The sequence below is a fragment of the Hydrogenophaga sp. RAC07 genome, assembly GCF_001713375.1.
In the GTDB taxonomy this organism is placed as follows: domain Bacteria; phylum Pseudomonadota; class Gammaproteobacteria; order Burkholderiales; family Burkholderiaceae_C; genus Hydrogenophaga.
Genome location: NZ_CP016449.1, coordinates 3,483,491 through 3,598,833, shown reverse-complemented (window position 1 = coordinate 3,598,833; position 115,343 = coordinate 3,483,491). Strand labels below are relative to the sequence as shown.

At 61.0% G+C, this 115,343-nt stretch carries 102 protein-coding genes and 4 pseudogenes (1 of these 106 cut by a window edge); 45 read left to right on the top strand and 61 right to left on the bottom strand.

Annotated features, from left to right (window positions below; genetic code table 11):
- The 5 genes and pseudogenes from BSY239_RS16855 to BSY239_RS23090 form a co-directional block, all read right to left on the bottom strand.
- Nucleotides 1-882, bottom strand: partial view of an AAA family ATPase gene (locus BSY239_RS16855; RefSeq protein WP_083240035.1) — the 5' end (the start) only. It extends 1,497 nt beyond the left edge of the window; only the first 882 of its 2,379 coding nucleotides appear in the window; its start codon is at nt 880-882; the stop codon falls past the left edge of the window.
- A gap of 459 nt (nt 883-1,341) precedes the next feature.
- Nucleotides 1,342-2,277 carry a TniQ family protein gene (locus BSY239_RS16850; protein ID WP_069047811.1) on the bottom strand — a complete coding sequence of 312 codons (936 nt, stop codon included), beginning with the start codon at nt 2,275-2,277 and terminating at the stop codon, nt 1,342-1,344.
- A gap of 1 nt (nt 2,278) precedes the next feature.
- Nucleotides 2,279-2,656 (bottom strand): helix-turn-helix domain-containing protein, encoded by a 378-nt coding sequence (locus BSY239_RS22195; protein ID WP_083240034.1) that lies wholly within the window; start codon nt 2,654-2,656, stop codon nt 2,279-2,281.
- A 93-nt stretch (nt 2,657-2,749) separates the two neighbouring features.
- A complete protein-coding gene (locus tag BSY239_RS16845; RefSeq protein WP_236944092.1) occupies nt 2,750-4,018 on the bottom strand; it encodes a TnsD family Tn7-like transposition protein in 1,269 nt (422 codons plus the stop codon).
- Nucleotides 4,019-4,039: 21 nt separating this feature from the next.
- A pseudogene (locus tag BSY239_RS23090) lies at nt 4,040-4,519 on the bottom strand (TniQ family protein); the annotation flags it as partial.
- 289 nt (nt 4,520-4,808) lie between these two features.
- Here BSY239_RS23090 and BSY239_RS23085 point away from each other — a divergent pair.
- The 15 genes from BSY239_RS23085 to BSY239_RS16770 all read left to right on the top strand — a co-directional run bounded on the left by BSY239_RS23085 (nt 4,809) and on the right by BSY239_RS16770 (nt 24,948).
- Entirely contained in the window at nt 4,809-5,123 is a 315-nt protein-coding gene (locus BSY239_RS23085) for a DNA-binding protein (protein ID WP_069047809.1), read from the top strand.
- A gap of 286 nt (nt 5,124-5,409) precedes the next feature.
- Nucleotides 5,410-6,390 (top strand): hypothetical protein, encoded by a 981-nt coding sequence (locus tag BSY239_RS16835; RefSeq protein ID WP_156775520.1) that lies wholly within the window; start codon nt 5,410-5,412, stop codon nt 6,388-6,390.
- Nucleotides 6,391-6,393: 3 nt separating this feature from the next.
- Nucleotides 6,394-8,418, top strand: coding sequence for a hypothetical protein (locus tag BSY239_RS16830; protein WP_156775519.1), 2,025 nt, complete (start codon nt 6,394-6,396; stop codon nt 8,416-8,418).
- The gene (locus tag BSY239_RS16825; RefSeq protein ID WP_069047806.1) at nt 8,415-9,728 is read left to right on the top strand and encodes an ATP-binding protein; all 1,314 of its coding nucleotides are present in this window, start codon (nt 8,415-8,417) and stop codon (nt 9,726-9,728) included. Before BSY239_RS16830 ends, BSY239_RS16825 begins: the two co-directional genes overlap by 4 nt.
- 113 nt (nt 9,729-9,841) lie before the next feature.
- On the top strand, nt 9,842-10,291 hold the full coding sequence (locus BSY239_RS16820; RefSeq protein ID WP_069047805.1) for a helix-turn-helix domain-containing protein: 450 nt from the start codon (nt 9,842-9,844) through the stop codon (nt 10,289-10,291).
- A gap of 118 nt (nt 10,292-10,409) precedes the next feature.
- Nucleotides 10,410-12,869 carry an EcoAI/FtnUII family type I restriction enzme subunit R gene (hsdR, locus tag BSY239_RS16815; RefSeq protein ID WP_069047804.1) on the top strand — a complete coding sequence of 820 codons (2,460 nt, stop codon included), beginning with the start codon at nt 10,410-10,412 and terminating at the stop codon, nt 12,867-12,869.
- Between the two features lie 37 nt (nt 12,870-12,906).
- On the top strand, nt 12,907-14,379 hold the full coding sequence (locus tag BSY239_RS16810; protein WP_069047803.1) for a type I restriction-modification system subunit M: 1,473 nt from the start codon (nt 12,907-12,909) through the stop codon (nt 14,377-14,379).
- Nucleotides 14,376-16,133 (top strand): restriction endonuclease subunit S, encoded by a 1,758-nt coding sequence (locus tag BSY239_RS16805; RefSeq protein WP_156775518.1) that lies wholly within the window; start codon nt 14,376-14,378, stop codon nt 16,131-16,133. The genes BSY239_RS16810 and BSY239_RS16805 overlap by 4 nt, the downstream gene beginning before the upstream one ends.
- Before the next feature lie 2 nt (nt 16,134-16,135).
- Nucleotides 16,136-16,984, top strand: coding sequence for a hypothetical protein (locus BSY239_RS16800; protein WP_069047802.1), 849 nt, complete (start codon nt 16,136-16,138; stop codon nt 16,982-16,984).
- A gap of 44 nt (nt 16,985-17,028) precedes the next feature.
- Complete coding sequence (locus BSY239_RS16795) at nt 17,029-18,120, top strand: endonuclease NucS domain-containing protein (protein WP_069047801.1); 1,092 nt, start codon at nt 17,029-17,031, stop codon at nt 18,118-18,120.
- Between the two features lie 28 nt (nt 18,121-18,148).
- The gene (locus tag BSY239_RS16790; RefSeq protein ID WP_069047800.1) at nt 18,149-18,760 is read left to right on the top strand and encodes a hypothetical protein; all 612 of its coding nucleotides are present in this window, start codon (nt 18,149-18,151) and stop codon (nt 18,758-18,760) included.
- Nucleotides 18,757-20,265, top strand: coding sequence for an NYN domain-containing protein (locus tag BSY239_RS16785; protein WP_069047799.1), 1,509 nt, complete (start codon nt 18,757-18,759; stop codon nt 20,263-20,265). Before BSY239_RS16790 ends, BSY239_RS16785 begins: the two co-directional genes overlap by 4 nt.
- 432 nt (nt 20,266-20,697) lie before the next feature.
- Nucleotides 20,698-20,997: a Nif11-like leader peptide family natural product precursor gene (locus BSY239_RS16780; RefSeq protein ID WP_069047798.1), complete on the top strand. Its 300-nt coding sequence runs from the start codon at nt 20,698-20,700 to the stop codon at nt 20,995-20,997.
- A 6-nt stretch (nt 20,998-21,003) separates the two neighbouring features.
- Nucleotides 21,004-23,706 (top strand): type 2 lanthipeptide synthetase LanM, encoded by a 2,703-nt coding sequence (lanM, locus tag BSY239_RS22190; protein ID WP_172823120.1) that lies wholly within the window; start codon nt 21,004-21,006, stop codon nt 23,704-23,706.
- Nucleotides 23,707-24,327: 621 nt separating this feature from the next.
- A complete protein-coding gene (locus BSY239_RS16770) occupies nt 24,328-24,948 on the top strand; it encodes a hypothetical protein (RefSeq protein ID WP_156775517.1) in 621 nt (206 codons plus the stop codon).
- A 366-nt stretch (nt 24,949-25,314) separates the two neighbouring features.
- Here the strand turns inward: BSY239_RS16770 and BSY239_RS16765 are convergent, their stop codons facing one another.
- The 3 genes from BSY239_RS16765 to BSY239_RS16755 form a co-directional block, all read right to left on the bottom strand.
- Nucleotides 25,315-25,674, bottom strand: a complete 360-nt coding sequence (locus tag BSY239_RS16765; protein WP_236944089.1) for a 3'-5' exoribonuclease — start codon at nt 25,672-25,674, stop codon at nt 25,315-25,317.
- 122 nt (nt 25,675-25,796) lie between these two features.
- The gene (locus BSY239_RS16760) at nt 25,797-27,548 is read right to left on the bottom strand and encodes an AAA family ATPase (RefSeq protein ID WP_156775516.1); all 1,752 of its coding nucleotides are present in this window, start codon (nt 27,546-27,548) and stop codon (nt 25,797-25,799) included.
- A gap of 618 nt (nt 27,549-28,166) precedes the next feature.
- A complete protein-coding gene (locus BSY239_RS16755; protein ID WP_069047794.1) occupies nt 28,167-30,464 on the bottom strand; it encodes an AAA family ATPase in 2,298 nt (765 codons plus the stop codon).
- Between the two features lie 628 nt (nt 30,465-31,092).
- On the opposite strand from BSY239_RS16755, the gene BSY239_RS16745 reads away from it, so the two are divergent.
- Genes BSY239_RS16745 through BSY239_RS16715 form a run of 7 tightly spaced genes read left to right on the top strand, consistent with a single transcriptional unit; the run spans nt 31,093 to nt 37,141 of the window.
- Nucleotides 31,093-31,605 carry a hypothetical protein gene (locus BSY239_RS16745; RefSeq protein WP_069047792.1) on the top strand — a complete coding sequence of 171 codons (513 nt, stop codon included), beginning with the start codon at nt 31,093-31,095 and terminating at the stop codon, nt 31,603-31,605.
- Nucleotide 31,606: 1 nt separating this feature from the next.
- Nucleotides 31,607-32,959, top strand: a complete 1,353-nt coding sequence (locus tag BSY239_RS16740) for a c-type cytochrome (RefSeq protein WP_069047791.1) — start codon at nt 31,607-31,609, stop codon at nt 32,957-32,959.
- Between the two features lie 20 nt (nt 32,960-32,979).
- Entirely contained in the window at nt 32,980-34,779 is a 1,800-nt protein-coding gene (locus BSY239_RS16735; RefSeq protein ID WP_069047790.1) for a cytochrome c oxidase subunit I, read from the top strand.
- A 4-nt stretch (nt 34,780-34,783) separates the two neighbouring features.
- A complete protein-coding gene (locus BSY239_RS16730; protein ID WP_069047789.1) occupies nt 34,784-35,479 on the top strand; it encodes a cytochrome c oxidase subunit 3 in 696 nt (231 codons plus the stop codon).
- 13 nt (nt 35,480-35,492) lie between these two features.
- Complete coding sequence (locus BSY239_RS16725) at nt 35,493-36,194, top strand: heme-copper oxidase subunit III family protein (protein WP_069047788.1); 702 nt, start codon at nt 35,493-35,495, stop codon at nt 36,192-36,194.
- Nucleotides 36,195-36,210: 16 nt separating this feature from the next.
- Nucleotides 36,211-36,600 (top strand): cytochrome C oxidase subunit IV family protein, encoded by a 390-nt coding sequence (locus tag BSY239_RS16720; protein WP_069047787.1) that lies wholly within the window; start codon nt 36,211-36,213, stop codon nt 36,598-36,600.
- Nucleotides 36,601-36,622: 22 nt separating this feature from the next.
- Nucleotides 36,623-37,141 carry a DUF1269 domain-containing protein gene (locus BSY239_RS16715; RefSeq protein WP_069049051.1) on the top strand — a complete coding sequence of 173 codons (519 nt, stop codon included), beginning with the start codon at nt 36,623-36,625 and terminating at the stop codon, nt 37,139-37,141.
- Between the two features lie 436 nt (nt 37,142-37,577).
- Here the strand turns inward: BSY239_RS16715 and BSY239_RS16710 are convergent, their stop codons facing one another.
- Nucleotides 37,578-38,462, bottom strand: coding sequence for a LysR substrate-binding domain-containing protein (locus tag BSY239_RS16710; RefSeq protein ID WP_069047786.1), 885 nt, complete (start codon nt 38,460-38,462; stop codon nt 37,578-37,580).
- 192 nt (nt 38,463-38,654) lie between these two features.
- On the opposite strand from BSY239_RS16710, the gene BSY239_RS16705 reads away from it, so the two are divergent.
- The 6 genes from BSY239_RS16705 (at nt 38,655) to BSY239_RS16680 (ending at nt 44,198) form a co-directional block, all read left to right on the top strand.
- Complete coding sequence (locus BSY239_RS16705; protein ID WP_069047785.1) at nt 38,655-39,404, top strand: SDR family NAD(P)-dependent oxidoreductase; 750 nt, start codon at nt 38,655-38,657, stop codon at nt 39,402-39,404.
- Nucleotides 39,405-39,443: 39 nt separating this feature from the next.
- Nucleotides 39,444-40,430 carry a TRAP transporter substrate-binding protein gene (locus BSY239_RS16700; RefSeq protein ID WP_069047784.1) on the top strand — a complete coding sequence of 329 codons (987 nt, stop codon included), beginning with the start codon at nt 39,444-39,446 and terminating at the stop codon, nt 40,428-40,430.
- A gap of 77 nt (nt 40,431-40,507) precedes the next feature.
- The gene (locus tag BSY239_RS16695; RefSeq protein ID WP_069047783.1) at nt 40,508-41,023 is read left to right on the top strand and encodes a TRAP transporter small permease; all 516 of its coding nucleotides are present in this window, start codon (nt 40,508-40,510) and stop codon (nt 41,021-41,023) included.
- A gap of 31 nt (nt 41,024-41,054) precedes the next feature.
- Nucleotides 41,055-42,314: a TRAP transporter large permease gene (locus tag BSY239_RS16690; RefSeq protein ID WP_069047782.1), complete on the top strand. Its 1,260-nt coding sequence runs from the start codon at nt 41,055-41,057 to the stop codon at nt 42,312-42,314.
- Nucleotides 42,315-42,342: 28 nt separating this feature from the next.
- Nucleotides 42,343-43,197, top strand: a complete 855-nt coding sequence (locus BSY239_RS16685; protein ID WP_069047781.1) for a transketolase — start codon at nt 42,343-42,345, stop codon at nt 43,195-43,197.
- Nucleotides 43,194-44,198 carry a transketolase family protein gene (locus BSY239_RS16680; protein WP_069047780.1) on the top strand — a complete coding sequence of 335 codons (1,005 nt, stop codon included), beginning with the start codon at nt 43,194-43,196 and terminating at the stop codon, nt 44,196-44,198. Before BSY239_RS16685 ends, BSY239_RS16680 begins: the two co-directional genes overlap by 4 nt.
- 391 nt (nt 44,199-44,589) lie before the next feature.
- On the opposite strand, the gene BSY239_RS16675 is transcribed toward BSY239_RS16680, so the two are convergent.
- The 4 genes from BSY239_RS16675 to BSY239_RS16660 are packed head-to-tail and all read right to left on the bottom strand — an operon-like array spanning nt 44,590 to nt 48,317.
- Nucleotides 44,590-45,129 (bottom strand): gamma carbonic anhydrase family protein, encoded by a 540-nt coding sequence (locus BSY239_RS16675; RefSeq protein ID WP_069047779.1) that lies wholly within the window; start codon nt 45,127-45,129, stop codon nt 44,590-44,592.
- Nucleotides 45,130-45,139: 10 nt separating this feature from the next.
- Nucleotides 45,140-46,138 (bottom strand): Bug family tripartite tricarboxylate transporter substrate binding protein, encoded by a 999-nt coding sequence (locus BSY239_RS16670; protein WP_069047778.1) that lies wholly within the window; start codon nt 46,136-46,138, stop codon nt 45,140-45,142.
- Nucleotides 46,139-46,176: 38 nt separating this feature from the next.
- Nucleotides 46,177-47,385: a CaiB/BaiF CoA transferase family protein gene (locus BSY239_RS16665; protein WP_069047777.1), complete on the bottom strand. Its 1,209-nt coding sequence runs from the start codon at nt 47,383-47,385 to the stop codon at nt 46,177-46,179.
- Nucleotides 47,382-48,317, bottom strand: a complete 936-nt coding sequence (locus BSY239_RS16660; RefSeq protein WP_069047776.1) for a hydroxymethylglutaryl-CoA lyase — start codon at nt 48,315-48,317, stop codon at nt 47,382-47,384. Before BSY239_RS16660 ends, BSY239_RS16665 begins: the two co-directional genes overlap by 4 nt.
- A gap of 122 nt (nt 48,318-48,439) precedes the next feature.
- Between BSY239_RS16660 and BSY239_RS16655 the strand changes: the two genes are divergently transcribed.
- Complete coding sequence (locus tag BSY239_RS16655; RefSeq protein WP_069047775.1) at nt 48,440-49,345, top strand: LysR family transcriptional regulator; 906 nt, start codon at nt 48,440-48,442, stop codon at nt 49,343-49,345.
- A 450-nt stretch (nt 49,346-49,795) separates the two neighbouring features.
- Nucleotides 49,796-50,227: an HU family DNA-binding protein gene (locus BSY239_RS16650; RefSeq protein WP_069047774.1), complete on the top strand. Its 432-nt coding sequence runs from the start codon at nt 49,796-49,798 to the stop codon at nt 50,225-50,227.
- Between the two features lie 148 nt (nt 50,228-50,375).
- On the opposite strand, the gene BSY239_RS16645 is transcribed toward BSY239_RS16650, so the two are convergent.
- A complete protein-coding gene (locus BSY239_RS16645; protein ID WP_069047773.1) occupies nt 50,376-50,735 on the bottom strand; it encodes an ankyrin repeat domain-containing protein in 360 nt (119 codons plus the stop codon).
- A gap of 76 nt (nt 50,736-50,811) precedes the next feature.
- Nucleotides 50,812-51,597, bottom strand: a complete 786-nt coding sequence (locus BSY239_RS16640; RefSeq protein ID WP_335583404.1) for a hypothetical protein — start codon at nt 51,595-51,597, stop codon at nt 50,812-50,814.
- Nucleotides 51,598-51,856: 259 nt separating this feature from the next.
- Here BSY239_RS16640 and BSY239_RS16635 point away from each other — a divergent pair, with 259 nt between their 5' ends.
- The 3 genes from BSY239_RS16635 to BSY239_RS23035 all read left to right on the top strand — a co-directional run bounded on the left by BSY239_RS16635 (nt 51,857) and on the right by BSY239_RS23035 (nt 53,606).
- Nucleotides 51,857-52,243: a LexA family protein gene (locus tag BSY239_RS16635; protein WP_069049050.1), complete on the top strand. Its 387-nt coding sequence runs from the start codon at nt 51,857-51,859 to the stop codon at nt 52,241-52,243.
- A 21-nt stretch (nt 52,244-52,264) separates the two neighbouring features.
- Nucleotides 52,265-53,275 (top strand): Y-family DNA polymerase, encoded by a 1,011-nt coding sequence (locus BSY239_RS16630; protein WP_335583403.1) that lies wholly within the window; start codon nt 52,265-52,267, stop codon nt 53,273-53,275.
- A gap of 169 nt (nt 53,276-53,444) precedes the next feature.
- Nucleotides 53,445-53,606, top strand: a complete 162-nt coding sequence (locus tag BSY239_RS23035) for a DUF4113 domain-containing protein (protein ID WP_335583401.1) — start codon at nt 53,445-53,447, stop codon at nt 53,604-53,606.
- Between the two features lie 288 nt (nt 53,607-53,894).
- Here the strand turns inward: BSY239_RS23035 and BSY239_RS16625 are convergent, their stop codons facing one another.
- Nucleotides 53,895-54,821, bottom strand: coding sequence for a LysR family transcriptional regulator (locus BSY239_RS16625; RefSeq protein WP_236944090.1), 927 nt, complete (start codon nt 54,819-54,821; stop codon nt 53,895-53,897).
- Between the two features lie 57 nt (nt 54,822-54,878).
- On the opposite strand from BSY239_RS16625, the gene BSY239_RS16620 reads away from it, so the two are divergent.
- Nucleotides 54,879-55,676 (top strand): hypothetical protein, encoded by a 798-nt coding sequence (locus BSY239_RS16620; RefSeq protein WP_069047771.1) that lies wholly within the window; start codon nt 54,879-54,881, stop codon nt 55,674-55,676.
- 261 nt (nt 55,677-55,937) lie between these two features.
- Here the strand turns inward: BSY239_RS16620 and BSY239_RS16615 are convergent, their stop codons facing one another.
- Nucleotides 55,938-56,465, bottom strand: coding sequence for a DUF4113 domain-containing protein (locus tag BSY239_RS16615; RefSeq protein ID WP_083240031.1), 528 nt, complete (start codon nt 56,463-56,465; stop codon nt 55,938-55,940).
- Nucleotides 56,466-56,484: 19 nt separating this feature from the next.
- Between BSY239_RS16615 and BSY239_RS16610 the strand changes: the two genes are divergently transcribed.
- The gene (locus tag BSY239_RS16610; RefSeq protein ID WP_069047769.1) at nt 56,485-56,820 is read left to right on the top strand and encodes a Spy/CpxP family protein refolding chaperone; all 336 of its coding nucleotides are present in this window, start codon (nt 56,485-56,487) and stop codon (nt 56,818-56,820) included.
- 2 nt (nt 56,821-56,822) lie between these two features.
- On the top strand, nt 56,823-57,062 hold the full coding sequence (locus BSY239_RS16605) for an SHOCT domain-containing protein (protein WP_069047768.1): 240 nt from the start codon (nt 56,823-56,825) through the stop codon (nt 57,060-57,062).
- Between the two features lie 573 nt (nt 57,063-57,635).
- On the opposite strand, the gene BSY239_RS16600 is transcribed toward BSY239_RS16605, so the two are convergent.
- From BSY239_RS16600 to BSY239_RS16520, 17 genes are all read right to left on the bottom strand, one after another.
- Complete coding sequence (locus BSY239_RS16600; protein WP_069047767.1) at nt 57,636-58,061, bottom strand: response regulator; 426 nt, start codon at nt 58,059-58,061, stop codon at nt 57,636-57,638.
- Nucleotides 58,058-59,257, bottom strand: coding sequence for a sensor histidine kinase (locus BSY239_RS16595; RefSeq protein WP_083240030.1), 1,200 nt, complete (start codon nt 59,255-59,257; stop codon nt 58,058-58,060). The genes BSY239_RS16600 and BSY239_RS16595 overlap by 4 nt, the downstream gene beginning before the upstream one ends.
- Before the next feature lie 31 nt (nt 59,258-59,288).
- Nucleotides 59,289-62,984, bottom strand: coding sequence for a PAS domain-containing protein (locus BSY239_RS16590; protein WP_069047765.1), 3,696 nt, complete (start codon nt 62,982-62,984; stop codon nt 59,289-59,291).
- Between the two features lie 9 nt (nt 62,985-62,993).
- On the bottom strand, nt 62,994-63,968 hold the full coding sequence (locus BSY239_RS16585) for an ABC transporter substrate-binding protein (RefSeq protein ID WP_083240029.1): 975 nt from the start codon (nt 63,966-63,968) through the stop codon (nt 62,994-62,996).
- Nucleotides 63,969-64,350: 382 nt separating this feature from the next.
- Nucleotides 64,351-65,112, bottom strand: coding sequence for an SDR family oxidoreductase (locus tag BSY239_RS16580; protein WP_069047763.1), 762 nt, complete (start codon nt 65,110-65,112; stop codon nt 64,351-64,353).
- 21 nt (nt 65,113-65,133) lie between these two features.
- On the bottom strand, nt 65,134-66,567 hold the full coding sequence (locus tag BSY239_RS16575) for an aldehyde dehydrogenase family protein (RefSeq protein WP_069047762.1): 1,434 nt from the start codon (nt 66,565-66,567) through the stop codon (nt 65,134-65,136).
- A gap of 16 nt (nt 66,568-66,583) precedes the next feature.
- Complete coding sequence (locus tag BSY239_RS16570) at nt 66,584-67,909, bottom strand: TRAP transporter large permease (RefSeq protein ID WP_069047761.1); 1,326 nt, start codon at nt 67,907-67,909, stop codon at nt 66,584-66,586.
- 54 nt (nt 67,910-67,963) lie between these two features.
- The gene (locus BSY239_RS16565; protein WP_069047760.1) at nt 67,964-68,455 is read right to left on the bottom strand and encodes a TRAP transporter small permease; all 492 of its coding nucleotides are present in this window, start codon (nt 68,453-68,455) and stop codon (nt 67,964-67,966) included.
- An 80-nt stretch (nt 68,456-68,535) separates the two neighbouring features.
- Nucleotides 68,536-69,507, bottom strand: coding sequence for a TRAP transporter substrate-binding protein (locus BSY239_RS16560; RefSeq protein ID WP_069047759.1), 972 nt, complete (start codon nt 69,505-69,507; stop codon nt 68,536-68,538).
- Nucleotides 69,508-69,561: 54 nt separating this feature from the next.
- Nucleotides 69,562-70,596, bottom strand: coding sequence for a D-erythronate dehydrogenase (gene denD, locus BSY239_RS16555; RefSeq protein WP_069047758.1), 1,035 nt, complete (start codon nt 70,594-70,596; stop codon nt 69,562-69,564).
- Complete coding sequence (otnI, locus tag BSY239_RS16550) at nt 70,593-71,402, bottom strand: 2-oxo-tetronate isomerase (protein ID WP_069047757.1); 810 nt, start codon at nt 71,400-71,402, stop codon at nt 70,593-70,595. Before otnI ends, denD begins: the two co-directional genes overlap by 4 nt.
- Nucleotides 71,403-71,415: 13 nt before the next feature.
- Entirely contained in the window at nt 71,416-72,093 is a 678-nt protein-coding gene (locus tag BSY239_RS16545) for a class II aldolase/adducin family protein (RefSeq protein ID WP_069047756.1), read from the bottom strand.
- Entirely contained in the window at nt 72,090-73,367 is a 1,278-nt protein-coding gene (gene otnK, locus BSY239_RS16540) for a 3-oxo-tetronate kinase (protein ID WP_069047755.1), read from the bottom strand. Before otnK ends, BSY239_RS16545 begins: the two co-directional genes overlap by 4 nt.
- Nucleotides 73,364-74,296 (bottom strand): L-threonate dehydrogenase, encoded by a 933-nt coding sequence (gene ltnD, locus BSY239_RS16535; protein WP_069047754.1) that lies wholly within the window; start codon nt 74,294-74,296, stop codon nt 73,364-73,366. Before ltnD ends, otnK begins: the two co-directional genes overlap by 4 nt.
- Entirely contained in the window at nt 74,293-75,054 is a 762-nt protein-coding gene (locus BSY239_RS16530) for a FadR/GntR family transcriptional regulator (protein ID WP_069047753.1), read from the bottom strand. Before BSY239_RS16530 ends, ltnD begins: the two co-directional genes overlap by 4 nt.
- Before the next feature lie 633 nt (nt 75,055-75,687).
- Complete coding sequence (locus tag BSY239_RS16525; RefSeq protein ID WP_069047752.1) at nt 75,688-76,293, bottom strand: TetR/AcrR family transcriptional regulator; 606 nt, start codon at nt 76,291-76,293, stop codon at nt 75,688-75,690.
- A gap of 26 nt (nt 76,294-76,319) precedes the next feature.
- Nucleotides 76,320-77,414 (bottom strand): alkene reductase, encoded by a 1,095-nt coding sequence (locus tag BSY239_RS16520; RefSeq protein ID WP_069047751.1) that lies wholly within the window; start codon nt 77,412-77,414, stop codon nt 76,320-76,322.
- A 181-nt stretch (nt 77,415-77,595) separates the two neighbouring features.
- Between BSY239_RS16520 and BSY239_RS23080 the strand changes: the two genes are divergently transcribed.
- Nucleotides 77,596-77,691 carry a DUF4113 domain-containing protein gene (locus BSY239_RS23080; RefSeq protein ID WP_442905806.1) on the top strand — a complete coding sequence of 32 codons (96 nt, stop codon included), beginning with the start codon at nt 77,596-77,598 and terminating at the stop codon, nt 77,689-77,691.
- A gap of 21 nt (nt 77,692-77,712) precedes the next feature.
- On the opposite strand, the gene BSY239_RS16515 is transcribed toward BSY239_RS23080, so the two are convergent.
- From BSY239_RS16515 to BSY239_RS16495, 5 genes are all read right to left on the bottom strand, one after another.
- Entirely contained in the window at nt 77,713-78,039 is a 327-nt protein-coding gene (locus tag BSY239_RS16515) for a hypothetical protein (protein WP_069047750.1), read from the bottom strand.
- Between the two features lie 309 nt (nt 78,040-78,348).
- A complete protein-coding gene (locus tag BSY239_RS16510; RefSeq protein WP_069047749.1) occupies nt 78,349-79,311 on the bottom strand; it encodes a PDR/VanB family oxidoreductase in 963 nt (320 codons plus the stop codon).
- Between the two features lie 44 nt (nt 79,312-79,355).
- A complete protein-coding gene (locus tag BSY239_RS16505) occupies nt 79,356-80,138 on the bottom strand; it encodes an SDR family NAD(P)-dependent oxidoreductase (protein WP_069047748.1) in 783 nt (260 codons plus the stop codon).
- A gap of 3 nt (nt 80,139-80,141) precedes the next feature.
- The gene (locus tag BSY239_RS16500; RefSeq protein ID WP_069047747.1) at nt 80,142-81,122 is read right to left on the bottom strand and encodes a Bug family tripartite tricarboxylate transporter substrate binding protein; all 981 of its coding nucleotides are present in this window, start codon (nt 81,120-81,122) and stop codon (nt 80,142-80,144) included.
- Between the two features lie 36 nt (nt 81,123-81,158).
- Entirely contained in the window at nt 81,159-82,433 is a 1,275-nt protein-coding gene (locus tag BSY239_RS16495) for an aromatic ring-hydroxylating dioxygenase subunit alpha (RefSeq protein WP_069049048.1), read from the bottom strand.
- Between the two features lie 144 nt (nt 82,434-82,577).
- On the opposite strand from BSY239_RS16495, the gene BSY239_RS16490 reads away from it, so the two are divergent.
- Nucleotides 82,578-83,375 carry an IclR family transcriptional regulator gene (locus tag BSY239_RS16490; RefSeq protein WP_069047746.1) on the top strand — a complete coding sequence of 266 codons (798 nt, stop codon included), beginning with the start codon at nt 82,578-82,580 and terminating at the stop codon, nt 83,373-83,375.
- Nucleotides 83,376-83,572: 197 nt separating this feature from the next.
- Here BSY239_RS16490 and pcl read toward each other — a convergent pair whose 3' ends face one another.
- From pcl to BSY239_RS16465, 5 genes are all read right to left on the bottom strand, one after another.
- Nucleotides 83,573-84,832 (bottom strand): 4-coumarate--CoA ligase, encoded by a 1,260-nt coding sequence (gene pcl, locus BSY239_RS16485; RefSeq protein ID WP_069047745.1) that lies wholly within the window; start codon nt 84,830-84,832, stop codon nt 83,573-83,575.
- 2 nt (nt 84,833-84,834) lie between these two features.
- A complete protein-coding gene (pyp, locus tag BSY239_RS16480; RefSeq protein ID WP_069049047.1) occupies nt 84,835-85,212 on the bottom strand; it encodes a photoactive yellow protein in 378 nt (125 codons plus the stop codon).
- 748 nt (nt 85,213-85,960) lie between these two features.
- On the bottom strand, nt 85,961-86,341 hold the full coding sequence (locus tag BSY239_RS16475; protein WP_069047744.1) for a response regulator: 381 nt from the start codon (nt 86,339-86,341) through the stop codon (nt 85,961-85,963).
- Entirely contained in the window at nt 86,331-87,926 is a 1,596-nt protein-coding gene (locus tag BSY239_RS16470; RefSeq protein WP_069047743.1) for a PAS domain-containing protein, read from the bottom strand. Before BSY239_RS16470 ends, BSY239_RS16475 begins: the two co-directional genes overlap by 11 nt.
- Before the next feature lie 104 nt (nt 87,927-88,030).
- The gene (locus BSY239_RS16465) at nt 88,031-92,551 is read right to left on the bottom strand and encodes a PAS domain S-box protein (protein WP_083240027.1); all 4,521 of its coding nucleotides are present in this window, start codon (nt 92,549-92,551) and stop codon (nt 88,031-88,033) included.
- Between the two features lie 319 nt (nt 92,552-92,870).
- Between BSY239_RS16465 and BSY239_RS16460 the strand changes: the two genes are divergently transcribed.
- Nucleotides 92,871-94,019, top strand: coding sequence for a sensor histidine kinase (locus tag BSY239_RS16460; protein ID WP_172823119.1), 1,149 nt, complete (start codon nt 92,871-92,873; stop codon nt 94,017-94,019).
- Between the two features lie 348 nt (nt 94,020-94,367).
- On the opposite strand, the gene BSY239_RS16455 is transcribed toward BSY239_RS16460, so the two are convergent.
- From BSY239_RS16455 to BSY239_RS16440, 4 genes are read right to left on the bottom strand one after another with little or no spacing between them, the layout of a single operon-like run.
- Nucleotides 94,368-95,699 (bottom strand): ATP-binding protein, encoded by a 1,332-nt coding sequence (locus tag BSY239_RS16455; RefSeq protein ID WP_069047740.1) that lies wholly within the window; start codon nt 95,697-95,699, stop codon nt 94,368-94,370.
- Nucleotides 95,696-96,367, bottom strand: coding sequence for a response regulator transcription factor (locus BSY239_RS16450; RefSeq protein WP_069047739.1), 672 nt, complete (start codon nt 96,365-96,367; stop codon nt 95,696-95,698). The genes BSY239_RS16455 and BSY239_RS16450 overlap by 4 nt, the downstream gene beginning before the upstream one ends.
- Nucleotides 96,368-96,393: 26 nt before the next feature.
- Nucleotides 96,394-96,630, bottom strand: a complete 237-nt coding sequence (locus tag BSY239_RS16445; protein WP_069047738.1) for a PepSY domain-containing protein — start codon at nt 96,628-96,630, stop codon at nt 96,394-96,396.
- Nucleotides 96,627-97,247 carry a glycine zipper 2TM domain-containing protein gene (locus BSY239_RS16440; RefSeq protein ID WP_069047737.1) on the bottom strand — a complete coding sequence of 207 codons (621 nt, stop codon included), beginning with the start codon at nt 97,245-97,247 and terminating at the stop codon, nt 96,627-96,629. The genes BSY239_RS16445 and BSY239_RS16440 overlap by 4 nt, the downstream gene beginning before the upstream one ends.
- Nucleotides 97,248-97,696: 449 nt before the next feature.
- Between BSY239_RS16440 and BSY239_RS16435 the strand changes: the two genes are divergently transcribed.
- Complete coding sequence (locus BSY239_RS16435) at nt 97,697-98,038, top strand: DUF4148 domain-containing protein (protein ID WP_069047736.1); 342 nt, start codon at nt 97,697-97,699, stop codon at nt 98,036-98,038.
- Between the two features lie 422 nt (nt 98,039-98,460).
- Here BSY239_RS16435 and BSY239_RS22180 read toward each other — a convergent pair whose 3' ends face one another.
- The 8 genes and pseudogenes from BSY239_RS22180 to BSY239_RS16400 all read right to left on the bottom strand — a co-directional run bounded on the left by BSY239_RS22180 (nt 98,461) and on the right by BSY239_RS16400 (nt 106,179).
- Nucleotides 98,461-99,492, bottom strand: a complete 1,032-nt coding sequence (locus BSY239_RS22180) for a TnsD family Tn7-like transposition protein (RefSeq protein WP_083240026.1) — start codon at nt 99,490-99,492, stop codon at nt 98,461-98,463.
- A gap of 111 nt (nt 99,493-99,603) precedes the next feature.
- Nucleotides 99,604-101,106, bottom strand: a pseudogene (locus tag BSY239_RS16430) (IS5 family transposase).
- Between the two features lie 212 nt (nt 101,107-101,318).
- Nucleotides 101,319-101,972 carry a cupredoxin domain-containing protein gene (locus tag BSY239_RS16425; RefSeq protein ID WP_069047735.1) on the bottom strand — a complete coding sequence of 218 codons (654 nt, stop codon included), beginning with the start codon at nt 101,970-101,972 and terminating at the stop codon, nt 101,319-101,321.
- Nucleotides 101,973-101,992: 20 nt separating this feature from the next.
- Nucleotides 101,993-102,469: a group I truncated hemoglobin gene (locus BSY239_RS16420; RefSeq protein ID WP_069047734.1), complete on the bottom strand. Its 477-nt coding sequence runs from the start codon at nt 102,467-102,469 to the stop codon at nt 101,993-101,995.
- A 23-nt stretch (nt 102,470-102,492) separates the two neighbouring features.
- The gene (locus BSY239_RS16415) at nt 102,493-103,440 is read right to left on the bottom strand and encodes a DUF3034 family protein (protein WP_069047733.1); all 948 of its coding nucleotides are present in this window, start codon (nt 103,438-103,440) and stop codon (nt 102,493-102,495) included.
- Nucleotides 103,441-103,684: 244 nt separating this feature from the next.
- Entirely contained in the window at nt 103,685-104,701 is a 1,017-nt protein-coding gene (locus BSY239_RS16410; protein WP_069047732.1) for a catalase family peroxidase, read from the bottom strand.
- A gap of 47 nt (nt 104,702-104,748) precedes the next feature.
- Nucleotides 104,749-105,642 (bottom strand): dienelactone hydrolase family protein, encoded by an 894-nt coding sequence (locus BSY239_RS16405; RefSeq protein ID WP_083240025.1) that lies wholly within the window; start codon nt 105,640-105,642, stop codon nt 104,749-104,751.
- 75 nt (nt 105,643-105,717) lie between these two features.
- The gene (locus BSY239_RS16400; protein WP_069047731.1) at nt 105,718-106,179 is read right to left on the bottom strand and encodes a MarR family winged helix-turn-helix transcriptional regulator; all 462 of its coding nucleotides are present in this window, start codon (nt 106,177-106,179) and stop codon (nt 105,718-105,720) included.
- A gap of 426 nt (nt 106,180-106,605) precedes the next feature.
- On the opposite strand from BSY239_RS16400, the gene BSY239_RS16395 reads away from it, so the two are divergent.
- The 3 genes from BSY239_RS16395 to BSY239_RS16385 all read left to right on the top strand — a co-directional run bounded on the left by BSY239_RS16395 (nt 106,606) and on the right by BSY239_RS16385 (nt 110,429).
- Nucleotides 106,606-107,883, top strand: coding sequence for a PQQ-dependent sugar dehydrogenase (locus tag BSY239_RS16395; RefSeq protein WP_069047730.1), 1,278 nt, complete (start codon nt 106,606-106,608; stop codon nt 107,881-107,883).
- 95 nt (nt 107,884-107,978) lie between these two features.
- On the top strand, nt 107,979-108,293 hold the full coding sequence (locus tag BSY239_RS16390; RefSeq protein WP_069045213.1) for a c-type cytochrome: 315 nt from the start codon (nt 107,979-107,981) through the stop codon (nt 108,291-108,293).
- A 21-nt stretch (nt 108,294-108,314) separates the two neighbouring features.
- A complete protein-coding gene (locus tag BSY239_RS16385) occupies nt 108,315-110,429 on the top strand; it encodes a TonB-dependent receptor family protein (protein WP_069047729.1) in 2,115 nt (704 codons plus the stop codon).
- Between the two features lie 34 nt (nt 110,430-110,463).
- Here the strand turns inward: BSY239_RS16385 and BSY239_RS16380 are convergent, their stop codons facing one another.
- Complete coding sequence (locus tag BSY239_RS16380) at nt 110,464-110,886, bottom strand: Fe2+-dependent dioxygenase (protein ID WP_083240024.1); 423 nt, start codon at nt 110,884-110,886, stop codon at nt 110,464-110,466.
- On the opposite strand from BSY239_RS16380, the gene BSY239_RS16375 reads away from it, so the two are divergent.
- Nucleotides 110,872-111,423: a universal stress protein gene (locus BSY239_RS16375; protein WP_069047728.1), complete on the top strand. Its 552-nt coding sequence runs from the start codon at nt 110,872-110,874 to the stop codon at nt 111,421-111,423. The two genes, BSY239_RS16380 and BSY239_RS16375, sit on opposite strands and share 15 nt — an antisense overlap.
- Before the next feature lie 411 nt (nt 111,424-111,834).
- Nucleotides 111,835-112,455: pseudogene (locus tag BSY239_RS22175) on the top strand (transposase); the annotation flags it as partial.
- Between the two features lie 58 nt (nt 112,456-112,513).
- On the opposite strand, the pseudogene BSY239_RS16365 reads toward BSY239_RS22175, so the two are convergent.
- The 4 genes and pseudogenes from BSY239_RS16365 to BSY239_RS16350 form a co-directional block, all read right to left on the bottom strand.
- A pseudogene (locus tag BSY239_RS16365) lies at nt 112,514-112,780 on the bottom strand (IS3 family transposase); the annotation flags it as partial.
- A 10-nt stretch (nt 112,781-112,790) separates the two neighbouring features.
- Entirely contained in the window at nt 112,791-114,167 is a 1,377-nt protein-coding gene (locus BSY239_RS16360) for an IS30 family transposase (RefSeq protein WP_083239850.1), read from the bottom strand.
- A complete protein-coding gene (locus BSY239_RS16355; protein WP_236944208.1) occupies nt 114,058-114,768 on the bottom strand; it encodes an IS3 family transposase in 711 nt (236 codons plus the stop codon). Before BSY239_RS16355 ends, BSY239_RS16360 begins: the two co-directional genes overlap by 110 nt.
- A 38-nt stretch (nt 114,769-114,806) precedes the next feature.
- Nucleotides 114,807-115,325: a helix-turn-helix domain-containing protein gene (locus BSY239_RS16350; protein WP_069047724.1), complete on the bottom strand. Its 519-nt coding sequence runs from the start codon at nt 115,323-115,325 to the stop codon at nt 114,807-114,809.
- Nucleotides 115,326-115,343 lie beyond the last annotated feature (18 nt).

The following is a 115,343-nucleotide window of genomic DNA, read 5'->3' as shown; positions in this document are numbered from 1 at the left end:
CGCGAACTTCAGAAGCTGGTTTGAAAAGAGGCCGACGGGATGAGACGACGACGTGGACTTCGAGTCGGCCTCTTCTGAACCGAGGCCCCGCTGGGCGGCCACGAAGTCGACGCGGATCAGCTTGGCCAGGTGTTTGCGTTCGGCTGGCTGCGCGCCAGCCGCCAAGTTCTGGGTCTGATAGGTCTTGATTCCCCGGATGGGATTGTTGGCGGAATCGAGGCTGTACGGCCTGACCTGTCCCAGCTTCTTAGGTTCGCGTAGCCAGTAGTCCAGCAGGTCGATCGGCCAAGCCAGCGACTCGCTGCTCATGCCCTTCACGGGTTGGCGCGCCAGACTGTAAGCCCAGGCCAGCTCTTTCAGCGACGCAACATCGCTGGCGGGCTCGAGGCGCAAGCGAATGCCAACGGCGCCACCTTTCCAGATCAAGTTGGACAAGAAGGGCTGGACATAGTGAAACATCCCTGCCTCGGCATCGAACCACAGATCTAGCGTGGGCATTGCCGCCAGCAACGTAGTGAGCTGGCCTTCCCAGTCGTCGCCAACCTCCGGAGTCGCGGAAGACGGATCCTCCGCCAATGCCTCCCACTTGGCTCCCAGCGCACGAAGCGCGGGCCACTCCGACAGGCTGATGTCGAACGCGCCGAACGGCGAAGATTCAGCCAAGAAGTGCCGTAGCGCAGTGAGGATGGCGGTCTTGCCGCTGTTGTTGGCCCCAACAAGAATCGTCGTCTGTGGATCCAGGTCCAACTGGACCTTGCCTAGGCGTCGAAACTTGCACAGCTCGACGTACCGCAGAGTGATGGTTCCCGGCGGAGCTGCTGCCTTTGCTGGTGCTGGAGCTGCTGCCTTAGCTGGTGCTGGTGCTGCTGCTGGCTTGCTCATGGCGATGTGCCTCCCGTATTAATTGGCCACGATTGCCATGGCGTTGATACAAGAGGCTGCCTTGCCGCCGGTCGCGTCCGCGCGTGCTATGCCGAGCCCCTCCCTTTGCCCCAATTAGACTTCAAGCAGCGGCTGGTGGCCCGAGGGCGGCGAGATTTCGGGAAGGGTTAACGTATCGCTTGATGCGTGTCTGCAACAAGTCGACAAGCAGCCAAGCTCGTCGAAGTACGGATCCTCGCGACCCCAAGCTGACGCCAGCCTGTTGAAGAAGCTAACTTTAGTGACCCGCTCGCCGACTCTACATCCCACCTTAAGGCCTTGCACCCGAACTGCTCGAAATCCAGAAACAGAATCACGTCCGCCTAGCTGAAATGTTCTATTGCGGTGTGGCTAGAAGAACGCTGAGCCTAAGTCCTAGCCCAACAGGGGGAAGCGGCGATGCATGGTCTAGTTCAACAGTCAAATGCAGGGCTCTGCTTCAGATTCATCCGACTTGTCTGTGCGGCGAAGCTCCGCAAGTGCTTCTGACGCGGTGTCAAAAACCACCAGCGCCAGCAGCATCACCATTTGCGCCCCTGCCAGTTCTCTCTTCCCTTCGAGGAAGGAACTCGCCCCCCCTTTTTGGCCGGCCTGAATGTCGGGGTAACGGCGGTCCAGATCGGCCAGCCAGACTTTCGGGTAAACGAGTGGCACAAGCTGCAGGATACGGTTGACACACCCCTTGCGATCCTTGCCGAGTCCGATCTTCTCAGCCCGTCGGAGAATGCTGCCTGCACATACGGACGCACTGAAGGTCAGACCTCCCTCCAGAATTGCTGCGCAAAGGCTGGAGTATTCGGTAAGCTTCCGGTGTGTTTTGAGCTCTTCGGCATCGATGTCGTCGGGGATGTAGCTGTCGAAATGATCGGGTGGTCCAACGTCGATGTGGCCAAGGCTTGTCTTCTCCAAGGCAGTGCCATGCTTGTGGCACCAGACCTGGCCAGGGAGCTGATGAGAGCAGCGCCAGAAAGTCTCTCCCCAAAAGTCCATGTCCTCCCGTTGGCAGTCCGGGCACGTCCAGGCGAATTGCCGCGTTTTGCGCATGAGGTCCGTTCGACCGTAAGGGCTCTCGATGTAAGCCTCAACCTCTGCTTCTCCGGCAACGCGTCGCATACATGCCGTGAACGGCCACACGGAATGGCGGAAGACCAGGTCGGGAATGGATGCTCCCGTGTGGTCTGAGATCAACTTGACAAAGGACTCCGGTCGCATCGCTAGCTTGGTTTCCCCAAACGCCCGCTTTGTGTTGAGTGCTGCGCATGTGTCCTCAGCGTCGCGAAAGTTGTTGTGGAAGCGAATGTGGCCCCTGAAACCCTTGAGCAGCTCGTCGGGGAACAGTTGATTTCTCATGTCCATCTCAGCGTCTCCTTTGAAGATCCTCTCGTGGCTTTGCAGAGGGGGTGAAAGAACCTGATCCGAGGGCTCCCAGGCTTTCGATGACACTGCTCAGTGCCTCGGCGTGCTTGTTTGTGCCGTCCCAGACTTTCGACAGCGCCGTCATGAGAGGTGCGCAAGACTGAACATCCTTGACTCCGACAGTCTTGGTCTGACTTTGCACATAAATGCATACTGCATCCGTGCTCTCGCTGTCTCTGATTCGACGTCCATTGAGAATTCGGCTGACTTGGGATTGGCTGAGACCCGTTGCACTTGCGATTTCAGCCTGGCGCAGGTTGAGTGCTTCGACTGTCGACCTGGTTTGCTGGAGTCGGGCCTTGAGTACGGTGTCTTTCATGCCTCAATTAGTGCATAAATGCATTAACTGAGTCAAGTCAAACGGAAGCCACCAACAAGTGGCTGCGGTCGTGCCTGTGTGGAGCGATGCCGACTAGAACAGCGGCAGTTGATCTTTGGCCGAGGGGATGGTCCCCACCGAATCAGCCAGGGCGGCTTTCGTGTTGGGGAGACGATCGAGGTGCCGCAGTTGTGGCTTGAGCTCGGGCACCTGCTGATAAATCTCCCAGAGGGCGAGTTTTCGGCCGGCACGTGCGGATCTGGCGCCACCCTGTAGCGCCGTGCATGCGGCCCGCACTCGATCGCAAAGGTCTCGATCCCGCCGCTCCCATGACAGCGACGCATTGTTCGACCCCGGTAGCCTCGGTCGAGCATCCATCAGCTTCGTCAGCCAGTCTCTGTCATTGCGGTACAGCCATGCGAAGTCCGCTTTGTGTAGATGACGCAGTTCTTTTCGACTCGCTGTCGGATGTGCTTCCATCCCCTGTATCCAGTCTTCTCTGCGCTTGCATTGCTCACGCGCGCGCCAAGCCTGAGTCCAGGCCAGGTGCAGTCCTGGTTCGGTTCTGAGCGTGGTCGTGATGGTCTGCACCGACACCGAGAATCTTGATGCAGCCTCGGCCTTCGAGATCCCCTGGCGCAAGGCATCGTGCAGACTGGAACGGAGCACGACGTCAAGCTTCTTCGGGCGCCGCGCCGGAGCAATGCCTGCTTGAGCGGCCCATGCCATGGCTGTGCCGGTCGCAACACCCACCTGAGCGGCGGCTCGGCTGGCGGAATAACCTGATCCTGCCATCAGTGCGATGCACAAGGATCGCTGCGGATGTGCAACCGTTTCCGAGATGGTTGACTCTCTGGCGGTGGTTGCCTGCGCAGATTTGGCTTGGGCTGGGGGTGATGATCTGTAGGACGTGAGGAACTCGGCCCAGTCTGTGTACAGCCAGCAGATCAAACTGAGGTGGCGAAGTGGATGGGTCCGCGCTCGTTGGATCGAGCGGATCAACTGAAGCTGCGAATAGGCAGACTTCTCGTCAACCACCAAGGCTTCCAGGCCAACCACCTTGGAGAAGCTCTGGCTGAATTCCGCGAAGGATGCGCAGGCACTCTGCGCATGCAGCCCTCCAGACGATGTCAGGAAGCCCCGCTCGGCAAGCCTGAGTCTGAGTGTGCTGACCAGATGGACAGGACTGAAGTGAACTTCCAAGGGAGTGGTACCGAGTGCTTCACACATCAGGCTGAAACGCCTCAGATCGGGGTGCTCCAACACCGATTCATCTGCTATTCGATTGGTGTAAGGACCTTCCAGCATCGCCTCGTCAGGGAGGAACCATCCGAACCGACCCACACCGGTCGACTTGAGCATGGACACATCAAGAACACGTTCATGCACTCGGCACAACCACACCCCTGGGAACTGGTGCACAAGTCGCCAATAAGGCGGATGACCGACCTCCACGTCCCGTATCGCGCACTCAGTGCAGAACTTCAAGGGGTGGTTCGCTCTGAACCGACTTGTCAGTAGCCCCAGCTGAAACTTCAAGGACTTGATCCCTGGGCCACGCATGGCCCGCATCGCGTCCGCTGCGCTTGACGGCGATCGGAAGGGGAGGAAGTACGGAGCCATCGTGTGGTGTTCGATGACTTCAAGTGCAGTCCCAAGTGCGCCACAAGTTGCTTCAACGAAGTTATCGAGATGGCTTGGCAGATCGTGTGCGTGTCCGCCGCTTCGATGTCCAAAAAGAATCTGCGATGTTTGGTGATGTCGAAGCGCTAAAGAGAGCCTGTGATAGCGACTGCACAAGCTGTAGAGAGTCTCATTCTGCAGCCATCTGAGCGGAAATCCGAACGCTGCATCGGGCAACATCAAGTGCTTGTTGGTGTGCTGTCGTTCCATACTTCAGTGTGAAGTTTGCTGTGTATAAGATATACAAACGCAAAATAGTCGGATCGACAGAAGACGGACAAAAACACTCAAAAAGAGAAGGGAAGGAAGCTCTATTACAGCGCGATAGATCATTCGGCACAAGAGTGTTTTCCAGACTTTTCAAGGTCACATAACCCTGAACCAATGAGGAGGCAACAGAAGGACAGTGAAAGAGGCTGATCAACAGCGCTTCTTGCACTACCTTGCACGTTGAACCACATCAAAGGACATGGTCGCGATGACGGACTCGAGTGATCGGTGCAACGAGATCAAGGGCTACTTTGAAGCCCACGGGCGCGCCATAGGCGAGTGGGCCGATCTGAGAGGATTCAAGCGATCCCTCGTGTACGCCGTTCTCAACGGACGTGCGTTGGGCAGGCGAGGCAGATCGCATCACATCGCTATGGCACTGGGTCTGAAGAAGGATCCTCAGATGCCCGTGACACCAGATCTTCGAGAGTTTTTTGCCATGGCTGGCGATGCCAGCGCGCATCCCATGGCTGGTGGCGCTGACGAAACCATTCCCAGAAAGGAGGCTGTATGACCTCACCACCCTAGAGCATTTTCACGGGGACTGGAAAGGCGCAAGGCCTGCGTTTCTTGGGGAAACGGCAGGCCCTACTGAGTCAGTGATTTGGTTCGTGACTTGACTCTATGCTGCATCAGCTTGAACCGGCTGTCAAGCCGGGGCTGGGTCCTCCTGTGCGAGCGAAAACATTCCAGATGTGCTCGCCACTACTGCGTACCCGATCGAGCATGCGTGCTGCCTGCGTTCAGGCTGTGCTCCCGTTCGATCGGCTGTCTGTCCACGCAAGAACAGGAGTCACACCATGCACACGATCTGGAGCAGCTCGCCCACCAAATGCGAGCAGATGAGACATCGGGCGCGCAACGCGCCTGGCTGGGATAGTCAGCACACACCGGCCATCCAAGCGAAACCACGCCAGGCGCCTTCCGTGTCCTGGGCCTATCGGGTTGAGCATCCTGAACTGGGAAAGGTGATCAACGCGCTTTCCAGACCAGAGTACGACCTGCTGTTCGTCGCGCTGTTTCATCCAACGCTCTTTGACCTGCACGATCAGTTTGCGTTTGACGTTCTGCCAGGCGTTCATCCATTGCACGGGCATCCCGACCTGATTGGCACGATCACGCCCTCTCACCGGGGTACGTTGGCCATTGCTCGCGATCTCGGTGTGATGAGTTCTCACCCGAAAACGTTCATGCCGTCAGCGATCGATCCAGACGAAGGGCATTGGGTTGCCCGGCCGCTGCTTGGGGATTTCATGCTCTTCCTCTTCGACGATCAGGGACCCTACTGTCTGCACTTTGACATCAAGCACGAAGAGGGAGCACATGACAAGCCGGGCCCCGAAGTCGTCGCATCCCGCCAAGGTGATCGAAGTAAAAAGAACGCCTCTGCAAAGCTCAGGATCAAGGCACAGTACCTTGCAGAGATCGGGATTCGCGTCGTCTATCTGCACCCCGGTCAAGTCGACCTGGAGGTCGCCAGAAATCTCCGCTTTCTGTTTGCATGGATGGTGCGTGCTTCCACGCTCAAGCCAGATCAGCAAGATCAGCTCATCGAGCTCTTCCAACGCGGCATCGAAGATGGGACGCCGCCGGCAATGGTCATCTCCACTTGCGCAGCGAGGTTCGGCTGGTCTCCCGAGGAAGGTCGGCGGGTTCTCTTCCAGGCCATCTGGACGAAGCGACTTCGTGTCGATCTTTTCGACGCCATCCTGATCGACCAGCCTCTCTATCCGGAGACCAGGGACGTCATCGGCGAGTACGCCCACTGGTTTGTGAGGTGAGCCATGGCCGCGCCCAGTCAATTCTTTTCTGATTCTGGCTACTGCACGCTCAAACCTGGCGTGCGGTACCACAGGATCGCTGGCAACAGCGCATCTCGATGCGTCTTGCTCGTGTCATTTTCGGCGACACCCCATCCAGCCTACGACTTGCAGATCCTTACCAACGACCAGTTCTCCTTCGCAAAGGGAGAGCGACTCATCACGAACGCGGAAGATGCGGTCTGCATGCCTCCCTGGCTGGAGCGTCTGGAAGGGAAAAACCTCGACCGCATCGATCTCGTGCGCGACAAGGCGAAAGTCGAACATGCGGAGATTGCCCACAAGCGCCATTTCTGTGTCGCCGAGGTCTTGCAGCGCTGGCCTCAGCTGCTACTACAAGACGATTTCATTCGTGCGATGAACGCCGTGATCCGTGGGATCCGACCATCTCAGAACGAAACCCGTGTGAGGCTGTGGTTCTTCACCTACCTGGCCTTCGCGCAGAACATCTGGTCGCTACTGCCCGCCTACTTTGAAGAAAACACCCCCGCGCTCCCGGTTGGCCCGACCTCCCCTAAGCGCGGTAGACCGTCCACCGAGGGAAATCAGCATGGATTCAACTGTGATGGCGAAATGGTTGAAAAGTGCGTGGACGGATACCGCTCGTTCCCCGAAAAAGGGAAGGCGTGGTACGAGATCTATGCTCACGTCCTAAACAACCGGTTCGGCTGCGTGGCTCATTTTCGCAACGCTGAAGATTTCGAGATTCGACAACCAGAGGGAAAGCCGTACCCATCACTGGGGCAGTTCAAGTATCACGTAAGAAACGCTATCCCACAAATCGAGCGTGACATCCTCCGCTTCGGAAAGACGCGCACCAGGAACCGCAACACGGCGCCGGAAGGCTCCTACACGGCGGAACTGGCCTATCTGATGGAGAAATTCGAGGTTGATGCCTTTACTGTCGAGGCGCACCCCACCTCGATCAAGACAGGCGGCGTTGCGCCAAGACTGTACGTTGTACGAATCATCTGTATCGCGTCTGGCCTCATCGTGGGAATCGGATTTGGCATTGGTTCAGAGGATGCTGACGCGTACAAGTCGGCGCTGTTTTGCGCTTGTGTCGACAAGGCCTATTTTTGTTCGCTGTACGGTCTCAAGATTGAACCTGAGCAGTGGCCCAGTATTGGCCTTGGGCTTGAATACATTCCCGACAGAGGGCACGGGTCCTGTAACGAAGTTGTCGAGAAGCTTCGGGGCATTGTGGGCGTGACCGGCATGCCGCCGACAAGTGAGCCGCAGTCACATGGATCAATTGAGTCGAGTCACCCTCGGGAGCCAAAACGAGAGGGGATCAAATTCTACAAAGTCAGCAGGTGTGATGTGATTGGCTTGGCTCGCGCCGCCATCTTGGACGCCATCCAGCGCAATGCGTCCTCTGATTGCACCCGGAGATTGACGCTGGAGATGTCCAAGGCCCATGTTGTTCCCACTCCCATAGGCATCTGGAACTACCTGGACGGAGTTGGACGCAACGCAGCTCAAAGCGTCGAGAAAAAAACAGCCATCAGGCTCTTCACGACACCTGTGGAGTTCAAGATGAAGCGTGGCCAGCTTCTGCTGGGCACGACCCATTACACCTCTGGGGAACTGAAAGCCACTGGTCTTCTGGATCAAAGCAAACGCCTGGATACCATTCTCCTCGAAGGATTCGCTTTGCGGATGTGCGCGCGCAAGACATGGATCTGCGTCGGGATAAATGTTATCGAGGTTGAGCTCAACTTTCCGTACCGATGCGGCAAGGAGCAGAAATTCATTCCGCTCTCGCTGGTCCTTGAACACGCGCAGGTTGTGACCGACGGCGTGAGCAAGACGGAAACCCGAAAAGCAGCCGCGAAGTTGCACACCTTGCAGAGCGCAAAGGAGATGATCTCTGGCGCGAATTGCGCAGTCCAAGAGCGGAAAGGCGCTCCCAAGATTCGCTCACACGATCTCGAGCGCGAGAGAAGAACTGTGGCAAGGAAACGAAATCATGGGGGCGCAAAATGAACCAAATATCTGCTTGGCTCGCCTTGGAGGACCTGCTTGCTTTGTCGGACACCGAGATCATCGCCAGAATCACGCTTGGAGGTGATCGGTCGCCTGGCCTGCCATCGATCAGCGCGCACCTGGCGAAGGACAAGTTAAGGAGCGTCTTGAAGTCTGTGTACGTTCCGTCGCACCAGGTGCTTCGCATCATTGTGCGAGCGCTGGTGATGATCCAAGACCACTACCTTCTTCACTATGCGAGTCCACTCGACTATCGGAGGGGTATCAACAGTCTTAGAAGCCCTGTCCCTACTGCGTTGCCCTTGTGCCTGACAGGGCTTCCAGGTGTTGGCAAGACAGAACTGGCGATGGCAATCGTGAGGCTGATCCAGGATCAGTTCCTTGCGAACATCGGGGACGACTACGCCCCCGCACTTTTGACTCCATGCAGGTACATCAAGATCACCGCGGGCAGCTCTTTGCTGAATAACTTTGGGAAGATCGTGTTTGGTGACGCAAAGAATGGGAACAAGCTCACCTTTGACGACCTCACGGGCATGGGTGCGAGGAAACTCTACCGCGAGGGGCTTGCGATGCTGATTCTCGACGAAATGCACCTGATCGCGAGAGGCACGAACGCGAGCGTGAACATCGTCAAGCTCCTGACACTTGCCGCAGATTGTGGCCCCCCTCAGTTCCATATCTCCAACTTCCGCAATGTCGGAAAGATCATGGGAAGCGGGTGGGAGGTGACTGGTCGGCTCATGACCGAGTGTGTGGTCATGACGCCTGAACTGAGCGACGATCCCGCGGAGCTTGAGCTCAGACGTGTTTATGAGGCGGTCACATGTGGTGTTGTCCCAAACGACGGGGAGTTTTGGTCACACTTGAACGCAATCACCTTTCGTGTCCACCGGACGCGTATTCACCTTCTGAGCCTCGCCTTTGAAATCACACGCACGGCATCACGATCAGTGATCTCGATCGCCGACCTTAAGTCAGCTGCCCTGACCTCTCAGTTTGCTGTAAACCGCCTGCAGGTTGACGTCCTGTCCAAAATGGCAATCGATGGAAAGACGCCAAAAGGCCACAAGGATCTTGTGTGTCCACTTGGTGCGCACTTTGCCTTTCCCTCGGATGCCAAGCAGGCTGCCATCGCTGCGGAGGAGACCGAAATTGACGCGGCGGTGGTGCGGTCGTCGTTGACCCCTGCAGAGGCGAAGGCCATTGACGATCTTGAAGATAAAGAGAATAAGAGCATCAAGCAGACGAAAAAGAGGCGCCCCAAGGCTGACTACGACTCATTGCTTGCGTCTGTTGAGGGCCGCTGATGCAGAAGTGAAAAGTCGCCTTCTAGGAGTTTCCTTCAGCTGTCTCTCAACATGTGACATAAAGCACTCGGCGTCCTCCTGCAGGCCCGCCCCGCGACGGACACAATACTGAAATGACTACATTTGCCGAATCCCTGAAGAAAGAAATCGCTCGCGTTGCCAGGAAGGAGCTCCGAGACGAGCTCCTGAGCCTGCGCAAGTCTTCCGCGAGCTTTCGCTCAGACATTGCTGAGCTAAAGCGAAAGATCAAAGGGCTGGAGTCGCAGGTGAAGGTGCTGAGTCGTGCAGCCCCAAACCTCCCTGCGGCTCCCCGTGAGGCGCCGGCGGTCACTCGTGGGAAGCCCGGGCGCAAAGTTGTGTTTGGTGCGGCGGAGTTGCTGGAGCTTCGCAAGCATCTGGGATTTACCCAGGCCCAAATGGCCGAGCTCTTGGGCGTCTCTTCTCTTTCGATTTACAAGTGGGAAAGCGGGCAGGTAACGCCCAGGGCTGCACAGCTGGAGAAGATCTTCGCAGTTCGAAAGATCGGCAAGCGTGAGGCGAACGCCCGCATCAACGCCGACTGATTCGAGCGGAGGGTGCCTGTGAAGCTCTTGAGCTTCAACGCTATATGACGATGGTGGGTTGTTTCTACTGAACAGCTGCTCGGAAGCAGTCAATTTCGACTCGAGCCCAGGGAGCCCGATGGACAAGAAGAATCTCTCAGAAAGCGACATCTGCGACAAGTTCATCCGCCCGGCCATGGAAGCCGCCGGGTGGAATGGCATGGATCAAATCTATCGCGAGTTCCCCCTGCGCGCCGGACGCGTGGTCGTTCGTGGCCAGAAGTCGTATCGCGACAAGACTACGGTACTCCGCGCCGATTACGCGCTTTTCTACAAGCTCAACATTCCATTGGCCGTGGTCGAGGCCAAAGACAACACCATGGCCATGGGTGCGGGCATGGCCCAGGCCATCAACTACGCCCAGCTGCTGGACGTGCCCTTCAGCTTCTCCTCCAACGGAGATGGTTTTGTGTTCCGCGACGCCACCATGACCACTGGTGTGTTGGAACAGACGATTTCCCTAGAAGAGTTCCCTAGCCCGGCCGAGCTCTGGAAGCGCTATTGCGATTGGAAGGGCTGGACGCCTGAGGTGGCGCGCGTCGCCGGGTTTGACTACTCCCCCAGCAAGACCCCGCGCTACTACCAGCTCAATGCCATCAACCGCACGGTCGAGGCCATTGCTGGCGGTCAAAACCGGGTGCTCTTGGTCATGGCGACCGGCACCGGCAAGACCTATACCGCCTTCCAGATCATCTGGCGACTCTGGAAGAGCGGCGCCAAGAAGCGCATTCTGTTCCTTGCCGATCGCAACATCCTGATCGACCAGACCATGGTCAATGATTTCCGCCCCTTCAAGGGTGCCATGGCCAAGCTCTCTCCGAACGCCAAGGGTGTGGAGCGGGTGGATGCGCAGGGTAGCGTCACCATCGACGATGTGGCCCTGGCGGTCAACAAGACCACCAAGCAGGTCGATAAGAGCTACGAGATCTACCTGTCTCTTTACCAAGCGGTCACCGGCACAGAAGAAGAAAGCAACATCTACAAGCAGTTTTCGCCCGACTTCTTCGACCTCATAGTGATCGACGAGTGCCACCGTGGCAGTGCGGCCGAAGACTCGGCCTGGCGCGACATCCTCAATTACTTCGAAAATGCCACCCAGATCGGCCTTACCGCCACGCCCAAGGAAACAGACGCGGCTTCCAACATCCACTACTTTGGGGAACCGGTCTACACCTACAGCCTCAAGCAGGGCATTGAAGACGGCTACCTCGCGCCGTACAAAGTCATTCGCATCGACTTGGACCGCGACACATTCGGATGGCGTCCCACCGAGGGCATGACCGATAAGGCCGGCAACCTGATCGAAGACCGCGTCTACACCGGCGCCGACATGAACCGAAAGCTCGTGCTGGAAAAGCGCGATGAAGCCGTGGCCGCCAAGATCACCGAGTACCTCAAGGCCACCGACCGCAATGCCAAGACCATCGTGTTCTGCGAAGACATCGACCACGCCGCCCGCATGCGCCAGGCGCTGGCCAACGCCAATGCCGACATCTGCGCCACCCAACCTAAGTACGTGGTGCAGATCACCGGTGACAACCAAGAAGGCAAGCGCGAGCTCGACAACTTCATCGACCCCGAGAAGACCTACCCGGTCATTGCCACCACGTCCAAGCTAATGAGTACAGGGGTCGACGCGCAGACCTGCAAGCTCATCGTGTTGGATCAGAACATCCGCTCGATGACATTGTTCAAACAGATCATCGGCCGCGGCACCCGACTGCGCGAAGACCTGGGCAAGAGCTGGTTCACCATCATGGACTTCAAGCGTGCCACTGAGCTTTTTGCAGACCCAGCGTTCGATGGCAATCCGGTCCAGATTTACGAGCCCGACGAAGGCGATCCTATCGAGCCGCCTGTCGTCGATGATCCGACCAGACCGCAGCAGCCCGGCGAGGATCAGCCGTCCCTTGGTCCAACCACCGTCGGTCCCGGCGAGGGGGGAATCATTGAGCCCAAGAGGTACATCGTAGGAGGCATGGTCACTGTCGCCGTCGCACGCGAGCGTGTGCAGTACCTCAACGCCGACGGCAAGCTGATCACTGAAAGCCTGCGCGACTACACCCGCATCAACCTAGCCCGCAAATACGACTCGCTCGACAAGTTTCTGCAAGCCTGGAACGATGCCGACCGAAAAGCCGCTCTCATCGAAGAGCTGGAGCGCCAAGGCGTGCTCATCGAAGCTCTAGCAGATGAAGTCGCTCACACCGGCCTGAAAGACCTAGATCCATTCGACCTGCTGCTGCACGTGGCCTACAACAAACCGCCACTCACCCGGCGCGAGCGGGCCAACCGCGTCAAGAAGCGCAATGTGTTCACACAGTACGGCCCCATGGCCCGCCAAGTGATCGAAGCCTTGCTCGATAAATACGCTGACGAAGGCATCGCCACACTCGAAGCCAACAACGTGCTCAGCCTGCCACCGGTCAACCAGCTGGGTCTGCCCGTGGAGTTGATCCGAAGTTTCGGTGGGCGCCCACAATACTTGGCTGCACTGAACACCCTGGAGCGCGAGCTTTACGCGCCTGCGTCACCTTGACCCCTTCCTTCCTCTCTTTTCCGAATCTCCCGAACGCATGTCCAACCTCTCCCCCGTCATCAAATCCATTCAGGACATCATGCGCCAGGACTCCGGCGTTGATGGAGACGCCCAGCGTATTTCGCAACTCACGTGGCTGCTGTTTCTCAAGGTCTTTGACTCGCTTGAGGAAGAGCTGGAACTCACCCGCGACGCCTACAAAAGCCCGATTCCGGAGAGCATGCGCTGGCGCAATTGGGCCGCTGACCCAGAAGGCATGACTGGCGATGTGCTGCAAGACTTCGTCAACACCGAGCTGTTCGTCACTCTGAAGAACCTGCCGGCCGACCCGGTGCGCAACCCGCGCGGCTATGTGGTGCGTGGCGTCTTTGAAGACGCCTACAACTACATGAAGAGCGGCCAGTTGCTTCGCCAGGTGATCAATAAGCTCAACACCATCGACTTCAATCGCCAGAGTGAGCGCCACCAGTTCAACGACCTCTACGAAAAGATCCTCAAGGACCTGCAGAGCGCCGGCAACGCGGGCGAGTTCTACACACCCCGCGCCGTCACACAGTTCATGGTGGACATGGTCAATCCCCAGCTGGGCGAAACTGTGTTCGACCCCGCCACCGGCACCGGCGGCTTCCTCGTTTGCGCCATCGAACACCTGCGCAAACAGGTCCAGTCCACCGAAGACGACACAGTGCTGCAGCAAAGCATTCGCGGAGTTGAGAAGAAACAGCTGCCCCACATGCTGTGCGTGACAAACCTTTTGCTCCACGGCGTCGAAGTCCCGAGCAACATCCGGCACGACAACACGCTCGCCCGCCCGTTGCGCGAAGTCACCCAGGCCGACCGTGTGGACGTGGTGCTCACCAATCCGCCCTTCGGCGGCATTGAAGAGCCCGGCATCGAGCAAGGCTTCCCGGCCGATGTGCGCACCAAGGAAACAGCCGACCTGTTCCTGGTGCTCATCAAGCACATCCTGAAAGTGAACGGCCGGGCCTCCCTGGTGTTGCCCGACGGCACCCTGTTTGGCGAAGGCGTCAAAACCCGCATCAAGGAACAGCTGCTGACGGAGTGCAACCTGCACACCATCGTGCGCCTGCCCAACGGCGTGTTCGCCCCGTACACCGGCATCAAGACCAACCTGCTGTTCTTCACCAAGGGCCAGCCGACACAGCACATCTGGTACTACGAGCACCCCTACCCCGAGGGCGTAAAGAGCTACAACAAGACCAAGCCCATCCGTATAGAAGAGTTCGACGCCGAAAAATCCTGGTGGGGCAGCGCGGTCGATGGCTTTGCCGCCCGAGTGGAAAACGAACGTGCCTGGAAGGTGAGCATCGACCAGATCAAGGACGCCAACTACAACCTGGACCAGAAGAACCCGCACGCGTTGGACGCGGTGAGCCACGACCCCGAGGTGCTGCTGGCCGACTACGCCAGGCTGCAGGCCGAAGCGCAGGCCCTGCGGGACCAGCTTAAGGCCATCCTGGCAGAATCGCTGAGCGGAGCCCGCGAATGAGTGCGGTGATGAAAGTCCGAGAACACAGCGCCGAGCACTTGAGTGCCCTGCAGCCACCGCTGGTGCAGCACTTTGAGCTGATGGCCACTGCGCCGAGTGGTGTGGCAAAACTACGCGAATTGATCTTGACGCAGGGGGTACGAGGCAAATTGCTACCGCAAGACCCGAGTGATGAACCGGCGAGTGAGCTACTGGAGAAGATTCAATCGGAGAAGGATCGACTGATCGAGGAAGGGAAGATCAAGCGAGGAAAACCGCTGGCTGAGATTCCTAAGCAGGACGAGCCGTTCTCATTACCTCACGGCTGGGTATGGGTTAGATTGAACTCGTTGCTTCAAAAGATCGGTGCAGGTAGCACGCCTCTCGGAGGAAGGGAGGTTTACGTTCCCAATGGGGTGAAGTTCCTACGCTCGCAAAACGTCTGGAACGACGGACTTCGCCTCGACAGCGTTGCCTTCATCAAGCCTGGGACACATGCAAAGATGAATGGAACGGTCGTTTTTGCAAACGACCTTTTGTTCAATATTACTGGCGCATCAATTGGCCGATGTGCAGTAGTTCCCAGCAACTTTGATGAAGCCAACGTCAGCCAGCACGTGACCATCGTTCGTACGGTGATGCCAGAACTGAACGAGTTTTTGCACAAGGTGCTGATCTCTCGGCACGTTCAACAAACTGTCATGGACGTCCAAGTTGGTGTATCTCGCGAGGGACTGAGCATCGCCAAGCTGGGGCAATTCCTGATCCCATTGCCTCCCCTCGCCGAACAATCCCGCATCGTCACCCGCGTCGAAGAACTCATGCGCCTGTGCGACGCCCTCGAAGCCAATGGCAGGCTCGAAGATGCGCAACACGCGCAGCTCGTGCAAACCCTTCTGGCCGCGCTGACCGCCAGCACCACCCCAGACGAACTCGCCGACAACTGGCAACGCGTCGCCACCCACTTCGACCTCCTACTCGACCGTCCCGAAGCCGTCGACGCCTTGGAGCAAACCATCCTGCAACTGGCTGTTCGCGGCTTGTTGGTGCCTCAAGACCCTAGGGAGGAGCCTGCGAGCGAGCTGGTGAAGAAGATTCGTGCTGAGAAGTACAGTCTGGTTGCAGAGGGCAAGATTAAGTCGGACAAGTCTTCGGCGCCAGTTCCTTTGGACGGGTTGCCTTTTGGATCGCCTACGGGGTGGTCTTGGGTAAGGCTTGGAGATGTCTGGCAAAGTTCCTTCTATGGACCACGGTTCAGCAATGAGGAGTATGTGAGTACTGGTGGAATCCCCACAATCAGAACAACCGACATGACCAATGGCCAGATAGTCCTGCGAAACCCGCCTCGAGTAAATGTGCCGCTTGCAAAGTATGACTCCTACCTGGTCAGGAAAGGTGATTTGCTTGTGACTCGCTCTGGCAGTATTGGCGTCATGGCGCTGTTCGATCTGATGATCGATGCAGTCCCGAGCGCTTACTTGATTCGGATCCGCTTCTCCGAACATGTGTATCCGAACTTCTTCCTGAAGTACTTTCAAAGCGAACTGGGTCAGAAGCAACTCGGTCTAAGCACGACATCGGTAGGCGTTCCGAACGTGAGTGCGTCAAAGATGGCTGAGTTTTTTGTTCCTCTTCCACCTCTTGCTGAACAGGTTCGTATCGTCGCCCGTGTCGAGTCCCTGCGCCGAGTGTGCAATTGCCTGCGCGAGCGCCTCGTTGCTCGCCAGACCACCCAAGTCCTTCTTGCCGATGCCCTGATCGGCGAGGTGGCCTGAGCATGTCGTTCGTCGGCGAAGCCACGGGGGTGTTTGGTCTGCTGGGCAAAACATGGAGCCTGCTGCGTGACCGCCTGGACCCAGCCCGCGCACAAGCTAAGCGCCTCATCGAAACCCTCGAGACATACGGCGTCGCCCGCCAGCAAATCCCCCGCCTGCTGCCTCACGAACTGAAGCTGCCCAACGCCGCTTTTTCGACACCCGACAAGCTGAAAGACAAAGTCACGCCCGAGCTGCTGGACTGGGCCGCCGGCTATCTGGCTATCAGCCGTTCATGGCTCGATGGCATCGAGGAGATGTCTCACTTGGTGGAAGACCACTACAAGTCGCCGGAAGGCTATCGCGAGTGGCTTGCCAACCGCCTTGAAGTCGCTCCCACCGTGTCCCGTTTCCTCGCCGTCTTGAAGCCGCTTGGCCAGGAAATTCCGAGCGGTCACGGACCGCTCTGTCTGACATACGAGGAAACCACCGACGGCCTCGACGGCAGTGAGTTCACCCGTTACTGGCTTTTGTCGGATCAATGGAGTCTTCACCACGCGCCATGCCTCGAAAACCTCCTTGCTGTGATCGCAGTCGCACGTTCTTTGGGTGTCAGGGTACTGGGAAGCGACATCCCTCTGCGCGATCTCCAACAACTGGAAGCGGGCAAGAAACTGATCCCCGAGGTCATGAAAAGTCGTCGTGGCCAGTGGCACCCAGAAGACCTCGTTGATCCCTTGCCGGGTAAAGACTCGGAATGGCGGCAGGCGCTTTGGACGGGCGCTCAGGGTTACCTTGCGAAGGCTGGAATGGTTGCCCACGATCTCGACGTTGATCGGCCTGCAGCCATGCCGCCGGCGCCGCGCGCTTAAGTCCCGTCTAGCCCAGCAACAGTAGAACACCGGAGAAGCCCACCATGCCCATCCAGCACGCCATCTGGCAAGTCGGACAACAACCGTTGCCGCTCAAGAACTGCAAGTTGCCCAGCGAGCAACTGCTGGAGGAGATGATCGTCAGCGACCCGCGAATCCTGTCCAGTGAGTGGATGCTGATCGGGCGACAGGAGATCACCTCGTTCGGTGGCCGCATCGACCTGTTGGCCATCGCACCCGACGGCTCACTGGTGTTGATTGAGTTGAAGCGTGATCGAACACCGCGCGAAATCGTCGCCCAGGCTTTGGACTATGCGTCCTGGCTGCAAGGGCTTACGGCCGATCGCTTGGTTCAGATCTACAGCCGCTTCTCGAACGGCGGGAGTCTGGAAACGGCATTTCAGAACCGCTTCGGCGCTCCGCTGGACGAAGACTCCCTTAACCACACGCACCAGATCATCATCGCGGCGGCGGAGATTGATCCATCCACCGAGCGGATCGTCGGCTACCTCAACGAACGCGACATCCCGATCAACGTGATTTTCTTTCAGGTGTTCCAACACGGCGAACACCAACTGCTGAGCCGCACCTGGCTCATCGACCCGGGCGAAACGCAGGCCAACGCGGCTGTTGGCAAGAGCAACGTTGGCGAGAAGGAGCCATGGAACGGCGAGTACTACGTGTCTTTCGGTGACGCCACCAGCCGCAGTTGGGACGACGCACGCAAGTTCGGATACATCAGCGCAGGCGGGGGCACCTGGTACACCCAGACGCTCAAGATGTTGTCGCCCGGCGACAGGGTCTGGGTCAACATCCCCAAGAAGGGGTACGTTGGCGTGGGCATTGTTGAACAAGCCGTGCAACCAGCCAGCGAATTCACCGTGATGACCGATCATGGCGAACAGTCGGTGATGGAGGTGGTACTTCACGGCGCCAAGTACAAGGCGTTGGCGGATACGCCGGAATTGAGCGAGCAGTTCGTCAAGGTGAAGTGGATCGACACGCTGGAGGCCAACAAGGCCTTCAACGAGGTCGGTCTTTTTGGGAACCAGAACACGGTATGCCAGCCGACAACGCCGAAGTGGCGGCACACGGTGGAGAGGCTCAAGCAGGTGTTCTCGACGCCGTCTGCATAAGCGAGTTGTCACATCCAGGGAGAAGGAATTGAGATCCCCGAAATCGGTCAAGGCACTCGAGGAGCTGGGTCGTGTGCGGCTCTCGAAGTCCTACTTCATGAGAGATTTCCTCTACAGCGAGATCGCCAACCACTACGGCGTACCCAACATTCCTGAGAATCCTGACCTCGCCATCGAGACGGGGGCACGCCTGTGCGAAGACCTGCTGGAGCCTCTGCAACAGACGTTTGGGCGCGTGGCCATTCGGTCGGCGTATCGGTCGCCGACCATCAACGCGCTGGGCAATGAAAAGGGCGACAACTGCGGCTCGAACCAGAGCAACTATGCAGGCCACATCTGGGACCACCGCGACGAGAACGGGCACAGTGGAGCCATGGCTTGTGTGGTGTTGCCGTGGTTCGTTGATCGCTACGAGAAGGGTGCAGACTGGCGGAGCATGGCGTACTGGATCCACAACCATCTGCCATACAGCAAGCTCCAGTTCTTCCCCAAGCTGTGCGCCTTCAACATCGGCTGGCATGAGCAGCCCGCGCGCTCCATCTACAGCTACATCGAGCCCAAGGGACTTCTGCTCAAGGGTGATCCACCTATCGCTGCGCAAGCTTCGCTTTACGCGGATTTTCCAGGGCTTCAGAAATGAGAAGTGCGCTGTTTGTGGATTTCGACAACGTCTACTCCGGGCTTCGCAGACTCGACCCCGCAGTGGCTGAGCGCTTTGCCTTCCAGCCCATCAACTGGATTCGCTGGTTGACCGACTCACTGGTGGCTCCACCGCATGCGCCAGAGGGAGCCAAGCGGCGGCTCCTCGTGCGGCGGTGTTACTTGAACCCCCAGGCCTATCAGCGTTTTCGGCCAGCGTTCAACCGGGCTGGTTTTGAGATCATCGATTGCCCGCCCATGACCAGCGAAGGCAAAACCAGTACCGACATCCACATGGTGCTGGACGTCGTGGACCTGCTGCAGCACGAGGTGCACTACGACGAGTTCATCGTGTTCTCAGCAGACGCTGACTTCACGCCGCTCCTGCGAAAACTGCGGCGCTCGGACAGGCGCACGACGGTCCTGGCGGTCGGCTTTCCGTCGGCGGCGTACCAAGCTTCAGCCGACTTGCTCATCGACCAGGACAACTTCGTCCGGTTCGGACTTGGGTTTGCGGAACCCGAGCTCCCTGTTGCATCAGTCCCCACCCCAACAGCTCGTCCTTCGGCCGATGTCATCAAAGACGTCAAGGTGCTAATCACAAAGTGTGTCGCGGAGTCGCCCAAGCCGGTTGCGCTGTCCTCGCTTGCCAGCAAGGCACTCAAGGAGGTGGAAGGCTTAGATGCAGCCAATTGGGCGGGGTTTGGCGGCTTCAAAAGACTGGTGGAGACCATTCAGCTTCCGAAGTTGATGGTTGATTGGAATGCCGGCGCAGTACTGGATCCGATACGCCACGCCGCCAGTGCCCAGAAGGCGGAAGCTCATGTGGACGAGGTAGCTCTCGACACCGTTCTCGAGAAAGTGGCGCTCCTCGTTCAAAACGAGCTGGATCAGGCTGGGCGTCCTGTCCCATGTGCCCGTCTCGCGAAGTTGATCTTGGACCGCTACGGCGAACTCGCTGCGGACTGGGGTGGCAAGGGCTCATTCAGGGCGTTTTTGGACGAGCTAAATCTGGGCGAATTGAAAGTGAGCTGGGAGAACGGCGGCGGCCATGTCTTTGACTCACAGGCGCGAGCGACGTTGCTTGATTCGCCACCAGTGATACGAACGCCAGATTGGGGCCAGCAAGCACATCTGTTCCCGATCATTCAGCAGATTCATGCGGCAACAGGCATGCCGCTGATTTCGCCACGGGAGATGCAAGGCCTGCTCGGTGCGTTGGTAGCCGAGGTGGATGGCCAACCGTTTGCGCTGTCTGACACAGGCAAGCGAGTACGCGATCGTTGTCGGGAAGCGGGCCTAGGTGTCAGCCGAGCTGATGTCAGCTATGTCCTTAAAGGTATTTTGATCGCGGGCCACGAATTCGCTTCTGGCAACGATCATGTCTCTGCGTTGAGTGGCCGCTTTATCGAGAGCATGCGTGTGATTTGTGCGGGCGAGCAGATGGTGTTGGACGATGCGACTCTGGATTCCCTGCGTGAATGGAGCTCTGGTGCTGTGATCTGAGTTAGGTGCTATCGGGTGCTCCCATCATGTTCAAGATCACTAGAAGTAGCTAGCAGACTACCTAAGTTTTTTCGGTCAACCAACTTGAAGTCTCTTCCAACGTATGTGGGTGCACGGTCGCCAGCGCCACGGCTAAACTTCAGGATTCGGCCAGAAGCTGCCGTTGATAAACATCCGCTTCTGGGCGCTTCGCCGATCGAGCGGCCTGCGGGCCCCCGATGCCACGCTTGGGCACACGCCTCACTTTGCAAGATGACTGTCGCATCGACCAGCGGTCCCGGCATAGACGGCAACGCCAGTTGTTCGTTCGACGTGCGGACGTCAGCCACTTTGCGGGTGTGCGACTCCATACCATATACGAACGATAAGGGTAATCACTGATGCCCGAACCTTCTAGGGCAAATTAGCCTGAATCCTCTTAAGGAGGGTCCTATGTCAGTTGATGCAGCCAGACTTTTTATTAAGAGTGCCGAGTCGGACACGAGCATTGTGAATCAGGTCCTCGGTCTCAAAGGGGATGCTTCGAGAGTCGCAAGTGAAATTGCAACGTTGGCAAAGGCCCACGGTCACACCTTCAGTGAGGCCGACTGGGATGTCGCAATTCGTGAGTTCATATTTGATAAGGTCAAGAACAATCAGGTCACTCCCGAACAGTATCAGCAGGCGGCAAAGTACATAGCGGGCACGGGCAGTGTCATTTGCTGCTGCAGCTTCTGGTCCCGGACGACCTGACTGGTAGTGCGCTGGCAGTCACTCGTCGGTCGCATAGTAAGACAGTCCATCGAGAATGACGAGGCTGATGCGATCGGCCGTGACGTTCCGTTCTCGGTGGTGCTTCGTCCAATTGCGCTCCTCTGTGTTGAGCGCGTCCAAACCAAAGCAGGCCGCGCATTTAATGTGCTTGACGAACAAGCGCGACTGGACTTGGTTGACGATGCGTTGCGAGTCCTATCTGAAGCCACTCAGCTTCACCTGTATGCGGCGTTCCTTGCCTTCTTGGCAGAGTGTGATATCGCCCGCCTGCTGTTTCCGGCACGCATTGAGGAATCAGGTAGTGCTTCGTTCGACAGGTTCTGTGCGACTCTCGCTTGTGATCGGCAGTTCACCAAGGCTTGGGAGTATTTCGGCCCTACGGCGGGTGCGGTTGCACGACTTGTTTTGAACTGGATTTCCGGACGTGCAGAGTTTGTGCGTCGGGTCGATGAGTTTTCAAAGTCCAAGGTTGTCTCGCTCAGCCGTGGTCTCTCAGACCCACATCGCGGCGGACGCCAGGTCATTCGATTTGCCCTGTCCGAAGGGGCGACTTGGATCTATAAGCCCAGATCAATTCACATTGAAGCCGCCTTTGCTGAATTTACGGATTGGCTGCGAGGTACTGGTCTAACGCTCGCTCCTATCGTACCTGCTGTGGCGTTCCTTGGCCAAGACCATGGCTTCGTCGAGTCCGTGCAGCAGAGTCCTTGCCGGGACGAGCAAGAGGTAGAGGCCTATTTCCGACGTTGCGGAGCGCTACTTGCAACGGTTTGGTTGCTGCACGGAACAGATTTCAGCTGTGAAAACATTGTCGCGTGCGGGGCCATCCCCGTAGTCGTAGATTTGGAAGGGCTCTTTCACCCGTATCGAGAAACCCTGGATGATGCGAATGGATTGGCATCACGCGAGTTGGATCGATCGGTACTTCGCATAGGGATGCTCCCGCAATGGATGGGAGCTTCAGGGATGGCCCCCTTTGACGATTCCGCCCTTGGTTGCTCATTCGAAATCCCACGACGCTCGCTGGCCCCTCAGTGGGAGTTCGCAAACACTGACCAAATGCGCTGCGTGTGGGGTGCGGACTTCTTCCCGGAGTCAGCGTCCATTCCTTGGTTGGGGAACGATCGAGTGTCACCAGCCCAGTACTGGAACCATGTGCTGCAAGGCTTTCAGGAAGCCTACGCGCACGTTCTCTCTCTTCCAGAAAGAGACTTGCGTGCCCGAATTTCGCAGCTCACTCCATTCCCGACGCGGTTGATCGTTCGGCACACTACGTACTATGCATGCGCTCTTTTCGACGCGGTTTCACCGCGATCGTCGTTTGAAGTGCTCGATCGGCACTTGGAATCGGTGGGCGCTTTTGGAGTGCCCGTAGACGACATCATCAAGGTACGTGAGCGGATCGCGCTTAAGCGGCACGACATTCCGTGGTTTCCGAATACCGACACCGCCGCCAAGGAACTTCTAGTCGAAGAGAGGCTTGGACAGATTGGAAGTGCTGACGGCGCGCGACAGTCGAGATTTCTCGTCGCTAGCTTTGAGCTCCGCTTCCCGAGACGAGGCCTAGACACTGCCACTGCGAAGACCATTTCTCCGACCGATCTATTAGCCGAGGCCAAGCACCTGCTAGATCTGATCCTCCAAGAGCGCATGTTTGTGGCAGGAGATCGCATAGCTTGGACCGGTGCGACGTCTGCTGAGGAACATGGACATGACGTGATCGGTGTCCTCACGCCGGCGTTCTATAACGGACAACTGGGAATCGCCGTCGCATTTGGAGCCCTATATAGAGCTCACTCGGATGAGAGATACCTTGCCGTAGCCAAACAGTGCGCAATTCGCCCACAAGGGCTCTCTCTGGCGGAGAAGAATGTTGGCCTAGCCACGGGGGCAGGAGGCCGGATTGCCGCCCTATGTCTGCTGATTGAGATTACTGGAGACGGTGCCTTCTCGATAGAACTGCTGCAGTTGGTTCGCGACGAGCTTCAGCTCGTAGACAGGGCTTCGCTCTGCGACTTGGGCCTCCTAGATGGATGGTCTGGGATGGCGCTCGCACTCTGTCGCGTGCGTCGACATCTAGAACTGGAAACAACTACTTCTCTGATTGCGCTCTGCGCAGATCGCCTTGTGTCGCTTTCGAACAGCGAAACTCCTGTCGGCGCTGCTCACGGTTTGGCTGGTGTGGCCCAAGCGCTCCTCGCGTGCGCGGATTGCCTGGGCCGTGTTGATCTACGGTTGGCAGCGCACCGCCTTTTCGAACGAGAAGACTTGTACTTCTCTCACTCGGATTCCGGCTGGCTTGACGTGAGGTCAACTCCATCTAGGGTTCAGTACGGCTGGTGTTGGGGCAGAGTCGGGTCCTTGGTGGCGAGAGTTGGGACGCCACATTCGCGCTCTGTATCGGCGACCACCGCGTCTTTGGCGATGAGCGTCCAGCTAGCTGAGAACGATAGCCTTTGTTGTGGCACGAGCTCTGCCGTAAATGGGCTCTTAGACATAGGGCAAGACCACGCGGCGCAGTCGCTAGCGAAACGAATGGTGGAACGAGCCCGATCAGATGGCGGCTATAAGATCAAATCCCAAACCATTCCGTCGCTAGGGCTCTTTGACGGCATCGCTGGCATTGCCTACACGCTGCTACGCGCGCATCAACCGTTCGCCTTCCCGTCACCGTTCACTCTGAAGTAGGTTTTGCTGAGAGGAGCTCTGAGTAATAGCAACCTGACGGCGTACGGTACAAGACTGTGATCGGTCAAATCCGAAGCCAAGCCGACGAAGTGATCGACGCTGGGAGCGCTCTGGTCGGCCGACAGTCCGCTTCGCGGCCACGGTTTCGAAGGCGTGGCCGACTGCTCAGGGCCCACTGCGGAAGTACGGCAAGGCCTCGTGAATGCAGGAAGTGCAGCGATCGCTGCCCGTCAAGCCTGCATGACGAGAGCCTGCTGTCGGTTGTAGCGGTCGTAAAGCTGTTCCGAACTGACTGGCCGCTCAAAGTCTTTGGACATGACCGGAAGCCCGTCAAGCTTCCACTCCATGGCCCAACCCCTTGATGGGTGACGATCTGAGATGACGATGGCTAGACTTTTCCAATTGGTCATCTGCAAAGGTAGCGAACGACCTGTGGGAACGAAGATCGTCCAGGCATCCGTGCGGATCAGGAGGGGGCCTTAGTGCGATGACGATAGACTTCGGCCAGAACCCGGGAGCGAAAAGTTCAGGACATAGAGCATCGCAAACAACCACTTTCCGTTATCTCGGTTTTGAAGCCGCCCTGGATCGGTTCACAAACAACTTTTGGAGAATGGGGTCATGAAACTTGCTGCCGTCGTAGGGATGCTTCTTTTCTCAGGACACGCCTTGGCTGGAATCCTGCCGCAAGGGGGGTCGGCCTACAAATGCCAGACCACGGGTGGATTCTTTGATTTTTCGCCAGACAACGCTATCGCCTCGTGCAAGAAGGAAATCGATGAGTTTTGCAAGACGAAGAATGCCCCGCCGATTGTGGGCAAAGTGAAGGGGGAACCATCGGGATATGGCGTGTACGCGCGGGCTGAGATCGATTTTCAGTGCGCGTCGTCGGAAGACCTTGCCCGACAGCAGAAGTCATTGGCAGACGCACAAAGTCAGCAAATCAAGCTGGACGTTGAAGCGTCCAAGAAAACCTGCCAAGAGGACTTTGGCTTCGCACAAGGCACGACGGAGTTCGGGAACTGCCTGCTGGAATTGCAGAAGCAGATCTTTGCAAATCGTCGCGCGGAGAATGATCGAGCCACCCAGAATGAGATCTCCGAGGCTCAACTCGTCCAGCAACGAAAGGCGGCTTCCGAGCGTGCGACCACGGGCGCGATACAGTCCTTGATCGCGCCTCGCCCCTCGACGAGCATCAATTGCACGACATTCGGATCAACTACAAACTGCACCTCGAGGTGAGGGTCGTAGGTGGAATCGGTCGCAAGCGTCATTCGGCAGGGCGCTTTCAAGCAAGACCATACTAGGGCCGAACACTTCACACGTGACCGGCCCGCTCGACCAAGGTTGCCCCTTCAAAGCAGAACAAGGCTCCGGTTTCCTTGGGCTGAACAGGCAAATGCGTAAATGTCCGGTGATGGCCGGTTGGGGAAGTCTAGCCATCGTCATCGTAGGTCGCTACCCATCTAGGGGGTACCCACCCCATGCGTTGACTGCCAACCATCCGTCGCGAAGAGCATGTGCATCGTGAAGTGCGTGATGGCGCGGGCGACCGGGTTGTCCGTGATATCGGCATACGGCCTCGCTGAAGGCGCGCTCCTCAGATTGTCAGGCCATTTTGAGCACTTTGGGATCCAGGTTGGTTGGGAGCCCATTTTCAAGCGCATCCCACAGCAAGTCTCGATCATGTGTCGAGTCACAAGCGATTTGCACCGTACCCGGGAACCCATGTAGCCACTCGTATAGACGGCGTGTCAGCTCCTCGCGTGAGCAGGAGTTTTCTGGCTGCTGCCCCAGATGAGGCAGCACGGCTTCTCGAACAAAATCACTTGCTGCCTCTCGCCGATAGTCGTTTCTCTCAGCGTAGAAGGTTGCTCCGCCGTCCTCACTCACCAGCCCGATCGAGATCAAGTCGATGTCGATGAAGTCGGTGAATTCGGTATCTAGAAAGATCAGCATGTCAGCCATCGGTGCAGGAGCTGTTTTGAATCCTGCCGGAAAAGCGATGGCGCCGTTGGAGTTTCTTCCTGCTGCTTTTCTCAGCGAACCGTGATTCCCTGTGGCAGTCTGAACGCATGGTCTGCATCGCATCAGTGTTGCCGCCCAGCGCGCAAGTGCTCTTCTGCCCACTGCGCTAGGTACCACGTCAGCCACACCTTGAGGTCGCGCATGTTGGGCACATCGATGTCCGCGGGTGGAACCACTGCATCGAACACGTCCTTCGGCAGCTCCCAATCCTTAGCGATGTCCTGCAACGCGAACGGAACGACGCCACGGATGTCCTCAGGTGTCGGTCGCCCGAAATCCAGCACCGTGACCCGGGAAAGCAGCGGCGCAGACAGACCAGCTAGCGAGTTGGCCGTGGCAATGAACACCAGACGCGAAAGGTCGCATTCCGTCTGCAGGAACGAATCGAACCAGCTGCGCGCGTTCTCTGGCTCGAGCAAGCCCAACAGGAAGTCGGCGGCGGATGGGGTCTTGCTTCCACCGTCGACTGCCTTTTCGATCTCATCAAGCAGCACCAAGCTCGATGCCGATTTGTTGTTCAGCAGCGGCTCCAGCAAGACAGAGGGTTGGCCAGTGGACCACCCCCGCGCGGTACCGGTGAGTGAGCGGACGTCGGACATGCCGGCAAGGCCGATCGCCCGAAAGCCCAGGGCCATCTCTTCGGCAAACCGCCTGGCGAACCGCGTCTTGCCGATGCCGGGAGGTCCGAGCAGGAGCACAGGGCGCAAGTGAAACACCAGCGAGCCAAAGCTTCTCCGCGTGATGAGCTCGCTGAAGATGATGTGGATGGCAATTCTTGCCCATGGGAATTCGCGCACCAGCCTTGATCGGCTTTCCTCGAGCTGAGCGACCGAGGGCATGAGGGCCACCGGCAGAGGCGACTCCAGCGGCTTGAAGCGCTCCAACGTCTGGCGGTCACCGGGATCGGCGGCAGGGGGAACCTGACCGCGGACCACGGTCAAGACTGGTGCCTTGGGGTCCGAGCTGTCTGCTGCATGCTTGAAGCACAGGTCGGAGCCTTCCGGGTCCCGCACGAGCTCCCCGCACTTTGGTGCAGCAGGGGCAGGTGTGAAAGCATTTTCAATTTGACCAAGCACCACATCGTGCATGCCGCGTTCTAGCGATTCTCGGCGAGAGGGCAACTGCTCGGCCCGGTCTGTGCGGGTCAGCGCCAAGGAGAGTGCGGTCCAGACGGTGTAGCCCTCCGTCTGCATGAACCTCTTGCGGCCCATCAGAGACCACTCCCCGTTGGGGTGAAGTCCATGCTGCACGTACATGAACAGCATATCGGCTGCCTTGAAACAGGCCGAGGTCCCCAGCGTCACTCCTTCTGTCCAAGGGTACGTCTCGGCGAAGTCCGAGAACCGCTTCATGCACCAGGCGAAGGGGTCACCCAATGTTTCGCCAATGGGAAGCGTTCGTTGACCCTGCACCAGCTTGAACGCTCGCGGCTCTGATCCTGTCCCGCGTCGTCTCTCGATGCGAATGCCGTTTGCCGTGAGATAGGCGGTGGCGAAAGCGTGCATCTTGTCGACTGACCAGGGTGTGCGTTCATGAAGCAGGAAAAAATCCGTCAGGAGGGTCTCCCTTCCCACATCAAAAGAGTTGTCGTGGAGCCATCGGCCCACGTAGCGGATCGATGCGTGACGCAGCGTCTCGCTGGTGTCCGGGTCCAAGGACTTCAAGACAAACTTTTCCAGTTCCAGCAGGCGCAGGTCCGCACCTAGCGGGTACGGCATGGCCTGGAAGAGGGGGTGCCGGAGCTTGAACTCGGCTTCGGGGAACAGGGCTTGGGCCCTGGAGGGAATGTCGGATTCCGGACGTGCTGTTTCCATGCTGCTCTCCACAAGAACGTTGCGGTTCAAGCTGCGCAGCAGCCTTCGGAGAGCAACCAACAGGGCGGGATCGAAGTGATTTCCGCCCACTTGGGATGGACGTTACTGCGAGTTTTGAGCGCTTGCAAGCCCCGCGCAGCATACGAATATGCCGTAAAGGAAGAGGCGGTTACATTTCTCGACAGCTCTATTCTTCAGCGAACTTCCGGCGTGCTTTTCGGTGGTTAGCCCGACAGGTTTTTCCGCATTGTTCTTTGACCCTCTCCCCTCTGGGCGATCCGACAGACCTCATTTTTCGGGTTCAACTGTGTATTTTTTGAGAATAAAGCCGTAACTTCTTCAAAAAATACGTACAACGTTCAGCGAGCTAAACAAAAAACCCGTAACTGCTCGGCGAGTGGAAATAAGCCGTCGAAAGTCCTCCGCACGCGAAACTCTTTCGCATTTTCGCTTGTAAGGAGTCAGCTTAAGGCTGGAATACAAAGCCCGACGCTGGTCGCAGATGCCCGTATCCAGTCTGCAGCCGTCGTCCGGTCGCCAGAGGTCGACTCTGCAGCGAAAGCTGCCTCCCGTACCGGCAATCTCACTACCCGAAACCGGACGCATTGAAGTCGATCCCTACGACCTTCTCGCGAAGGCCAGCGTACGACGCGCAAACTGCATCAGCGCTTGATCATTGATCGCCTGTGTCGCCCATGCCGGGTTGCTGTCATGGTGAAAGAGGTTGGCGTACGCCAGCAGATCTCGCAGCTCGTCAATGTCAGATTGGCAGAGAATCTGCCCTTGCGTGTTCGCACGCTGTTCACAAATGCCAATGAAAGGGCCCAGCAGAGCGCCGGGCTGAAATACAGCAGGGTAGGCTACCCGGGCGAAGGCTTCCAGAATGAAGCGCAAAGCGATAGCAACCATGCGCTCTTCCGCTGGATTGGCGACCTGCAGGTAGCGTGTCACCATCTCGTGACGCTTGTCGTGCTCGGTAATGCAGTCCTGTCGCACGTCCCATGCCGACAGCGTCGACCCCACGCCATCGCGAGAAACGCGCATCGCCGTGCGATCCGCTACGTCCGCCCCTTCCCATAGGCCACAAAGAAACGGCTTTGAATGTGAAAGCACGATGACCTGAGACACGCGAGCGAGCAGCCGGCGCATTTCCTGCACCGTCGTCAGAGAACGATGCTCATCAAGACTTGTCATTGGGTCATCAATCACAACGACCTTCTGCGCAAGCTGCGCATCCTGATCGAGCGAGGCGAAGAAGAAGGCCAAGGCCAGTGCATTTCGATCTCCGGCGCTAAGGGTGTTTCGGAACGAGGGTCCTGCCTCAGAAGTCAATGGCACGGCCTGATCGTTGATAAGTACGTTGTAGGTACAGGAGGAGCCGCCCCGGTTGTTGACGGAGGAAACCGATTCAAGCCGGAAGCCAGCGTTGAAACGTTCGAGGTATCCGTTGATCGACGCCTGATACGCCGGAAAGATTTGTTGACGGTAGTGGTCAAGCGCCGTTCGTGCCCGATCTCTGAGATCTTCCGTTTGGGCTTTCAGTGCCTTCTCCGCGAGGTAGGCGTCGCAATGCGGCGCAACGGCAGCGGAGTAGCGAGCCTGAGCGCTCTTGAGCCTATTCAATTTCGCGCTTAATTCAGCAATGTTGGCTGCAGCTGCTTGCGCTTTTACGAGCGCCACACGTATGTTTCGATCCCGCAGCGCATCCGAGTAGACGGTCACCGCCGCCTTAGCGGTGTCATAGGTTTCGATTGCTGCGAGAGCAGCTTTGGGAAGTTCCATCGCATCAAGCGGCGAGGCCTGTTTAGTCGCCAGGACGTCAGCGACCGCGTTTCGAGCTGCGGCCCAAGCTTGTGTGAGCGCCTCAGTGTCAAGGTCAATCTTCGGCACGTCGAGAAATTCGGCCCAAAAAGTCCGGTTGCGCTCTGCTTCTCGGACAGCTCGTTCGAAGGTGAGAACCGCGCGATCACCGTGAGAGATGGTCAGTGACTGAATGGTCTCCAACACTTCATCCTTAAGCGCTTCATATGCTGCGCTGAAGTAAGCTTGATAGTGCTGAATGAGGGTCGAGCCGCTCAGGTCCTGAGCGCAAAACGGACAGATCTCATGATCCTGGCCAGCAGAAACAACGGAAATACATCCCAGTCCCGTGCCGACCCAAGCCGCACCATCTCGCCCGAGCTTCGACAGGTGCTCTTGAACACTGGCGGCGGCGGCGGCCTCCAAATCGGGCAACGTGCGAGTCAATAGCTTGTTGATTGCCCCAATGTCGAAAGTCGGCAGCGCAATTGTCGCGAACTCCGGCGCCTTACGTATGGCATCAGCCGACCTCGCCGCCGCCAACTGGCGCTCCGCCTCCTGCACGGCGTGGTCGACGTTGGGTATCGCGTGCAACGCACAATAGGCATTGACGTTCAGCGCCCCTCTTGCTGCGGCAGGGATCGCGTCTCCTAGCTTGTGCAGAGCGCTGTTGTGCTCCTCGATTCGAGCGACATGGGCTTGCAAAGCAACGTTCAACGCGACCCCCTGCGACCCAAGGATCAGTTCGTGCAGATTCTGGCGGTGTGCCGTTTCGATCTCTACGCCCGCACAGACGTTCTGGGACACGAAGAAATCATCAAAGACAGCGATCGAAGGCCGCTGCGCGGACCAGGCTCCGTTTTGAAACTGAAGTGGGGCGCCTGCAGAATGAGCAATGACGATGTGCGGTGGATGCTGCGAGCCCAAGCGCTGGCGTTCGTTGATGATCGCTGCATCGCCGTTTGCAGCGGATCTAAGGATGGCCGCTAGCGTCGTCTTTCCCCGACCGTTCTCCGCATAGACCAGAGCCAGGCGACCCAGAGGCAGATGTGCCCCTGAATTGACCGAGTCGAACTGACCAACGTTGCGGAGCAACTGAATGCGATCAAGGCTCATCTCACCCTCCCCGGGATTAGTGGCGCTATGGACCACCCTGAGCAGGAGTCTAAAACCTCCAAGGCGAGCGCCGCACACTCAGGGCGAGAGTGGTGTCGCTTCGTAGCACGGCTAAGAAGCGGTCATTGGTGAATTGCCGGTATCAGTCTGGTGCCGTCCCTCAAAGGGTCAGATGTGCAGCGATCCCGCACACCGGGCTTCCCGATCAGAGAAGCCTCACTTGGCCAAGTGCCGCCGCTGGTCACCGGCACCTACCGGAGATGTCATCCGTGACTCAGGCCAAACCGTGCATTCAGCGCTCGCAATGAAGTGCGCTTCATCGAACGCTTTCGCACCCGACGCCTGATCTTTCCAGGCCATCGGCGCCAAGCGCACCGTTGACTGCGAGAAGACAGGAAACTGCATCAACACGCCGGGCGGCAGAGCGAGACGAAATTGCATCCCGGCATCGCGTCGCAGAGGTCCAATGAGTCGCCATTTCACTGCGCTGCATTGCACAATTTCCCGTGAGCCAGCGCTCGAGCGCACTTGCTTGCGTTGACGGGTCAACGGGTGTACAAAGTTTCCCGGCGTTGTTCCGGCGCAGGCCGGACAGCATGGGCACAACTCTCGCACGAGGGAGGGCGCCATGGAAACGTTTCTTGGTTTGCGCAGCTGGCACTGGCGTGCGACGGACTGGGTCGCCGCAGCTGTCTCCGGTTTCGCCGCGGGTGCCGTGTTGATGATCCTGGACCTGGTCTGGTCGACCATATTCAACCCTGACGGCCCCTGGCGGACCTCACACATGATTGCGCCGATCTTCAGCGGCGCAACCGACAGCCTGCAAACGGGCGATTACCGCTTTAGCGTCAGCGTGGTCATCATCGCGCTGCTCACCCACTACGTGCTGGGCATCGTCTTCGGACTGGTGTTAGCGGTCATTCTGGCGCAGCTCCGACTTGACGCCGAGCTGCTGCCGGCATTGGTGACGGGCGCGTGCGTCGGCTTGCTGTTGTACGTGGTCAACTTCGAAGGGCTCACCGCATTCTTTCCCTGGCTTGCCGGTCTGCGTGGCACGGCCACCCTGGCCGCGCACCTCGTCTTCGGCTGTGTGGCCGCATTCCTCTACTGGCGGCTGAAGCGAACTGCGACGGAGTCCTAGCATGGCGATCGCCCTCGCACTCGTCATCCTGGCGCTGGGCTCGGTGCTCTTCCACTTCCTGAGCCCTTGGTACTTCACGCCGATCGCTTCCAACTGGCAGGCCATCGACACCACGATCACCATCACCTTCTGGGTGACCGGATTTGTCTTTGTCGCGCTCAGCCTCTTCATGGCCTGGGCGGTGATCCGCTACCGCCATCGCCCAGGGTCCCACGCCCAATACCAGCCCGAGAACAAGAAGCTCGAGTGGTGGCTGCTCGTCCTCACAGCCGTCGGCGTCGCCGCCATGCTCGCGCCCGGCTTGGTGGTGTGGTCGCAGGTCGTCAACGTGCCACGGGAGGCGCAGGTGGTCGAGGCAGTTGCGCAGCAATGGCACTGGTCCTATCGCCTGCCCGGCAAGGACGACAAGCTCGGAACCACCCACGCCCGCTACGTGACAGACACCAATCCCTTCGGCATGAATCCCAACGATGTCGCCGGCCGCGACGACATCCTGCTGACCACCCCGGAACTGCGGGTGCCGCTGGGCAAGCCGCTCAAGCTGCTGCTGCGCTCCAAGGACGTCCTGCACAACTTCGCCATTGCCGAAATGCGCGTGAAGATGGACATGGTGCCCGGCCTCGTCACCTATGCCTGGTTCACGCCCACCCGCAAGGGTTCCTTCGACCTGCTGTGCGAGGAACTGTGTGGCGTCGGCCACTTCGCCATGCGTGGCCGCCTGGTGGTGGACGAGCCTGCGGCTTACGCTGCCTGGCTGGAGAAGCAGCCGACCTATGCACAGTTGCGCGACACGCCAGCTGCCAATGCCGCCATCGGCAAGAACCTCTATGCCGCCTGCGCGGCCTGCCACGGCGTCAACGGCGAAGGCAACGTGGCACTCAACTCGCCCAAGCTCGCGGGGCAAGGCGCGTGGTACCTCGAGCGGCAGCTGCACCTGTTCAAGAGTGGCGCCCGGGGGACGCACGAGAAGGACACCTTCGGCAAGGTGATGGCACCCATGGCGGCCACGCTGGCGGATGGCAGCGCCGTCGCCGACGTGGTGGCCTACATCGCCTCGCTGCCCGACACCCGGCCGGCGGGCACCATCAAGGGCAACGCCGACAAGGGGCGCGCGCGCTGGGCCACCTGCGCCGCCTGCCACGGCGCCGAGGGCCAGGGCATCGCCGCGACCAACGCGCCGCGGCTGCAGGGCATGAGCGACTGGTACATGGCCACGCAGCTGAAGAACTTCCGTGACGGTGTGCGCGGTGCGCACCCGCAGGACATCTACGGTGGCCAGATGGGACTGGTTTCAGGAATGCTCAAGGACGACGCCGCAGTCGGCGACATCCTCGCCTACATCAACACGCGTTGAAACCGCACTTGGGAGGCTGAATGGGTACTCATGTTGCGCACGACGAAACGGAAATCGCACCGCCGGCGGAAGTGGCGGAGGTCCAGCTTCATCACCCGAAAACTTTCATCGGCAAGTACATCTGGAGCCAAGACGCCAAGGTCATTGCGATCCAGTATGGGCTGACGGCCATGGCCATTGGTCTGGTGGCGCTGGTGTTCTCCTGGCTCATGCGATTGCAGTTGGGCTTTCCTGGCCAGGTCTCGTTCATCGATCCGGCTTTCTACCTGCAGCTGGTGAGCATGCACGGGATGATCATGGTGATCTACCTCTTGACGGCGCTGTTCCTGGGAGGCTTCGGCAACTACTTGATCCCGCTGATGGTGGGCGCACGCGACATGGTGTTCCCCTACCTCAACATGCTCAGCTACTGGGTCTACCTCGCGGCCGTGCTGATCCTGGTGGCCAGTTTCTTTGTGCCGGGCGGACCCACCGGCGCCGGCTGGACGCTCTATCCGCCGCAGGCCATCCTGGACGGCACGCCGGGCGCCAACTGGGGCATCTTGCTGATGTTGATCTCGCTGGGCGTATTCGTCATCGGATTCACCATGGGTGGCCTCAACTACGTGGTGACCGTGCTGCAGGCGCGCACCCGCGGCATGACCATGATGCGGATGCCGCTGACGGTGTGGGGCATCTTCATGGCCACGATCATGGCGCTGCTGGCCTTCCCGGCCCTCTTCGTGAGTGCCATCATGATGTTTCTCGACCAGACGCTGGGCACCAGCTTCTTCATGCCGGCGCTGGTCTCCAAGGGCCAGCAGCTGGACCACACCGGTGGCAGCCCGTTGCTGTTTCAGCACCTGTTCTGGTTCTTCGGCCACCCGGAGGTCTACATCGTGGCGCTGCCGGCCTTCGGCATCGTGTCGGACCTGATCAGCGTGCACTCGCGCAAGAGCATCTTCGGCTACCGCATGATGGTGTGGGCGATCCTGATCATCGGCGGACTGAGTTTCATCGTGTGGGCGCACCACATGTACGTGAGCGGCATGAACCCGTACTTCGGCTTCTTTTTCGCCACCACCACCCTGATCATCGCGGTGCCCACGGCGATCAAGGTCTACAACTGGGTGCTGACCCTGTGGAGGGGCAATATCCGCCTGAACGTGCCGATGCTGTTCGCCATCGCCTTCATCTTCACCTTCGTCAACGGCGGCCTGACGGGGCTGTTCCTCGGCAACGTGGTGGTCGACCTCCCGCTGTCGGACACCATGTTCGTCGTGGCCCACTTCCACATGGTGATGGGCATTGCACCGGTGTTGGTGGTGTTCGGTGCCATCTATCACTGGTACCCCAAGATCACAGGGCGCATGCTCGACGACACCCTGGGCAAGTTGCACTTCTGGGTCACCTTCGTCGGCACCTACGCCATCTTCTATCCCATGCACTACCTGGGCTTCATGGGGATCCCTCGGCGCTACTACGGCTTCGGCGGCACCAACTTCATCCCGGACTCGGCGCACATGCTCAATGTCTGGATCTCGTTGGCGGCCTTCGTGGTCGGTGCGGTGCAACTGGTCTTCCTCTACAACCTGGCGCACAGCTACTTCAAGGGCAAGCCCGCAGGCGGCAACCCCTGGCAGGCCACGAGCCTGGAATGGATGACGCCCGAGACACCGCCCGCCCACGGCAACTTCGGCCGAGAACTTCCCACGGTGCACCGCTGGGCCTACGACTACGGCGTTCCGGGCCTGAAGACCGACTACATCCCGCAGAACGTGCCGCCCTCGGAAGTGGCGGCCGAAGCGTGGGCAAGGAACGATCCACCGGCAGGAGCCTGATGCCATGACCATCGGCCTGATGTTCTTCCCGCTGCTGGTGGCCGCCATCGTCTGGTGGCTGATGCGGCAGACCCTGGAGGAGCCCTGGCACGCCGAGGTGGTGGTGCCCCAGGTGCACGGGGGGCTGGTGACCAAGCCCACGGCCAAAGTGGCACTGTGGGTCTTTCTCGGTGTGGCCAGTTCCCTGTTCGTGCTGTTCGCCAGCGCCTATGTCATGCGACTGGACCTGACCGACTGGAGTCCCATTCCGCGGCCGCGCCTCCTGCTGGTCAACACCGTCTTCCTGGCGGGCGCCAGCCTGGCCATGGAATGGACCGTGTACTCCGCGCGCCGGGCCGACGCCGGCAACGTGCGCCACGGTCTGGCCGCCAGCGGCTTGCTGACCTTCGCCTTCCTGGCAGGCCAGCTCTACGTTTGGAAGCAGTACCACGAGGCAGGCTTCCTCCTCACCAGCAGCGCGGCCACCGCCTTCTTCTATCTGTTCACGGCGGTGCACGGCCTGCACGTGTTGGGCGGGTTGGTGGCATGGGCGCGGGCCTCGCTGCGGGTCGGGCGTGGAGTGGACGCCGCGCGCATGCGACTGGCGTGCGAACTGTGTGCGACTTATTGGCACTACCTGCTGGCGGTGTGGGTGCTGCTGTACGCACTGCTGGTGTCGGAAGACCTGGGGTTGGCGATCTGTTCCGCCACGCCCCTCTGACCGGAGTCGAGCCATGGCGAACGAAGCGTTGGTGGCAGGCGAGGGCTGGCGCGGCGCCGTGCGTGACGTCGCCTCGGACCAGCGCGCGTTCAAGGGCGTGCCCTGGGGCAAGCCGATGATGTGGATCTTCCTTCTTTCGGACTGCTTCATCTTCGGCAGCTTCCTGATCGCGTACATGTCGGCCCGCATGTCAACGGTGACACCCTGGCCCAACCCGAGCGAGGTGTTCTCGCTCATGATGTTCGGCGAGAACGTGCCCCTGCTGCTGATCGCCATCATGACCTTCGTGTTGATCTCCAGCAGCGGCACGATGGCGCTCGCGGTCAACTACGGCTACCGGCGCGACCGCAGGACGACCTTCTGGCTGCTGGTGGCCACCGCGGCGCTCGGGGCTACCTTCGTCGGCATGCAGGCCTTCGAGTGGTACAAGCTCATCTCCGAGGGCGTGCGGCCCTGGGGCAACCCCTGGGGCGCGGCGCAGTTCGGCGCCTCCTTCTTCATGATCACGGGCTTCCATGGGACGCACGTGAGCATCGGCGTGATCTTCCTGGTCATCGTCGCCGCCAAGGTGGCGCGTGGAGACCTGGACCACGAGCGGCCCGGCTTCCTCACCGGCCGCAACGGCAACTACGAGATCGTGGAGATCATGGGCCTGTACTGGCACTTCGTGGACCTGGTCTGGGTCTTCATCTTCGCGTTCTTCTATCTCTGGTAGGCCAAGGGAGCCTGACATGGACCACGCAGAACACGGTCAGCACGAAGGGCACGGGGCAGGCTCGCACGAACAGGGCCAGCAGCATCCGCTGGGCCTCTACTTCAAGATCTGGGGTCTGCTCTTCTTGCTGAGTGCCGCCTCCTACTTGGTGGACTACATGCAGGTGCAAGGCCCGTTGCGCTGGTCGCTCATCATCATCTTCATGCTTCTGAAGGCTGGGTTGATTGTGGCCGTCTTCATGCACATGGCATGGGAGCGCCTGGCCCTTGTCTACGCCGTCTTGGTGCCACCTCTGCTTTTGATCACGCTGATCGGCATCGGTGCGCTGGAGGCCGACTACACCTTCCTGTCGCGCAGTGAGTTCTTCGCGCCGGTGGAGGAACTCAAGACAAGCGCAAATCATTGAAACCATCCCAAAGGAGTTGATCATGCGCAAACGTATCTATTGGCTTCTGCCCGACCTGAAAAGTGCCCGCGCCACGATGGACGACCTGCTGCTGGCGCACATCGAGGAGCGCCACATCCATTTCGTCGCCCGTGAGGGCACCGACATGCGCGGCCTGCACGCGGCCAACGTGCTGCAAACCTCTGACGTGGTGCGCTCGGCCGAGATTGGCCTGCTCGTCGGCGCGGGCCTAGGCGGGCTGCTGGGGGCACTGGTGGCCGTGTTCTATCCCATCGGGGGTGACGAGGCGCAACTGGGATTGGTTGTTCCCGGACTGGCCATCTTTGGCGCTCTGTTTGGCATCTGGACTTCCTCCATGATCGGCATCTCCACGCCCAGCAAGCGCCTGCAGCGCTTCGCTGCGCAGATCGAGCGTGGTCAGGTGCTGCTGATGGTGGACGTGTCCATGTGGCGTGTCGAGAGCATCGAAAAGCGGCTGCAGGCATTGCATCCCGAAGCGCACCTGGAGGGGACCGAGCCGGACATTCCCGCGTTCCCCTGAGCAGTCTGCCACGGCAGGCCCGGCGCGCCGCAGCGCCGCACGGTCAGGAGCAAGCTCGTCCGCCCTAGCGGGCGAGGCTGCCTTCATGTGCCCTGGAGCGGGTGCGACCGACAGCTATGCTACGGCTCCATTAGGAGCCAGCCGTTTTGCAGCGATTGCCGTCGTTTGATGCTAACAGGCGTACTCAGGCTGACCCCGGAGAAGGGCATGCTGGGTACGGCAACAGACACCGGCCCGAATGGCAGTTGTACGGAGTGTTGCGGTCATAGTGCCTCCGCAATCCGGTCTGCGCCGAGCCAGCGACCGCTCCCCAATCACTTGGACTGGCGGTATGAACCACTGCCGTCAAATTGGTGGGCGGAGTGAATGCCATGGGGTAGTCAACCAGTACATGAATGCGCACGGAGTGAATCAGTAGCGGATCAGGGCAGCATCGTCAGGTCTTCGCTGCTTCGCCATGCAGCCATGACAGGAACGCCTCGACCGCTGGCCGTTTTGCGTGTCGCTCCGGATAGACGGCGAAGTGCGCCTTCACGCGGATCACCTGGTCCATGCCGAAAACCGCCTTGAGCCTTCCATCGGCCAAGTGGCCGCCCGCATTCACCGCGCTCTCCAGCGCAACCCCCAAGCCTTGTGTCGCTGCGTCGAGCGACATCTGGGCCCGGTCAAATCGCAGCGGAAAGCGATCTGGCGCGCGTAGACGCGTGAAGCGACCGAGCCAGTCGGACCACTGCACCACGCTCACATTGCTCTGAATCAGAGGTACCTCCAGCAATTGCTCGACTTTTTTGAGCTTGTGCTGCTTGATAAACGCCGGACTGGCCATGGGCACGATGGATTCTTCAAACAAGGGCTCCACCACAAGGTCGCCCCACTGCGGTGTGCCGTAGCGGATGTCGATGTCCGACTGGCCGAGCGCGAAGTCACTGGGCGTGTGGGCGGCCGAGAGGTTCAGCGAAATGTCGGGGTAGGCCTGTGCGAAGTGGTGAAGTCGCGGAATCAGCCAGAGGCTGGCAATGCTGGGTGCCGAATGCACATAGAGGCTGTTGCGAATGCCCTGGCGCAAATCGTCGGTCGCTGCGGCGATGGCCGTGAGCGCAGCGCCCACATGCAGCAGATAGTGCTCGCCCGCCGGGCTCAGACGCACACCGTGCGCGCTGCGTTCAAACAGGCGGATATCCAGTTGCGCCTCCAGCCGAGATATCTGATGGCTGATTGCCGATGCGGTGAGGTGCAATTCAGTTGCGGCCAGTGCAAAGCTGCGGCGGCGCGCCACGGCCTCAAAGGCTTGCAGGTTCGCAATCGGGGGCAAGGCGGGCATGGGGACAACCCTGACGTCAAATGACAAACTGTCATCTTACGCTGACATTTAATCGCTTGTCATCATCCTGAGCGACTTTCAAAATCCGCTCCAAGAACAGGAGGCAAGGCACCCCCAAGTGCCACGCCATAGAAAGCCCCATCCGGGGCGGCGCGTCTCCTGATCTTGTTCAACACACAGGAGACAAGACACATGCTGCTCAAAGACCAGGTTGCCATCATCACCGGCGGTGCCGGCGTCAATGGCCTCGGTTTCGCCACCGCACGCCTGATGGCTGCCCAAGGCGCCAAAATTGTCATTCTCGATCTCGAACGTGCCGACCCGGCTGCCGCTGCTGCCTCACTGGGCTCAGGCCACATTGGCCTGGTGGCCGACGTGACCGACAAGGCCTCGTGTGAAGCCGCAGCCGCCGCGGTGCTCAAGGCCTTCGGCCGCATCGACACGCTGGTGAACAACGCCGGCATCACCCAACCGGTCAAGACGCTGGAGATCACCGGCGCCGACTACGACCGCATCCTCGATGTGAGCCTGCGTGGAACTCTCTACATGTCGCAGGCCGTGCTGCCCACCATGCAGGCGCAAAAGAGCGGCTCCATCATCTGCATCTCCTCGGTGTCGGCGCAGCGCGGCGGTGGCATCTTGGGCGGGCCACACTACTCCGCTGCCAAGGCCGGTGTACTGGGTTTGGCCCGCGCCATGGCGCGCGAGTTCGGTCCCGAAAGCATCCGCGTCAACTGCATCACCCCCGGCCTGATCGGTACCGACATCATCAAGGGCAAGCTCACCGAAGAGAAGAAGGCCGAGATTGCCGAGACCATCCCGCTCGCCCGCCTGGGGCGCGCCGATGACATCGCTGGCGCATGTGTGTTCTTGGCCAGCGACCTCTCCAACTATTGCACCGGTATCACGCTCGACGTGAACGGCGGCATGTTGATTCACTGACTTTTATTTTTCCCACCACAAACCGACAGGAGACAAACCATGCAACGCAAGACCTTCACCCGCACCCTGCTCGCTGTTGCTGCACTAGCCGCAGCATTGCCCCTGGCAGCCCAGGCCCAGGCCACGAAACTGACGCTCGGCCACGGCGCGGCGCCGGGCAACCCTCGCCACGAGGCCGCGGTCAAGTTCGCCGACGTGCTCAAAGCCAAGTCGGCTGGGCGCATCGAAGTGCAGGTGGCCCCTTCGGGTCAACTCGGCGACGATGCCGCCATGGTGACGGCGGTGCGCACTGGCGCGCTGGACATGTCGGCCAACTCGCAGGGCGCAGTGTCATCCGCCGTGCCCGAGTACGCAGCCTACGGCATGCCGTTCATGTTCTCCACGCCCGCACAGGCCTTCCAGTTGCTCGACGGCCCGCTGGGCCAGGAGCTGGCGCAAAAGTCGGCTGACAAAGGCATGGTGGTGCTGGGCTACTGGGACAACGGCATCCGCCACATGACCAACAGCAAGCGCCCGATCAACAAAGTCGAAGATATGAAGGGCCTGAAGATGCGCACCCCGCCCGACGCGGTGCTGGTGGACATCATGCAGGCGCTGGGTGCTGAGGCACAGCAGATCAAGTTCGCCGAGCTCTACGTGGCGCTGCAGCAAGGCGTCGTAGACGGCCAGGAGAACCCGCTGGTCAACATCCATGCCAGCAAGCTCTACGAAGTGCAGAAGCATCTGGCGCTGACCAGCCACATGTTCCAGATGACGCCGTTCCTGATGAGCAAGCGCAGCTGGGATCGCCTGTCCGAGGCCGACCGCAAGGCGGTGACCGAGGCCGCCACCGAGGCCACCGCGCTGCAGCGCAAGCTCTCGGCCGACGCCGATGCCAAGCTGCTCGACGACCTCAAATCCAAGGGCGTGCAGGTGACCACGGTGGACAAGAGCGCCTTTTCCAAGGCCACCGCTGCGGTGGACGACAAGTGGCTGGCCACCCCCATCGGCCCGTACCTCAAGAAGGTCATCGCCGCCGCGCGCTGATCGCCACCCGCATTCCAGCCAGTCCTTCCCTGTAGCCGCTGCATGGGCCTGTGCCCTTGCAGCCAAGGAGTATTCCGATGAACCTCGTTGAACGGGCCGTCGTTGCCTTGTGCCGTCTGTTTCTGTGGATCAGCACGTCTGTCATCTTCGTGATCCTGGTGGTCAACACCGTGCTGCGATACGCCACCGGCAGCAGCTTGCAGTGGGCCAACGAGGTGCCCGAGCTGCTGTTTCCCTGGCTGGTCATGTCGGGCGTGGTGCTGGCGGCGGCGCACGGCGCCCACATCACCACCAGCTTCCTGATGGACACCATGCCCACCGCACTGCGCCGCTGGGCGTCCATTGGAACCTGGCTGGTGGTCGCGGCCCTCTACGCCACGCTGGCCTGGGCCACCTACCAGATGCTTGAGATCGTGCACGACGAGAAGTCAGCCATCTTGCAGGTACCGGGTTCCGCTACCTACGGCTGCGTCATGGTGGGTCTGCTGATGCTGGGCCTGCTTGCGTTGAAGTCGGCCTGGAATGCCTGGAAAACGCCGCCGGTGGAGCACCACCCTGGCGAAGAGCTCGTCGTGCCCACGGCGCACTGGTGAGCCGCCCGCCACACACGTAAAGGAACTCACCATGAGTGCTCTCATTCTTCTGGTCTTTCTCGGGGCGGCCGTGCTGGCCATGCCCATCGCACACGCCTTGCTGGTGGCAGCCATGGCTGCCGCTGCCACCTCCGATCGCGTCCCTCTGGACCTGCTGGTGCAGCAGATGGTGGCGCAGGTACAGAGCTTCCCGCTGATTGCCATCCCCTTCTTCATGCTCACCGGTTCCCTGATGATGGGTGGGCGCCTGGGTGCTGCGCTGGTGGGTGTCTTGTCGACGCTGATCGGTCGCTTCCACGGCGGCCCGGCGCAGGTGGGCGTGCTCTCGTCCACGCTGTTTGGCGGCGTTTCGGGCTCGGCCGTGGCTGACGCATCGGCCATCGGCTCGCTGCTGATTCCTTGGCACAAGCGCTTGGGCTATCCACCGGCCTTCTCGGCCGCCACGCTGGCCGCGGCCGCGACCATCGACATCCTGATTCCGCCGTCGATCCCGATGATCCTGTTCGCACTGACGGCCAATGCCTCCATAGCGGCACTGTTCGTCGCCGGCATCCTGCCTGGCCTGCTGATGTGTGGCGGCTTCATGTTCATGTGCTGGTGGGTCGGGAAGCGCCGCAACTTCCCGCGTGACCTCACACCGATCGACTGGAACGTGTTCCGCACCCACCTGCTCTATGCGTCGCCGGCCTTGCTCCTGCCGGTGCTGATCGTGTTGTTCCTGCGCTTCGGCATTGCCACGCCGACCGAAGTTGCTGTGCTGTCCACGCTATATGCCGGCGCCGTGTCAGTCGCCGTGTACCGAGACCTCTCGTTCAAACGCCTGAACGACGCGGTGGTGTCCGCCGGCCTTGCCACGGGCGTGGTGCTGCTGGTGATCATGGCCTCCGCCGCCATTGGCTGGCTGCTCACCTACGACCAGATGCCCTCGGGCGTCGCGAACTGGGTGACGCAGAACGTGGATCAAGACTGGGTCGTGATCCTCATCATGAACCTGATGATGCTGTTCCTCGGTATGTTCATCGACCTGCCCGCAGCCATCCTGCTGCTCACCCCGGTCTTCTTGCCCCTGGCCCAGAGCATCGGCATGGACCCGGTGCAGTTGGGAATCATGATGGTCGTGAACCTGGCGGTGGGGCTGTACACGCCCCCGGTGGGCACCACGCTTTTCATCACCAGCGCTCTGGCCAAGGTCAAGGTCGGCCAGACAGTGCGTGAACTCGGCCCCTTCTACTTCGTCGCCTTTGCCGTGCTGGCCCTGGTGTCCTACGTGCCCGCAGCCATCCTGCGCTGAGTGCACTCATTCTTTTCAGGAGAATTTCATGACTTCATCCATTGACCAAGTGCCTGCACTCTCGCAGTGCGCGCACCGCATTCGCCGCTTTGCTCTTCGCATGGGCGAGGTCCAGGGCCAGGGCTACATCGGCCAGGCCCTGGGCTGGGCCGACGTGTTGGCCGTGGCTTACGGCCACGCGCTCAACTTCAAGCCGGAAGACCCCGAGTGGGAAGGCCGCGACCGTTTCCTGCTCTCGCATGGTCACTACGCCATCGCCCACTACGCTGCGCTGATCGAAGCGAAGATCGTTCCGGAAGAAGAGCTTGAGACCTACGGCAGTGACGACAGCCGCCTGCCGATGTCGGGCATGGCCTCCTACACGCCGGGCATGGAAATGTCCGGCGGCTCGCTCGGGCAGGGCTTGCCCATCGCCGTGGGTCTCGCCCTGGGGCTGCGCCACCAGCAAAACCCAGCCTTTGTCTACAACTCCATGTCTGACGGTGAGCTCGACGAAGGCTCGACCTGGGAAGCCGCCATGTCGGCCGCGCACCACCAGCTTGGCAATCTGATCTGCCTGGTGGACATCAACAACCAGCAGGCCGACGGGCCGTCGAGCAAGGTGCTGGGCTTCGAGCCGCTGGCCGACAAATGGGTGGCCTTCGGCTGGCATGTGCAGCGCGTCGACGGCAACGACATGGCCGCCGTAGTGGCAGCCTTTGATGCCGCCCGCAAACTCCCCGACGCCAAGCCACGCGTGATCCTGTTCAACACCCTGATGGGCAAGGGCGTGCCGTTTCTGGAAACGCGCGACAAGAACCACTTCATCCGCGTGGACCCTCCCGAGTGGCAACAGGCCCTCGCTGTCCTTGACCAATCCTTGAACGCAGGAGCCGAAGCATGAATACCGTCGCAGAGAAAAAACCCCGCCTCACCACCTCCGCCATGATCGCGTCCATCGCGAGCGAAGGACAGCGTGTGAAGGCCGCGCCCTTTGGCAAGGCCCTGGTCGAGCTGGCCGCGAACCGGCCCGAGATCGTCGGCATGACCGCCGACCTGGGCAAGTACACCGACCTGCACCTGTTCGCGCAGGCCTACCCTGAGCGCTACTTCCAGATGGGCATGGCCGAGCAGTTGCTCATGGGCGCGGCCGGCGGCATGGCCAAGGCGGGCCTGATGCCTTTCGTGACCACCTACGCTGTGTTCGGCACCCGCCGCGCCTACGACTTCATCCATCAGGTGATCGCGGAGGAAAACCTCAACGTGAAGATGTGCTGCGCGCTGCCCGGCCTGACCACCGGCTACGGCCCCAGCCACCAGGCGACCGAAGACCTGGCCATGATGCGCGGAATCCCCGGCCTGACCATCATCGATCCCTGCGACGCACTCGACATCGAGCAGGCGGTGCCTCAGATGGCCGCGCACAACGGCCCGGTCTACATGCGCCTGCTGCGCGGCAACGTGCCGCTGGTGCTCGATGAATACGACTACCGGTTCGAGCTCGGCAAGGCCAAGCGTCTGGTTGACGGTGACGATGTACTCATCATCTCCAGTGGCTTCCTGACCATGCGTGCGCTGGAAGTCGCGCAGAGTTTGAAGGCCGACAACATTGGTGTGGCGGTGTTGCACTGTCCGACCATCAAGCCACTGGACGAGGTGACCATCCTCGCTGAAGTTCTGCGCAAATCGCGCCTGGTGGTAGTGGCCGAGAACCACTCAGTGGTGGGTGGCCTGGGTGAAGCGGTGGCCAGCTCCCTGCTGCAAAACGGCGTGCAGCCCGCGCGCTTCCGCTTGGCTGGCCTGCCCGACGCCTACCTGGATGCAGGTGCACTGCCCACGCTGCACGATCGCTATGGCATCAGCACCGAAGCGCTGGCGAAGCGAGTCAAAGCTTGGTTGAACTGAACTCAAACCACCTAAGTCGCGAGGGCGGAGGTGCGCGTTCGAGGGACGCCAGCATTTGCTTTCATCAGTCGGTCTGGCACAAACGCAGCACGACCTGAGCTTCTGCCCCCGAGATCCGAATTCGCTCAGCTTCCGCCTGTCTTAACTTCCATCGACTCCTCAGGGTCGTCGTTTCCAGGTCACCTCGCAGGCTACCAGCCGTTCGTGGGAAGACCCACGTTAGCTTGAGCTGTATCCGATCCTGGAGGCGCAGCGGTCGTTCGCAATCTGGTCGTTGAAGGGCCGGTGATGAACCCTGTTGACTTCCCAGACGTCGACCTCGAATGACTCAGTTCAGTCTTGAGCCTCCAGTCCACACGGATTGGTCGGCGTCAACAACAGGTCTCCCCGATCAGGTTTCGATGGGGCTCACCGTGACGACAAGGTGTTCCTTGTAGCGGAGGGCGTTTTCCCGGTAGTGCCGCGCACTGTCCAGCAACCCGCTGATCTGCTCTGCATTGAGCTCGCGTTTGACCACCGCCGGGCTGCCCACGATCAGGCTGCCATCCGGAAAATGTTTGCCCTCCGTCACCAGCGCCCCCGCCGCCACCAGGCAATGCCTGCCGATCCTCGCGCCATTGAGCACCACTGCACCTATCCCGATGAGCGAGCCCGCGCCGACGGTGCAGCCGTGCAGCATGGCCTGATGACCGATGGTGACGTTCTCCGCAATGTGCAGCGGAAAACCGGGGTCGGAATGCAACACAGCGCCGTCCTGCACATTGCTGCCCGCGCCAATGTGCATGGGTTCGTTGTCGGCCCGGACCACAGCACCGAACCACACGCTACTGTATGGCTCAAGGTGCACATCGCCAACCACTTGAGCGGTCGGAGCCACCCACACCTCTGCATCCAGTACGGGCAGCTTCTCGCCCAAGCGGTACACCGTCACGGCAATCTCCTCACTGGGCCACCATGCCGGACTTCTTTACCAGCGCGGCATAGCGCACCAGTTCCGACTTGAAATGTGCAGCAGCAGCCTCGGGCGAGGACAAGACGATGGTGTTGCCCTGCTTGGCCATGGAATCCTTGACCTCGGTTGTGCTGAAGGCCGTGACGATGGCTGCGTGTGTGCGTGCCACCAAGTCAGGGGACATGCCCTTGGGCCCCACGGCGGCCACCCAGCCTTCCACCACGTACTTGTCGAAGCCCTGCTCCACCGCCGTAGGCAGTTGCGGGAAACCGGTCACGCGCTGCTGCGTGCCCACAGCCAAGGCCTGCAGGCGGCCGTTCTCGATCAGGCCCCGGATGGCCGGCAAGGCAATCACTGCCCAGTCCACCTGGCCCCCCATCAGGTCATTGACCAACGGACCCGTGCCACGGTAAGGAATGTGTGTGGAGAACACCCCCGTGACATCCTTGAACAGCTCGGCCGCCAGATGCAGGATGGTGCCGTTGCCTGCGGAGCCGAAGTTGAACTTCCCCGGATTGGCTTTGAGCTGGTTGCGGAACTCCGTGAGGTTCTTGGCCGGAAAACCCGGCCGTGTCACGATGACCAGTGGCGATGTGGCGACGATTGAGATCGGCGTGATGTCGGCGATAGGATCGAATGAAAGCGACTTGATGACAGCCGGATAGATCACGTGGTTGTTGGACACCAGGCTCAGTGTCTGGCCGTCCGGCGCGGCCTTCACCAATGCCTGCGTTCCAACCACGCCACCGGCGCCCGGCTGGTTTTCGATGACGACCGGAGCACCCAACGCGACGCCCAACTGGTTGCCGGCAGCACGGGCAATGGCATCCACGCCGGAACCAGCGCTCACCGGGAGTATGAATCTGACCGGGCCATTGGCTCGGGATGCACCCGACCAGCCGAGGCCTATGGACATGGCCCCCATAGCCATCGCTATCTGGCGACGGTTGATTAGGAATGCGGATGTGGTTGTCTTTGTGTTGTTCATGTTTGTCTCCTTGCCGGATGGTTGTGGGTGTGCCTCGCTCAGGCCACGGCTTTAAGGTTTCGAAATTGCTCGATGTCCGCAGATGCAAAACCGATGCTTGAGAGGATGGCGTCGGTGTGCTCGCCCCGGGTCGGCGGGTTGAGCCTCACGCCCAGGCGCTGTCCGCCCAAGGTAAATGGGAACAGGGCCGCTTTGCTCACTTCGCCCGCACGGGGACCATCGGGCAGGGTGATGTCGGCGAGTCCGCCTGTGGCCAGCAGGTGCTCGTCGTCAAACAGCTCCTCGGGACTGCGGATCGGCGCATAGGGCAGACCAACCCGCTCGAAGCGCTCACCCAACTCCTGGGCACTGAAGGACTGCAGCCGGAGGCGCAGCTCGGGTAGCAGACTGGGGCGCAGCTCGACACGTGCGTTGTTGTTGGCATAGCGTGGGTCCGCCTTGAGGTCGGCGAAACCCAGGATGTCGCAGAAGGTAGTCCACTGCGCGTCGCTCACCGCTGCCAGGAAAATCTGCTCGCCGTCTTTCACGGTGAACACGTCGTACACCGCCCAGGCCGAGATGCGTTCGGGCATGGGTGCAGCCGGCTGGCCGGTGATGGCGTACTGCAGCATGTGCTGGCCGACGAGGAAGACGTTGTTCTCGAACAGCGCGCTCTGCACCTCTTGGCCCCGACCGGTGATCCCGCGCTGGATCAACGCACCCAGGGCGCCGATGGCGCCGAACAGCCCGCCCATGATGTCGTTGACGCTGGTGCCAGCGCGCAACGGGTCGCCGGGACGCCCAGTCATGTAGGCCAGGCCGCCCATCATCTGCACCACCTCGTCCAGCGCGGTGCGGTGCTCGTAGGGACCCGGCAGGAAGCCCTTGTGGCTGACGTAGATGCAACGCGCGTTCACCTGCGAGAGCGCGTCGTAGTCGAGCCCGTACTTCTTCATGGTGCCCGGCTTGAAGTTCTCGGCCACCACGTCGGCGCTGGCCGCGAGACGGCGTGCCACCTCGGCGCCTTCGGCGGTGTGCAGGTCGATGGCAATGCTTTTTTTGTTGCGGTTGAACATGGGGAAGAAACCCGCGCCGGCGCCCAGCAGGTGGCGCGTGCGGTCACCGTCGATGGGCTCGACCTTGATGACTTCTGCGCCCATGTCGGCCAGGACCATGCCACAGGTGGGGCCCATGACCATGTGGGTGAACTCGACCACGCGCAGTCCCTCCAAGGGCAGGCGCTTGGGCTTTGCATCAGTGGCCGTCATGCCGCCACCGTCTCGCGCAAGATCTTGGGCAGACCGGCCAGCGCGATGGAACCGCCCAGCTGTTCGCCGTCCAGCCACTGCGCCACCTTGGCTCGCAGCGCCAGCAGGCGGGTCAGGTCCTGCCCGGTCTCCACGCCCATGCTGCGGAACAGGTAGACGACGTCCTCGGTGGCCACGTTGCCTGAAGCTCCGGGTGCGTGCGGGCAGCCACCGATTCCGGCAAGGCAAGCATCAAAACGGCGGATGCCCAGTTCGTAGCTTGCGAACACGTTGGCCATGCCCAGACCGCGCGTGTCGTGGAAGTGGGCGCAGCACAGTCGATCGCCGACCGCCCGCAGCACCTTCTCGAACAGACGCTTGACTTGTTGCGGATCGGCATAGCCCACGGTGTCGGCCAAGCTCACGCGATCGGCGCCCGCATCCAGCAAGGCCTGAGTCAATCGCAGCACCTCGTCTTCATCGACGTGGCCTTGAATGGAACAACCGAACGCCGTACCAACACCCCCTTCAATCAGCGTCTTGACGCCTGCGGCGTCGCGTACCGCGCGGATGCGACCGACCTCGGCCACCACCTCGTCCGGCGTCTTTCGCAGATTGGCCAGACTGTGGGCATGGCTGGCCGACAAGGGAATGACCATCAGGTCAACGCCCGCAGCCAGCGCCCTTTCTGCGCCCTTCAAGTTTGGGACCAGCACGGAGGTGACCAGGCCCGGCAGGGTGCTCGCATAGGCCACCAAGGCTTCGGTATCGGCCAATTGGGGCAACAACTTGGCGGGCACGAAGGAGCCAACTTCGATCTCGCGTTGACCGGCCTCATAGGCCTCGCGGATCCATTCGAGCTTCTGATCGGTGTTGAGGCGTGCGCGGGGGATGCTCTGCAGGCCGTCGCGCAGGCCCACCTCGCGCACCAACACCGTGGGGGAAATGTTCATGGGTACTTGTCTCCTGGTCCTGTGAGGTTGTGGACCTGCGCGCAGTCTAGGTTTTCCCTTTTCATTCCTGAAGCGCTAATATTTCATCAAGATATTCCATTCAAGAACACCAAGACTCCCACATGGCCCAGCTCCAGCTAGACCTCACCACCTTGCGGCTCTTCGTGGCCGTTTGCGAAACGCGCAACTTCGTTCACGCTGCTCAGCGCCAGAACCTCGTGGGCTCTGCGGTGAGCAAACGCATCGCAACGCTGGAGGCTCAGATCAAAACACCGCTGTTCGTTCGACAACGGCACGGCGTGTCTCCCACACCTGCGGGCGAAACCTTTCTGGAATACGCCCGCACCATGTTGGGTGAAGCTCAGAGAGCCGAGCAGGCCATGGCTGCCTACGCCAGCGGTGTGCGGGGGCAAGTCCGTCTGCTCGCCACGGCGTCGGTGATGACCGAATCACTGGCCGACGACATTGTCGAGTTCATGCGCCTGCCGGCGCACGCCGGCATCAAGGTGGACGTGGAAGAGCGCTTCAGCCCCGAAGTGGCGCGAGGCGTGCGCGAGGGGCACGCTTCTCTTGGAATAACCTGGGACACGGTCGATCTGCAAGGCCTCAAAACCGCGGTCTACCGGAGCGACCACTTGGGGATCGTAGTCCCAGCAGGTCACGCCCTGGCAGGTTTCAAGAAAGTGGACTTTGCCCAAACCCTGGTCTGGGAGCAGGTCAGCCTGCCCTCCTCCAGCGCCGTGCAGGTGTTGCTGGAACGAGCCGCTGCGCAGAGTGGACAAAAATTTCAAAGCCGGGCCATGGTGTCCAACTTCGAAGCCGGGTTGCGCATGGCGCGCTCGGGTTTGGCAATCTGCGTGGTTCCGTTGGAAATCTTTCGCGCTACCCAGAACACGGCCAAACTGAAATGGGTCGGACTGAAAGATGAATGGGCAACGCGGCATTTTTTGCTCTGCTATCGCCAGCGCGAACAACTGTCGGCCGCCGCGCAGTTGTTGGTGGATCACCTCCACCGACAACCGCAATGATCGGCTGCTGTGGAATCGCGCACGCCAGTGCGTCATTTGCAGAGCCGCAACTAGGGTCGCGTGTGCCGCAATGCATCTACCACCAGTGCCGCGCAGGTGAACTGTGGCGATGCGCGTAGTGGAGGAGGTTGCTAGGGTAGGTTGCGGCCCATAGCGCGGTGAGTGACTGGTCCCGGAGGCACAGCGGCCTGACGAATGCGGGCCGTCAAATGACCGGTGACCATCGCCGCAGCTCCACGTGACGGCGGCCTCGAATGACTCCGTTCAGTCTTGTGCCGCCTTCCCAAGTACGCACTTCTGCGTGGCAGATGGTCGCCGGTCGCGCAGTGCGAAGCACAGGCCTATCAGCGATCAGGCTCCACGGCTCTCGAACTTCGCGTACGCACTCTTGGTTTCTACAATCGCATTGCGCGCTTTGCGCATTTTCAACAATCGAAAGTAGATAGATCCATGGCAACTGCAAAGAAGACCATTGCTGCGAAGAAGGCAGGACCCGTTGCGAAAAAGGCAGTCGCGGCCCCCAAGGCCGCGGTGACCAAGAAGCCGGCGGCAAGCGTGCCGACACTGATGCCGATCAAAAAGGCCTTCAACAAGACCACGCTCCAGGCTCATCTGGCTGAGGTCGCCGGTGTGGAGCCGAAGGCCGCCAAGGCAGTGCTGGCTGCGCTGGAAGCCACGATCGTGGCCTCCATGAGCAAGAAGGGTCTGGGCGAGTTCACGCTGCCAGGTCTGCTCAAGATCACTGCGCAGGCAATCCCCGCCAAAAAGAAACGCCGCGGTATCGATCCCTTCACCAAGGTTGAGCGCGAGTTCGCGGCCAAACCCGCCACCGTGCGCGTGAAGGTTCGCCCCTTGAAGAAGATCAAGGACGCGTCGCTTTAAGGTCTCCCGGCGCTCGGCGGCAAGCTGAGCGCCCAGGTCCGCTGCGCGGCGCAGGTGAAACCCGACCTATCGTGTTGAGACTCTGAAAGTCACAGCCGGACTTGAAGTTCGGTCTCGTGATACTGCGTGGGTATTAGGCCTACCGCGATCACGCCGCAATACGACCGAACATCCTGGCCAGCCAGCTCTTCTCCACTTCTGCAGGCGGGAGCGCAGGGGCACCGAGTTCAATCAATTTCGCCTCAACCTGTGACAGACCGACATGTCGAGCAGCCTGAATAGGCGTCATGGCATCGAACTCGGAGTGCAGACAGGGGTTGGCTCCTGCATCAAGCAGATACATAGCAACCTCCTCCTGTTTCGCGAGAATGGTGGCCACCAGTGGGGTCGACAGAAACTCTGGATGGGCGTAGTCCATGTCGACACCCAGCTTCACGTAGTACTCGACCAGCGGGAGATCGCCGCTTTCGGCCGCGGCATACATCTCTTTCCAGTTGCCTCCAGACATACAGTCTCCTTGAAGTTGAATCGGGCATCGGCCTTGGTGGGAGCCAAGCCGACTTTGGTCCGCATTCTGCGCGAATTCAGAGCAAGGCCTGCTCGTCACCTTCGGGGCGGATGTGCGGACCGGCTTGGGCCAGTGCCATCCACACATGAAATGGCAAGCGTTCAACGGCGCGGCGCGGTGCACTGCGCGCCACCACCAACGAGCCGCGCTCCGTCTGCAGCACGCCACATTCGCGCGGCACTTCTTCTGGCTTGGCAATGGGTCGACCCTTGCTATCTTCACCGAGCACGTACCAAACCGCCCCCGCCATGGCCAGATAAGCGGCGCGCTTGGCGGGCTTGCGAAGGTCGCAAAGCAGATCGGCCCGACTGACTTTGATCTCGTGAACAACCGGCTCCAGGTAGGCTTCCACGGAGCTTCGGCGGATGGAGAACACATCAGGCATCGCCATGCACCACGTGTGATCCCGGCCAGACACAGCCAGGCCATTGGTGGAGAGCACATCCTCAGGCAGTAGATCTTCGTGGACCACTGGGGATCCCTCAACCACCGGCTCTGATGGGCCTTCGAACAGCACGCGTGGCAACGGCACGCGCAACATCAACCCCCGCCAGGCCAGCCTGCCTTCTCTGCCGAGTTGGTCGGCCACCAGCTTTACCAGACTCTCGTGAGGATCGCGTGCGTTCTGGTTTCCTGCGTGGGCCTGAGCGAGTGCGTGGATGCCAGCGTCCGTCAGGCGAAGCGTTTCGTGGCCATGGCTGCCCACGCACCGCTCCACCAGGCCGGCCGCGTGCAGCTCCACCTCTAGCATGTCCGCACAGGGCCAGCCAGCCGAGCGGTAGATCTCGCGCAGGCGGCGCATGTGCGCTCGCTTCAAGGATGGCGCGGGCATTGGTTCAGAGGTTTCAGGCTGCGCGTTCACGGTGTTTGCCCAAGGCCCGGGACACAGGGTGGAGGCCTGCATCGCCTCCTGTGCAAGATGTTGATCCACCGGCCGGGCTTTCAGGATGCTGGATGAATATACAGTGTACTATCCGCTCCCCGCCGCAAGTCCGTGGCGAGGAGGCGCCGTGTCAGACATCACCCTTTCCGAACCAGCACTGCTCACGCAAGAGCCGCTCATGGCGTTCAGCCTCGCCACCAGCGTGCACGCGGGCTTCCCCTCGCCGGCAGCAGATTTCTCGGCCAAACGCATCGACATCATGGACCGCCTGGTGGTTCACCCGCAAGCCACCTATGCGATGCGCGTGAGTGGTGAGTCCATGCGCGAGCTGGGCATCTTCGACGCGGACGTCCTCCTGGTGGACAAGGCTGTCAAGCCCAGGCACGGCATGGTGGTGATCGCCATCGTCGACGGTGAATTCACCTGCAAGCAGTTGCACCTGCGCAATGGCCGCATCAAGCTCAAGGCCGCCAACCCGACCTACCCGGACATCAATCCGAAGGAAGGGCAGGAGATCGAGATCTGGGGCGTGGTGATCGCATCGATCAAGCAGTTTCAAGTCTGATGGCCGAGAAGGCGAGAACCCATGGCCGCACCGCTGTTTGCCCTCGTCGACGGCAACAACTTCTACGTCTCCTGCGAGCGGGTGTTTCGGCACTCGCTCAAGAACACGCCCTGCGTGGTGCTGTCCAACAACGATGGATGCGCGATCGCGCGATCCAACGAAGCCAAGGACCTGGGCATCAAGATGGGAGCGCCTTGGTTTCAGATCCGGCACCTCCAGGAAAGTACAGGCCTGGTGGCGCTCTCCGCCAACTTTGAGCTGTACGGCGAGATAAGCGATCGCATGATGAGCGTGGTGGCCGCACTTGGCCACCGCCAAGAGATTTATTCGATCGATGAATCCTTCATCGACCTCAGTGGAGTGTCCGGGGACCTCACCAAGCGGGCGCGCGACATTCGTGCGCGGGTGAACCAGTGGGTGGGCATACCGACCTGTGTCGGCATAGCACCCACCAAGACGCTGGCCAAGCTGGCAAACCACATCGCCAAGCAGTCGGAAAGGAAACCCGGCAGCTACCCAGTCGAACTCGCCCAGGTCGCAGACCTCACCAGGCTTTCCACTGCCGAACTCGATGCTTTGCTTGCAGCCACCAGCGTGGGCGAAGTCTGGGGCGTGGGGCGGCGCATCGCCGAACAACTCAAGGCCCAGGGTGTGACAACAGTGCTGGATTTGAAGCGCATGAGCCCAGCCGCGGCTCGGGCGGGCTGGAGCGTGATCTTCGAGCGAACGGTACGAGAACTGCAGGGCGAGTCATGTGTGGACTTGGAAGACGTTGCACCGCCAAAGCAAGAGATCGCATGCACACGGTCGTTCGGATCTGCAGTTCGTGATTTGGACGAGCTCACCGAGGCGGTCTCGGAGTTCAGTGCCCGAGCAGCGCAGAAGCTGCGCGGGCAAGCAGGAGTGACCAGTCAGGTGCTTGTGTTCATCCGAACCAGCCCGTTCCGGCAGACGCCCCAATACAGCCGCTCGCTTGTGATACCCCTGCGCCGCCCACGTCTGACACAAGTGCCATCACGGGCGCCGCGGTGATGGGTCTCAAGGCCATCTTCAAACCTGGCTTCGATTACGCCAAAGCGGGAGTGATGCTGTTGGACATCGACTCATCGAACTCGGAGCAGTTCGAACTGGACCTCGAAGCAGAAGACACAGAGCAAACTGCTTCCCATCCCCCAGGGCATCGGGCGCACGGCCACTGCTCATGGCGGCACTGGATTCGCTCAACGAGCGTTACGGTCGAGGCACGCTCAAACTGGCCAGCGCAGGCTTGGTAGGTGCGCCACGCAACTGGACTATGAAGCAGGAACTGCGCACGCCGGCTTACACCACGCGGTGGGAAGACATGCCGGTAGTGAGGACATGAGGGTGTCTTCCTAAAAGCACCTTCGACATCTGGAACTGGGATGCCGGTCGCGGCGTTGGTCTGCTTGAGACTGAACTGAGTCGTTCGCAGGCGATGTATCGAAGGACCGCTGCGTTCGAAAGCAGCCATTCAAGATGTCGACGTTGTCACGACTGCTTCGCCCCTGAAACTGTATACCCGGCAGGTCGAACGCAAAGCCTTCTCGTCAAATGCTTTGACGAACGCTGAAGCTCGCGTGTTCGCGAGGTATTGCTGCGCGCATTCTTGAAACGAAAGGTGGGCAGTTCATCATGCAGGCTGAGTGATGCTGGTCGTCGCAGCGCGCCAGAAGCCTTCAGCGGCCTTTCCGGCATGCCCGCGGTAGCGATAGAGACGAATCTCGAGATCGACATGCCATTCGGCAGCAGCCGCAATTACCAATCGTCCATGCTCAATATCCTCACCCACCAGCAATCTGGGTAGCCAAGCCACTCCCCGACCGTCTATGGCCATCGTCCGCAACACAGACGCAAGGTGAGCGGTCAGGATGTGCTGATGATGATGAAGACGATCGATGGCGGGTCCCTTGAGGGATTTCAAGATACGGCCCAATCCAGATTCCTGGCTGTAGCCTAGCATCCGGGGCGCGGCACCGGTGGTGTCGCTGTCCAGCCTGTTCAAAGGCCGCCCCTGATCATCAGGTGCCGACACCGGCAGCAGTTGGTCAGCTCCCACCAACAAGCTCGGGAAGTTGGCGTCGTCCAGCTCGCCGCGCACGCCTGGATGGGCATGCGTCAGCACAAAATGCACCTGACTTTGCATGAGCAAGCCTTCGCACTTCTGCTGCACATCCGACACCAGTTGAATGGGCCCCATGGCGGCGTGCGCTTCAAGGGCTCGAAGCCATTTCGGCAAAAAAGTGAATGACAACGCGTGCGTTGACGCAAAGCGCAGCGTCGAAGAAGTGGCCTCTGCCACTGCTCGGGCCTCGCCAGGAATGGTTGCGACTCGTGCCTGCAAATCCTGGGCTGCGGCTCGGAACCACTCACCCACTTCAGTGACACGGGCCGGCTGGGAGCTGCGGTCAAACAGCTCAGCGCCAAGCCACTCCTCCAGCGCACGGATGCGCCTGCTGAAAGCCGGTTGAGTCATGTGGCGTTCTTCGGCCGCTCGCGAGAAGTTGCCGGTAGCAGCCAGAGCGTTGAAGTCATCGATCCAGGACAGGTTCATCGTCATGCCGGTTCTTTCAAAGCATCAAAGACAAGAACGCAGGCTTATCAGGCCAAGCTGGCTTTGTCCGCGGATCCGCTGTTCGCTCATGCTAAGGATCGCATTGCAGCCCTGGCGCAGGAGAGGCTGGCGGAAGAGACCGATGCCAGCGTGATCTCGATGGAGGAGCTTGCGCGGCTCTTCCAGGGCAGTGAACTCGCGCCGATGACCACCACCGATATGGCGCACCTGCTCAGTGACAGGCTGGACGATCTGCAGGACCTGATGGGCATCGACGCAAGTCCCAAAGCCGCCTGGGCCAAGGTGACCGACGAGAACACGCTCCGCCCCGCCATTGCCCGCGAGCTCGACATGATGTCAAAGGGGGCCTACACCGTCGACCAGGAAGGTGTCACCGTGGATGGCAAGGAGACGGACATCCGATTCCGTGCGCTGTCGCGGTATCAGGCATCGATCGAGCTGAAGATTGGCGAGAAGCCAAGAACTGGAAAGGAACTCCGGGACACGATCGAGACGCAGTTGGTCAAGAAATACATGGCTGCCCGCAATGCGAAGACGGGCTGCTTGTTGGTGACCGTGGCCGACTCCGAAAGGCGATGGCATCACCCGGACACCGGTGAGCCCATGGACCGGCACCAGCTTCAAAACATGCTGACTGAGGCGGCGCTGCTCGCGCAGCAACGGCTTGGCGGCGAAGCGCGGGTTATGGCGCGTGTGCTGGACCTGACGCCCCGGCTGCCGAAGGAGCCTCGTGCAGCGAAGGCCTCGAAGCAGACGGTCAAGACCAAGGCAGGCGCGAAAACGGCTAAAGGCAGCAGGGCGGCCTCCAAGACGGCTCGGTCTCCGAAGTCCGGCAAGTGACCTGGTGGTTCAGCGGGCACTGTCGCGATCACCCCCAGCATCTTGGCTCGGCTTGGCGCTTCTCAATGTGCCCTTGGATTCTCGTTGGCCAAGCCACTGGCTCGACACCGTGAGGTGAAAGTGCCGTGACCGCATGAAGTGCCTAGCGTTCAGGTGCCGCAAAGCAGCCGTTGACAAACGTCCGTCTACAGTCTCAAGCAGACCAACGCCGCGACCGGCATCCGAGATCCAGTTGTCCAAGGTGCTTTTAGGAAGACACCTTCATGCCCTCACCACCGGCATGTCCTCCCACCGCGTCGTGTATGCCGGCGTGCGCAGTTCCTGCTTCATGGTCCAGTTGCGTGGCGCACCTGCCAAACCTGCGCTGGCCAGTTTGAGCGTGCCTCGACCGTAACGCTCGTTGAGCGAATCCAGTGCAGCCATGAGCAGTGGCCGTGCTACCAATGCCCTGGGGGGATGGGAAGCAGTTTGCTCTGTGTCTTCTGCTTCGAGGTCCAGTTCGAACTGCTCCGAGTTCGATGAATCGATGTCCAGCAGCATCACTCCTGCTTTGGCGTAGTCGAAGCCAGGTTTGAAGATGGCCTTGAGACCCATCACCGCGGCGCCCGTGATGGCAGCCGTGTCAGACGTCGGGCGGCGCAGAGGCACAACAAGCGAGCGGCTGTATTGGGGCGTCTGCCGGAACGGGCTGGTTCGGATGAACACAAGCACCTGACTGGTCACTCCTGCTTGCCCGCGCAGCTTCTGCGCTGCTCGGGCACTGATGGGCAGCGGTCCAGGCGGCGGCATGATGGGCGGCAGCTAGGGCATGGGAATGGGCATGGGCATGGGCATGATGGGGTCGCCCGGGGCCATGGGCTGGGGATTGGAACGACTCGACCTCAGCGCCGACCAGCGCGCCCGCATCGCCGCCATTCACGACGAACTGCAACAGCGCCACTGGGCATCGATGCAAGCGATGCACGCACAAAGTGGCCCGATGTCGGCCTGGACCGACGAAGCCGCACAGCGCCAGCGCTTCGAGCAAATGAGTGCGCTGCACAAGCAGATGCTTGACGCGCACTTGGAGACTCGGCGCCGCATCCTGGAGGTACTGACGCCCGCGCAACGCCAGCAGCTGACAACCGGGAAGTCTGGGAGTTAGCCATGTGGGGACACATGGATGGATGGGGCCCAGGCTGGGGCTGGTTCGCCGCAGTTCATGTTCTCTGGTGGGTCGCCGGCGCTGTGGCGCTGATCGCTCTGGTGCGCTGGGCGATCCAGCGTGGTGAGCAGGGTACGGCCGCGGCGCCAGACCGTGCGCTGGATCTTTTGCGAGAGCGCTTCGCGCGCGGAGAGATCGACGAGGCCGAGTTCGAGGCGCGCAGGCGTACGCTGGGCGCTTGAGCGCGCGCCTTGGCTGCAGTGGTGCCTGAACGTCGCGGCCTGCATGAGGATGCAGTGCGAACAATGAGACAGGCGGCAGCGCCAACCACTTTGCCAACACATAGCTAGGCCAGCGACACCATGAGAACAGATGCAGTGCAGCAATGATGCGGATACTCCTTCCGTGGCCTCGGTTCATCTGAGACTGCCAGCTTTCGGGAAGATGAGTTCAGGACAGGCGAATTCGGTGATGGGCCCGTTGCAGACGGGCACGGCATCCAACTGAGTGACAGTCGTCCATCGCTGGTGCTGTCTCTGGCCATGAAACGGTGCACTAACGATGCCGGCAACTAAGCAGTCACTGGAGATGGAGGACACCGGCGGCGCGCGAGTCTGCTCTGTATGAGGCAAAGCAGTCGCAGGCCCTGCGCGAGCGTCATTGTTCAGCCGATGCCCACCTCGGTGGACCTCAACCAGCAATGAACACACATGAAGATTTCAACTGGATGTGTTGTTCTTGATCGCTCACACGCAAGGACCTTGTGGGCACCAAACGACCGCTGGTAGGCGCAAGTGCAGACCAAAGAGAACAGGTCAATTGCCTGACGATGGAGGCCCACGTCTCGGCTCGCTCAAAAATGCCTTCACGCGAACGAGCAAAGCGGGTATGTCGATCGGCTTCTCAAGCAACCCGTCCACATCCAGCCCCGCCACCTGCTTGAGCACCGCTTCGCTGCGGTGCGACGTCATCATGAGAATGTAGACAAGGTCCATCTCTTGATTCGACCGGATGCGTCGGGCGATTTCGATGCCTGTGACCAAGGGCAGATCGATGTCGATCAACATGACCCGAGGCTTGGCGCTGGAAGCCGTCAGATGAACGGAGTCAAAGTTGTTGGAGAACGCGACCTTGCCCAACGGCCGCAGGGCGCGCGCAAGCGCATGCACCAAGACTTGATCGTCATCCACCACCATGAACGTGAGGTCTTCTGACGTACCCGCTTTTTCTTCAAGCGTCATGTGTTCTCCTTGTTTTGCATGGCTGCCGGTTGTTCATGAGACCCTGGGTGGACAACGGGCAGGTCGATGATGGCGGTGGCCCCATTGCCAACGGATGATTCCAGGCACACTGTGCCCCCATGTCGCTCGATGATCTTCTTGACTGTAGTCAAACCCAGTCCCTCTCCGCTGAACTGACGCGCTGTCTCCAAGCGAACGAATGGGTCAAATAACTGCCCCGTCTGACTGGGGTCAATGCCGATCCCATTGTCCTGCACGGTGATCCGATAAGTCAGCCCAATGGGTCCCGCGACGATGTTGACCCGTGGCGCATTCTGCTGTGAGCTGTACTTGAAAGCGTTGTGGATGAGATTGGTGATGGCAATTCCCAGCAACACGGGATCGCCTGTCACCGTACCTTCAACCTTGGTTGACACATCGAACGCCCGGTCACGGAACTCCAGGCGGCACGATTCGACAATCGTTTCGACCTCATCGCTCAGCGAGAACTCCTCAAGCTGGAGTTGAAGCGAATCTGACTTGGAGAAAGCCAGCAATCCATCAATGATCGCTGTGCCAGTACTGAGCGACTTGATGGTGGAGTTGAGGTACTGGCCCACCTGCTCAACCTCACCGCTCTGCAGTGCTTCGGCAGCGAACTGTGCCCATAGGCGGCTGGAGCGCACCGGTGCGCGCAGATCGTGGGCCACACGGCCCGCAAAAGCTTGCAGCAATTCGTTGGTCTGCTGCAGTTGCACGTTCTGCGTCTTCAATGCCAGTTGCAGCTGCTCGTTCTTTTTGCTGAGGGCGCGGTAGCCCATGGCGCGCTGCACCGCGACGCGCAATTCGTCGGGCATCAACGGCTTGGCCACGAAGTCGACTGCGCCTCCCCGAAGGGCTGCTGTCGCGGCTGCCATGTCTGCGAATTGAGTCACCACAACAGCGCTTGCACAGTCGTCCATTTTACGAATCTGGCGAATCAGCTCCAGACCCGAGCTACCTTCCAGGCGCAAGTCGGTCACGACGACGTCGAACTCTTGACCTTGATACCTTGCCACCGCCTGCTCCACGGTCGAGCATTCATCCACCACCAGTCCATCGTCGCGAAGCCATTGCGCCATGCCTTCACGCTGCACTTCGTCGTCTTCCACCAGCAGCACGCGCCCCATGGCACCCTTCAAACTTGCAGCTTCAACTCCATCATGAATGTCCCGCATTGAAGTTTCCCTGAATTGTTTCTTCGCTCATTCACGCCTCGGTCGGTTGCTGCAATTGGTTGATGAGCTCCTTGTGGGCAGCATCGAAGTCAAGAGCGTCAATCATTTGGAGAAGTCCCTCGGCGTTATCCTGACCCAGCAAGCTGACCAGCTCTGGCCGCAGTGCCAATCCAAGATCGATGGCGTCGAAGTCACTCGTGGACAACAGCCCAGCGAGACTGGCGAGCTTCTCTCGCCCAACTTGCGTCAAGGGGCCAGCATCCAACTCCAACGCCGCACCCGACACCAACGACTCAATGTGATCCTCTACGTGAGCCAACAGTTCGTCAAGGACCTTGGCCACCGGCGGCACAGCTTCCAGGGGCAAGACAGAACCACCGTGAATAGAGCTTTCAGCCTGCTCGGCCACTGCTGCCAGCTCGGTGGCGCCCAACATTCCGGCACTGCCGCGCAACTTGTGCAAGCTGGCGCAAAAATCGGCGTTGATCTCGGCACCCTTCTGTTGTGCCAGTTCAAGCCAGGTCACACCCCAAGTCGAGTAGTTTTTTCGCACCAATGTGAGCAGTTTGTTGAAGAGCACGACACTGTTGCTCGAATACCCCTTGGCCAATGTCGTGTCGATGCCCGGAATTTCAGGCCAGGGTTGCGACGCTGGCAAGCCCAAATAGATGGCTCCCTCCTTTGACTGGCTCAGCACCACCTGTGGTGCCTTGCCCCGGTAAGAGCAGATCTTGTTACGCAACAACTTCACCACGTCCAGAGGCTCCAGCGGCTTGGTGAGGAAGTCGTCCATGCCGGCCGCTTTGGCCCTGAGCCGCTCACTGTCGAGTGCTCCGGCGGTGAGGGCAATCACCGGCAGGGTCTTAAATGCCGCATGCGATTTGATGAGTCGTGTTGCCTCAAGGCCGTCCAGTACCGGCATTTGCACATCCATGAGCACGGCATCCACCGCGTCGGGATGAGCCAGCAGCCAGTCAGCAGCTTCCCGTCCGTTGACGCATGTGTGGCAAGTGGCACCTTGCTGTTGGAGCAGCGCAAAGGCAATCTCCAGATTGATCTCGCTGTCATCGACTATCAGGATACGCGCTCCCTGCAACCAATGGATACCGCCATCGATTGCGTGGGTGGTTCCAATCAGCCGGTCTTGAGAATCCTTGCCTAGTGCCAGAACCTCGACCACCGAATTGAAGATCATGGACATGTCAACTGGCTTTTGAACCACTCGATTCAGCGGCAGCGGCAGCCTCGCCATCGCCTCCAGCTCCTGCGAATCACCGATCAAGATGGCGGGCAATTCATTGCCCTGTGCCTTTGATACATCCACCAGCTCGCGAAGCTTCACAGCGCCCTCGTTGCCAAGGGCCGCGTCCACAAGGAGCACGTCCGGCTCACCCGTCTCTGAAGCCATGGGTCTGAAGCACCTCCAGCCAATTGCAGCGAGGCGCTGTTTCATGTCAAGGCACAGGTCCTCGTCAGCGCACATCAAAGCCACTTCGATAGGTCGGCTCGCACGCGTGACCTCTGCCACCAAATCCGCGCTCGCCTCCACCAGCGGCAGCATGATCAAGAATTCGCTGCCCACACCGAGCGTGCTGCTGACCCGAGCATCGCCGCCCATCATCTGCGCAAGGTTTCGAACGATGGACAGCCCCAGCCCGGTGCCGCCAAACTGCCGTGTGGTGCTCTCGTCAGCCTGCACAAAGGGCGTGAACAAGCGACCGATCGCCTCTTGCGAAATGCCCACACCGCTGTCCCGAACCACCAGCTCGACCCATGGTTGAGAGACATCCTGTCGCACCCGCGTCGACAGGTTCACTTCGCCGGTGGTCGTGAACTTGATCGCATTGCTCAACAGGTTGCTGAGCACTTGTCGCAGGCGAAAGCGGTCACCCACAATCCACAAAGGCAAGTCTGCAGCGGTGTCCAGCGTCAGCTTCAAACCCTTGGCCTGTGCCACGACACCGTGAACGTCGACCAGCTCATCAAACAGCTGCCTGGGCTGGAAGGGCTGCGCGTTCATCGACAGTTCTCCGGCCTCGATCTTGGCCAGGTCCAGCACGTCGTTGATGATGTCCATCAACCCATGTCCTGCCTGGTTGGCCTTGCCCAGCAGGTCGCTCTGGCCAGGCTTGAGACCGGTGTTCTGCAGCATCCTGTGCATGCCCAGCACGGCATTCAATGGCGTGCGGATCTCGTGGCTCATGTTGGCCAGGAATGCACTCTTGGCGGCGCTGGCCGACTCGGCCGCCACCTTCGCTTCCTGGAGTGCCTGCGCGGCCTGTTGCCGCTCGGTGATGTCCTGCAGGGCGCCGACAAGATAAGCGGCTTGTCCGTTGACGTACTCCACCTCGCCCAAGGCGCGCACCCAGATGTGGCGACCGGTGAAAGTGACCAGGCGCAGCTCCAGATCCCAGCCCTCGCCGGTGTCGGTGGCGTGCTGCGCGGCGCCGGCGATCACGTCGCGGTCTTCGGGGGCGTAGAAGTTGATGCCTGTGTCGAGGTTCGGTGCAAAGTCTGCCGGCACCTCATGGATGCGCCGGGTCTGCTCGTCCCAATAGAGCAAGCCGGAGCGCAGATCGAGGCGCCATCCGCCAATTGAAGCCAGCTGGCCAACGCGCCTCAGCAACGCCGTCTGCTCCTGCAGGGCGGTCGCGGTGTCGACCTGATAGGTGATGTCGGTGTTGACGCCGATCATGCGCAGAGCCTTGCCTGCTTCGTCACGCACCACGTGCCCGGCGGCCTTGAGGTGCCGCACGCTGCCGTCGGGCAGCAGGATGCGGAACTGGGTGTCAAACGGTTTCAGACCGCTGATGGCATCCTGACTTGCCTGTTCACTGGCGGCCCGGTCGTCGGGGTGCAGGCTGCTGCTCCACAGCACATAGGGCTCGGCATCGCCGGTGCGGCTTCGCCCGTACAGCGCATACATCTGGTCATCCCAGACCAGAGTGCCGGCCTGCAGGTCGTACTCCCACACACCCATGGCCGCACTCTCCACAGCCAGCGCCATGCGCTCTTTCGCACGCGCCAGGGTATCGGTCATGGCATTGACGCTGGCAGCCAACTGGCCCAGTTCATCGCTGCGACCGTAAGTGCAGCGGGCCTGCAGGTTGCCAGCCTGCACCGCCTGCGCCGTAGCCCGAATCAGCGCCACCGGGCGCAGCACGCGCACCAGCAGCAGCCACGCAAGGAAAAGCGATGACGCCAGCCACAGCCAGTTCAGCAGTCCGTCCTGCTCGCGCAGGCTGGAGGCTTCTGCCTGCAATTGCCCAAACAGTGTGCCATCACGCCGGTAGGCCAGGTCGCTGACCAGCCGGGTTTCAGACAGGATCTGATCCACCAGCATGGTGCGGCGCTCATCAGCCAGCCCCGGCGCCAGCTCGGAGACGTCTCGACCCAGGCTTTCGAAGATCGCTGTCAGGTTGGCAGTGGTCTCTCGCAGCTCATCGAAGTCTTCGTCGCTGGACCCGACCGGGATTGCCTGAACCACGGCCTGGGTCAGCGCGCGGTGCGCGGCCTGCCACTGGCTGGCGGACCGCTCGGTGCCGCGCAGCATGTATTCGTGGGTCAGCACCAGCAGCGCGTTGGCGTCGTGCGAGGCCTTTCGCGTCGCCTGCATCTGAACTTCGAGCTGCGCCACGCGCGCCGCGCTGTCAGTCTGCAGTATCAATTTCAGGCCGCCCACGCCCAAGGTCAAGGCCAGGTAGAAGATGATCAACCAACGCAGCATGGACGTCCTTCAATCCACCAGGGTGACAGCCGTTGGGTCCACTGAGCGCAGTGGCCCCGGGCGCATGCGCGAGAGGTAATCAGGCGAACTGTCGCCCTTCACCTGGCCGGTGCGGCGCATCCAGCGCGACTCCGCCTCCAGCGTGGTGAGCAGCGACTGCCCCAGCGACAGGCGAAAGCTCAGCAGCTCCCAGGTTTCGTTGACCACCTTCGGGTCCAGCTTGAGCTGGCTGGCCACCAGTGCCTGCGCGCGAGGCGGGTCGGCGCGTATGTAGAGTGTGGCGCGCTGCAACGCGCGTAGCAGCTTGGCTGCGTCGGCATCGCTCAGACCGGGTTTGGCCACCAGATTCATGGTCACCGTGTACAGCCGCGGCGCCGGCAACACGAGGGCCTTGCCCCCAAGCAACCGCATGGCCTCCGGACCATGCGGCTGGTACAGGCCGGCGGCATCGACCTCGCCCGCGGCCAGTTGCTGCGGCGCCCGGGCCGCATCCAGTTCGACCAGGGTGACCTGATCCAGGCCAATGCCGTGGAACGTGAGGAAGATGTCGGTGAAATAGTGACCGGTGGTGCCCCGCACAAAGCCGACGCGCTTGCCACGCAGATCGGCAGGCGATGAAATCCCCCGGTCGGTGCGCGCAACAAAGCTGTTGTCGCGCGACGTGGTCATAGTCGCCAAGATATGGAAGGGCAGGCCTTCATGCACGGCTGTCACGATCGGCGTGTCTGCCACGGTTGCAATGTCCACCTCGTTGTCGGTCAGGTGCTTGAGGCAACGCCTTCCGTTGACACAGGGAATGATTTCCACCGCCAAACCCTCGGCGGCAAAAAAACCCTGCCAGCCAGCGACAAGGGCAGGCGAAAAGTAGGGCAGTTGGGCCACCGCTATGCGCAGCGGCTGGGCGATGGTTGGCGCGGCCCAGCACGCGAGCAGGAGTTGCGCCGTCAGCAGCAACCACCTAGAACCCCAACGACGACAGGCCATAAAAATCCCCACGAGTCTTTTTTATGAGTTTGCCCGAAGTTGAGGCATCTCGATCTGTGGTCGTGCGGCCATAAAACCAGTCAATTGTTTGTGTCAAACACCGGTTGCGCTGCAAAGCGCTGAGGTTACAGCGGCTTGGGCGCTTGGTGAATGGCCGTTCTCGGCGGTGGAGCTGCCGTACAAACCGAGCCCACTGAACGGCTGGTGATGCACGCCGCAGCCTTCGAGTTGATGCGCCCGAACGACTCAGTTCAGTCTTAAGCTGCCCTCATTTTCTTGAAGACTGACCGGTAGCGATTCAGGTGCACATCGAGCTCCTCAACCGCGCACCCGATCTCCCCCCAACCGCTCAGTAACCAATTACTGAATGAGCTGCCACGCTTCACACGCAGCGCGCTCCGTCCACTTCTAGGCAGACGCCCGAGATGAAGGCGGCTTCGCTGCTGGCGAGGTACAGCACCGCGTTGGCTACATCGATCGAGGTGGAGAAGCGGCCCAGCGGGATGGAGGATCGGAACTTGTTGAGCCGCTCTTCGGTCAGCTCGCCGCCGGCGAACGACGGGCCGAGCGTTGTGAAGGGGTTCATCACCGGGTTGATGCAGTTGACCCGGATGTTCTCCGGCCCCAGCTCGGCCGCCAGCGACTTGCTGGTGGTGATGACGGCCCCCTTGGAGCCGTTGTACCAGGTGAGCCCGGGGCGGGGGCGCACGCCGGCGGTGGACGCGATGTTGATGAAGCTGCCGCCGCCATTGGCGCGCAGCGCAGGCACGGCGTGCACGGTGGCCAGGTAAATGCTTTTGACGTTGACCGCGTAGCAGCGGTCGAAGTCGTCTTCGCTCACATCCAGCGCTGGCTGATTGCGGTGAGTCCAGCCGGCATTGTTGACCATTACGTCGAGCTTGCCGTGCAGGTTCAGCGTGGCCTGCACCAGCGCTTTCACGTTAGCCGATTTCGTGACGTCGGCGGCAACGAACGCCGCATTGCCGCCCGCAGCCACGATGTCGGCGGCCACGCGCTGGCCGTTGGCCACGTCGATGTCGTTCACGATGACGTGGGCGCCTTCTTCGGCCAGGCGCAGGGCAATGCCCTCGCCGAAGCCGCTGCCTGCGCCGGTGACGATGATGGAGAGATCCTTGACTCGCATGCTGTGGTGTCCTTGTGGGGTTCAGCCGTGGCGGAAGGCCACGGTCTTGAGGGTGGTGAAGCCGAACAGGGCCTCGAAGCCTTTTTCGCGGCCGTGGCCCGATGACTTGACGCCGCCAAACGGCAGCTCCACGCCACCGCCCGCGCCGTAGTTGTTGACGAACACCTGACCGGCTTTCACGCGCCTGGCCATGCGGAACTGGCGCCCGCCATCGCGTGTCCACACCCCGGCCACCAAGCCGAAGGGCGTGGCGTTGGCGATTTGCGTGGCGTGGTCTTCGTCGTCAAAAGCCATGGCGGACAGCACGGGTCCGAAAACCTCTTCCTGCGCCAGGCGGTGATGCACAGGCACGTCGCGCAGCAGCGTAGGGACGGCATAGAAGCCGGCGGCGGCGGCTTCGTCCACCACGCGCCCTTGCGCCACGGTGGCGATGCCGTCGGCCCGGGCCTGGTCCAGGAACCCCCGCACGCGCTCCTGCTGGCTCTGTCGGATCAGCGGGCCCAAGTCTAAGTCCATCGCGGGTGGCCCGGCGCGTAGCGTGGCGAAGCGCTGGCCCAGGCGCTCCAGCAGCGGTTCGTACAGGCCACGCTGCACCAGCAAACGCGAGCCTGCGCTGCAGGTCTGTCCGCTGTTCTGCACGATGGCGTTGACGATGAAGGGCAGGGCGGCGTCGATGTCGGCGTCGTCGAACACGATTTGTGGACCTTTGCCACCGAGCTCCAGCGTGACGGGGCAGTGCCGCTCAGCCGCAGCCTGCTGGATCAGCGTGCCCACGCGAGGGCTGCCGGTGAAGCTGATGTGGTCGACGCCGGGATGGCGCGCCAGCGCGTCACCCACTTCGTGGCCGTAGCCGGTGACGATGTTGATGCAGCCGGCCGGAAAACCAACCTCCACCGCGAGTTCGGCGACGCGCAGCAGCGACAGACAGGCGTCTTCGGACGGCTTGACCACACACACGTTGCCGGCCGCCAGCGCGCCGCCCACGCAGCGGCCGAAGATCTGCATGGGGTAGTTCCAGGGCACCACGTGGCCGGTCACACCATGCGGTTCGCGCCAGGTGAGCACGCTGTAGCCGTCGAGGTAGGGAATGGTGTCGCCATGCAGCTTGTCGCCGGCCCCGGCGTAGAACTCGAAGTAGCGCACCAACGCGAGCGCGTCCGCTTTGGCCTGCGCCACCGGTTTGCCGCAGTCGCGTTGTTCGATCCCGGCGAGTTCGTCGGCGTGTTCGGCCACTTTTTGGCTGAGCTTCATCAGCAGGCGCCCGCGCTCGGCTGCGGTGGTGCTCGACCAAGTGCGCTCGAAGCATTCGCGCGCGGCGCGCACGGCGGCGTCGATGTCGGCGGCGTTGCTGCGCTCGATGGTGTCGTACGCCTGGCCGTCGGCAGGGTCGATGACCGGGAGACTCTGGCCAGAAGCCGAGCGCTCGGCGCTGTTGTTGATGTGGTTCAGTGCCATGGAAGATACCTGGCAGTTACTGAGGACCGATGCTCGGTCCGATGGCGGGCTCCACCACCGGGGCTTTGGCAAACACCGCATCGCGCAAGGCTAGCGAGATCGAGGGCAGGTAGGTGATGAGGGCCAGGCAACCCATGATGACGAGAACGAAGGGCAGCAGGTGGCCGACAATGCGGTCGAGCGAGATCTTTGCCACCGTGCAGGCGGCGAACAGGTTCACGCCGAAGGGCGGGGTGATCATGCCCATGGCCAGGTTGACCACCATGATGATGCCGAAGTGCACCGGGTCGACGCCGAAGTGGATGGCCACCGGCACCAGGATGGGGGCGAGAACAATGATGGCCGCCGAGGTCTCAATGAACATTCCGATCACGAACAGCGCGGCGTTCACGCCCAGGAGGAACCAGCCTGGCGACTGCAACACGCTGGTGAGCCACATGCCGATCGCATCCGGGATGCCTGCGCGTGTGATCAGGAATGCAAACAGACCGGCGTTGGCAATGATGAACATGATGACCGCACTGGAGAGCACCGACTTGCGCAGCACGGTGACGATATCCCTCAGCTTGAGTTCGCGGTGAACCACCATGCCGACCAAGAGCGCATAGAACACCGCCACCACCGAAGCTTCGGTGGGCGTGAAGATACCGCCGTAGATGCCGCCAAGAATCACCACCGGCATCAACAATGCCCAACCCGCGTCGCGTGTGGCCGGCACGAAGCCCAGGCGGTCGTCACCGTCGTTCTTGCCCAGTCCCTTGAAGCGGCACCACAGGTGCACGAAAAGCATCAACGAGGCCCCGATCAGCAGGCCGGGCACCACGCCGGCGATGAACAGCTCGCCAATGGACACCTCAGCGGCGACGCCAAACAGGATCAACGGGATCGACGGTGGAATGACCACGCCAAGTTCGGCCGAGGTGGCTTGCAACGACGCTGCATAACCCACCGGGTAGCCGTGTTTGACCAACGCGGGAATCAGGATGGAGCCGATGGCGAAGGTGGTCGCTACCGAGGAGCCAGAGACCGCCGCGAAGATCATGCAGGTGAGCACACAGGTCATGGGCAGGCCGCCCTGCACACCACCCACCAGTGATTTGGCAAAGTTGACGAGCCGACGCGAGATACCGCCGGTCTCCATCAGGTTGCCTGCAAGGATGAAGAAGGGGATGGCTGCCAGAGGGAACTTGTCAATGGCCGAGAACATTTCCTTCGGCACAAGGATGAGCTGGTTGCTGTCGAAGATCGCCAGCCCGAGGATGGCCGAACCGCCGATAGCCACGGCAATGGAAATGCTGAAGGCAAAACACACCAGCATGGTGACGAGCAGAGTCAAGGGCATGGTGTGTGTCCAGTGGAAGGGGGCAGGGAATGAAGGCTCATGTGGGCGGTCGCGTCACAGTGCGGTTGTTAGTTCATCGTGCTGCGGGTCTGCGTGGTGCGCAACCGTGGCCAACAGGCCGAGTAGGGCACCGGTGGGGATGGCGGCGTAAGCCCAGGCCATGGAGAGATTCAGGCTGGCAAAGGTCTGGAAGCGAATACGCCAGACCAGGTCGATCCCGAACCACAACACCACCGAAAAGAAGCTCAGGTTGACCAAGGTGATGATCCAGCGCACCGTGCTGCGCCAGGCACCGCGCGACAGGCGCAGCATCAGGTCCACCGAGATCAGCGCGCCCTGGCGCAGCGCCACCACCGTGCCGAGCATCACCATCCAGATCAGCAGGCGGCGCATGATTTCTTCGGTCCAGGTGGACGGCTGCGAAAACACGAAACGCGTCACCACCTGCCACATGCCCAAGCAAGAGATCACCGCCAGGATGGCGCAAGCCAGCGACAGGCACAGGCCGGTGATGCGGCGATCGATGGCAATGATGAGAGATTTCATGGGCAGGCGGCGAAACAAACAATGAGGCCCTCGGCAAGCGAGGGGAAGACGGGCCCGAAGGCCCGCCGCAGGGGGGAGCGTTACTTCACAGCCTGGATGGCCGCGATCTTGTCGGCGCCGAACTCCTTGGCGAAGGCGGCGTAAGCAGGCGCTACGGCCTTGCGGAAGCTCTCGCCATTGACCTTCTCGACCACCTGCATGCCTTCGCTCTTGAGCTGGGCAATGCCGGTGTTCTCGTCGTCGTTGACCTTCTTGCGCTGTGCCGCAGCGGCCTTCTTGCCGGCTTCGGTGAACACAACCTTGTCAGCGGCGGACAGCTTGCTCCACACCGCGGGCGAGAGGATCAGCGCCGCAGGCGAATACACGTGGCCGGTCAGCGACAGATGCTTCTGCACTTGTGAGAACTTGGACGCCAGGATCACGGGAATCGGGTTTTCCTGACCATCGACCGTGCCTTGCTGCAGCGCGGTGAACAGCTCCGGGAAGGCCATGGGCGTGGGCAGGATGCCGAAGGTCTTGTAGCCGTCCATGTGCACCTTGTTTTCCATGGTGCGCATCTTCAGGCCGCTGGCGTCGGTGGCCTGGTTGATGGCGCGCTTGCTGTTGGTCATGTGGCGGAAACCGTTTTCGGTCCACGCCAGGTTGATCAGGCCCTTGGCTTCCATCTTCTTCTGCAGGTCCTGGCCGATCGGGCCGTCCATCACCTTGCGTGCGTGGTCGTAGTCGCGGAACAGGAAGGGGATGTCGACGATCTTGACCTCGGGCACGAAGTTGCCCAGCGGGCCGGTGGAGGTGTTCACCAGGTCTTGCGTGCCCAGCTGCACGGCTTCGATCTGCTCGCGTTCACCGCCGAGTGCCGAGTTGGGGAACTGCTGGCACTTGTAGCGGCCTTGCGTGCCCTTCTCCATTTCTTCGCAGAACACGGTGGAGCCCACGCCGTAGTGCGATGTGGCCGAGGTGGCGTATCCGATCTTCAGCACGGTCTGGGCCTGCACGGCACCCGAGGCGGCCAGGATGGCGGCGAGAGCGATGGGTTTGATGAGTTGTTTCATGGACGGTGTCTCCGTTGTGGTTGGGGGAAGGGAACAGGGGAACGCAGAAAGGGGTTAGGCCAGTGCGGGCAGGCCCAGCCGCGCCCGGGCCTGCGGGTGGCGCACCGCGTCGGGTTGGTCGTGCACGTACTGTTGCAGCACGGCGGTGAAGCTGGCGTCGGCGGTGAGGCCCAGGCGCGGCGATCGGGCGCTTTCGAAACGCGCAGGCCAGGCCTGCACGATGCCGGCCACCGCGGCGTCGGGCGTGTGTGTGATCAGGCCCATCACCTCCGAGCCGGCCAGGGATTCGAGTGCGGCCAGCATCTCGCGCACGCTCACGGTGAGGGCCGGCAAGTTGAGCGCGGTGCGTCCGCCAAAGGTCTCGCGGCTGGCCTCGGCCACGGCCACGATGCCGGCCACCGTGTTGGCCGGGGACGACAGCGCCACGCGTGTGTCCAGGTCCACCGGGCAGGCGCTGGGCAAACCCGCCAGCGGTTCGCGGAACAGGCCCGAGAGAAAGCCCGAGGCTGCGCCGTTGGGCCGCCCGGGGCGCACCGAGACGGTCATGAGCCGTGCCGCGCGGCCGTCGATGAAGCCCTTGCGCGTGTAGTCGGCCAGCAGCTGTTCACACACAAATTTGTGGATGCCGTAGCTGCCCTGCGGCGTGGGCAGCGTGTCGTCGCGCACCACGGCGGGCAGGGGCACGGCGGTGTCGCTGCCGAACACCGCCACCGAACTGGAAAAGAAAAACAGCGGTGCGGGATGCCCGGCCAGCGTTTGCGTCCGGCAGGCGTCGAGAAGGCTGCGCGTGGTGTCCAGGTTGGCGTGCAGGCCGAGGTCGAAGTCGGCCTCGCATTCGCCCGACACGGCGGAGGCGAGGTGGAACACCGCGTCCCAGCGCTGCGCCATGAGCGCGGGAATCTGCGCCAGCAGGTCGCCGGTGTGGTGGCGCACGCGCGGGTCGGCCAGCAGGGCAGCGTCGCGCGGTGCCACCAGGTCGGCCAGCATGAGTTGTTCAATGCGCTGGCCGCGCAGCGTGCCCTGCAGCAGCAGGGTGCGGGCGAGGCGGTCGCCGAGAAAGCCGGCGCCGCCGGTGATGAGGATGTTCATGGGTGGGTCACGCGTGTGTTTTTTCGGGCAGCCTGGTACAGGTGAAGCCAGTCCAAGCCTTCGCTGGTGCCGGACTTGGGGCGGTATTCGCAGCCGACGAAGCCGTCGTAGCCGAGGGTGTCCAGCAGGTCGAACAGGTGGGGAAAGTTCACCTCGCCCCCATCGGGCTCGTGGCGGTCGGGCACACCCGCAATCTGCACGTGGCCCACACCGGCCAGGTGTTGTTGCAGGCGCTTGCTCAGGTCGCCTTCCATGATCTGGCAGTGGTAGAGGTCCATCTGCACTTTGAGGTTGGGCGCGCCCACCTCGGCCAGCACGTCGTGCGCGTGCTGCTGCAGGCTCAGCAAGTAGCCCGGCATGTCGCGGCTGTTGATCGGCTCGATCAGCAGGCTCACACCCAGCGGCGCGAGGCGCGCGGCGGCGTGGCGCAGGTTGTTCACATAGGTGGCGTGGCAGGCGGCGGCGTTGCTGCCCGCAGGCACCAGTCCGGCCATGGCGTGCACGCAGCGGCAACCGGTGGCTTCGATCCAGGGCAGGGCATGGTCCAGCGCGGCGGCGAACTCGGCCTCGCGCCCGGGGTGGCAGGCCATGCCGCGTTCTCCGGCGGCCCAGTCACCCGGGGGCAGGTTGAACAGGGCCTGCGTGAGGCCGTGGTCTTTCAGGCGCGCGGCGATCTCACCCGGTTTGTGCTCGTAGGGAAAGAGGTACTCCACCGCGTCGAAGCCGTCGCGCGCGGCTGCGGCAAAGCGGTCGAGGAACGGCACCTCGGTGTACATCATGGTCAGGTTGGCGGCGAAGCGGGGCATGGCGAGTTTGTGTTTACCAGGGGGCGTTGAAGCGTGTGCGCAGAACGTCGATCTGCGCATCGGTCAGGGGTTCGGCGCGGCGCTCGCTCATCAGCCACAGGCGCGCGGTTTCTTCGAGCTCTTCGAGCAGCGCCATGGCATTGCCCGGGCTGTCGTGCCACACGGTGGGGCCCAGCCGCTCCAGCATCACCGCGCGCAGGGGGTGCGGTGCGTGGGTGATGAGCGCGGCCACGTCGTCGGCCACAGCGGCATCGCCCGGCACTCGGTACGGCACCAGCGGCACGTGGCCCACCTTCATCAGCTGGTAGGGCGTGAGCGGCGGCAGGATGTCGGTGGTGCGCCAGACACCTTGGAGCGTGAGCGCCACCAGGTGGGTGGAATGGGTGTGCAGCACACAGTGCGCAGCGGGCGCGGCGGCGTAAATGCGGCGGTGCAGGGTGAGCGTCTTGCTGGCGCGGGCACCGCCCAGCGCGGTGCCGTCTTCACTCACCCAGGCCAGTTGTGCGGGGTCGAGAAACCCGAGGCAGGCGTCAGTGGGGCTGATGAGGAAACCACCGCCTTGTTCGGCCGAGAGGCGCACGCTGATGTTGCCGGCGGTGGAGTGCACCAGGCCGCGCTGGAACAGGCTGGCGCCCACGCGGGCGATCTCGGCCCGCACAGCGTCCTGGGCGGCGGGCCCGTGCTGACTCACAGAACCACCCCCGCCTGCCGCAGCGCTTGCGCGAAGAAATCAACGCCGCCGAAGTTGCCCGACTTAAGCGCCAGCTGCACCGCCTCGCCGTTGCCCGGCAGGGTGGACTGCGTCCAGGGCACGCCCGGGCAGATGGGTGCGCCGATGCGCAACTGCTGCACCCCCAGCGCCTGCACCACAGCGCCCGAGGTTTCGCCCCCGGCCACCACCAGGCGGCGCACGCCGGCCTGCACCAGGCCTTGGGCAACGCGGGCCAGCGCGTGTTCAACCAGCTCGCCGGCGGCCTGCACGCCCAGCGCCTGCTGCACCGCGCGCACGCTCTCGGACGCGGCGGTGGCATAGGTCAGCACCGGGCCTTGTGCCAGTGCCTGCGTGGCCTGGGCCAGCACCGTGTCGGCGCTTTGCCGGCCCTGGTGCAGCGCCAGTGGGTCGATCTGTAAAGCAGTGCGCCCAGCAGCCAGCCACTGCGCGACCTGCGCGTTGGTGGCCTCCGAGCACGAGCCCGACACCACGGCAGCGGGGCCTTGCAGGCTGTCGAGATCGGCGGCGTTCGCGTTTGGCGTGAACCAGCCGCGCCGCGCGTAGGCGGGCGGCAGGCCCAGGGCCACGCCCGAGCCGGCGGTGAGCAGGGGGAGATCGGCGCAGGCCTCGGCCAGCGTGAGCAGGTGCTCGTTGCTCACGGCATCGGCCACGGCGATCTTCACGCCGTCGGCACGCAGCTGGGCCATGCGCGCCTGCGTGGCTGGCGTGCCGCCATCCAGCGTGTCGTGGCGCAGCAGGCCCACCGGGTGCGTCGTCTGCGCCTGCAGCACGCGCACCAGGTTCGCGTCGGTCATGGGGGTGAGCGGATGGTTGCGCATGCCCGAATCGCTCAGCAGCACATCACCCACGAACAGGTGACCACGAAACACGGTGCGCCCGTTTTCCGGGAAGGCTGGGCAGGCGATCGTGAACTCGGCGCCCAGTGCGGCCATGAGCGCGTCCGTCACCGGGCCGATGTTGCCCTGCGGCGTGGAATCAAACGTGGAGCAGTACTTGAAGTAAATCTGCCGCGCTCCCGCTGTGCGCAAGGCGGCCAGCGCCGTGAGGCTTTGCGCCACCGCATCGGCCGGGGCCACGGTGCGCGTCTTGAGCGCGATTACCACCGCGTCGGCCTGCGGCAAGCCGCCTTCAGGCACACCGAGCACCTGCACTGTTTGCATGCCGGCGCGAACCAGCATGCTGGCCACGTCGGTGGCGCCGGTGAAGTCGTCTGCAATGACGCCGAGGATCATGCTTCAGCCTGCACTGCGGGGGCGGGGGCCGGCAGCTCGATGCCGGCCAGTTGCGCGTAGTACTTCACCACGGCCGAGTCGTCTTCAGCGCCCAGGCCCATGGCCGCGGTGGCGAGGTAGAGTTGGTGCGCGGCGGCGGCCAGCGGCAGCGGAAACTTGAGCTGGCGCGCAGCGTCCAGCACGATGCCCAGGTCCTTGATGAAGATGTTCACCGCCGACAGCGGTGTGTAGTCGCCGTCGAGGATGTGCGGCACGCGGTTCTCGAACATCCAGCTCATGCCGGCGGAATTGCAGATTACCTCGTACAGCTGGCGCGGCTCGGCGCCGGCGCGCATGCCCAGGGCCATGGCTTCGCAGGCGGTGGCAATGTGCACACCCGCCAGGTGCTGGTTGACCATCTTCACCGTGGAGCCGATGCCCGCCTTGTCGCCGAGGCGGTACACCTTGCCGGCAAAAGCTTCGAGCACGCTGCCGGCGGCGGCAAAGGCCTCGGGCTGGCCCGAGGCCATCACCGTCATCTGCCCGGCAGCGGCTTTTTTCGCACCACCCGACACCGGGCCGTCGATCAGCCAGTGGCCGGTGGCCAGCAGGCGCTCTTCCCACACGGGGGGCAGGGCAGGGTCGACCGTGGCCGAGCACACCACCACACCGCCGTGCTTCAGGGTCGAAGCCACGCCTTGCGCGCCGAATAACACGTCTTCCGTCTGCGCCGCGTTGACCACCAGCACCAGCACCACGTCACTGTGGCTGGCCAGTTCGGCCACGCTGGCGGTAGCGCGGCCGCCCGCTTGTTCAAAAGCCGCGCGGGCATCGGCGCGCGGGTCGCAACCCCAGGTGGTCACACCCTGGCGCAAGGCAGAGAGCGCTGCGCCCATGCCCATGGAGCCCAGGCCAATGACGCCGAGGGTGTATGAAGAAGCGTTGCTCATGAGGAAGACCCGGGTGAGGAAGGAGCGAGCAGCGCCCCGAGGGCGCGGCGGATGGGAGGTGCGGCGTTGTTCAGACGTCTCGCCGCGTTGTGCATGTGCAGCATGGCGGCCTGACGTGCCGCGAGCACATCGCCGCGCATCACCGCTTCGGCGATGGCTCGGTGTTCTTCGCGCACTTCAACCATGTAGCCGCTGTCCAGCGCTTCGTTGGTGCGCGTCACGCACATGGCTTCGCGCTGGTACTGCTCCAGGAAGCTCAGCAGGCGTTCGTAGTGCGGGTTTTCGGTGGCGCGAGCTATGCTGCGGTGAAAGGCCAAATCCGCCTCCACGCCTTCGACGCCCTGGGGCGGGCAGGCTTCCAAGTGTTCCAACGCCTGGGCGATCGTGCGCGCCTTCTCCGGGGTCATGCGCTGCGCGGCCAACGCGGCCACGTCGGCCTCCAACCCGCGGCGTACCTCCACCACCTGCAGCACGCTATCCATGGATGTGACCACCAGCGGATCAAAGGCCAGGGCTCGCGCCTGGTGGCGCGGCGCGACGAACACGCCGGAGCCCTGGCGCGAAGTGAGCAAGCCGATGGACTTGAGTCGACTCACGGCTTCTCGAACAACAGTGCGCGACACCCCGAATTGCTCGGCAAGTCGCTGCTCGGTGGGCAGTCGCTCGTCTGGCGACAGATCCCCAGATTCAATACGTTGCAGTAGCAGGCTGGCCAGTTTGTCGGTGAGGCGTTCGGGCGCTAGCAGGGCGTCGCTCATGTCACTAAATGAGATTCTTCATGTCGGGTGATATGGTCATCATACAAATCACAACGAACTTTTCACTCATGGTTTTCCCTCGAAAAGAGGCGCGCGACGGATCGCACATAAGCCGCTCGGGATGGATGCGGGGCGCAATCAGGTCTGAAGTGCAACACCTGCGAGCAAGCGCTGCGCGGGCTTCCCAGTCCACCGAACCAAGTGGAATGGCCGGTATCAAAGGAACTGCGGCCTTTCGAGCGCGGCTTGCCGCAATGACCGGAAAGCAGCGTCGCAATGATTCAGTGCCCCGAAGACGAACGTCCGAGTTCAATCTTTAGCTGGCATTGAGAACAAAGGCCTGATACGCAAAAGCTGCGGTCGCTCAACTGCCAAATGTAGGCGTCAGCACTCGTGCAGCAGCAAGTATTCAGGAAAGAGCGCTTCTGTAAGGGTTTAAAGCAAACCGAGCGATAAGGGCTCGCTCCTGGGCCACGCACACGACGCGATCGCTTCCCCTGCGCCATGAGGGCTGCGCAGGTCGTAGCCAACTCCACCGGACAGCAGCCAGCTCAGGCCAGCTGTGAGAAAGAGCGTGTATGAACTTCTTACCCTTCGGCGGTCACGCGCTTCGAGCAGTGAGGGTGTTTGCGATCAGGCCGGCCCGACCTGATGCGCTAACCAGAGACGTGTCTGTGCCAGCGCTCGGTCGAGCGGCCCGGAGCTGCGCTGCACGCGGGCCAGCAAGGTGGCGCCCAGCCACTGCTGGTAGAGCTGTTCCGCCACCTCGGCCGGGTCGGGGCAGCGGGTCAGCTCGCCGTCTGAGATGCCTTGCCTCAGGCAGCCTTCCAGCCGGGCCAGCACTTGGGTCGTGCCGTGTTCCAGTGTCGCTCGCATCGACTCCGACAAGTCACAGACCTCGGCGCTCAGCTTGACCACCAGGCAGCGCTCGGTCAGGTCATCACCCGATTGCAGCGCATGCCACCGGCCGAAGAAAGCGAGCAGCCGCGCCGCAGCGTTTTGCCCTGGCGCCGCCAGCAGGGCATCCGTCTGCTCCAAGTACCCCTCGAAGTGCCGCTCGAGCAAGGCCTCGCCGAATTGGTCCTTGGAGCGGAACCAGTGATAGAACGAGCCTTTGGGCACCCCCGCCGCAGCCAAGATCTCGCTCAGGCCCACCGCGGCGAAACCCTTGCTGACGATGATCGCCCGCGCGGTGTCCAGTATCTGCTGGCGCGTATCGACGACCGGATTTGCGTTCATGGCCGCAGGAGTATGCGAGCGGTGCGTCAGGCGACGGCCGTTTCGAGTGCTGGGTAGTCGTCGTAGCCTTCGGGGCCACCGGCGTAAAAGGATTCGGGCCTGGGCGTGTTGTACGGGCCGTCACGACGCAGCCGCTCGGGCAGGTCCGGATTGGCGATGAACAGCTTGCCGAAAGCAACGAAGTCGGCCTGCTCTTGCGCGATCGCCGCCGTCGCCCGGGCGCGGTCGTAGTCGCCATTGGCCATGTAGGCGCCGTTGAAGATCTGCCGCAGCTTCTGGAAGTCGAAGCCGCTACTGACGTCTTCCACCACGTGAAGGTAGGCCAATCCATAGGCGTTGAGCTGTTCGGTGACGGCTTCGAACGTCGCTTGCGGCGTTGAGTCGGCGATGTCATTGAACGCGTTCACCGGCGACAGACGGACGCCGACGCGACCCGCTTCCCACACTGTCAGCACCGCCTCCGTGACCTCGCGCAGCAGGCGGGCTCGGTTGGCCACCGAGCCGCCGTAGCCGTCCGTGCGATGGTTCGTGCCGTCACGCAGGAACTGGTCGATCAGGTAGCCGTTGGCGGCATGGATCTCGACCCCGTCGAAACCAGCCTCTTTGGCCTGGACGGCGGCACGGCGGAAGTCTTCAATCAGCGCCGGGATCTCTTCGGTCTCGAGGGCGCGCGGCGTCTCGAAGGGCTTCATGCCCTGTTCGGTGTAGATCTCGCCGGCCGGACGGATAGCCGAGGGCGCCACTGGGAGGCCGCCGTCGGCCTGTGTCAGCGGGTGGGAGACGCGCCCGACGTGCCACAGCTGCAGGAAGATCTTGCCACCGTGGGCATGCACGGCCTGCGTCACGCCCTGCCAGCCAGCCACCTGTTCAGGGCTGTGGATGCCCGGTGTCTTGGGATACCCCTGGCCTTGCGGCGTGATCTGCGTGGCCTCGGAAATGATCAGGCCGGCACTGGCGCGCTGCGCGTAGTAGCGCGCATTCAAGGCGTGAGGAACATTGCCCGCAGCAGCGCGGCTGCGCGTCAGCGGCGCCATCACGATGCGGTTGCTCAACGAGACGCTACCGAGGACGGAGGGAGAGAACAGGGCGCTGGGGGCCGGGGTCGAAGTGGTTTGGTTCATGAACTGATGCAGTGAGGGACAAAACGAGGATTGTATTAGACCAGTCGTCTAGCCAACGATTGCACGGCTATGCGGAGTGCGAGATGCCCAGCCAGGCGACTTTCAAACATTCGCCGTGCGCCGATATCGACGGTTTCAGCCTCCACGCTGCCGTACGTTGCGCGGCTGACAAGCGCCAGTCATCGGCGCTTCACCTCGCAACTGGAACATGAGGCAGGAGTTGCGCACACCCTCGTACACGAGGCGGTGGGAGGACATGCCGGTGGTCAGGACGTGAGGGCGCTGTAGGAGCGGTACCTCACTTACGCTGAAAAGATCGATCGGGAGGTTCGTGTTTTTGCTCGCGGATGAGTTGGAGCGCGATTTCGATAGAAAGTGTTTCCGCTGCTTTCTGCCACGACCATGACGAAGGCATGGCGCCGATGTCGATCTCGCTAAACGCCGCGACAAGTCGTTCTTCGAGAGACTCGCGCAATGCGGTCACGCGTTCCTGATCGATTACCAACCCCTTGGCGATGCGGTGTGCCGCCACGAGGTCAAGCGCAAACCTGACTGCTCGCTGTAGTTCGCGTGGGTCGACTTCGTTGAGGTCCATAAAGCGAGAAGGTACACCCAACGCCAGCATTTAGGAATTCGGCGAAACCTCCAGAACTGTCTCGCTGTCGTCGGGGAGCTTTCGTCTGCTTCAGACTGAACTGAGTCACTCGAAGTCTCATACCTGATTACTCTTAGCGGCTAGACAGGGCGTTCAGCAACTGGGGCACGAACGACCGCTGCACCTCCGAAACCGGGTACTCCAAAAGCTTTGGCCGAAGCCAGCATACAAAAGGCAGGTTGAGTTCACGGTGGCTTGGAACTGCCAACCTGAAGCGCACCGACGGGCCGGGAGACACCGTTCGGCCATCATTCAAGGCAACCGACGCTCTATTAGAAGTTACGCATCCAGAACAAGGCACTGAGAGCTGCACCGCGATACACAGATCATCATCGACTTATTTGCCCTACGCTCTTCGGCGGTGAGGATGCTGTCCCGGTGGTCTACCTGACCGTCCAAAACTTTGGTCTCGCATGCACCACAAAGTCCTTCGCGACAACTGTGGTCGGGCAACAAACCGTTGTCCAACATGGCATCCAAGATCGACTGTCCGGCGCTGACTTGGATGACTTTCGCACTGCGCCGCAACTCCACCGTGAAATCGGACGCAGCCGGCTGCGGAGCTTGAGGCGCAGTGAATCTTTCGAGATGCACTTGGTGCAAGTTCAAGTTTGAACACTCCCTTTGGAATGCATCAAGCATGGGCGCTGGACCACAAGCGTAGAAGTGCGCTGCAGGTGAATGTGCTGAAAGCAGCGTCTTCAGATCGGGTGGTCTGCCTTCTTCGTTATCGAAGTGGTAGGTGATGTTCAACCCACGCGCGGTCATGGTCTCCAGTTTCTGCAGGAATGCTGTGTCCTGTCGCGACCTTGAGCAATAGATCAAGTCCGCTGTTCGCCCCAATTCGAGCAGTCGGTCCAACATGCAAAGCATGGGGGTGATGCCAATTCCTCCTGCCAGAAACACCGAATGCAGCGCGGCTTCGTCCAGAGCAAAATTGTTGCGTGGCTCTGAGATCTTGAGCATTTGGCCAACACGGAGGTTCTCATGCACAAACTTGGAACCACCGCGGCTTTTGCGATCCTTCAATACGCCCACAACATAGCGGCCCGAATCTGAGCATGGGTTGAGCACGGAATAGTTCCGGACGAGACCGTTGCCCAAGTGGAGATCAATGTGTGAGCCAGGCTCATGCGACGGAAACCGCACGCCCTCTTCCGCTGGCTTCAGTTCAACGCTGATGGTGTCCGGTGCCTCATAGCGCAGGGTGTGAACTCGTGCAGAAAGCGTGGATGTAGACATGAAAAGACGAATTCAACCCGGACGCTGATGAGCGATAGCGGGGATTACATGATGTGCAGCCCGCCGTCCACCATCAGCGTTGTGCCGGTGATGAAGGAGGCTTCACTGGAAGCCAGCCAGAGGATGGGCCGTGCAATTTCGATGGGGTCTGCCCACCGCCCAATCAAGGACGTGTCCTTGCGTTCAGACTTGAGTTGCTCCACGTTCTTTCCCGCACCCTGAGCGCGACCCACGTGAAAGTCGGTCAGCGTGGATCCTGGACAGACTGCGTTCGCTCTTACCGAATGTGGCGCCTCTTCAAAGGCGAGCGTGCGTGTGTACGCAAGCTGGGCGGCTTTGGTGGCATCGTAGAGACCCATTCCACGGCGTCCTGTGACCGCATAACAAGACGACACATTGACGATGCTCCCCGCACCCGATGCACGCAACGCCGGGAGAGCAGCTTTGCAGTAATTGGACATTCCAACCAGGTTGACGCCCACCATCGCCTGCCATTCACCCGGTGTCGCATCGCCCGCTGCCGAATAGTTGCGCATCGCTGCGTTGTTGACGAGAACATCCAGCGAACCCCACGCGTCAACACAGTGCCTGGCGCTGGCCATCGCCGCCTCCTCATTGGTCACATCAGCGAGCATGCCGAACACCCTCGCATCAGGCTGAGCATTCAGAATGGCGGCCTTCGTTCGCTCGAGTGCCTGCGCATCGGCATCCACCATCAGGATGGCAGCGCCTTCGCGAGCGAACAAGGTTGACACTGCAGCGCCGATGCCGGCGCCCGCACCGGTAATCAGCGCGACCTTGTTCGCCAAGCGGTAACTGTTGCTCATCACTCAGTTCACCTTGGCGCCGGTGTCCTTGATGACCTTGCCCCAGCGCACGATTTCCGTGGAAATCCAGTTGCTGAATTCCTGCGGTGAGCTTGCGACGATTTCAAACTCCATGTCTTTCAGGCGAGCTTTGATTTCCGGAGAGTTGATGATTCTCACCATCTCTTGGTTGTATCGGGCAATGATGTTGGGCGGCGTGCCTGCCGGGGCAAGAAATCCGATCCAGGATGTCGCCTCGAAGTCCTTCAATCCCGATTCATTGAGCGTGGGAATGTCCGGGGTACTGTCGAAGCGCTTGGTACCCGAGGTAGCCAGCAGCTTCAACTTCCCCTCCTTGACGAACCCTTGCACGTTGCCCGGTACAAAGAAGCCTGCTTGAACGTTCCCAGCAAGGAGGTCAGCAACGGCCGGCCCTGCACCGCGGTAGGGGATGTGGGTCATCCGGAAGCCCGCTTCCGACTTCATCATTTCCATAGTCAGATGCGATGCACTGCCCAGTGACACCGACCCATAGGAATACTTGGTTGGATTGGCCTTGGCCTTGGCGATGAAGTCCTGAACACTGGTGATCCCTGTGGCGGGATTCACCACCAGGTATTGGGGTGCCTTCACTGCAAGGGTGATGGGTGCCAAGTCCTTTACGGGGTCATATGGCATGTTGTCGAACAGGGTCACATTGATCGCCAGCGGTCCGTTGTACCCCACCAAGAGCGTGTGTCCATCAGGCGCGGACTTCACCACGTCCAGCGCACCGATGTTCCCGCCAGCCCCGCCTTTGTTCTCGACCACAAAGGGCTGCCCGAGCGCCTCCTGAAGCTTGGGCGCCAAGAGGCGAGCCAGCACGTCGTTCGTGCTTCCCACGATCGGAACCACGATCCGAACAGTCTTGGTGGGGCGCCAGTCGGAAGTGGCTTGTGACCATGCGGTGGATGCCGTAAACGCCGTCAGTACGGCGGTGGCGATGATTGACCTGGATGCTTTCATGTTGTCTCCTTCTTTGTGGTGGAAAAGTGAACGATTTCAGAGGCTGAAGACAGGCTTCTCTGTACTGTCGGCGAGGTGCTCCCTGGCCCACTCAACTGGGCTCTGCTCTTTGGGCAGAAGCACACCTGCCGGACGCACTCGTTGTTGACTCGAATCCAGCGCTGGCGGCATGAGCCCCTCTTCCAGTCCCAAGGCGGCCTCGTGCAACATGCGACGCGCCATTACGATGGCCTTGTCAGTGGGCAGTAGCCGTTCAGCGTCGTGGTTCTGAATAGAGCCCATGCTTTCTTGCAGAGAGTAGTCCTGTGCAGAGAAGCCAAAAACTCCGCTGTAGGCTCGGTGCTCTTTTTGGGCCAGACGGTCCATCTGGTACCCGTTCTCCCGATTGGCCGCAGGGACGAAACTGCCAGGGGCTTCGTATTCGACGTGGATACCCATGCCGGCCTTCATTGCATCCAGCTCTTCCTGGCTCAACGGTCGATTTGGTTGCCAGTTGATGCTCCAGGCCCAGCAGCTGTGATCGTCGATCGGCACCCAGATGTGCCCGCCCAAGGCGTGGTCACCAAATGGTGCAATCAGCGTGAACCAAGGGAACAACCATTGGGTGACGCGCCAATAGTAGGAGTCAGGTTCTCCATTGCGGCGGCCAAACAAGCTCAACCCAAAAGGTGTCTTCTCGATCTCGAACACCACATTGCCATCGGCTTTGATGTAGTCGAGCGCCTTGACGCCCTTGTGCATCGGGTCCGAGTCAACCTCGTAGCGGTGAACGTATGAGACGTGGGCGGTATCGATCCCACCCTCCATGGCCTGCAGGTAGCTTGAGTACTGCACCCGTTTCGATACATATACGTGTTCGGCTGGAAGAGTGCACCACTCCAGTTCAGGCAGTTCTGGCTGCTGATCGGCAGGGCCCATGTAGGTCCAGACGATTCCGCCGCGCTCGATGCAGGGGTACCCCTTGATATGCATGCGCGCACAAGCTTGCGGCGCAGAGGGAACATCCACACATTGGCCTGCGCTATTGAACTTGAGACCGTGGTACGCGCAGCGAATGCCATTTTCCTCATTGCGTCCGAAGAAGAGCGACACCCCGCGATGTGAACAGAACTCACTGATCAGGCTTGCCTGGCCATCCGAGTTTCGAAAAGCCAGCAACTTTTCGCCCAACAGTTGTACTCGCACCTGAGGGCCATCCGGCTCCGCAATCTCGCTCGACATCAGCGCGGGGACCCAGTACCGCCGCAACAGATTGCCCATGCGGGTCTCAGGTCCGACCCGGGTAAGTGTTTCCGACATTTCTTTGTTCACGTGAATCTCCAAAGTCTCTCGATGTTTGCTTATGTCCATCTGGTGGACATGTAGTCCATGGTATGGACATCATTGATCTGCGTCAAGAGGTGAGAGATCAGTCCGACAGGCGGACAGGCGGACGCGTAACATCCCCCAACAGCAATGAACGGGCGAACGGAAGTGGAACCACCAGAAAAACCGGGTGAAGGTGTCCGAGCAGTGGACAGGGCACTACAGATCTTGATGGCCTTTACCGCAGACGACCATCGACTCACTGCCGGGGAACTCACCAAACGCGTGGGTCTCAGCCGCCCCACGCTCTACCGACTCCTGCACACGCTGGAGAACAGCGGATTCATCGTGTCATCTGGAGATCCGCAGAGGTTCGAACTCGGCCCATCAGTGGCTCACTTGGCTCACGTTTGGAGCGCCAGTCTGGACATCGCAACGATTGCCCAGCCGATGATGCGCAGACTCTGGGATCAGACAGGAGAGACCGTCTCTCTTCTGGTCCATCAGGGCAACAGTCGAATCTGTGTTGCCGAACTCGCCAGCGGACAACCCTTGAGCTTCAAACGCGGCGTGGGGTACCGCGAGGACGTTACGTTGGGCGCCAGCGGTCGCGTGATCCTTGCTCATGTCCCCTCACCAGAAACCTACATCAATCGCGACAACGCAAAGCCAACAGATGTATTGGAGTACCTCGATCGTCTGAAAAGGATTCGGGAGCAAGGGTATGAAATCAGTCGCGACGAACTGATCAAAGGAGCAGTCGCCGTTGCCGTGCCCTTCTTCATGGGCGATGGCAAAGTCGCGGGCTCTCTGGCTGTATTTGGACCAGGAGTTCGCGTAGATGGTCAGCGCGTCCAGACTTTTGCGGCCATGTTGACGGTTGAGGCGACCGCCCTTTCACAAGCTCTTGGACAGCGGCTTGAATCGAAGAACACTGCCAAAGCTTGAATGTCAAGGAAGCAGTCCTTCCTCGAAGAATCCAAACGGCACCCAAAGAGCCATATTTCTACATGGCGGGTTAAGACTGAGCTGAGTCATCCATGCCCCAACATCCCGAATGCCCGCAGAGTCCATCACCGTGCCTTCAACGGCCCGCGCTCGAAGGACACCTTTGCCGCCGATCTCGGTCATTCCGGGTCAATGCCTCACTGGACGAGCTCTGCGCCCTGAACACCAAGCTGCCAGGCCGCCAGCTTACCCATTGCGTTGCGCGGGACGCTATCGCCCAGTGTGAAGGCCTTGGGCCGAGAAGTAGCTCCAAGGCGAGCCTCAGTCCAGGTCCAGAGTTCTGCCAGCAGCTTGTCCCGGTCGGCTCCGAGCACGGGGACGATGAATGCCTTCAGTCGGGTGCCTTCCTCAGGCTCCATGAGCCGAACGGCCGCATCCGCCACCTGAGGGTGACCGAGAAGCACCTCCCGGATGTGTGCTGGGAACACATTGGTGCCTCCCACCTGAACGGCTTCGTCAAGGCGGCCACGGACCTGGAATTTGCTCGCAGAAGGCCATTCAAGACGATCCTGGATCGCATGCGGAAAGACCGTCCCCTCGGGAGTCGTGCGCAGTAGGAGCGCGCTATCGCCGGTGTCGCGCGACCAGAAAGGCATCAGCTGGTAGGGGTCGTTAGGGGCATTCCGTGTGCCGATCCCAGCGGTCTCCGAACTGCCATAAATCTGGGTCAGGCGATCCAGTCCGATCACGGCCAGGTTCCGTGCCACCGCGTCGGGGCACGGCGCAGTTGATGTGATGCCGTGCACGCCGGGGGGGAACTGACCAGCATGGCGCGCCATCAGCGCCCAATGGGCGGGATGGCTGATCAGCAAGTCACCCTGACGGAGCAGCTGGGCCAGTGCCTGAGGAGTGTGGCGACGGACGTCGACCACGGCTTCGCACCCCAGACGCTCTGGCAACAGAACCGTGAACAAAAAACCGTAGATGTGGTGCGCAGGCACGGCTGTGAGGACGCGCTGAGCCCCGGCTGTCAAAGTTGCCAGGTGATCGACCTCCTGCTGCAAGTTGGCCAGCGCATGGACACAGGACTTGGCGCTGCCACTGCTGCCCGAAGTGCGAAAGGTGAGTTCTGCGTCGAAAGCGGCGAGGCCATCCGCAGCGATCTCAATCCATTCTCCGAACAAGTGACGCGCCAGCAGCAGGTCTTCAATTCCGCTTTCGTGCAGGTGCAAAGCCTCGTTGAGCGCTGAAGCCACGCTGAGCAACTCCAGCGAATCCAGGCCCAGGCCCTGTTCGTTCATGGCCAGGTCCAGTGGCCACGGTTGGGGTGGGAGGGGTGCTCCACCCGGCCGCAGATGGCTCATTTCGTCAGCGATCAGGTCGGTGATGAAGCGTGCCAAAACGCCTGGCCTGTGGTGCCAGGCGGGCGCCTTCTCAACGGACTTCGCATCCAACATTTTCAGACTCGCTTGACGAAGATCCAGTAGGTGTCGCCGGAGATCGCTCGTTTCATGTGAATCTTGACCTTTGTAGGCTTCATCTGGTTGTCGAAGATGTACTCGAACATCGTATTCAGGTCCTTGTTGCGAACACCAGCGTCGAAGACGCCCTTGAACTCAGGCCGATTAGTGCAAGGGGCCACGTCAGTGAAAAAATTCTTGCCGATCACAGCCTTTGGGTCTCGGCCCGTTATGGCGCCTTCGACCGCGTTGTACTTGATGATGCTGCCCCCGGCGTCGAGCTCTACAGCGCCAAATGCCAGCTTGTTGAACTGCGCGTCGTTCATTTTGGAAAGAACGTTCTCGACATCGGTCTTGCCGAAGGAGACGGTGTTCATGGTGGTGGGTTGCTGGGTCGTGGTCACTTCGTACGTCCTTGTGGATGGGTAAGAAATTCAAGGCCAATATGGGCCGGTCAAGCAGAGCAATCTGCTTCATATGCATCTCGGCAGACTCGACCGCAACTTGAGACGGCATGGAGGCCGTAAACCTACGGATCCTGCGATTCGAGACCTCTTGCCGCATCCCACCGCGATTCGCGACGACATCGAGGACAGTCGCCGCGAACGCCCGCACCACCCTCGACACCGCACGTTGGCAACAAAACCACAAGTTCAGGTGGATGACTGCGAGGAGGCCGGCTCTGTGAGTCCAGGCCTACACACCACCCACAGCAACAGTTGCAACGCGCATAGCGAACTTCCCATGACGGCTCAAGACTGGACTGAGTCGTCCGAGGCCCAGGACACGAAAGAAGGTGTCGTTAATCATCGAGCATTCGGCGACCCAATTCTTGTCCGACCGCTGTGGCTCCGATAATTGGCACTATACGAATGGTGCAAAAGTAGTTGCTCGGGCGCAGTCGGTTCCACGGCTTTGGACCGGCCCGGTTCAGAGTTGGTTCCCCTGGCCTACTTGTTTGCCTAATTTTTTGAGACTCGATTCCGATATGGGAGTAATTCCTTTCTTTCGATCATGAGTCAGCAATCTCCCCACTTGGCACAGGCAAGCCGCATTTCTATCAAAAACGGCTCAAGCAATCGCCCTCGTTAACACGTTCACGGTCTGAGCCCTCATCTTTTCTCATCACGCAGCAAACAATTCAGCCGCGTTTGCCGCGGTCAAGGGTTTGACCATGAACCCCTGAATCAACGGGATTGCCTCTGCTCGACGGCGATCATCAGTCCAGTTAGAAGACGTCAGCATGAACAATCTGAACTCCGTCAGCGGGTGCAATCCATCCGTGAGTGCTTGAGCAACATCAAACCCGGTGAGTGCCGGCATGTTGATGTCCAGAAACACGCAGGTGGGCACTTGAATCTGGTCCTTCAACAAGAAAGCAAGGCCCTCCTCGGGGCGCTCGAACGCTTGCACCTCACCCTTGAATCCAGCCTTCGCAAGTGCAAGACGGTGGAAGAAGTTGTCAGTTTCGTTGTCGTCAATCAAGACAACGCGTTCAAACCGCATGGGTGACCTCCCGCGGTACGACCAACGCCAGGCAGCGCCATCCCTCTTCAGTGGGCTCATCCAGCAGCGCGCCCCCGTGCAGAACTGCGACCTGCCGCGCGACCGACAGCGTGGATGCAGGCAGGGCGATGGGTTGTTGATCTACACGTCCAGACCTGATAACTGGAAGAGGGTTCGCTGCGCTGACGTCGATGACCTCCAGCCGTGATTCGCCTGTTTCCTTCACCAGCCGCACGACGATATGCGCGGGCGTTTTGGCTGAGGACCACAAGGAGTATTCAAGTAGGCAGCGAACGGCCAGCTCAAACACCGGCGCATCCACCGACAGATCACCATCGACCTGAAGATCCACCGTCGCCCGACGCTGCTCCACATCATCACGCAGATGCATCAAACTCTCTTCCAGCAATGCGCGGACATTGTGAGGAGCCACCGCCAGTGTGCGACCGTCCAGTTCTCCGAATAGGCGCATGTCCTCCAGCAAGCGGGCTAGGCGGCGGCCACCGCGCTCGATGTAGGTCAGGCATTTCCGCTCCAACTCAGGTAGCGTGCCATTCAACTTGGCCACCAGCACAGGCGTGGCATTGTTGATCGCATTCACCGGTTGCTTCAGCTCGTGCGAGATGGCGTGGAGGTAGCGGTCCTGCGCGACCCGCCGGACCTCCAGTTCAGCGGCATGGCCGCGCAGCAAATCGGCCTGCTTGGCAAGTTCCGTCACATCGCGATGTCGCTCAACCACCCCATGCACGCGCCCCTCATCGTTGAGGGCAGGTATGTGGTGCAACTCCATGCGGCGCAGGCCTGTGCCCGGAAATCTCAACTCAAAAGTCAGTATCGACTCGTGACCGCTGAGTGCCTGGTTGATACCGACTTGGCACACCTCGCGGTACAGCCTTTCCCCCACCAGATCCTGCACAGAAGTGCCCAAAAGAGCCTCCTGCGACTGAATCCAATACCGTTCAAAAGCTGGGTTGACATAGAGGTAGCGGTGCTGCGTGTCGATGAATGCGGCCATTTCTCGACCCTCATCCAGCACGTTTCGGATGATCCGCTCGTTCTTGCGAACCAAGTCCAGGATCCTGCGCGCCTCGCGCCTGCGCAGCGCCTCGTGTTCGATCAGGTCCATCGTGAGTTTTGCAAGATGCTGCAATTGGCGCGTCTGGACCTCAGACAAGAACATCTTCTCTTGGCCCAGCACACACACAGCGCCTAGAGCTTGACCGCTGGCGGTGGTGATGGGTGCGCCCGCGTAAAAGCGCACGCTTCCGCTGCTCACCAAGGGAAGTTGGGCGAAGCGCGGGTCCCGGGCTGCGTCATTGACTACCAACACAGACTTTGTGTCCATGATGGTGTGCGAACAAAAGGCCTCGTCACGGCCTGTCTCGCTCGGCTCAAATCCCCGGCGGGACTTGAACCATTGCCGGTCTGCGTCCACCAGAGAAATCAAGGCAATCTCTGTCCCGCAGATGCTCGCGGCCAGCTCGGTGATGCTGTCAAACACCGGGCTAGGCAGGGAATCCAGCACCTGTAGATCGTGCAGCGTCTGAACTCTTTTTTCTTCGTTCTCAGGGACTGGAAATTTCATGGTTTTGCAGTAAAAAAACACCTTCAAATGTGAGCAGCCACAGCCCACGTTGGACTGGGATTGATGACCATTGTTCGAGTCTGATCAACAAGGCAGTTGGTGGTTCAACCCATGCCTTTCTGGGATCCACCCGTCATGCAACTTCCCAGAGCGTCACGCAATGAAGCCATGCGCGCAGGCTTGCCAAGCAAGTGGTCAACGCCGGCAGGCAAGACGCCGTCTTCCAGCATGCGTTGCCCCCAGCCAGTCAACATGATCACGGGTGTGTTGGGCGACATGCCCTTCACCCCCGTGGCCACCGCATTCCCATCAACCCGGGGCATGCCGAGATCTGTGATGACCACGTCGTACCCACCCGCTTCCAAACTCGCCTTGAACAAACTCAATCCCTCTTGGCCGCCGCCGGCGGAGGTCACCAGATGGCCTTCGCCTTCGAGCATCTCGCTCAAGGCGCTGAGAAGCGTCACCTCATCATCAATCAACAATATCTTCAGGCTCTTGCGCTGTCCTGTAGGTCCCTCTATTGCCTGATCGCCTCCCCCCGTTACCGATGGCGCCTGTGCGAGGAAACGGATGCCAAACGTCGTGCCTTCCCCGGGCTCGCTCGTGAGCGATATTTCAGCCTCATGGCGCTGCAGGGTGCCGTACACCATGGCCAGCCCAAGCCCAGAGCCTCGTTCGCCTTTGGTGGTGAAGAAGGGCTCCATGCACCGCAGACGCGTCTGCTCGTCCATGCCGATGCCAGTGTCGGAGATCTCCAGAAGGACGCACGGCTGATCGCTTCCATCGACTGTTTGCGATGTCGTCACGCTCAGCTCTCCCCCTTCGGGCATTGCGTCCACCGCGTTGAGCACCAGGTTGGTCAAGGCATCTCTGACCTCCGCTTCTATGACGCAGACCTGCGGCAAGGAAGGAGAGAGGTTGAGCGCCAGATCAATAGACACCCCCGTCTGCTGAGGGATGTCTCGCCACCGTGCGCGGGTGAGTTCCACAACCTGTGTGACAAGGCGGTTGAGGTCCACATTGTTTCGCTTCGTGAATCCGTCCGCCGGCCGATAGAACTCCCGCATGCGCGCTACCGTCTCAGCCACGTCATCCACGGCAAGCTGGATAGTAGAGAGTTGTCTTCTGCCACGCTCGCTCAGACCTGTTTCTTTGTTCAACAAGGACTCGGTGTAAAGCGCCATGGGTGTGATGGCGTTGTTGATGTCGTGGGCAATGCCACTGGCCATCTGGCCGAGTACGCGCAGGCGCTCCTGCTGCAGGGATACCTCCTGCGCGTCCTGCAACTCTTCGTACGCGAGCTGAAGGTCCTGGTACAGACGTGCGTGGCTCGCTGCCAATGCAACATGCTCTGCGATTTTCAGCAAGAAGTCGCATTCCTCGCTGTTGAATGCATTCGGCAGAGACCTGGCCGCCACCAAAACGCCGAAAACTCGCCCCTGCGCACGCATCGGCGCAAAGACGACAGAGCCGAGCCCGGCCTGCGCGAGCTTCTTGGGAAAGTCACACGGCATCCCCCGGGTGTCAGGTTCATACACAAACTCACCAACATGCGATCGGTCCAACGCATCGCTTCCAACCGACAGCAAAACCCCCTCGTTCAAACCGCAAGACTCGCATAGTTGGGCTCCACGAGATCCCATTCGTACCACCTCGAACGCGTCTGCATCGTTGTCGAAAATCAGGGCAGCGCTCATCCCCACGGCGAACTCAGCTTCCAGGTTCTCGCACACCACCTCGAAGATCCGGCCCAGCTTAAGCCGTTCGTCGGTGGCACGTGCGATCTTGTTGAGCAGCACCGTGCGTGCGAGCTGCATTTTGAGCTTTTGCTCACCCTCAAGGCGCTCAGTCACATCTTGCACGGTGCCACTGATCGACACGACTGCCCCTGATTCATCCCGATTGGGCTCGTCAATGGTCTCCTCCAGCCAGCTCACACGACCATTCGGAAAAACGCACCGATAGGTCCAACGCTGCATCTTCCCCTGGGTGAAACCATCGTTCATGATGGCTTGGTAAGTTTCAAAGTCATCCGGATGCACTTTCGACATGCAGGCCTCAAGACTTGGTACGCCCCTCTCTGGGTCGTTGCCAGTCATTTCAAAAAGACTGGCAGACCAAATGGCAGGTGCGCCATTTGCAAAGCGCTCCCAATGACCCGTCCGGGACAACGTCTGCGCTCGCAGCAGCCGGTCTTGCGCGGTCTTGAGCTCGATGAGTGCCTGCGCTCTCTGCTGCTCCAGCTCGATGCGCTGCGTGATGTCGCGCTCAACGGCCACCCAGTGGGTGTACCGACCGGTTTCATCGGACACCGGGACGATGTTCAACTCCAGCCAGATCTCCTGACCATCCTTGGTGTAATTGATGATCTCCTCGCGCACAGGCTCCCAACGTTCGAGATGATGACGAATGCGGTCCAGCACTTGGCGGTCAGTTTTGGGCCCTTGCAAGATGCGCGGAGTCTTCCCGATCACTTCATCCTTGGCGTAGCCCGTCAGCCGCTCGTAAGCGTCATTGACGAACAGGATCCTGGGGCCAGGTTCGCCAAAAGGCTCCGCTTCGGTGATCAGGACAATGTCGTTAAGCCTGGCGATGCAGGTCTCCAGCAGCTTCAGACGCTCTTCTCGCTCGCGCCTGCGTGCCTCTTCGTTCAGGTGGTTCATCGCAGCCGCGAGACTCTCCCCGATGGCTTCGAGCTGACGACATTCAGCCGCCTGGAAGTACTCGGTCTCGGATGCCATGAGAACCAAGGCCTTGAGACCTTGTCCTGCGGCCAGGAACGGCACTGCTGCGACAGAACGGTACCCGCGCCGAGCAGCCTCAGGTGCCCAAGGGAATGCTTTCAGCGTTGTGGCGAGATTGTTGGACACTGCCAATTTGGCTGTGCGCAAAGCGGTCGAAATTGGTAGGTCGAGTGTCCCCACATCAAGAGACTCAGTGCGCAGAATGTCCGTATAGCCCTCATCGTGTCCCACGCTCGCTTCCACCTTGAGGGCATTCTTCTGCGGGTCAACCGCAGCAATACACGCCATCCGCATTTCAGCGTGGGTCACACAGATGCCGCAAACCCTCTCGAACAAGTCTTGGATCGTGCGAGCCGACAGAATCGCTTCATTGATTTTGCTCTGGACCTGGTAGAGCCTGCGCAGGCGGTATTGCTCTGACACATCTTGCAAGGCACCAGCGTAGAGGATCGGCTTTCCCCGCGAGTCGTGTTCTACAAAGCCGAAGGCATCGAGCCAACGGGTTTTTCCATCGGGACGAATGATGCGGTATTGGATGTGCTCAGGTTTTTTGCCTTGATACAACATCATCCTGTGATGACGAACTCTTTCTCTGTCTTCTGGGTGGATCATCGACTGATACTGTGCAGGAGTTAATGACCCCTCAGTCGGTGACTCAACGTTCTCTTTTCTAAGTCCCAAGATGTCGCGGACCGAAGCGGACGCTGTGTAGACCTGCTTCTCAAGGTCGAACTGGAAGAACCCGACGCGGGTGATTTCCTGCGCTTTGTTCAGCTGGGCATCCTTTTTGTTCAACTCCTGCAGCATGTTCGTGAAAGTCTTCTCCAAACCAGAGAACTCACGGCTGGGCGCATCTGCACCTAGGTCGCCAGAAGGTGGCGTGGCTTTCTGCTTCGCTGCGGCTTCCATCCGCATGAGCAACCTACCGATCGGCTTGATGAACTGCCGTTCAGCCAGTCGCAGGGCCAAAAAGATACCAACCGCGAAGCTCAGCGCGAGGATGATCAGTTGATGCCTCAGGCGTTCAAGGGGCCCGGCAAGGATGTCACTGCGCTTGGCACTGGCAATGGCATAAATGGGCTGGGAGTTCACCTCTCCAACCCGCACCACTTCGTGCAACCAGTCTGCCTTGATGTCGGCTGGAATCACTCGGCCTACTGGCGCTGATCTCGTGATGCGCTGCAACAGTGCTGGGTTCGAAATGGCAGCACCAATGGCTTGCACGCCCCGCTGGTTGGTGGCGAGAACGGTACCTTTACTGTCGGCAATCATGACGGTGACCGGGTTGGACACCGAGAGCGAATCCAGCCGAGCAGAGAGGAGCGCAAGATCCAATGTTGCGTAGGCCACACCTGTCATCGTTTCCGAATAGTCGTAGACGGGTAAGGCAAATCCGATCTCATCACCACCCGTAGACGCATCCATGGAGTAGTCGTCCATGGCGAACTGCTGACTTGCAACAGCACGCTCAAAGGCGGAGCGCTCGCTCACCGCGACCGCTGTGGTACTGGCATCACTCAGGCATCTCGGGCGCCCTTGCAGGGTAAAGACGCTGATCGACCCATAGTTCGGAAAAGTCCGAGAAATGTTGGTCACGTATTCGTTGCACAGATCGAGGAGGTCGTTGCGCCTGACCGAGGGACCGCTTGCAACGGTGGCCAGCGTCTGTCTCACACCTTCGACCATCTGCTCCTCGGTAGCTGCCGCCATCTCGGCCGCCGATCGGACTTCCTCGCGCGCTCGGGCAACCGCGTCGTCTTGAACGCCCATGTAGCCATAGATGACCATCACCATGCCAGGCAGCGCTGCTATCATCAGCAGCGCCGCGACTAAGCTGCGAATCCCGGGTTTCTCCATTGAAGTTGAGCGAATAGGCATGTTGGTGTCTGGGTGTGGTTTGTCCACGGACTATGGGTGTCGAGTTTGCATCTACCGTCAGACGAACGAATCAAAGTTTCGGATTGTTCGAGGCCTGAACTGCTTGATTTCATCACCAACATCGTGCGAGCGACGACTGTTTGTAGAGAGAGGTGGGCACAGTTCACGCTAAGACGGAAAAACACGACGCCCTTTTTGCGCCTAATCGCATTTGGGTGATAACGTTTCATCGCGTCACCTTGTTCCTTGTCGCGTTTTAATCTGTAGCCAACTCATTACCCGAGGCCGAAGCTTCGTCATGCTCTCCAGGAACGCACCGTTGACCCCATCAGGCGCCAGGCTGCTGGTCGTCGACGACGATCCTGCGCAGCGCGATGCATTGCTGGATACGTTGAGTGATGAGGGATACGAGGTCGAGGCCTGCGACAGCCCGGCAGTCGCGTTGCAACGGGCATCATCCACCACCTTCCATCTCGTCCTGACAGACCTTCAAATGCCGGAGATGGACGGCATAGAACTCACCCGTCTTCTCCAAAACGTAGCCCCTGACTTGGTTGTGGTGCTGATGACAGGAAATGCAAGCGTTCCCTCGGTGGTGGAGGCCATGCGAAACGGCGCCATCGACTGCATACAAAAACCCTTTCGCGCCAGCACGCTTCTCCCGGTGATCGAACGAGCACTGGAAGTGCAGCGATTGCGCGCGAGCAATCGCCGCTTGGAAGCTGAGGTTCAGAGGCAGTTTGAACAGCTTGTGGCGGTGAACGGTGAGCTGGATGCCTTCGCTGCTCGAATTTCGCACGACCTGCGTGGACCCCTTGTCAACATGCGCGGGATCCTGGAAATGGCCCGGGAAGACGCGATCAACCAAGCGTTGCCCGATCCGAAGTTGCTAGGACTGGGCGTCGAGTCGGGAGATCTGGCGCTTCGCATGGTGAAAGACATGCTGGATTTCGCTCGCCTGGGCGTTCAGCCCATGGAGTTGGTGCCTGTCGAGCTCGATACAGTGCTGCGGGACGCACTGACTGCCGTTAGCTCCCTCACGCAGGGCCGCAACATCGTTTGGGACACCGGTCCGCTGCCTTGCATATTGGGCCAAAAGGGCTTGCTGCTCCAGGCCTTCGTTAACTTGCTCAGCAACGCCATCAAATACACAGCGGGAAAAGAGGTCGCTCACATCGCTGTTCAGGTCGGAGCTTCTGACTTTGGCGCAACCGAGATCCGTTTCACGGACAACGGAGCTGGCTTTGATTCGAGGCTGGCTGACCAACTGTTCAAACCATTCCGGCGCTTGCATTCCAATGACGAGTTCATTGGCGAAGGGATGGGCTTGGCGAATGTGCGCCGGATCGTTGAGCGTCACGGCGGCGCTGTTGGCGCCAAGGGTTCTCCTGGCGAGGGAGCGGAGTTCACACTCGTGTTTTCGCAGATCAACCTCACTGCTGCGACGGCAGAACAAGCACTGCGGTGATTTTTCGTAGGGCGCCAAAGTAGATGCTTTGGCGCAGTCGAGAAATCAAAGGCTGACAAGGCTCTTGTGCCACACGGCAGCCCGGGCTAAGGCCAAAATTGGTGCGACCGGACTGCCGGCTTGAGCCCTCGACAGTTCATCTCGACGGTCATACCGCGATCGATGCGTGACTCAGACCAGCAGGATGCCACGAGACACGGCGGTTGAACATTAGGGCAGCAGGCTAGCGCTCGCTTGGCCCAAAACGCAATGCGCCCAGATTTGACCCAGGGCCTTGGTCCACCTGACGGGCCGGCGCTCCGCTATCTCTAGCAGTCCATGTTTACCGTGCCTTGAGCAGCATGCACCTCAGGGCACCGGCAATACGATGTCAACGCGCCCGCCGCCCAATGGGCTACTAGAAAGCTTCAGCTCCCCCAGATGGCTGGCCACCAGGTCGCTCACCACTGCCAGCCCGACTCCGTGCCCGGGGATACGCTCGTCCCCCCGTACGTGGAGCTGCAGGATTGACTCGGTGTCGTTGAATCCAGGGCCGTCGTCCTCGATCCGGATGCACATGGATATCGGCTCACGCCATATCCGCACCAGAACCTGGGTGCGCGCCCACTTGGCCCCGTTGTCCAGCAGGTTCCCAAGCATCTCGAACAAGTCGCCCTCGTCGATGCGCCAGGTCAGGTCGGCTGGGCACTCGACGCTGAAGTCCAATGCCCTTTCGGCATACACCTTGGCTAGCGCGTCGCGAATGCGCTCCAGGATTGGCGCCACCAGAAGTGGCGGCGCAAAACGCGCGGCGCCCCCGGCGATGGCGCGCCCCAGCTGGTGCTGCACGATGTCATCCATGCGGCTCACCTGCTGGGCTACGATGGCTGGCAGTTGCGCCGGCTCGGCCATGGCGCTGCGCAGAACAGCAAGCGGAGTCTTCAGGCTGTGGGCGAGAAAGCTCAGCGCGTCGCGATGTCGTGCCTGGCGCTCGCGCTCCTGCTCAATCAGGTTGTTCAGGTTGTCCGTGAGGCTGGAGATTTCGGTAGGGTAGCGGCCCTCGATGCGCGATTGCCCGCCATCTTCGATACGCCGTATCTCGCTGGCCACGTGACGCAGCGGCGCCAGGCCCCACCGCAGCAGCCACAGCTGCGCCAGCAACAGCAGCACGGCAGCACCCCCCAGCCAGAGCCAAAGGGTGCGGGTGAAGGCACCGACTTCGCGGTCGAAGGCCGCGCGGTCTTCCAGCACCGTGAGCACCAGCGGTGCCTCACGCGCAGAGGCTTTCCAAGTGACGGCATAGCTGACCGACAGGAAAGACTTGCCGACCTCATCCACCGTCTCGTTGCGCCATTGACCAGGTTGCTGGCTGCGCCGGAACGGTGGCTGCAGGCCCAGGGTCGATGCCGACTGCCACTGATCCCTGCGCAACACGTTGTAGATACCCGCGTACAGGCCGGAACCCGGAAGCGACAGGCGCGGCTCCGCAAACTCGGGCGGCATCACCAGCGAACCGCCAGCATCAAGTTCGGCAGCTGCCAGCAGCAGGTAGATGGTGCTCTGCAACCTGCCGAAATAGGCCTCCCGCACGCTTTCGGCATTCGCACGCTGCACCGCCAGCCCCGCGCCGGCCATAAATGTCAGCAGTACCACCGCAGCACCCAGAAGCAGGCGGGTACGGATGGAGTAGCCGGCCTTCATTCGAGGGTGAACCGGTAGCCCCGCCCCCGCACGGTCTCGATCGGGCCGACGCTGCCGTCGGGGTCGAGCTTGCGCCGCAGGCGACCCACCAGCACTTCGAGCACGTTGCTGTCGCGGTCCTCCCCGTGCGGGTACAGGTAGTCCGACAGCGCCTGCCTGGTGACGATGGACGGGCGCTGGCGCACAAGGTACTCGAGCAGGCGGTACTCGAACGCCGTGAGCTCCAGCACCGCGCCGCTGAGCCGTACAGCCTGCGCCGACGGGTCGATGTTGAGGGGGCCGAGCGCCAGCACGCCAGTGGAGGACCCCAGCGAGCGCCGCAGCAAGGCCTTGAGTCGCGCTGCCAGCTCCGGATATTCGAAGGGCTTGACGAGGTAATCGTCTGCCCCGGCTTCCAGGCCCACCACTTTGTCTTGCCAGCTGCCGCGCGCGGTGAGGATCAGAATGGGGAGACCGCTTCCCTCCTGCCGCAGGCGCTGCACGATGGTCAGCCCGTTCAGCTTGGGCAACCCCAGGTCAACGATGACAAGATCGACCGGGTACTCGCTCGCCAGAAACAGGCCCTCTTCGCCGTCCTTGGCCTGGTCGACCCGGTAGCCATCGGCCTCCAGCTGGCGGGCCAAGGTGAGCCGCAGCGCGGCATCGTCCTCGATCAGTAACAAGCGCATTGGGCTGAAGCTGCAGCAGGCTGGCCTTAGCGGGTCTGGCCTGTGACGACATCCACCTGGATCACGCGGACCTCACCAGCCGGCGTGACCACCTTGATGCGCCATACCGGCTGGCCCAAAGACTCGAGCTTCTCAACGGACAGCACGCGGCCGCCACTGGCCCGCTGGGCCACTGCAGCCGCGTCGTCGCGGGTCAGATCGGCCCAGGCCAGGTTGGACACCACCAGCACGGTGGCGCAGAGGAGTCTGGCAAATGTGTTCATCGGTTGTAAGTATCGAGGTATTCGCGTCCGCCACGTTCATCACGCCTGCTTTGGTATTCGCGTCCACCCTGGTATTGGCGTCCACCTTGGTACTCGCTCTCAACCGGAGTGAATGAAACGCGAATCGGCAAGGTGCGGCCTGGGTTCTCGCGGGTCACCGTGTTGTAGACCTGGCCGCGGTACTCGTATTCGACTTGGTAGCCCGTAAGGCGGGACTGCACGTCGTTGACAGTGCGGCAGTTCTGCACCTGGCGCTGCTGCGGCTGGGATGCCTGCTGGTAGCCACCACCCCAGTTGTTCTGGTTCGCAAAATGCTCGGCTGCCAGCGCGCCGACCACGGCACCGAGCGCGGTGGCGGCATCGCGGCCGCGGCCCTTGCCAACCTGGTTGCCGAGCAAGGCGCCGGCCACACCGCCAACCGCCAACCCCCCGTAGTTGCGCGAAGCCGCCACGGGTTGCTGCTCGGTCACCCACTGGCTGGTGCACTCGTTGCGCGGCACGGAGATGTTCTCGTACCGCGGTTCGACATTGCGCACGCGGGCAGTGTCGTTGAAGGTCTGGGCTTGGACGCCCGCTGCCAGCAATGTGGTCAGACAAAGAATGGAAGTACGTTTCATGGAAAGCTCCTTGGTTGAGGTGAGACGGAGCTTAGAAAGAAGTGGGTGAACCGAAGCTGAACGAAATTGATAAATGTTTCCTCGCGACCCAGAGGTGTGTGGGGCGTTGCACCCGGTTGGTCGCCGCATCCGCAGCGCGACTTTGAGATGTGACTGAGCTTACTGACGCCGCAGGACACGACTTGTTGGGAAGACCTACCTTCATCAACTCTGAAGGTTGCTGCTGAACATAAGGCCTGGGTTTGAAGACATCGATTTCTGACGCACGCTGGTTGAACGCTCTACTAAAGCGAAAGGATGGAGGAGCATTTCTTTGTTTGGTCGACACCCTACGTACGAAATTGTACTGATTGGTAACAAAACAGACTGGTTAGTGCATCCATTTGGAAGTTTCGTGCGTATCCAGTGTGCGACATGCAATTCTCATCAACCTTTTTGATCGACCCCTCATGAAAAAATCCATTCTCTCCACAGCCCTCTTCACCCTCGCCGCACTGGGCGCGGGCTCCGCTTTTGCTGCAGGTGGCAACAACTACCCCGCCGACAAAACCTCCAGCGTAAGCATGAAGACCCGCGCGCAGGTGAAGGCCGAACTCGCCGAAGCCATCCGCGTCGGCGACATCATCACGGACAGCGAGCGCGGACTGACCGCCTACCAGCTGAACCCCAGCGCGTACCCCGATCGCCCTGCTGCGATGGGAAAGACCCGTGCGCAAGTCCAGGACGAGTTGGCCAAAGCCCACATGGACGGCAGCCTGGCCCGCGCCAAACTTCAAAACCAAGGCGGCTGAGCAAGGCAATCGCGCCCAACTTTCGTTGTCGAACGAAGCCTCCTGTTTCAGGGGGCTTTTTCAGGTCTGGAGCTGGGACGGGGTGGTGCCTTGTCTGCACTTCAGATGCTCTCACGCTCCACATGTCCTCCGTGAAAATTCCACCAGCCGACTGGAAGTCTTCTCAGTAGTGGTGGACGTATGAGCGAGACGGAGCTTGACGCATCATGCAGCTAGACGAGCTTGTCGCTGTTGAGGCGCCGCACTGCGCTCCAACGTCTGCAGCACCCTCACGAGCTGACACTCAACTCCTTAAATTGCCTGGTCCTGGATGACCGAAATGCGGCAACGACTGCGGGCTCAGCTTTCCAATCACAAAGTCGGCTGTCGCTGCCAAGCGGACCCTGAGATCAGGAGAGAAGCATAGCTGCAAGTTTCGCGGTTCAAGTTCTGTGAAACTGGTTGCCAAACGACCCTTCACGCACATCGAGAAGTCGCTCGACTGCCCTTGACCGCCGCTGTTTTGCATTTTTCAGCCTCTGCTTTGCATGGTTCCCGCGACTCGGTGCATTGCTTGTTTGACCTGAATCCTCCAGCCACTGCAGATCGTTTCGATATAGCCAAGCGTAAGTTGCAGGCACTATTCTTCGGGCCACTTTGGTAGTGAGACCATCTTCACCTTGGCGAAGTCGAAGCCAGTCTGACCGAGCCGCAGCACGTCGGAGGTCAAAGCGGGACTGGTGCCACTGTTCTTGCAGACCTGGGGTGGTTCGGAGGACACGGGTGATCGTCTCGATCGACAACCCTAGCCCTTTGGCCAACTGGCTTTTTTCGTGACCCAGTTGGAGACGGGTGACGATCGTTTCGCGAATTTCGGGGGTGAGTTTTTTGGGGCGGTGGATGGCCTCAGTTCCTTGCGCGCTCGCCCACGCTGTGAACGTGTTGTATGAGACGCCGGCTTGCTGGGCTGCGCGAGACATACTGATCTCTCCCGCGCATGCCTCAGACAGAACCGTTGCCTGCCATGCATTGGGGCCATGAGTGATGGCGGTGGGGATGGTGGCTGGGGCGGGTTGCACATCCTGGGTCGGTGCTGACTCGTCGTAAGATACCTTTAGTGTCTGGAGGTCTTTGAACCAGATCGAACACCAGAGCAGCCAGCGCAGTGGGTGCGTCACCGAACGTCCCGAAAGCGCCCGCATCAGCTGTGCCTTGAGAAGCTCCGCGTCTGCCAGGTGCTGCATCTCGGGTAGCGTCAACTGGCGTTTAGAAAGCAGATCAAGCGAGGGTTCTATATCCCGCCAGCGAATCCGTCCGCATGGACTAGCCAAGCTCAGATCGATCAGCCTATGCCGCAAAGCGAGGCCCAACCTCACAGGGTCATCAAGCATGCCGTGTTCGAGTTGAACCAGCTCAGCGCCCATGGAAGCCAGTTTGGCCAACCAGCGCATGGCGCCCCGGTCTTTGGCGTTCACCGAAATTGCGTTGGAGATTGATTTCGCGGTAGGGCCGGGCAGCACCCAAGCGAACCGTGCTCGTTGATCCAGCTTGAATGGGGAAATGCTCAGTAGTCGGCCCTGATTTATTCAGTTTGACGCCAAGGCCAAACGAGGGGCAGAGCTGCTGAGCGCGTGAACAAGCGACTTGCGCGCCATCCGAGAGCAGTTCGGCGATAGCCCCGCGATCTGGCACAGGCGCAAATAAAGCCGCTGCAGGAAGGCCACTCCCTTCCTTGCGATCATGCGCAGCAGCCATTTGATGTTGTAGCCCGCCGCGCACAGCACCGCGTGCAGCCGGTCGCCAGTTGCAGCCTTGAGGTGACAGCGCTCCATGCGGTGGTCGCTCTTGAGGTGACCAATGATCGGTTCGATGGCCTGGCGCCGTTTGAGCAGCTTTCTCTCTTGTTCGCTGATCCGCTTGGCCTTGCCCCGATGCACGATGTGCACACCGGGCAAATCCGCGTCCACGCCCCGGTAGCCCAGATCCACGAAGGCCGTCGCTGGTTTGGCTGCGCTGTCTTGTATCAGGATCGTGGCCTGCTCCAGCTGCTCGGCCAAGGTGTGGCCGTCGTACGGGTTGCCGTGGAATGCACGCGCGCCCACGATCAGGTTGCCCCGCAGCGTGCTGGCAATGCCCACCTTCACCCCGAACTCGTAGGGCGTTCTCGCCTTGCCCTTGCTGATGCAGTCCACCTAGGGCGCGTGCCAGGCGTAGAGCTTGGGCTGTCCATCCGCCGCTTTGCGTTGGCCGCTCTGGAACACGATGCGCCGGGCCTTGTTCAACGTCTCAGCGAGCGCCTCCCGCACAGCTTGCCCGATGGCGCTGGCCTTGCGGTCAATCTCGCGCTGCAGGCGGCCAACGATGGTGCGCTGGCGCTTGATGGCCCGGCGCATGCGCGTGAACTGGCGGGCATGTGCGTAGCGCCCAGCCTTGCGGCCCAGCTCCTTGCCCTCCTTGGCAAAGGTCTGCTTCAGATCGACCCCGGCGTCCTTGGCCGCCTCCACCAGTTTGGCGCGCGCGGTCTCCAGCAAGCGGCTGTCGGTGGGGTGAGCAATGGCCTTGTGCTGTACCGTGCTGTCCACGATCACGCGGGCGAACTCCTGCGGTTTGATCAGCTTCAGAGCAACAGCCACGTTGATGGTCTGCGCCAGCAGTTCTTCGACACCTTCCTCACCCAGGAGCTGGCGGAACTTGATCAGGGTGGTGGCGTCGCAGGGGCGGCGATGTTCAAAGTACGCCTGGCCCGAGAAGAACTGCCACGTTGGCGTCTCGCCCCAGCGCTCAACGACGCCCTCGTCGGACTCGTTGAAGGCGTGTTTGAGGTACAGCAGCGCGATCATGATGCGCAGCTGCACATGGGGGCGTCCTGCGTTGCTGGGGACAGCGGCACGCTGCACCTGTTCACCGAAGAGATCCAGATCGGGCATGGCCACACCAGCGCGGCCCCTGCGAGACAAGACCTGGGCTACCCGCGCTTCGATCTCCTGCCAGGGCATGCGCGAGGCCAGCACAGCCAGCGGATGGCGCAGGTCGATCATGTGATCGATGCGCGAACGGAAGAAATCATCGGTGGCGGCACAGGCAAACAGCACGGCAGAACTCCCAGAAGTTTGCCCCTATTGGAATTCAAACTGGGAGTCTCGGCCATCGGCAATCACCCGAAAGTCCAGTGTTTATGCGGCCTCCGGGGATTCTTCAGGGACGACTAGTTAGGAAGCGCGGAACGCATTTAACGGAAATGAAATGATTTCCCTACAGACTGCGTTTCTTCGTTCGTTATTGTGAGTGGTGCGCGTCACATTCACGGCCGACGCCGCCGTGGTTGCACCTGCGTGGGCAGGTTCAACGCCGTGACCGGCGTGATGTTGACGGCCATGGGAGGCCCTTCGATGAGCTGGTCGGCATGGACCACGCGCACTTTGGCCGCGCCCTCGGGAACGCCTTGCACCGTGGCCATGCCGTTGGCGTCGGTCTGCAGTGTCCATGGGGAATCGGCCACGAAGATGAAGCCGCGCATGGAGCCATGCAAGTGGCAGCCCAACTGGAATGCGCCGGCCTTGGTCAGCGTTACGTCGGCGCTGGACGGCTCCTTGCCGTCTGCTTTTCCGTCCAGTCTCAGTTCGAATCCGGGCTGCGTGCCCGCATTCAGCGAGGCCAGGCCGGCGGGGGTGCCCCGCACATGGTGTTCCCACGAGTCCTGGTTGGTGAAGGTCACTTTGGAGCCCACCGGCAGCACCACAGTACCCGGCAAGAACTGCATCTTCTGCTGGTTGATGACGGTGGAGACCGGTGCCGGTGCGGCCGGCTTGGCGCCTGCGCCCGGTTCGATGACCACCACCGCGTCGGCCAGCGGTTTGCCGTCGCGCCCGAGCACCGTCACCTGCACGGTGGCGGCCTGGGCGGCCAGGGGAAGCAAGGCGGCGATCAGCCAGGCGGTGGTGAGCGAGCGTGTCATGGTCGGGACTGGTCGGTGGTTCAGCGAACGGTGATCACGTCGCGGTGCATCGGGGCCAGCAGGGCCAGCATCTGGTTCTGGCGGGTGAACGGAATGCCGCGCGCGTCCATGGATTGCTGCAGCACCTCCACCAGCGCGTTGAACTGGGCGCGGGTGGTGTCCCGGTCGGCGTGTGCGGTCTTCATGTCGGGGCCCTTGTAGACGCAGGGGCCACCGGAGAGCTGGCAGAGCTGGTCGCTCAGCGACTTGGCGAGGTTGTTCAGGTTGGTGTCCGTGAACTGGTGACCAATGCGCGGATCGGCCTTGAGGCGAACCACGAAGTCGTCCATGAGGCTGCGGATGCCGGCTTCTTCGCCAAAGGCCTGGTACAGACCGGCGGCGGGTGTCACCGGGTAAGCGCTGGCGGCAGACGGCGCGGGTTTCATGGACTGGGCGAGCGTGGCGCCGCTGGCCAGGGCGAACAGGGTGAGGGCGGTGGCGGTGATGAGGTGTTTCATGGTGAGACTCGAAAGTGAAGGGTTCAGAACGCGATCTGGGCCGAGACGTACACGCCGGTCTGTTTGCGCCCGCTGGTGGTGGCCGGCACGATGCGGCCCAGGTCCACGTAGGCGGCGGTGATGGACACGTTCTTGCTCGGCGCATACGCGATGAAGATGTCCTTCCAGTCGTCGGCGCGCAGGCCGTCGCCCAGACCGGCGGCCTGGCCGGCGCGCTGCAACTTGTTGGGCATGGCGCGGTATTCAACACCCACAGCGAGCTTGCTGTTGATCAGGTACGCCACCGAAATTTCCGGCTGCAGTTCGTAGCCGTTGTCCGCGCCGCCCAGCGTGGCGCCAAAGCCGAGCAGGCCGCCCTGGTTGGCCTGCGTGGCGCGCAGCGTGCCGTTGACCAGGATGCCTTGCGCCAGAAAAAGTTTGGTGGCGCTCACATACACGTCGGTGCCGCTGCGTTTGGCGCCGAGTGCGCTGAGCGTGCCGTCCAGACCCGACGACTGCAGGTGCTTGAACTGCACGCCCACGGCGATCTGCGGCATCAGGCTGTCGCTGTCGAGCACGGCGTCGCCGGCCACGCGCAGCTTGGCGCCCACGATGTCCTGCTTCAGGTGCAGGCCCGGCAGCCCCAGCATCGTGCCGGTGACACCGGTGTCGAAGTTCTGGTGACCCAACGAGAGTTCGACGCGGTCGTGGATGCCCACAGCCACGCCATACGCATTGAGACCGTAGTCCCGGGTCACGGCGCGGCTGGCGTAAGCCGACACGCCCACTTCGCCTTCGGTGGCCTGGCTGCCAATCACGGCCCACGGCGAGATGCCGCCACCAGCAGCGCCTTCGACGCTGCTCACACCGCCGGTGAGCAGCAGTTTGCCGGTGTCGGCGTGCGCGGGAACGGTGGTCAGTAACGCGGCGGCTGCGGCCAGGGGCAGCAGGCGCGCTGCCGTGGAGAAGGGGTAGGTTTTCAGGACGGGCATGGTGAGTGAAGCGAGGGTGTTGACGGGATTCCCGGTGAAGGGACGGTGTTGCCTGACCGTCTGGATACGCTTTGCCGTATCCATCAGATTCAAGTGGCAGATCTCAGGAGCTGCCTTTAACTTTGCGACGTGACGGAGTTCACATTTGCCTTGAACAGAAAGCCTGTTGAGGGAGCGGCAGACATGCGCTCCTGAGTTCGGTTCCTGCGTTGATTCGCTGGTTTTTCACCAGTGTTCAGGCGCGTCACTGTTTAGCACCTTCCACCAATCGCCGTCCCAAGGACACGGCGTAGGGTGCAGCACGGGCAGCGAGCATGGGGTCTGCTGAAGGTTCGATACCTTTGGGCAAGACCATCGGGTTGTAGTTCACAGTCACGCACGGTCCAGTCGAATCGGCAGACACCGTTTTTATGACCAGTCTGCCAAGGGTGACCTTTTTTCGATCGTCCGGCAGCGGTGTGACGGCACTGTCGATCTTGTCACCGGTCTGTGCCAGCTGAAGATTGAAATCAAAGGCCACCTCACCCGCTTTGACGCGCTGTCGAATGTCCTCAATCAGGAAATCCGAACCTTTGGCCTTGGCTTCTTCGTCTGTCAAAGATTGCGTGCCATCAACAGGTTCAAAAATCCATTTGCCGAACTGTTTTTTGCCCGCGGAATCGACGAAACCAAAGGCGTGCACACCCCAGTAGTTGACCTTGGCAAAACTGGCAGGCACTGGTTGACCAGCGAAATACTTGCCCTGCATCAACACTTCGGGGTTGGCATCGGCAAAAGCTTTTACCTTCTCAGGGTTGGGCTTCTTGGTCTCAGCGTCAGGCGCCAGCGACTCCAGGCGGGCCAGCATTTGTTGCGGGGTAGCGGCACCAAAAATGGGCGCAGAAATGTTACCCATTTGCCAGCGCTCCCCGTTGGGCAAGTCAAACTCGACCGCCATGTTGCGCTGGCTTCTGGCGTTGTCGGGCGCCTTGGGATTGCCACCGCCCATTGAGAACCGAACGGTCACTGGCACTGGCTTGCCGCTGAAAGCGGACGCAACCGACAGGGCGCGACCTTGAGCGCTGCCCACGAATTCGCCCGCCGCGCACACACCCTTGGCACCCGATCGGCGAAAGCCTTCAAACTTGCCACCAGCAGTCTCAAACGCATTGACCATGGTGTTGGGGTCAACCTGCGCTGCTGAAGGCAGTGCCCATGCCGCGACTGTCGCAGCAGCCAACATGGGAAGGACGGGTTGAATCGTGCGAAGAACGTGTTTCATGGAAGTCTCCTGTGCTGGGTTTGTTTGCACGAGCGTCAAATGGGTTTTCAGACCCGGTACTTTTTCAGCCAGTCGTTGGCCAGCTTCTGGGCGTAGGTGGCAGCGGACTTGTCGTAGCTGGGGCGGTAGTCGGCGTTGAAGCCGTGGTCGACGTTCGGAAACACCACGATCTCAGAGCCGCTGCCGCCTTTGTTGATCAGGCCTCGCATCTTGGCGATGGTCTCCTGCTTGACGAAGGCGTCGATGCCGGAATACAGGCCCAGCACCGGCACCTTGATCTGATCGGCAAAATCGATCGGGTCTTCAGGGCGCAGCTCGGGCGCCTTCAGGCCCTCCAGCAGCCCGTAATACGCCACGGCCGCATTCAGCTTGCTGTTGTGCCGCGCGTAGACCCATGCCGTGCGGCCACCCCAGCAGTAACCCACCAGCCCCGTGCGCTGGGCGTCGGCTTTGCCGCTGGCGCGCGCGAAGGCCAGGGTGGCATCGAGGTCGGCGCACACCTGGGCGTCGGGCACTTTGGAGACCACCTGCGAGAGGATCGTCGGAATGTCGGTCATCTTCGACACGTCGCCTTGGCGTGCGAACATTTCCGGTGCAATGGCGTAGTAGCCCTGCTTGGCATAACGCCGGCACATGTCTTTGATGTGCTCGTGCACGCCAAAGATTTCCTGCACCACGAGGATCACCGGGAACTTGCCAGGTCCTGCGGGCATGGCCCGGTAGGCGGGCATCTTGCCGTCGGCCACAGGTACGCTGACCTCGCCAGCCACCAGGCCCTTGCTATCGGTGACGATGGCCTGGGCCAGCACCGGATTGGATGCCAGGGCGAAACCCGATGCGAGAGAGGTCATGACGAAACCACGGCGCGAGGGGTGGGCGGATGCGGCTTGAGGGGGGTTCTGGAAGTCGATTGGCTTGAGGCCATAGTCCATCAGTTTCATGAAAGCTCCTGGGTTGGTGGGGGTTGCGGGGGTGGAAACAGCTTTGAGCTCGGAACGCGCTGCGCGCCTTGCTCTTCAGGGGGATTGGGTCAGCGCCGCACGCAATACCTGGAGCTGAGCGGTCAACGCTTTGCGTTGCTGGAGCGAGCACTGCGTTGCGCATGCGGCCTGGGCATAGACGGCATGGGCACGCTTCTGGAGAGCTTTGCCTGCGGGTGTGAGGGAAATGATCACCGAGCGTTCGTCTTCCACGCTGCGTTCCCGCTGCAGAAGACCCTGGGCGACCAGCTTGCGCACCAGTGGGACCAATGTGCCGGCGTCCAGTGCCACTGTTTGTGCCAATGCGCCGGCCGTGAGTTGTTTGTGTTCCCAGAGCGCCATCATGACGACGTACTGAGGGAAGGTGAGACCCAGGGGCGCCAACAGCGGCCGGTAGGTCTTGCTCATGGCCAAGGACGCGGCATACAGCGCAAAGCACAGCTGGTTGCCGAGGAAAAGAGCGGAATCTTCTGGGGTGACTGACTTGGTCTTGGTCATGGAAAGAGAGGTCCTGAGAATCTTTTGTAAAAGTGTATTGAATCAAAGACATCTGTCTATAGAGGGCTACCACAGTGTCACAATTTGTTGACACTGACGTTTTCCAGTTGGTAGTCAGATTGAGGGGAGTGGCCATGAGAGCGCTGTGCCAGGATTCAACCGAGGCGTGCCCTACACACGCGAAACCAATCTGAACCGCGGCAGATTCAAGTCGTTATCGTCCGACCAGAAGAGCAGGAAGAGGCTTCTTGAGCACACCTGAACACATTCACGCGCCCATGCGAATAGCACGGTCTTCGACAGGTTCGATCTGTGCAACAGTCAAATCCCCCACCAACTTTGGGAATTGCAAAGCGCCCCGGTTTCCCTTGAGAATGATTTTCTCGAAACGTTACTTTCGAGATTTAAATCACACAGAGGAGACATATGAAAAGCAAGAAACTGTTGCTGGCCTTGATGGCCTGCGGCCTGGCCACCAGCGCGCTGGCCCAGGCCGGCAAGGACAACCTGGCCACGCTCAAGCAGATGAAGGTCTCAGGCGTCGACCTGAACATTCCACCGGTCCCGCAGGAAGGCAAGAACGCCGATGCGATCCGCGCCAACCTCAAGGCCGTGAAGCTGCCCCCGGGCTTCAAGATCGAGCTCTACGCCGTCGTCCCCGACGCGCGCCACATGGCGGTGGCCCCCAGCACCAACATGCTCTTCGTGGGCACCCGCAAGACCCGCGTGTGGGCCGTGACCGACCGCAACGGCGACGGTGCGGCCGACGAGGTCAAACCTTTCGCGCCGTCGCTCAACTTCAAGGTGCCCAACGGCGTGTGCTGGACCAAGGATGGTTTCCTGGTCGTGGTCGAACACAACCGCGTGCTCAACTTCCCCGCCGCCGAGTTCTTCTACGAGGGCCCGGACGTGGCGGTGATCGAGGTGGTGCCGCAGGGCGGCCTGATCCCGGTGGAAGAGGAGTCGTTCAACCATGGCGCGCGCACCTGCCGCGTGGCCGACGACGGCATGCTGTATGTGACCCTGGGCCAGCCGCACAACGTGCAGCCCGCGGGCAAGGTCGACCTGTACGACAAGCTGGGCATCGGCGGCATCGTGCGCATGAACGCGTTCGACGGCTCCAAGCGCGAGGTGTTCTCGCGCGGCATGCGCAACTCGGTCGGCATGGACATCAACCCCAAGGACAAGACGGTGTGGTGGACGGACAACCAGACCGATGGCCTGGGCGATGACGTGCCGCCGGGTGAGCTCAACCGTTCCACCAAGGTCGGGGAACACTTCGGCTACCCCTACTGGAACGGCAAGTACAAGGTGGCCGGTTCACCCGCCGCGCCCGACCTCAAGGACATGAAGGAGCCTGCCAACGCCGTGTTCCCGCAGGTGGAGTTCCCTGCCCACCAGGCGCAGTTGGGCATGACCTTCTACAACGGCAAGCAGTTCCCGGCCAAGTACCAGGGCGGCATCTTCGTGGCCTCGCACGGCTCGTGGAACCGCAGCCAGGCCACCGGCGCGCTGATCAACTTCATTCCGCTCAACGCCAACGGCACGGCCGGCAAGTCCGAGGTGTTTGCCGAGGGCTGGCTGGACGGCAACGGCGTCTACAAAGGCCGCCCGGTGGACGTGGCGCCCATGAAGGACGGCTCGCTGCTGATCTCCGACGACTACGTCGGCGCGATCTACCGCGTCACCTACTCGGCGAACTGATCGGGCCAACCAGCAGGACCTGGCCCGGTCCCTGGCGCCAGGCGACCCGCGCGGGTCGTCTGGCGCCCTTTCACGTTTGAACGGACTCCCTTCCCATGCGAATTTCCCTCCTGATCGCCGCCGTGCTGAGCGTGGGCGCCGCGCACGCCGCCGACCCCGTGGCCGGCCGCACCAAGGCCAACGCGGCCTGCGCGGTTTGCCACGGCCCGACCGGCATGTCCATGATGCCCAACGCGCCTCACCTCGCGGGCCAGCCCGCCATCTACCTGGTCGAACAGCTCAAAAACTACCGCAGTGGCAAACGCCCACACGAAGTGATGGGCGTGATCGCCAAACCCCTGACCGACGCCGAGATCGAAGACCTCGCCGCCTGGTATTCGTCACTGCAGATCAGCGTGCAAGCGCCCTGACACCCCGGACCCCGCCCCACCATGCACATCCGTACCCTGGCACTTTTTCCGTTGGCCGCGTTGCCCGCGCTGCTGCACGCCCAGACCAACCCCGCACCGCCCGAGTCCGACGGCGGATCGCTCGCACCGGTGGTCATCACCGGCAGCGGCTCGGCCGAGCAACGCTGGCGCGGCGCCGCCACGGTGGACGTGGTCGACGGCACCGAATTGCGCGCCGGCCAGCTTCAGATCAACCTCTCCGAAGGTCTTGCGCGCGTGCCGGGTCTGGTGATCCGCAACCGCGAAAACTACGCGCAGGACCTGCAGGTCTCCATCCGCGGCTTCGGCGCGCGCTCCACCTTCGGTGTGCGCGGCGTGCGCCTGTTTGTCGACGGCATCCCGGCGAGTGCGCCCGACGGGTCGGGCCAGGCGGCCAACTTCCCGCTGGGCAGCGCCGACCGCATCGAGGTCGTGCGGGGACCGTTCGCCGCGCTGTACGGTGCCTCCAGCGGTGGGGCCATCCTGGCCTACACGCAGAACGGCACCCGCCCCGGTGAACTGCGCGTGGGCGCGGCACTCGGTGCCAACGGTCTGTGGCGCCTGTCGACACAAGCCACTGGCCAGACGGGTACCGCAGAAGCCCCCGGCTGGTCGTACACGCTGGACGTGGGCAAGTTCGCCACCGACGGTGCACGTCCACAGTCGGCGGCGCACCGCAGCACAGCCAACGCCAAGCTCTCGCGCGCCCATGACGGCGGGCGGACCACGCTCGTGTTCAACCGGCAGAGCGCATTTGCACTCGACCCGCAGGGCCTCAGCCGAACCCAGTTGGACGCTGGTACTCCGCTGACAACGCCACAGGCGATCCAGTTCAACACCCGCAAATCGGTCTCTCAAACGCAAGCCGGACTGGCCTGGGATCAAGCACTGGGCAACGGTCACAAGGTCGAGCTGATGGGTTATGCCGGGCAACGTCGGGTGATCCAGTTCCAGTCGATCCCGCCCGGCGTCCAGGGCGCCGCCGGCAGTTCGGGCGGCGTGATCGATCTGGACCGGGACTACTGGGGTTTCAACGCGCGCTGGCGCCTGCAACGCGAATGGCAGGGCGGGCAACTCGACCTGAGCGCCGGACTGGCTGGCGAGAGGCAGACCGACCTGCGTCGAGGCTATGAGAACTTCGTGGGCGGCACGGTCGGTGTGCGGGGAACATTGCGCCGCGAGGAGACCAACCAAGCCACAACGCTGGACCCCTACGTGCGCGCTTCGTGGCAGAAGGCAGACTGGACACTGGAAGGTGGATTGCGGCGCGTCAACGCGCGCTACGCGTCTTCCGATGCGTTTCTGACCAATGGAGACCAGAGCGGTGGCGTGAGCTTCAACGGTTACTTGCCGGTCGTGGGCGTGCGCTGGCAGCTTGCCCCTCAATTGCAGGCGTTTGCCTCCACGGGGCGCGGTCTGGAAACCCCCACGCTCAACGAAGCCGCGTATCGCAGCGACGGCGGCGCAGGCCTCAACACAGACCTCAACGCTTCACGCAGCACCAGCACCGAGATTGGTCTGCGGGGCCGCAACGCAGCAGGTCTGTGGAACGCAACGCTGTTCGACATCCGCACCCGCGACGAGATCGTCTCGGCGGGCACCATCGACGGCCGTGCGACCTTCACCAATGGCGGCAGCACAAAGCGCCAAGGTCTTGAGCTGTCGGCCGAGTACGGCATGGGCAATGTCACGCTGACCGGTGCCTACACCTACCTGCGTGCGCGCTACGGCAGTGGCACCGCCAGCATCCCCGCCGGCAACCGCATGCCAGGTCTTCCAGAACACCAGTTCTTCTCGCAGCTGGCTTGGGCTCCGGCCTTCGCATCTGGCATCGGAGGTGTGTTCACGCTGGAAGCGCGGCACACCGGCAGCGTGTTCGCCAACGACGCCAACAACCGCACCACCGCGCTGGCCGAAAGTCACACCCTTTTCGGTATCGGCGCCCGCTTCGAACAAACCACCGGCGCCTGGACCTGGCGCGAGTTCGTGCGCATCGACAACCTCACCGACAAGAAGCACGCAGGCTCGGTGATCGTCAACGACGGCAACAGCCGCTTCTTCGAATCCGGTCTCGGCCGCTCGGTCTCCGCTGGCGTCGAGCTGACGCGGCACTTCTAAGTGCCAACGCTGATCCATACTGAAGCCCGCTCTCTCAGCACTCTGACCAGCGCCTTAGCAGGTTGTTGTAGAGCCCGGTGAGGCGCACCAGCGCCGGGTCGGTTTCGCCGCATCGCTGGCGCAGGTCCATCAAGGCCTGGTCCATCTCGTGCAGCTGGCGCCGGCATTCGGTGTCTTTCACCACGCTCTGCATGAACAGGTAGCAGGCGTGCTCGCCGCGTGTGACCGGCTTGACCTCGTGGATCGAGCCCGACGGGTAAATCACGAGGCTGCCGGCGGCCAGCTTGATGTGCTGGTTGCCGTGCGTGTCTTCGATGTGCAGCTCACCACCGTCGTAGCTGGCGGGATCGCTCAGGAACAGGGTGGCCGAGATGTCTGTGCGCAGCGCACTGCCGTCGGGTAAATAGCGCAGCGTGCTGTCGGTGTGCCAGCCGTAGTGGCTGTGCGCCAGCGCCATGGGGAACTCGAGACGACGCTGGCGGAGCTTCAGGGCGATGTTCGCCTGTTCGTGCTGGGCCGTCGCGGCGCTTCCGCGCAGGCCAGCCAACGAGACCTGGGGCGCAACCTGGAGTGGGTGGTCCGCTCGGTGAACAAGCCGGTGCTGGCCGTGCCGGATGAGTTCCGTGAACCCAGCCGTGTCTTGTACGCGTTTGATGGCTCCAGCGTGACCCGCCAGGGCATCAAGATGATTGCCGGAAGTCCGCTGCTCAGGGGTCTACCCGTCCACCTTCTGTTGGCGGGGAAGCCGCAAATCCAGGGGCCGAAGCAGATCGAGGAGGCCCGCAAGGTGCTGGAGGCGGCGGGCTTCCAGGTCTCGACGGAGGTCCACCTGGGTGAGCCAGAGACCGTGATTTCCGAGGCGGTGAAGTCGCAGCAATGCGACCTCTTGGTCATGGGTGCCTACAGCCATTCGCCATGGCGCAGCCTGTTCGTGGGGAGCAAGACAACCGACTTGCTGCGCTCGGCTGCGGTGCCCACATTGCTGCTCAGGTGAGGCCAGGACGCTTCAACTAAACCATCGATCGAGAAGTTCAGACCTAATTCGAACGTCAGCACCTCCCCCGACATCGGACGTTCAACTAGGCAAACGGCAGCTGTCTGCACGAGTCAATGGAGGTCGACATCGCGCACTGGAGGTTCGCTCACAAAGGACGGCTTTCGCTGCAAAACGCCTTTTCAGCCTAAGGCGCAACTAGACGGAAACTGCCAAACGGAGTTCCTAAGGCTTGGGCGGGTGACCACTCTTGCTGTGCAAGTCAAGCTGTAATCTGCGATTCCGCCTCTCGCTTGCCAAGGGCCAGACGCTCCAGGATTTTCGGAACCCTCGAAGCCCGAGTGTTGATTCATCAGCACAACTGAGCCAGCGGGGATGCGGCTAAAAACTTGGACTACCTGGAGGTAGTTCATGTATTCCTACGAAGAGCGAATCCGAGCCGTCAAGCTCTACATCAAGCTTGGCAAGCGCCTCAGGGCGACCATCCGCCAGTTGGGCTATCCGACCAAGAACTCCCTCATTGGCTGGTACCGGGAGTACGAGCGTAGCGAGAACCTGCGAGTCGGGTATTCGCGATCAGGACAGAAGTATTCCGATCAGCAGAAGCATGCGGCGGTCAAGCACTACCTTGATCACGATCGGTGCATTGCTTCGACCATGCGGGCATTGGGATATCCCGGTCGGGAGTTACTGACCAAGTGGATTGATGAGCTGCACCCCGAGGTTCGCTACCGCATGGTGGGCCGGGCACCGAACATGCTGTACCCGGACGCGATTAAAAGTGCAGCGGTGATTGAGCTCTGCACCCGCAAGACCAGCGCACAAGAAATCGCCCAGAAGCTGGCGGTGTGTCGGCCTACGCTGTACAACTGGAAAAACCAGTTGCTCGGCCGCGAGGTGCCCGCATCCATGAAACGTCAAAACAATTCACCGCCAGTGCCGGATGCTGCTGAACTGCAGCGCCAAGTCGAGTCGCTTCAACAGAGCATTCACCGTCTTCAGCTTGAACATGACATCTTGAAGAAGGCCAATGTGAACCGCCCCGGGTTTGAACTGACCTCCAGAAGTTGGACGGTTGCGATCCCGCCAATCAGGCGGTGTTTCTCAGCCGGTATTCCACCGGGCTGAGTCCTTGCAATCCGAGCTTGATGCGCTCGTGGTTGTAGTAATGGATGTAGTCATGCACGCCCGCTTCGAGTGCCGCGATGCCGTCATGCATCTCAAGATGGTAGTACTCGGCCTTGAGGGTGCCGAAGAAGCTCTCGATCACCGCGTTGTCAAAGCAGTTCCCTCTGCGACTCATGCTCTGTTTGACTCCGTGATGCGCAAGCATCGCGCGGTACGGCTGCATCTTGTAGTGGGCGGATTCAACCGGTCGTCGCAACACCGGGTTGGTCAGCCGATTTTAGGTAGTCATTGAGCGCTTCCGCCGGAGTCTTCCAACCCAACGTCTTGCGTGGCCTGTTGTTCAAGGTCAGTGCCACGGCTTGAATCTCTTGCTCGCTCCAGCGAGACAGGTCGGTGCCTTTGGGGAAGTATTGGCGCAGCAGCCCGTTTGTGTTTTCGTTCGTACCGCGCTGCCATGGACTGCGAGGATCGGCAAAGAAGACCTTCACCCCGGACTCGATGGTGAACCGTGCATGGTCGGATAGCTCCTTGCCACGATCCCAAGTCAATGACTGCCATAGCTGGGTAGGCAGCTTGGTCACTGTTCTCTTGAGGGCGTTGGCCATGGTTATGGCTCCGTAACCTGCCAGCGCAGGACCATTCTTTGTTCGAGGAATCAGTCCATAGCCTTCCTCGCGCGGCAGGTGCACGAGCATGGTGAAACGGCTTGACCGTTCCACCAGCGTGCCAATGGCCGACCTGTCCAGGCCGATGATCAGGTCCCCTTCCCAGTGACCGGGTACCGCACGATCTTCTATCTCAGCAGGGCGGCTGGAGATCATCACCTCTTCACTGACATGTGCCCATGCCTTGGCTTGGGACCTGGCCCGGGGTGTGCGCAAAGCACGCCCCGTACGCAGGTAGCTCACAAGCTCACGCTTGAGGGCGCCTCTGCCCTGGATATAGAGCGCTTGGTAGATGGCTTCGTGAGAGATGCGCATGGACGGATCATCCGGGAAGTCGACCTGCAGGCGGTTTGCAATCTGCTCTGGCGACCAGCCATTGACCCATTTGCGGTCACCACGATGAGGCTTGTTGCGGCCGATGAAAGGAGCCTGTCGAGGTCCAGCCACCTCCCGTCCTTGGGCATCGCGGATCTTGCCATCCAGACGGTCTTGGACATAGACGCGCAAACGCTGATTCGTCACAAGCTTGGCAGGCTTGGGCCTTCTGGCGACCAGATCCGACTTCCACTGCGCTACTGAGGCCCGGTACTCGAGCTTGCCACTGCGGGTCGCAGCGTTGCGCGTCAACTCCCGCGAAACAGTTGAGGGGCTTCGACCAATACGACGAGCGATCTCCCGCACGCTGACATCTTGAGCTCGCAGAAGTCCAATCTCTTCTCGCTCCGCGAACGACAGATATCTTCCAGATACAGGTTTCGACATGAACAATGGCATGCCGCCACGATGCCGGAACCAGCGCGAGCCCACCGCCTGCGATACGCCTACCGCCTCGGCTGCCCTCTCACTGGTGATTCCGGTTGCAATCTGTACCCAGAACTGGCGCTCGACCTCTCGCCGAAGTGCAGGAGCCCCCGGGGAGCGCATCGCGTCTCTCCCTGTCAATTGCTTCATCCATCCTGCGGGTCGCCCCATACACACCTCCTGGTTGAAGGTGTTGCGACGACCAGTTGAATCCGCCGTGCCAACCTTGATCCGAATGCACAATCAGTTCAGAGGCACATGCTGACCGGTCCAGGGCTTCCCGAAGCGTGTCAGACACCAGGTCGAACACAGGCCGCCTCGCCATGCGGTGCGCGATGATCTCACCGTTGTAGAGGTCCATGCAGGCCGACAGATAGAGCTTCTGCCCATGCACGTTGAACTCAGTCACATCAGTCACCCACTTCTGATTCGGAGCCTCCGCGAAGAAGTCGCGCTGCAGGACATTGGGCACGTTCACATCGCTCATGCTTGAGACATGCCGAAAGCTCTTCTTCGCCCGAATCAACGCGCGCAGTCCCATCTTTTGCATCAGGCGCTGCACGCACTTGTGGTTGACGGGCTCCGCCAGCGAACGGCATAGCGCTGCCGTGATTCGTCTATAGCCATAGCGTCCTTTGTGCTCGTCATAGATGGTGCGGATCTTGACCTCCATGTCGCTCTGCTGTTCGCTACGCAGGATCGCTTGGCATTGGTAGTAGAAGGTGCTGCGGGCAAGGCCTGCTACCTGCAACAGGTCCGCCAGTTTGTGGTGACGCCTCAACCCGGTAATCAGACGCGCTTTGTCGGCACAGCTGATCTCTTCGCCCGGATCAAGGCTTGCAATTTTTTTAGGTACGCCACCTCCGCGCGCAGTCGCGTGTTCTCTTCACGCAGGGTCTGCGCCGAATCTGTCATGACCGGACCTGGCGGCGCTGGGCAGCGTTGTTCTGGCTTCATATTGGGGCGTCCTTGCTTCCCGCTTCCAAGAGCCTCCACGCCGCCCTCATCGAGTTTGCGTCGCCAGACCACCACCTGGTTTGGATTGCGAATGTCGTAAACCGCCGCCACTTGGCGGCTTGAAAGCTGTTCGCGGTCCTGATGGGACAGCACCTGCAGCTTGAACTGAGCACTGTACGCGCTGCGTTTAGGACGCAGCCCGTCGATGCCGTGCAGGCGGTAGTGGCTCACCCAAGTGCGGACCTTCTCCTCGGGCAACGACCACCGCCGCGCCAGCAACTTCGCCCCACCTTCGCCAGCCAGAAAGCTCTTGACGACTTCCAGCTTGAACTCTGTTTGATACTTCTTCATGGAACCCCTTGAAGTTCG

Coding starts and splice junctions, on each gene's coding strand:
- BSY239_RS16850 (WP_069047811.1), bottom strand. CDS start 2,277: ATGGACATGAGAAATCAACTGTTCCCCGACGAGCTGCTCAAGGGTTTC.
- BSY239_RS22195 (WP_083240034.1), bottom strand. CDS start 2,656: ATGAAAGACACCGTACTCAAGGCCCGACTCCAGCAAACCAGGTCGACA.
- BSY239_RS16845 (WP_236944092.1), bottom strand. CDS start 4,018: ATGCTCAAGTCGACCGGTGTGGGTCGGTTCGGATGGTTCCTCCCTGAC.
- BSY239_RS23085 (WP_069047809.1), top strand. CDS start 4,809: ATGGTCGCGATGACGGACTCGAGTGATCGGTGCAACGAGATCAAGGGC.
- BSY239_RS16835 (WP_156775520.1), top strand. CDS start 5,410: ATGCACACGATCTGGAGCAGCTCGCCCACCAAATGCGAGCAGATGAGA.
- BSY239_RS16830 (WP_156775519.1), top strand. CDS start 6,394: ATGGCCGCGCCCAGTCAATTCTTTTCTGATTCTGGCTACTGCACGCTC.
- BSY239_RS16825 (WP_069047806.1), top strand. CDS start 8,415: ATGAACCAAATATCTGCTTGGCTCGCCTTGGAGGACCTGCTTGCTTTG.
- BSY239_RS16820 (WP_069047805.1), top strand. CDS start 9,842: ATGACTACATTTGCCGAATCCCTGAAGAAAGAAATCGCTCGCGTTGCC.
- hsdR (WP_069047804.1), top strand. CDS start 10,410: ATGGACAAGAAGAATCTCTCAGAAAGCGACATCTGCGACAAGTTCATC.
- BSY239_RS16810 (WP_069047803.1), top strand. CDS start 12,907: ATGTCCAACCTCTCCCCCGTCATCAAATCCATTCAGGACATCATGCGC.
- BSY239_RS16805 (WP_156775518.1), top strand. CDS start 14,376: ATGAGTGCGGTGATGAAAGTCCGAGAACACAGCGCCGAGCACTTGAGT.
- BSY239_RS16800 (WP_069047802.1), top strand. CDS start 16,136: ATGTCGTTCGTCGGCGAAGCCACGGGGGTGTTTGGTCTGCTGGGCAAA.
- BSY239_RS16795 (WP_069047801.1), top strand. CDS start 17,029: ATGCCCATCCAGCACGCCATCTGGCAAGTCGGACAACAACCGTTGCCG.
- BSY239_RS16785 (WP_069047799.1), top strand. CDS start 18,757: ATGAGAAGTGCGCTGTTTGTGGATTTCGACAACGTCTACTCCGGGCTT.
- BSY239_RS16780 (WP_069047798.1), top strand. CDS start 20,698: ATGTCAGTTGATGCAGCCAGACTTTTTATTAAGAGTGCCGAGTCGGAC.
- BSY239_RS16770 (WP_156775517.1), top strand. CDS start 24,328: ATGAAACTTGCTGCCGTCGTAGGGATGCTTCTTTTCTCAGGACACGCC.
- BSY239_RS16765 (WP_236944089.1), bottom strand. CDS start 25,674: ATGGCTGACATGCTGATCTTTCTAGATACCGAATTCACCGACTTCATC.
- BSY239_RS16760 (WP_156775516.1), bottom strand. CDS start 27,548: ATGGAAACAGCACGTCCGGAATCCGACATTCCCTCCAGGGCCCAAGCC.
- BSY239_RS16755 (WP_069047794.1), bottom strand. CDS start 30,464: ATGAGCCTTGATCGCATTCAGTTGCTCCGCAACGTTGGTCAGTTCGAC.
- BSY239_RS16745 (WP_069047792.1), top strand. CDS start 31,093: ATGGAAACGTTTCTTGGTTTGCGCAGCTGGCACTGGCGTGCGACGGAC.
- BSY239_RS16740 (WP_069047791.1), top strand. CDS start 31,607: ATGGCGATCGCCCTCGCACTCGTCATCCTGGCGCTGGGCTCGGTGCTC.
- BSY239_RS16735 (WP_069047790.1), top strand. CDS start 32,980: ATGGGTACTCATGTTGCGCACGACGAAACGGAAATCGCACCGCCGGCG.
- BSY239_RS16730 (WP_069047789.1), top strand. CDS start 34,784: ATGACCATCGGCCTGATGTTCTTCCCGCTGCTGGTGGCCGCCATCGTC.
- BSY239_RS16725 (WP_069047788.1), top strand. CDS start 35,493: ATGGCGAACGAAGCGTTGGTGGCAGGCGAGGGCTGGCGCGGCGCCGTG.
- BSY239_RS16720 (WP_069047787.1), top strand. CDS start 36,211: ATGGACCACGCAGAACACGGTCAGCACGAAGGGCACGGGGCAGGCTCG.
- BSY239_RS16715 (WP_069049051.1), top strand. CDS start 36,623: ATGCGCAAACGTATCTATTGGCTTCTGCCCGACCTGAAAAGTGCCCGC.
- BSY239_RS16710 (WP_069047786.1), bottom strand. CDS start 38,462: ATGCCCGCCTTGCCCCCGATTGCGAACCTGCAAGCCTTTGAGGCCGTG.
- BSY239_RS16705 (WP_069047785.1), top strand. CDS start 38,655: ATGCTGCTCAAAGACCAGGTTGCCATCATCACCGGCGGTGCCGGCGTC.
- BSY239_RS16700 (WP_069047784.1), top strand. CDS start 39,444: ATGCAACGCAAGACCTTCACCCGCACCCTGCTCGCTGTTGCTGCACTA.
- BSY239_RS16695 (WP_069047783.1), top strand. CDS start 40,508: ATGAACCTCGTTGAACGGGCCGTCGTTGCCTTGTGCCGTCTGTTTCTG.
- BSY239_RS16690 (WP_069047782.1), top strand. CDS start 41,055: ATGAGTGCTCTCATTCTTCTGGTCTTTCTCGGGGCGGCCGTGCTGGCC.
- BSY239_RS16685 (WP_069047781.1), top strand. CDS start 42,343: ATGACTTCATCCATTGACCAAGTGCCTGCACTCTCGCAGTGCGCGCAC.
- BSY239_RS16680 (WP_069047780.1), top strand. CDS start 43,194: ATGAATACCGTCGCAGAGAAAAAACCCCGCCTCACCACCTCCGCCATG.
- BSY239_RS16670 (WP_069047778.1), bottom strand. CDS start 46,138: ATGAACAACACAAAGACAACCACATCCGCATTCCTAATCAACCGTCGC.
- BSY239_RS16665 (WP_069047777.1), bottom strand. CDS start 47,385: ATGACGGCCACTGATGCAAAGCCCAAGCGCCTGCCCTTGGAGGGACTG.
- BSY239_RS16660 (WP_069047776.1), bottom strand. CDS start 48,317: ATGAACATTTCCCCCACGGTGTTGGTGCGCGAGGTGGGCCTGCGCGAC.
- BSY239_RS16655 (WP_069047775.1), top strand. CDS start 48,440: ATGGCCCAGCTCCAGCTAGACCTCACCACCTTGCGGCTCTTCGTGGCC.
- BSY239_RS16650 (WP_069047774.1), top strand. CDS start 49,796: ATGGCAACTGCAAAGAAGACCATTGCTGCGAAGAAGGCAGGACCCGTT.
- BSY239_RS16645 (WP_069047773.1), bottom strand. CDS start 50,735: ATGTCTGGAGGCAACTGGAAAGAGATGTATGCCGCGGCCGAAAGCGGC.
- BSY239_RS16640 (WP_335583404.1), bottom strand. CDS start 51,597: ATGCGCCGCCTGCGCGAGATCTACCGCTCGGCTGGCTGGCCCTGTGCG.
- BSY239_RS16635 (WP_069049050.1), top strand. CDS start 51,857: ATGGCGTTCAGCCTCGCCACCAGCGTGCACGCGGGCTTCCCCTCGCCG.
- BSY239_RS16630 (WP_335583403.1), top strand. CDS start 52,265: ATGGCCGCACCGCTGTTTGCCCTCGTCGACGGCAACAACTTCTACGTC.
- BSY239_RS23035 (WP_335583401.1), top strand. CDS start 53,445: ATGGCGGCACTGGATTCGCTCAACGAGCGTTACGGTCGAGGCACGCTC.
- BSY239_RS16625 (WP_236944090.1), bottom strand. CDS start 54,821: ATGACGATGAACCTGTCCTGGATCGATGACTTCAACGCTCTGGCTGCT.
- BSY239_RS16615 (WP_083240031.1), bottom strand. CDS start 56,465: ATGCCGCCGCCTGGACCGCTGCCCATCAGTGCCCGAGCAGCGCAGAAG.
- BSY239_RS16610 (WP_069047769.1), top strand. CDS start 56,485: ATGGGAATGGGCATGGGCATGGGCATGATGGGGTCGCCCGGGGCCATG.
- BSY239_RS16605 (WP_069047768.1), top strand. CDS start 56,823: ATGTGGGGACACATGGATGGATGGGGCCCAGGCTGGGGCTGGTTCGCC.
- BSY239_RS16600 (WP_069047767.1), bottom strand. CDS start 58,061: ATGACGCTTGAAGAAAAAGCGGGTACGTCAGAAGACCTCACGTTCATG.
- BSY239_RS16595 (WP_083240030.1), bottom strand. CDS start 59,257: ATGCGGGACATTCATGATGGAGTTGAAGCTGCAAGTTTGAAGGGTGCC.
- BSY239_RS16590 (WP_069047765.1), bottom strand. CDS start 62,984: ATGCTGCGTTGGTTGATCATCTTCTACCTGGCCTTGACCTTGGGCGTG.
- BSY239_RS16585 (WP_083240029.1), bottom strand. CDS start 63,968: ATGGCCTGTCGTCGTTGGGGTTCTAGGTGGTTGCTGCTGACGGCGCAA.
- BSY239_RS16580 (WP_069047763.1), bottom strand. CDS start 65,112: ATGCGAGTCAAGGATCTCTCCATCATCGTCACCGGCGCAGGCAGCGGC.
- BSY239_RS16575 (WP_069047762.1), bottom strand. CDS start 66,567: ATGGCACTGAACCACATCAACAACAGCGCCGAGCGCTCGGCTTCTGGC.
- BSY239_RS16570 (WP_069047761.1), bottom strand. CDS start 67,909: ATGCCCTTGACTCTGCTCGTCACCATGCTGGTGTGTTTTGCCTTCAGC.
- BSY239_RS16565 (WP_069047760.1), bottom strand. CDS start 68,455: ATGAAATCTCTCATCATTGCCATCGATCGCCGCATCACCGGCCTGTGC.
- BSY239_RS16560 (WP_069047759.1), bottom strand. CDS start 69,507: ATGAAACAACTCATCAAACCCATCGCTCTCGCCGCCATCCTGGCCGCC.
- denD (WP_069047758.1), bottom strand. CDS start 70,596: ATGAACATCCTCATCACCGGCGGCGCCGGCTTTCTCGGCGACCGCCTC.
- otnI (WP_069047757.1), bottom strand. CDS start 71,402: ATGCCCCGCTTCGCCGCCAACCTGACCATGATGTACACCGAGGTGCCG.
- otnK (WP_069047755.1), bottom strand. CDS start 73,367: ATGATCCTCGGCGTCATTGCAGACGACTTCACCGGCGCCACCGACGTG.
- ltnD (WP_069047754.1), bottom strand. CDS start 74,296: ATGAGCAACGCTTCTTCATACACCCTCGGCGTCATTGGCCTGGGCTCC.
- BSY239_RS16530 (WP_069047753.1), bottom strand. CDS start 75,054: ATGAGCGACGCCCTGCTAGCGCCCGAACGCCTCACCGACAAACTGGCC.
- BSY239_RS16525 (WP_069047752.1), bottom strand. CDS start 76,293: ATGAACGCAAATCCGGTCGTCGATACGCGCCAGCAGATACTGGACACC.
- BSY239_RS16520 (WP_069047751.1), bottom strand. CDS start 77,414: ATGAACCAAACCACTTCGACCCCGGCCCCCAGCGCCCTGTTCTCTCCC.
- BSY239_RS16515 (WP_069047750.1), bottom strand. CDS start 78,039: ATGCTGGCGTTGGGTGTACCTTCTCGCTTTATGGACCTCAACGAAGTC.
- BSY239_RS16510 (WP_069047749.1), bottom strand. CDS start 79,311: ATGTCTACATCCACGCTTTCTGCACGAGTTCACACCCTGCGCTATGAG.
- BSY239_RS16505 (WP_069047748.1), bottom strand. CDS start 80,138: ATGAGCAACAGTTACCGCTTGGCGAACAAGGTCGCGCTGATTACCGGT.
- BSY239_RS16500 (WP_069047747.1), bottom strand. CDS start 81,122: ATGAAAGCATCCAGGTCAATCATCGCCACCGCCGTACTGACGGCGTTT.
- BSY239_RS16490 (WP_069047746.1), top strand. CDS start 82,578: ATGAACGGGCGAACGGAAGTGGAACCACCAGAAAAACCGGGTGAAGGT.
- pcl (WP_069047745.1), bottom strand. CDS start 84,832: ATGTTGGATGCGAAGTCCGTTGAGAAGGCGCCCGCCTGGCACCACAGG.
- pyp (WP_069049047.1), bottom strand. CDS start 85,212: ATGAACACCGTCTCCTTCGGCAAGACCGATGTCGAGAACGTTCTTTCC.
- BSY239_RS16475 (WP_069047744.1), bottom strand. CDS start 86,341: ATGCGGTTTGAACGCGTTGTCTTGATTGACGACAACGAAACTGACAAC.
- BSY239_RS16470 (WP_069047743.1), bottom strand. CDS start 87,926: ATGAAATTTCCAGTCCCTGAGAACGAAGAAAAAAGAGTTCAGACGCTG.
- BSY239_RS16465 (WP_083240027.1), bottom strand. CDS start 92,551: ATGCCTATTCGCTCAACTTCAATGGAGAAACCCGGGATTCGCAGCTTA.
- BSY239_RS16455 (WP_069047740.1), bottom strand. CDS start 95,699: ATGAAGGCCGGCTACTCCATCCGTACCCGCCTGCTTCTGGGTGCTGCG.
- BSY239_RS16450 (WP_069047739.1), bottom strand. CDS start 96,367: ATGCGCTTGTTACTGATCGAGGACGATGCCGCGCTGCGGCTCACCTTG.
- BSY239_RS16445 (WP_069047738.1), bottom strand. CDS start 96,630: ATGAACACATTTGCCAGACTCCTCTGCGCCACCGTGCTGGTGGTGTCC.
- BSY239_RS16440 (WP_069047737.1), bottom strand. CDS start 97,247: ATGAAACGTACTTCCATTCTTTGTCTGACCACATTGCTGGCAGCGGGC.
- BSY239_RS16435 (WP_069047736.1), top strand. CDS start 97,697: ATGAAAAAATCCATTCTCTCCACAGCCCTCTTCACCCTCGCCGCACTG.
- BSY239_RS16425 (WP_069047735.1), bottom strand. CDS start 101,972: ATGACACGCTCGCTCACCACCGCCTGGCTGATCGCCGCCTTGCTTCCC.
- BSY239_RS16420 (WP_069047734.1), bottom strand. CDS start 102,469: ATGAAACACCTCATCACCGCCACCGCCCTCACCCTGTTCGCCCTGGCC.
- BSY239_RS16415 (WP_069047733.1), bottom strand. CDS start 103,440: ATGCCCGTCCTGAAAACCTACCCCTTCTCCACGGCAGCGCGCCTGCTG.
- BSY239_RS16410 (WP_069047732.1), bottom strand. CDS start 104,701: ATGAAACACGTTCTTCGCACGATTCAACCCGTCCTTCCCATGTTGGCT.
- BSY239_RS16405 (WP_083240025.1), bottom strand. CDS start 105,642: ATGAAACTGATGGACTATGGCCTCAAGCCAATCGACTTCCAGAACCCC.
- BSY239_RS16400 (WP_069047731.1), bottom strand. CDS start 106,179: ATGACCAAGACCAAGTCAGTCACCCCAGAAGATTCCGCTCTTTTCCTC.
- BSY239_RS16395 (WP_069047730.1), top strand. CDS start 106,606: ATGAAAAGCAAGAAACTGTTGCTGGCCTTGATGGCCTGCGGCCTGGCC.
- BSY239_RS16390 (WP_069045213.1), top strand. CDS start 107,979: ATGCGAATTTCCCTCCTGATCGCCGCCGTGCTGAGCGTGGGCGCCGCG.
- BSY239_RS16385 (WP_069047729.1), top strand. CDS start 108,315: ATGCACATCCGTACCCTGGCACTTTTTCCGTTGGCCGCGTTGCCCGCG.
- BSY239_RS16380 (WP_083240024.1), bottom strand. CDS start 110,886: ATGGCGCTGGCGCACAGCCACTACGGCTGGCACACCGACAGCACGCTG.
- BSY239_RS16360 (WP_083239850.1), bottom strand. CDS start 114,167: ATGAAGCAATTGACAGGGAGAGACGCGATGCGCTCCCCGGGGGCTCCT.
- BSY239_RS16350 (WP_069047724.1), bottom strand. CDS start 115,325: ATGAAGAAGTATCAAACAGAGTTCAAGCTGGAAGTCGTCAAGAGCTTT.